This is a genomic window from Cypionkella psychrotolerans (assembly GCF_001294535.1).
GTDB lineage: Bacteria > Pseudomonadota > Alphaproteobacteria > Rhodobacterales > Rhodobacteraceae > Cypionkella > Cypionkella psychrotolerans.
Genome location: NZ_LGIC01000073.1, coordinates 1 through 112146 on the forward strand (window position 1 = coordinate 1; position 112146 = coordinate 112146).

Below are 112146 nucleotides of genomic sequence, written 5' to 3' on the forward strand. Positions count from 1 at the left end.
CTATCAGGTTCATACCATTCTCACCGATCGAGCCATTGGAAGCGCCACGGGTTCAAGCCCAATGGCGAGGGGCATCCGGTTCGCCGAGCGGCCACGGAACCGCAATACCATCTATTCCCGGCCAATGCGCTTCGACATGATCTGCGAGGCCAACGGGATTGAACACAGGCTGACGAAACCCAACCACCCATGGACGAACGGCCAAGTCGAGCGAATGCTTCTCGGTGTTTGACGGCAAACAGCTGTCAGCCAACCGAACCGCACGATCAAGGACGCGACGATCAAGCGCTTCCACTACGACAGCTACGCACGCACCTTGCCGACTTCCTGGCAGCCTACAACTTCGCCCGACGGCACAAGACGCTGAACGGCCTCACGCCCTACGCATACATCTGCAAAATCTGGACATCAGAGCCAGATCGATTCATCCTAAACCCGATCCACCGGATGCCGGGACTGAATACTTAGGGGGGAAGCCATGCCAAAATCCACCGATTACGCGGCAAAACTGCCGGATAGTAGCGGGCACATTGCCTATGACGCCGCCGAAGACAGCGTCTGGCACGATCTGATGGCGCGGCAGATGCCGTCGGTGCAGCAGCGGATGGCCAGCCCCTACCTTAACGGTCTGGCACAGTTGCGCTTGCCGACCGACCGCGTCGCGCAATGCGCCGAGGTCACAGAAGCTCTGCGCGCGACCACCGGCTGGCGGGTTGAACCGGTGCCAGCCCTAATTGTCTTCTGGCGGTTTTTCGCACTTCTGGCGGATCGCTGTTTTCCGGCGGCGTCGTTCATCCGGCGGCGCGAGCATTTCGATTACATCGAAGAACCCGACATCTTCCACGAAATTTTCGGCCATGCGCCGCTGCTGACCGATGCGCGTTTTGCTGGCTTCAGCCATGCCATCGGGCAAGCCGGGATGCGGGCGGAAAAGGTCGATTACGCCTGGCTGATTCGGCTTTACTGGTTCACCATCGAATTTGGTCTGACGCGGGAAAAGGGCGTGCTGAAGGGGTTGGGCTCGGGCTTGGCTTCCTCCATCGCCGAGTTGCAATGGGCGACCTCGGGCCAGCCAGAATTGCGGCCGTTCGATGTGATCGACATTCTGCGCACACCCTACCGGATCGACATTCTGCAACCGGTCTATTTCGTGATCGAGGATCTGGACGATCTGTTCGCGGCAGCCCAGCGTGACCTGCTGGCGGATGTGGCCACGGCGCGCGCGTTGGGGCTGCATGCGCCCAAATATCCACCGAAGGCGGTTTGAATGACCCTGTGCGATCTGACGCAGCGCGACTGCGCGCCCTGTCAAGGCGCAGGTGCAATACTGCCTGATCCAGCGGCAATGATGCTGGGCCTACATCCCGACTGGCAGCTGGACGGCAGCCGCCTTTTGCGCCGTTTTACTTTCAAGGGTTTTGCCAAAGCGGTGCAGATGGCCAATCTCGCGGCTTGGCTGGGCGAGAAGATGGGGCATCACCTGGATGTGGGTTTCGGGCGGGGCTGCCTTCACCAGCCACGAACTGGGTGGCTTAACCGAGAATGATTTCATCTGTGCCGCCCGCTTGTATGCCATAACGGCCTGACCAAATCGGGGCCAAGACCGCAACCCGAACACGCAAACCCCAAGGCCGCAATCAGTAGCGATCACCCCTTGCCGCTTGCCGTCAGAGCAATCCCTTTAAACCGGGCGAGTTCGTTTTCGCTCGGTTCTTGCCCACAAAACGCCAGCAGATAGGCGCGGGTCCGTGAAAACCGCACGTCCAAGTCTTCGCAAATATCCAGCGTATACTGCCCGATCTGGGTGAAATACAAAACCCGCGCCCGCACCAGCGCATCGGTCTCGGCAAAACCATGGCGCAGAAACATGCCGGTCAGCGCATCAAGCCGCTGCTGATCCGCGCCGGAAACCACCTCCAGCACTTCAGGCGCGCGCCGGGCCCAGAGCCGAACCGCAACGTCCAGATGCGGGTCAAACAGGTCTTCGTTCACCCAGCATTCGAACACATTCAGGATCGCCTCGCAGATCGTACGTGCCGGGCGCAAAGCCCGCTGGAGGATCGGCCCGGTATTTTTCTCAAGCCACTGCTCCAGCATCTGGTCATGCAGATCCTGTGGGCTTTTGAAGAACCAGTAGAAGCTAGAGCGCGAAACGTTCAACTGCTTGGCCATGATCTGAATTTTGACCCGGTCGATTCCGTCTCGGATCAAGGTCTGCAACGCCAATTTCAGCCAATCCTCACGCGTGGAGCGGCCCGGTGCCATGGCATCGGATTTAGCCTGTGCAGCTATGACGACCATTTCAACTCTCTTGCTGTTTTGGCCAGAACCATAACGATGAAAATGGCGATGCTACAAGCTAAGAAGGCATCCGCGCCGCCAGATCAAATAATATTATGTACATGTATGTCCACATACCGCAAGATCACAACAAGCTTTTGCGGAGGGCCGATGGAAAAGCAAACTGGCGGTCGGCAGGGCAGGGTGCGGGCGCGCCGCCCTGCCGTTCAGACGAGCACATCAAACCCAGCCTACGTGCGGCTGACGCATCCGCTCGCCCCACAGGCGACCTTTCCGGATGATCAGATCGCTGCCATGCACGAAGGTGCTCTGCGCATCTTGGAAGAGCTGGGGATGCGCGTTCTGCTTACTGAGGCGCGCGATATCCTGCGGCGCGGCGGGGCACTGGTGGATGAAGACAGCCAAATGGCGCGCATCGGTTGCGACATGGTCGGCTCTGCCTTGGCAATGGCACCCAAATCCATGCGCCTACGCGCTGCCAATCCGGCGCGCGAGCAGGACTACCGCCCTGGTTCCATATTGTTCATGGCGGGCGCGGGCTGCCCGAACGCCTTTGACCGTGAGCGTGGTCGCAGACCCGGCAATCTGCAGGGCTATCTGGAAACCCTGCGCCTGCAGCAATACTTTGATGTGATCCACATGCACGGCCCCTCGGTCGAGCCGCAGGATGTGCCGATCCATCTGCGCCACTACGCGATGATGAAGGGCCAGTTGGAAAACTGCGACAAGCCGCTGTTTGTCTATGCGCGCGGTCGTCAGCAGGTTGAAGAAAGCTTCGAGATGATCCGCCTTGCGCGCGGCTTGGACGCGGCGGGTTTTGAGGACGGCGTCTGGGCGACAACCGTGATCAACTCTAACTCACCGCGTCAGTTGGATATTCCGATGTAACGCGGCATTATTGACTTCGCCCGCGCTGGGAAAATGTCGATCATCACGCCGTTCTGTCTGGCGGGCGCGATGGCGCCGATCACGGTTTCCGGCGCGTTGATGCTGCAACATGCCGAGGCAATGGCGGGGATCACCCTGTCCCAGATGACGCGGGCTGGCGCGCCGGTGTCTTATGGCGGCTTCCTGTCGAACGTCGATATGAAGTCCGGCTCGCCCGCTTTTGGCACGCCCGAACATATCCGCGCCTGCATGGGCTCGGGCCAGTTGGCGCGGTATATCGGCCTGCCGTGGCGCTCGGCCACCGGGGCTGCTTCGAACACAGCAGATGCGCAAGGGGCGTCCGAGACGATCATGGCGCTTTGGGGCGCGCTATTGGGCAATGCGATGGTGACGGTCGATGCGGCAGGTTGGCTCGAAGGCGGGCTGACGCTGGGCTACGAGAAATTCATCCTCGACATTGAATCGCTGCAGACGATCGCCGAACTTGCCCAGCCCGCCCCTGCAGATGCGGCGGCTTTGGGCTTTGACGCGATTGCCGAGGTGCAGCCGGGGGGCCATTTCTTCTCGGTCGCGCATACGATGGAGCGCTATCAGACCGCGTTCTACCGCCCGTTGGTGGCGGATTTGTCAAACCACGGCGCTTGGACCGAAGCCGGGGCGCTGACGGCTGATCAGCGGGCAACAGCGATCTGGAAGCAACGGCTTGCCGATTTTACCCCGCCCGAAGCCTGTGACGGTGTAGCAGATCTGCTTGACCGCTTCGTGCGATCCCGCAGCGAATCCGGTGGTGCGCCACCGGAAGACTGATGGCTTTGCGGTGCATCGCAGGGATGGTCAGTGAGATTTTGTGTACATATCTGTCTATACAGTCAGTTATGTACACAAAATACAGATTCCTCAGCGATAACCTGCGGCTTGCAACTCAAACAGTTCCGCATAGCGGCCCGATTGCGCCAACAATTCCGCATGGGTGCCCGAGGATTCGACCCGGCCATCAGCCAGCACCAAAATCCGGTCGGCCATGCGCACCGAACTGAAGCGATGCGAGATCAGGATGGCGGTTTTCCCCGCACTCAGCTCTTTGAACCGCTGGAACACTTCAAACTCTGACCGTGCGTCTAAGGCAGCGGTCGGCTCATCCAAAATCAACACCTCGGCCCCCCGCATATAGGCCCGCGCGATGGCCAGCTTTTGCCATTCACCCCCCGAAAGCTCAACCCCATTGCGAAAGCGTTTGCCGATCATCTGATCATATTGCTTTGGCAGACCGTCGATCACCTGATCAGCCAGACTGCGGCGGGCGGCGTCCACAATACGCGGGCGGTTGTCGCGTTCTTCAATCCGACCCACCGCGATATTGTCGGCAGCGCTGAGGTTGTAGCGCATGAAATCCTGAAAAATCACCCCCATCGCCCCGCGCAAACCGTCCAGATCATATTGGCGCAGGTCTTGACCATCCAGCGTGATGCGCCCCTCATCGGGGTCATACAGCCGCGCCAACAGCTTCACGAGGGTGGTTTTGCCCGCACCGTTTTCCCCCACCAATGCCAAAGTCTCACCCGCGTGCAGGGTGAAATTTAATCCCCGCACCGCCCAGCGTTCTGCTCCCGGATAACGGAATCCGACATTCTCAAACACGAAGCCTTGGCGGATCGGATTGGGGAAGGCCAAGGCATCGGGGGCGGAGAGAATTTCGGGTTGAACCTCGAAAAAGCTGAACAGATCGTCAAGATAGAGCGCCTGCGCGGCGGTGGAGGAAAACGAGGTCAGCAGACCTTCCAGCAGCCCGCGCAGTCGCAGGAATGAACCCGACAGAAACGTCAGATCACCCAGCGATAACTGCCCCGCCAAAGTACTCGCGATGATCCACGCATAGGCGGCGTAATAGCCCAGCGTGCCAAGCGCCGTCAGCACCCCGCCCCATATCGCGCGCTGTTGGGCAATCTTGCGGCTGGCGGTGTAGAAGCTTTCCGACAATTCGCGGTAACGGTCGGTCAGAAACCCGTTCAGCCCGAAGATCTTGACTTCTTTAGCAGATTCCACGCTCGCAGCGGTTTGGCGGACATAGTCGAGTTCACGCCGCTCGGGTGTGCGACCAAAATCCAGCGAATAGGTTTGCGCGTTGAAATGCGCCTCGCCGATGAAAGCCGGGATCAGCGCCAAGGCCAGCAGCAGGATCAGCCATGGATTGAAAATCACCAAGCCAGCGGCAAAGGTCGCCACGGTGACTAGGTTCTGCATCTGGGTAAACAGCAGGCCCATCAGCGTCATCCGCCCGCTGGCCTGCCTGCGCGCGCGTTCCAGCTTGTCCTGAAACTCGGCATCCTCGAAATCTTCAAGATCGAGCGTGGCGGCATGTTCCATCAGCCGGATCGAAGATGACATCGTCAAACGATCCGACAGCAATGTGTCGACCAATCCAACCACCCGGCCCAACACATCCGACAGGATCGCTAGGGCAAATTCGGCCAGAACATAGGCGATCAACAGCCCCAAAGCGTCGCTGTTCCACCAGCCCCACAGATCAGCCGGGCGGTTTGGCAGCGCCGACAGCCGCACCACCTCGTCGATGATGAGCTTGCCGATCCACAAAGCCGCCACCGGAAGCACGGCGCGGATCAGGCGCAGCACCATTGATATCAGCATCAGTGCACGGCTGGCTTGCCACACCAGCATCAGGAACGGCCAGAGGTTGCGCAGCGCGGAAAACCGCGCGCGGAAAGAGGCGGGGGCAGGTGGCAGACGTGCGGAACTCACCAAACTTGGGTCTCCTTCGCCCCAAAGCCAGTTTGGCAGAAGGCGCGGGCGGGGAAAAGTGCGAACCGCGTGATGGATCATCACAGGTTGTTGGTTGCCCCAGCGCCGCAGTCAGGCCGGATGGAAAATCGCGCGTAAGCGATCAGGGTCAATCGCGCGGCAAACATGCGCCGGCGGCTTGAAGGTCGCCACATCTTCCCCCGCAACCATCGCGTTGACGATGGCTTCTTCGACCGCCTCAACCGACGCCAGATACAGCGGGTCGATGTGCTCGCCGTTCAACTCTTGTTTGCTCAGCACGGCGGGCGCAAATTGCGGCACTGGGCCTGCGTTGGCGGTCGAAAACGCCATGAAAATATCACCTGAATTGTTGCCCCCCGGCGTGCCGCCCCGCCCGATGCCAATGGCCGCGCGTTTGGCCACCTGCCGCAGCGACAGCCCTGACAAAGGCGCGTCTGTGGCGATGACCACAATGATCGAGCCCATTTCAGTCGCGTGAAGTGAATCCTCAGGCATCAACTGGCCCACCGGGCGGCCCAGAATGGTCAGCCATGGCCGGATGCCGTGGTTGGCTTGCACCAAGGCGGCGACGGTGTAGCTTTGCCCGCCGATCTCGATCCTCCGCGACGATGTTCCGGTGCCGCCCTTGAACTCGTAACAGATCATGCCGTTGCCGCCGCCTGTGGACCCCTCGGCCACGGGCCCGGTGCTGGCGGCGTTCAGCGCGGCCACGGCATGTTCCGGCTGCACATGCAGCGCGTTGATGTCGTTCAGAACACCATCATAGGTCTCGGCCACCACCGGCATCGCCCAAGCGTGATGGTTCTGGAAATAGTCCGCATAGGTGTCGATCATCCAACGTGTCGCCCCGCTATGCACCGCCCCCACGCCATGGGTGTTGGTGATGCAGATCGGGCCGACGAAATAGCCCGCATCATGGATCCAATGCGTGCCGGTCATCTCACCATTGCCGTTCAGGGAATATTGCCCCGCCCAGACCGGCATCGGCACATTGCCCGGACGCGGCAGAATGGCGGTGACACCGGTACGCATGTTGCGATCAGGGTCGGTCAGGGTGCAAAACCCCACCGCGACGCCCGGCACATCAGTGATCGCATTCAGCGGACCGGGGATGCCGGGAAACGGCAAGCCAAGATCGCGGGCCCGCGGTTTTTGGGCCAGTTTTACGTTCGTGTCTTTCATCTCATTCTGTCTTTCTGGCGCGCAGCCATAATCCCAAAGCCGCGATCACGATGGAAGCCGCGATCATCATGGTTGCAATGGCGTTAATCTCTGGCTTCACCCCCCGGCGCACCATGCCGAAAATGAACACCGGAAGCGTCGTATTGTCGGTGCCTGCGACGAAATAGGTGATCACCAGATCATCCATCGAGATCACGAAGGCCAGTAGCGCCCCACCCAAGATCCCCGGTGCCAGTTGCGGCAGCAGAACCTTGTGCAATGTCACCCATTCCGACGCCCCCAGATCGGCGGAAGCCTCCTCCAGTGCCGGATCAAGCCCCGCGATGCGCGCCTGCACGATGATGAAGACGTAAGAGATCAGGAAGGTGCAATGCCCGATGATGATGGTCAGCATCGACAGGTTCATCCCGATGGTGACAAAGAAAATCAAAAGGCCAATGCCCAGCACAATATCGGGCATCATCATCGGCAACATCAGAAAGCCGTTGTAAAACCCTTTCGCCGCAAAGCGATACCGCGCCAAAGCGATGGCGGTCGCCGTGCCGATCAAAGTGGAAATCGTTGTGGTGACGACAGCCACCGTCAGCGAGGTGCGCAAAGCCCGCAGCATCTGGTCGGTGCTTTCGATATAGGCGGCGCGGTTGTTGGCGTCCGCCGCGCGACTGCCAAGGCCAAGCAAGCCGCGATACCAATCAAAGGTAAAATGCTCCCAGATCATCATATTGACTGGGTTGGAGTTGAACGAATAGCCGATGATCACCAGCAATGGCGCGTAGATGAACAGGAAAAACACCAGCGAGAACAAAGTCAGCGCGGCCCAGCCAATCGGATTACGCATTCTGACCGCCTTTGCGCTTGGCTGCAGCCGTGGAGCCCAGCAGCACCGCCAGTACCACCGCCATCACGATCATCGACAGCGCCGAGCCAAACGGCCAGTTGCGCGCCGACAAGAACTGTTGCTCAACGAGATTGCCGATCATCAGCCCCTTTGCGCCGCCCAGCACATCCGGCACGATGAAGTTGCCGACCGAGGGGATAAACACGATCACCGCGCCGCCCAAGATACCGGGCAAGGTCTGCGGCAGCACCACTTTCAGGAAGGTCTGCAACCGCGTCGCGCCAAGGTCCATCGATGCCTCAATCAGTGCGCGGTCCAGATTGTCCACCGCCGAATACAGCGGCAGAAACATGAACGGCACCATGACATAGACCATCCCCAGCACCACAGCGGCGGGGGTGTAGAGAATTTCCAATGGTTCAGAAATTGCCCCGACGCCGATCAGCACCGTGTTCAGAATGCCCGAGGGTTTCAGGATCAACAGCCACGCATAAAGCCGCACGATCAGGCTAGAGAAGAACGGCAGCGTGATCAGAAACAGAAACAACATCCGCCAGCGGTTTGGCAGGCGGCTGACCCAGAACGCCACCGGATAGCACAGCAGCAGACACAGCAAGACCGTCAGCGCGGCAAAGCCAAGGCTGCGCGCTAGGATTTGCAGATAGATCGGCTCGTAAACCTCGATGATGTCATCGGCCCAGCCAAAGATCCGGCCATAGTTCCAGTGGTAAAATGCCCATTCCACCCCGCCGTAAAGCCCGGGCGTCAGGAACGAAAACAGCGCGATGATCAGCAAGGGCAGCAGGAAGAACACGCCCAGAAACAAAGTCACCGGGGTCAAAAGCGTTGCCAGCACAAGGGTTTGTCGGCGGATCGCCATTATGCCGCCTCCAGCACATGCGACGCTGCGGGATCATAGGCCAGATGCACCTTTGTGCCCTCTTTTGGGGCCAAGGCACTATCCCGGGCGGTGACGCGGATTTCCGGGCCACCGACGGCGGGCTGCACGAACAGATGCAGGTCAGCGCCCAGATAAACCGCCTTTGTTACGGTCGCGGCGATGCCTTGATCTGCCAAAGTGAAATCCGCCGGACGCAGCACGGCCACGGCTTTGTCTCCGGCTTTGGCCGTTCCTGCTGGTAGCAGCAACTCCAACCCCTCAACTGTGCGGGCCAAAGCTTGCCCCGACTCAATCCGGTCAATAGTCAGTGCAAAAAGATTTGTCTCGCCGATGAACTCAGCGACAAAGCGGTTTTTCGGATGGCGGTAAATCTGGCGCGGGGTGCCGATCTGCTCGATCAGGCCCGCCCGCATCACCACAATGCGATCCGACATGGTCAGGGCTTCTTCCTGATCATGGGTGACGAAGATAAACGCGATGCCAAGGGTGTTTTGCAGGGTTTTCAACTCGATCTGCATCTGCTGGCGCAGATTGCGGTCCAGTGCCGACAGCGGCTCGTCCAACAGCAACAGCCGAGGCTTACCAATGATCGCCCGCGCCAAGGCCACGCGCTGACGTTGCCCGCCGGACAGTTGCGACGGTTTGCGCGTACCCATTCCGGTCAGCCCGACCTTTTCCAACGCCTCGGCCACCGCTCGCTCGCGGCTTGCACGATCTTCACCGCGCACTTCCAAAGCATAGCCCACGTTGCGCGCCACAGACATATGGCTGAACAACGCATAGCTTTGAAACACCGTATTCACCGGGCGACGGAACGGCGGCAGCGTCGAAAGATCAGCCCCATCCAGCAAGATCGCGCCGCCATCAAGGGTCTCAAACCCCGAAATTGACCGCAGCAAGGTGGTCTTGCCGCACCCCGAAGGCCCCAGCAGCGTGACAAATTCATGCGCGCCGATGTCGAGATCAATCCCATCAAGTGCTGCAAACCTCCCGCCTTCAGGTGTGACGAATTCGCGCCGCGCTTTGCGGATTTCAAGAAGTGCCATGCCAGATATCCCGGTGAGCAAAGGCGGCCCACAAAGGGCCACCCGATCATTGCCAAGCTTTGTTTACTGCGCGGTGCGGATCGTGTTCCACGCGCGATCATACAGCTTCAACGCCGCTCCAATATCCTCAAAGATATGCAGTCGCGTGAGCGTCTCTGGCCCGACAGTGATATTCGGGTTGTTCTTGATCTCAGCCGGGATCAGCTCGCGGGCTTGCACGTTGGCGGTGCCATTATACTGCTGCGCCACATTCAGCGCCGCGATTTCCGGGCGCAGGTAGAACTCCATGAACTTTTTGGCGTTTTCCTTATCCGGGGCCGAGGCCAGCACGCAGATGTTTTCTTGATACATCGTCGCCCCTTCCGAGGGGATCATGTATTTGATCTCGGGCATTTGAATGAAAAACACGTTGCCGCCGACGAAGAAATGCGCCGCCGCAATATCGCCCGAGGTCATCATCGCCATGCTGTCATAAGAAAACGCCGAGACGCTGGCCTTATGCGCCAGAATGTAATCCGTTGCCAGTTTGATATCCGCCGGATCAGCCGAGTTCACCGATTTGCCATTGGCGATCAGCCCAATCGCCAGCACTTCACGCATGTCGTCCAGCAAGGTGATCTTGCCGCCGGTCTTTTCCGGCACCGCAAAGAAATCTGCCCAAGAGGTGAGCGGCCCGGTGATTTTCTCGTTGTAAAACACCCCCACCGTGCCCCAGGCATAGGGCAGGCAATAGCTGCTGGTCGGGTCTTCTTTCGAACGCAAATTGGCTGGGTCGATGTTCTTGAAATCTGGGGACAGGTTGATGTCGGTTTTTTCGAGCAGGCCCAGCTTCAACATGATGTCATTCATATGCACCGAGGGGAACACGATGTCATAACCCGTGGCGCCAGCCTGAATTTTCGCCAGCATTTCCTCGTTCGAGGAATAGGTGTCCAACGTCACCTTGATGCCGGTTTCTGCGGTGAATTTCGTCAAAATTTCGGGGTTGATGTAATCGCCCCAGTTATACAGGGCCAGTGTTTCCTCGGCCTGCGCCGCACCTGCCATCAGGGCCAGTGCAACGGCCACTCCTAAAGCCTTCATGGTGATCTCCCGGTTGGTGCCCTTGCCTCACCGCATTGGCAAAATCTGTTGGTAGCGGCGAGTCGAGCATGTTATGGTTATGACAGAATGATACCATAACAAATAATTGATGTAAACTCTGTCATGAATAATCGAACCGAAACTCCCGAAGATTCGCCCCTTGCCGCGCGTTTGCGCAGTCTTTCCGGTGCCCTGACCAAATCGGAGGCAGTCATTGTGCAATGGCTTATTCTGAACGAGGCCACCTTGGGGCTGGAGACCGGTGCTTCAATCGCCGCCAAAACCGGCGTCAGTGAAATCACCGTCAGCCGATTCCTGAAGCGCGCCGGGTTCAAGGGCCTGCAAGGCCTGAAGGAAGACCTACAGGCGGCGCTGGTGCATACCCATATCTCACCGAGTGAGCGCTATTTCCGCCTGTTGGATGGCGAGATAGGCGCGATCCTGAAACGCGATGCCGATGCGGTGCTGGCGCTGGCGCATGAGGTCGACAAGCCAACATGGCCCTTGGCCATCGACGCCATCGCAGAGGCGGATGAGGTTTTTGTTATCGGATTCCAAACCATTCGCGGTATTGCTGAAGACTTCACCCGCAGGCTCTCCATCGTGCGCGGCTCGGTGCGGTTCCTGTCACCGCATGACGGTGGGCTGGTGGAATGGATCCCGTCCTTCCGCCGCGCGCAGGAAAAACGCTGCTTGGTGCTGGTCGATATGGCCCCCTATGCGCGCGAAGCGCTGCCGATCATCCAGACGGCGTGTAAGCTGGGCATGACAGTGGTGGTGGTGACGGATGAGCTGAACACATGGGCTGCCCGCGAAACCCCCTTCGTCTTCCACGTCACCACCAAAGTCGATGCGTTTCTGGAAAGCACCGGGTCGATGACCACGCTGATGAACGTCATCATCCACGCCGTCGCCGGGAAATTCCCCGACAAGGCGCGCAAACGCATCAAGGATTGGCCGCCGATCATGCGGGATTTGGGGCTATATTGACCGAACCAAAACCTATGGCGTTCTGATCCCATAGGCCTCGATTTTGCGATACAGCGTCGGTCGCGAAATCCCCAGCGCCAGCGCTGCCTTGCTGAGATTGCCGTGGTGACGCTTCAGGGCGTCTTCAATCAGCCTGACTTCGGCCTGTTTCAGTGAAGCATCGCGCGCAAGGGTTGGCTCTTGCGTCGCAAACACCTCGGTCAATCCGGTCTTGGCCACGGCGGGCGCGGTGATTTCGCTGGGCAGATCGGCGAGCGTCACCGTGCGCGATTTCGCCAGACTGTGCAGCCCCAGCATCACATTGCGCAGCTCTCGCACATTGCCGGGCCAGACATGCGCCATCAACGCACCCTGCACCTCGGGGCTGAAGATCAGCCGATCCCGTCCGGTCTCGATACAGATCTTGCGGATGTAATGCTCGGCGATCAGCAAGACGTCCTCGCCGCGCGCGTGCAGCGGCGGGATTGTCAGCACCAAGGTGCTCAGCCGGTAGAACAGATCGCGGCGGAACCGCCCGGCTTCGACCTCATCGCGCATGGCGCGGTTGGTCAGCGACAGCACGTGCAAAGCTTCGGCGGGCGGATGCGGGCCATTCAGGCGCGTGCTTTGTTCCTCAAGGATGCGCAGCAGGTATAGCTGCGTCTCAGCCGACGTTTCGCCGATCTCGTCCAAGCAAAGCGGTTCGGTGCGCCCCGCCTCCAGCGGTTGCAGCAGCGCATCGCCAAACATTTTCGGGTTCATTGCCCCACAGTTGACAGTTCGGAAGCAATCGCCACTTTCGGGCGACATCCGCGCGTGGATCAGGCGGGCAAACAACTCTTTGCCAACCCCGGTCTGGCCCTCAATCAATGTCGGCTGATTGGCCGAAGCGATGCGCTGGGCGGTGTCCAAAGCCTCAAGGATAGCCTCGCTCTTGCCGACGATCTTCAACCCTGTCGTGCCGATTAGCACGCCCGGGAGCGCCGTAGCAGAGGGTCGGATGACGGTTGCAGCCTGCGGCACTTTTGGTCTTTGCCGAAGCGCGAGTGCCGCCCCCTTGATCATCCCGTCGATCTCGATCAGCCGGATGTCATCGCAGCAATGTGTGCTGGGCAAAGCGGCGGCGATTTTTGCTTCGGAAATGCCATCGGGCAATTCCAGAAAATGCGCGCCCAGCCCCAGATCCTGATCCGGTCGCCCGACATTGACGCCGCTGTTGCGGCTGAAGATCAGCCTGCCGAAACGGTCGATGATCGCAAAGCCGTCCGAATTGTCCATCGCTCGACCGGGCAGGCTGCCCATCGTCGCCTCCATCAGCCGAATGTTCATCAGCGATTGCTCTTGCTGTAGCACCAGTTCGATGTCGCGGGCGGCGGTGGCGGCGAAGGCGGCGTTGTGCTTTTGGAAAATTCGGGTCAACCCGGACAGATTGACCACACCGATGATGCTGTGATCAATCGGATCGCGGATCGGGGCGGCCGCACAGCTCCACGCCTTCATGCCCTCGCAGAAATGTTCCTCGCCATGGACATATACTGGCTGCCCCGTCCACAGCGCGGTGCCGATCCCGTTCGTGCCCGAGGCATGTTCGCTCCACAACCCGCCGACCGATAGGTTGATCTTGCAGGCTTTGCGCAGGGTGGAACTGTCGCCGACCGTCTCGAGGATGACACCGTCGCGGTCGGTCAGCAGCAGCATCGCCTCGGCCCCCGACAGCAGATCGCCGATCCGCATCATTGAGGTCCGCGCCGCCCGGCGCAACTCGGCCTGATCATGGCTCGATTTTGTCGCCATCCCGCGTTCAAAGGAGGGCGCCGCAAATTGCTCTGGCTTGATGCCCGTGCTGGTGGACCGCACCCAAGATTGATAGATCAACGAGCGCACTCCGGCCATCGGCAGGCTGGGCGCGTTGCGGTTTGACAGAAATTTGTTCCAAGCCCGCGAGGTTTCTCGTGGGTCTACATCGGTGAAATCAATATCTGGACGTGCGGCTTTAGGCCCGCTGCGCTGGTCAGATGTCATCATTTAAGTCTCCTCCCGTAGACTTAAGCTTCGGCGCAGGGCAATCTTATGGTGATCTGCTCCTGCTTCGCCCGAAGTTCGTATCGGCATCAATAAAGCTACGCGATGTCAAGTCGCGCTTTGATGTCGTCGGCAAGCTGGTCTTCCGTATAGGCGCGGTTGATCACCCGTTGCGCAAGATCTGCGATTTTTTCAACAATTTCAGGCTCTAGCGGGCTGATGAACCCATTCGCCGCCGTTGCGATGAAAAAGCATTTCTCGCCGTTCAAGCGTTTGATTTCACCCAGGAAAGCCAGTTGTACACCGGTGTTGCTATCCGCAAGCACCACCCGCCCGTTCAGGCTGACGCGCACATAAGGCACCGCTTCATCGGGTCTGCGCGGCGCGGCCTGATCGACAATGATCAACCCCTGCGCCTGAGGAGGCGGTGCCGCCTTGCGGGCCTTGTCCTGCGAATACTTGCCGCCGCTGAGGGTATCGGCCAGCTTTTCGATGGTGCCCCAGTTGCGCTGAAGATATTCCTTGGCGCGCTTGTCTTCCGGTCTTGTCGCGCTAAGTCTAGAATGGATATCCAATCGACTCACTCCTTGGTGTGCGATGGGTGTCATTTTGTCGCAGGCTAACACAGCCTGCGGGTTTTCGTGCATTGCATCGAAACCGGGCAAAAAAACCCAATCTGCTGTAACGAAGCGTTACACGCGGCTGTCCGCTGGTTAGTTTGGTCGCTGTTCGCCGCCCGGCTCGGCCTTGGTTTGGATTTTCGCGCCCAAACGGCCCTCACTGATCCAGCGGGCGGCCAGCACAAACGCGCCGGTGGCGAAGTCGCGGCCATGGGCTGCGATCATTTCCTCGCCAATCAGGGCGATGCGTTGAAAGAACGCGTCTTTGCTTTTTTCTTCTGTGGTGAGTTCTGCGGTCATCGGAGTGCTTTCTGTGAACAGGGTCAGGATTTGAACATGGCGTCGGGGAATTCGACCAAAGCAGCAGAGCCGTCGGTTCCGGCAAGGGCGAGGAAGCGGCCGTCCTGCGACCAGACCATTGCACTGATCCCCGCACCGGTATCCTCGCGCAGCAAAATTTCGGATGGCTGGCCGATCTCGGCAAGGCTCAGCAGCCCATTGGCATAGCCGACCGCCACCAGATTGCGGTTGGGGCAAGTGGCCACCGCATTGACGACCACGAGGCCCGCCTTGCCCGTCACCACATCGCGCCCATCCTCCAGCGCCCATGCGGCGACGCGGAACGCGCCCGAGGCAACCACGGTCTTGGTATTTTGCCCAAAGCCAGTGCTGCGCACGGCAGCGGGGAAGTTGCTGCGGTGAAGGGCATGGTTGCGGGCGGTGTCGATCAGATAAAACCCGTCCGCCGCCGCCCGGCACACCATCCAAGTGCCATCCGGGTGCCACTGCAAGTCGGTGGCGGGTTCGGCAAGCACGGTTTCAATCGGAGGGCTGTTAAGATCCTTAAGGGGCAGTCGCCAAACGGCGTTTCCCTGCGCCACGGCCAGCGTCAGCCCATCGGGCGAAAACGCCACGGCGCTGATCATATCCGGCAGCGCAATCATCTGCGGGTCGGTGGTTTCGGCACTGGCAACATAAAGCTCAGTACCGCTGGCATAGGCCAAGGTCTTGCCATCCACTGACGCCGCCAACACCCCAATCGCCGCCTGCGCGCGCGGTGGGATGTGATAGGCGATCCCTCCCGCCGACAGCGCGTTGATCCGCCCACTGGTCTTGGCAAAGGCGAAACCCTGCGCGCCAAACGCCACCACTTCCGAACTGCGCCCCTCCGTAAACTCCGCCACTTTCAGCGGCAGAAAGGGCTTCTCGCGCGCCGCAATCGTCAGCCGCCCGGTGTCAATCGCCCGTCGCGTGCGCAGGGTGGGTGAGGCTTTATCAGCAGTGGCCGCCAGATGCACCGAGCCATCCGCACAGGCGAAAGCGACGGCGGAAATATCGGCGTTAAAGCTGATCTGCTCCACGGGCGAGGCCAGCTGCCAATCACGGGCAATCAGGTCAAAAAGCTGCAAATGGGCGCGTTCGTCTTTCATGGTGGTTCCCCCGTTTATGATTGGCACAGCGCGGAAATATCGGCACTGATCCGGGCCAGTAACGTTTCCAGCTTCTCAGCTTCCTGCTCGGTTTCGGCCAAGGCCTGCTGGGCAGAACTCTGCTCCAGATAGAGTTGATCCAGTGCGGCCTGCGCGGCGGCCTGATCGACATATTCGATCAGGTCATGTTCAGCACACATCACTTCAATCTCTTTGCCCGCTACCCGCTGACGCTTGCTCAACAGCTTGCAGTTCTCTTGGCACAGCAAACCCACGACCGCGACCCGCAGCTTTTGCAACTCAGCCATCTTGTCAGAAATCTGTTCTAAATCAGACATATGCCTGCTCCGCACCAAAACCGGATCACCCGATTTTTCCTCCGCAGTCCACAGCATATCTACCGCCGCCAACATTGCGACAAATTATGAATCCGTAACCATTCATTACAATTCGTAGCCGTTCGTTACAAAAAATTATCTGTTTGGCCGCAGTGGATTTTGGCCCCTACATTGCCTCATCGAAGAAAAAGAACAGCCGCCGCGACAACTCAAGGTGGCTCAAAGAACGAAGGAAGGGAGGCCTGCGTTGCGAATGAAATTCACACCCCGTGAAACTGATCCGACGTCTTGGATGGCTGCGAAACGCAGTTCTCTGACCTTTGCCGACGGTCCTGCCCACAGCAACTCGAACCAAAAAGGTGAGCAACAATGTCGACTCTGACACTCAACAAAATTACCGCGCAAAAGGGCATTTCGGTGGCCGATGCGACCCGCAAATGCGCCGATCTGGGGTGGAATCCTTCCTACGTTCAGGAAGCGATGACCTACCCCAGCGACTACAAGATCACCAAAGCCCCCCGCGATCCGATGAAGCAGGTGCTGCGGTCCTACTTCTCGATGCAGGAAGAAAAGGACAACCGGGTCTACGGTGCCTTAGATGCCGCTTTGCGTGGCGATATGTTCCGCAACGTCGAACCCCGCTGGGTCGAATGGATGAAGCTGTTCCTCGCCATCATCCCGTTCCCGGAAATCAGCGCTGCCCGCTCGATGGCGATGGTCAGCCGTCTCGCACCGGGAGAAGACCTGCGCACCGGCTTCACCATGCAGATGGTCGATGAATTCCGCCACTCCACGATTCAGATGAACCTGAAAAAGTGGTATATGGAGAATTATATCGACCCTGCGGGCTTCGATATCACCGAAGAAGCGTTCGGAAAGTGCTATGCCACCACCATCGGGCGGCAGTTCGGCGAGGGCTTCATCACCGGCGATGCGATGACCTCGGCCTGTATGTATCTGACGGTTGTGGCCGAAACCGCGTTCACCAACACGCTGTTCGTGGCCATGCCGTCCGAAGCTGCCCGCAATGGCGACTATGCACTGCCCACGGTGTTCCTCTCGGTGCAGTCCGACGAATCCCGTCACATCGGCAACGGCCACTCGCTGATGATGGCCGCGCTGAAAGAGCCGGAGAACCATCTGCTGATCGAACGCGACATGAAATATGCCTTCTGGCAGAACCATGCTATCGTCGATGCGGCCATCGGCACCTTCATCGAATACGGCACCACCGACCGCGACAAGAACAAGGAAAGCTATGCCGAGATGTGGCATCGCTGGGTCTACGAAGATTACTACCGCACCTACATGCTTCCGATGGAAAAATACGGCATCAAAATCCACCATGATGACGTGACCCTGGCGTGGGAGCGGATCACCAAGAAGAACTACGTCCACAAGGTCGGGCAGTTCTTTGCAGTCGGTTGGCCGGTCAACTTTTGGCGGATCGAGGCGCAGACCGAGAAAGACTTCGAATGGTTCGAACACAAGTATCCCGGCTGGTATGCTGAATTCGGCGATTTCTGGAAATGGTATGCCAAGCTGTCGAAGCCCGGCCAAAAGGTCATCACCTTCAACGAGGAAGTCGGTTACGTCTATCCGCATCGTTGCTGGTCTTGCTTGGTTCCCTGCCTGATCCGCGAAGATATGGTGGTGGATACCATCGACGGCCAACTGCACACGTTTGCGCATGAGATCGACCGCTGGACGGCGGTTGAGGCTTTCGCTGACGAATACCAAGGCCGTCCGACCCCCGCGATGGGCCGGTTCTCGGGCAAGCGCGAATGGGAAACGCTGTATGATGGCGTCGATCTGGCCGATGCGATTGTCGATCTGAACTTCGTGCGTTCGGATGGCAAAACCCTGATCCCGCAACCGCACCTGCGCTTTGACGACAAAGACATGTGGACGCTGGATCATGTGCGCGGCCACACACTCGGCTCGCCACTGAACGCCCTGCGCGGCATGGATGAGGCAACCCGCAAGGCGCATCTCGCCGACTATGCCAAGGGTTTCACGATCAACCCCTGCAACTAACCCCCTGAACATGGGCCGGATATTCCGGCCCATACACCCCACGCCGCTGCCCGCTTTGGGCAGGGGATTGAAACCTGCACTCTGCAAAAGGCCGCATCAGATGTCAGAAACCTTCACCGTTCGATTGGAACCCGTCGGGGTCGAATTCGAAGTGGCCTCCGGCGAGACCGTGCTGGATGCCGCCTTCCGTCAGGGCATTTCGCTGCCGCATGGCTGCAAAGAGGGCCAATGTTCGGCCTGCAAATGCAACCTAGTCGAAGGCGAGGTCGAACTGCTGAAATACTCCACTTTCGCTTTGTCGGATGGCGAGCGCGAACAGGGCGGCATCTTGCTGTGTCGTTCCCTCGCACAAGACGATCTGACCATCGAGCTGCTGAATTTCGACGAAGAACTGCTGTCGAAATCCATCGCGGTCAAAGACTTCAAGGGGAAGATCACGGCCAAATCCAACCTGACGCATGACATCCGGGCCATCGAAATTGATATCGAAACGCCGATCAAATTTTGGGCCGGGCAATATGTCGACATCACCGTCAGAACCAAAGATGGGGAGGAGATTACGCGCTCGTTCTCCATGGCAAATACGCCGGACCAAACCCAAAAACTCCGGTTTATCATCAAAAAATACCCCGACGGAAAGTTCAGCAATGAACTCGACGCAGGCGGTATCGAAGTCGGCGCCGCCGTCAACGTCCGTGGACCCTACGGCACCTGTTTCCGCCGCGAAGGACGCCAAGGGCCCATAGTGCTGGTCGCCGCAGGCTCGGGCATGTCGCCGATCTGGTCGATCCTGCATGACCATATCGCCAGCGGTGAAAGCCGCCCGGTGCATTTCTTCTACGGCGCACGCACCCAGACTGATCTGTTCTATCTGCCGCAGATCGCGGCGATCACTGCCGCCCACCCGGAAATCAGCTTCACGCCGGTTCTGTCGCATGCCAGCGACGATCCCGATTGGCACGGCGCACAGGGCTTTGTGCATCAGGTGGTTGGCAGCGAGTTGAAGCGCTTGGGTATCGAAGATGGCGATGCCTATGCCTGCGGCCCACCGCCGATGATCGACGCGCTCAGCCCGGTTCTGTTCATGCTCGATTTCGACCCCGAGCGCACCTTCTACGACAAGTTCACCCCGTCCACCGCACCCGCGCCCATCAAAGCGCATTGATACCAAAGGGTTAAAACCCACCACAAGGGAGAGAGACATGGTTGCCACATCAAGCTCGGTTGGCTCAGGCGCCGCAGGAGCCGCGATTTTCGCCGACAGCGAAAGCCGCCGTTACCGCTACTTTGAACCCCGCGCCAAGCGCGCCACCCATTACGAAGATGTGACGGTGGACGTGCAGCCCGACCCGGAGCGTTACCTGATCCAGGATTGGATCATCTCGTTTCCCGATGGTCGCGGGGCTTATGAGAAAAACAGCACCAAGGCGCAAAGCAGTAACTGGCACGCTTTCCGCGCCCCCGATCAGGAATGGGAGCGCACGCATTACCAGCGCCAGTCGCGCATTGAGGTGATGGTGCAGGCGGTGATCGCCAATGGTCGCAAATCCGGCGCGCAGCTGGCGTTTGATGCCGCTTGGGGCAAGACCTTGCAGAAGCATCTGGGCGCTTGGAAACACGCTGAATTTGGCTTGGGCTGTGCGCTGATGCAGGCACAGCGCGGCGGCTACACCCAGATGATCAATAACGCGACGCTCACCAATTCGTCGTACAAACTGCGGTTGTCGCAGGACATCACGCTGTATCTGGCCGAGATCGGTATGGATATTGCGGGGTGGGATGACGAGGCGGGCAAAACCGCTTGGTTGGAAGACCCGATGTGGCAAGGCACCCGCGAAGCCGTTGAAACCATCATGGGCACCGAAGATTATCTCGAACAGTATTTCGCGATCAATCTGGTGTTCGAGCCGCTGGTGGGCGAGCTGTTCCGCTCGGGCTTCCTGATGCAGTTTGGCGCCGCCAACAACGACTTCATGACCCCCTCGGTGATCGCGGCGGCAGAAGGCGACTATGAGCGCAATCTCGCCAATGCCATCGACCTGATCTGGCTACTGGCCAATGACGAAAAGTTCGGCGCGGCGAACCGCACGTTGTTCCAGTCTTGGGTCAAGAAGCACGGCGCGCTGGCCGACAAAGCCGCCCGCCAGTTGCAGCCGATCTGGTCGAAGCCGCATTCGAAGCCGATCAGCTTTGAAGAAGCGCGTGCTGTGTCCGAAGAACGTTTCGCCAAGATCCTCGGCGAAGTTTCCCTGTCCCGCTGAAAGGAAATCCTATGTCAACTGTTGCACGCGACAATTCGCACGACAACATCTTCAAGGCGATGAAGGACATCACCTTTGATAAAACCGTTTCGCATCAATGCGGTGTCACGATGTCGGATTCGGTCGAGGCCCGCGCCATCGCTGAATTCATGGATGCCAAGCCCGGGGTGACCGTCACCTATAACCCCGCGCTGATCCGCATTGATGGCTCGGGTAAGCTGATCTTCAAGATGGATGAGATCAGCGAATTTCTGGGCCGCGAGATGACCGCCGAGTTGTTCGAGGTGAATTCCTCGACCCACTACGGCCGCATGGTGCGCACCGACGACAACACGGTGATCCTGTTCGGCGATATGAACGAGATGCTCGAATACATCTGAAAATCCGGTGCGGGGGCAAACCCCGCGCCACCACCCAACCCATTCCCAAAGGCGACGAAGATGTATGTAACCCCCGAAGGCAAAGAGATTTTCGTGCTGGATGGCCACACCCATTTCTGGGATGGCAGCCCCGAAAACCAGAAGAACATCCACGGCAAGCAGTTCATCGACTGCTTTTACGCCTACCACACCGGCCTAAGCCCGAAGGAAGAGCTGTGGGACAAGAAGAAGTTTGAGAAATACTCTGCCGATGATCTGTACAACGACCTGTTCATCGACGGGCCGGACGATATGGCGATCCTGAATTCGACCTATCTTTCGGACTTTTACAAGGACGGCTTCAACAACATCGAACGCAATATGTCGGTGGCCAAGAAGTTCCCAAACCGCTTCATCGTCAACGGCGCGTTTGATCCGCGCGATGGCGAAAAAGCCTTGGAATACATCCACTTCATGAAAGAGACCTATGACATCAAGGGGGTGAAAATGTACACCGCCGAATGGAATGGGGCCTCCAAAGGCTGGCGGCTGAACGACCCCGATGCCTACAAATGCTTTGAGCTTTGCGAAAAGTTGGGCATCAAGAACATCCATGTCCACAAAGGCCCGACCATCCTGCCGCTGAACAAAGACGCCTTCGATGTGCATGATGTGGATTACGCCGCCACCGATTTCCAGGGCCTGAACTGGATCATCGAGCACTGCGGCCTGCCGCGTCTGGATGATTTCTGCTGGATCGCGACGCAGGAAACCAACGTCTTCGCAGGGCTTGCTGTGGCGCTGCCGTTCATCCACTCGCGCCCGCGTTACTTCGGTGAGATCATTGCGGAACTGTTGTTCTGGCTTGGGCCAGAGAAGATCCTGTTCGGCTCGGACTATGCTATCTGGACGCCGAAATGGCTGGTCGAAAAGCTGTGGGCCTTCCAGATCCCGGAAGACATCTCGGCAGAACGTGGCGGCGTGCAACTGACCGATGAGATCAAGGAAAAGATCCTCGGCCTCAATGCCGCCCGGCTTTACAACATCGACGTCGCCGCGCGCAAAGCCGAATTTGCCGCGCACCCGATGTCAATCGCAGCCGAGTGATGACCATGACCGCGCCCCTATCTTTCCCCTTGGACGATGCTCCGTTAAACCAAGCCCCATTGGAACAGGTATGGGCGCGGCTTGATCTGGTGATGGATCCCGAACTCGATGAACCCGTAACCGATATGGGCTTCATCGAGGCGGTGTCGATCACCAGCCCACCCGAACAGAACACCAGCACGGTGCATGTCAGCTTTCGTCTGCCGACATATTGGTGCTCGCCCAACTTCGCCTTCCTGATGGCCGAGGGCATCAAGCGCCAGATCGAAGTGCTGCCTTGGGTCAGCCAAGCCGTAGTGACGCTGCAAGACCACATGGCCGCCGAGGAAATGAACGCGGCGATCAATGCCGGAACCAGTTTCGGCTCGGTGTTTGCTGAACTCCACCCCGATGAAGACCTTGCCGCCCTGCGCGAGAAATTCGACATCAAGGCGTTTCAGCGTCGGCAAGAAGTGGTGATCAAAGCGATGATTGCCATGGGTTTCTTGCCTGCTGAAATTCTGACCATGCCGCGTGCCCTGGTGGAAATCGCCGAGTTTACCGACCCTGAGACTATCCGCCAAAAGGCCCGCTATCTGGCGATCCTCGACGAAAAACACCTCGCCCCCAGCCCGCGTGATCTGGCTTTCCCGACCTATCAGGGCGCAAAGATTGACGATTACGCCACCTATATGGGCCTGCTCCGCTCGGTCAGGATCAATATGGAATTCTCCGGCTCGCTGTGCCGGGGTCTGAAACGTAGCCGCTACCAAGAGGCCGATCTGTCGGGCGACATGCCCATTCTGGTCGATTTCACCACCCACAATCCAACGCACGCCTGCCGCTGACAGGCGATCCCAAAAACACTGCAAAATCCGGCTTTGGCCGAAGGAGGAACTATGCCCAAGATCATGATCCACGGTAACGACGCCCGCCGCGCGCTGGCGCATGGTGTGCAGAAACTGTCGGCAGCGGTTGAATCGACGCTGGGCCCGATGGGCATGAACGCGATGATTGATCGCCCGATGGGCACTCCGCTGATCAGCCGCGATGGCGTGTCGATTGCCTCGGAAATCGAACTGTTCGACCGCTTTGAAAACATGGGCGCGCAGGTGGTACGCGAAGTCTCGATGCAAACCAATGACGTGGCGGGCGATGGCACCACCACTTCAATCGTCCTAGCCAATGGCATGATTCAATCCGGCGTGGTGCTGATCGAAAAGGGCGCAAAGCCGGTTGATCTGTGCCGTGGCATCGCGATGGCGGTCGAGGCCACCGCCCATGCCCTCCGGGCTGCCGCCAAGCCGGTCAAAGATCACGCGGTGCTGTCGGCTGTCGCCAAAATCTCGGCATCCAGCACCGAACTGGGCGAACTCGTCGCCGAAGCCTTCCGCCGCGTTGGTGCGCAGGGGGTGATTTCCACCGATTACGGCACGGGCAACACCTCGACCCTGCAAGTGGTTGATGGCATGGCGTTTGATCGCGGCTATATCTCACATCACATGGTCACTGATCTTGATGCGATGCGCGCCGTGGTGCTGAACCCCTATATCGTGCTGACCGACATCAAGATGAAAACCGCCAGCCAGCTCGACGCCGCCAAGGCGATTGCCGCTGAAGATGGCCGCCCCTTGGTGATCATCTCGGAAGAAACCTCGCCCGAAGTGCTGCTGACACTCTTGGGCAAAGACGGCCCCGGCAAATTCCTCGTGGTGCATCCGCCAGAATTCGGCCACTGGCGCCGCAACATGATGGAGGATCTGGCGATCCTGACGGGCGGCAAGGTCCTCGCGCGCGATCTGGGCGACAGTCTGGAAAACATCACCCGGCTGGATATGGGTTCTGCGGAACGGGTGGAGGCCACCAATTCCGACACCATGATCATTCGCGGCAACGGTGATCTGCAATCCATCGCCGCCCGCCGCGCGCAAGTGCAGCGGCTATATGAAGTGGCCCCCCCGAACATCGACAAAGACAAGTTGCAAGAGCGCCTCGCCAAACTCTGCGGCGGCACCGCGACGATCTTCGCGGGCGGCGTCACCCCGGTTGAACAAAAGCGCACCATCCAACTGATCGAGGATTCGCTGAACGCCGTGCGCGCGGCCTCGGACGAAGGCGTGTTGGTTGGCGGTGGCGTGGCGCTGGCCCGTATCGCCCCCTCGCTCGCCGAACTGGCGCTGGCCGAGCAAGGCGATGTCCGTCGGGGCATCGAATTGGTGCAATCGGTGCTGACCCTGCCGCTTGCTCGTATCGCGTTCAACGCCGGGGCCGAACCGAATGACGTGGTGCGCAAGGTCTGCGCTTTGCATGGCGATCATGGCTTTAACGCCGCCACCGGCACCTATCAGGATCTGATGAAATCCGGCGTGATTGATCCGGTCCGCGTCACCTATTCGGCGCTGATGAACGCAGGCTCGGTGGCAACCCTGATCCTGACCACCGAAACCCTGATCGCCGATCTGGCCGAGGACGAAGACCCGACCGCAGGCGCTGCCTTGGGTGGCGGGGCCGAAAAGCTGGGCCGTAAGTGATTGGCTGACCATCAAAATCAGGAAAGGGCTGCGAAATGAAAGCCGCAAGACTTTACGAATACGACCCCGCGATGAACGTCCAGTTGAAGATCGAAACCGTCAAAGCCCCCACCATCATGGGGCCGACAGATGTGATCGTCAAAGTCGGGGCGGCGGGTCTGTGCCGCACCGATCTGCACATCATCGAAGGCGTGTGGAAAGACATCATGGATCAGGGCGGCAACCTTTTGCCCTACATCATGGGCCATGAAAACGCGGGCTGGGTCGAGGATGTCGGCTCGGGCGTCACCTCGGTCAAACCCGGCGATACGGTGATCTGCCACCCGCACCGCACCTGTGGCATTTGTCTCTCGTGTCGCTATGGCGATGACATGCACTGCGAACACAGCCTGTTTCCGGGGCTGGGTCTGGACGGCGGCTTTGCCGAATATTTTCTGACCTCTGAGCGCAGCCTGATCAAACTGAACCCCAACATCACACCGCTGGATGTAGCCCCGATGGCCGATGCAGGCATCACCGCCTACCGCGCCGCCAAAAAAGCCGCCAAAGCCCTGCGCCCAGGTGCCTATTGCGTGATCGTCGGGGTAGGGGGCTTAGGCCACATCGCCCTGCAATGCCTGCACGAAATCTCGGGCTGCCGCATCATCGCGGTTGACCGTGAACCCGCCGCTCGGCAGCTGTGCAAAGACCTCGGCGCGGATTTCGTGCTGGATGGCGGCCCGAATATCATCGAAGAGATCAAGCAAATCACCGGCGGCGGCGCGCAAGTGGTGATGGATTTCGTCGGCGAACTCGGCGTCGAAAACCTGTGCTGGAAAATGGTGCGCCCCGGTGGCGAGCTGATCATGATCGGCTACGGCGGCAAGATCGAAGTGCCCACCGCGCATCTGGTGATCAATGAGATCAACATCGGCGGCAGCCTTGTCGGCAATTACACCGAACTGGTCGAGTTGATGGAGCTGAACGCAGACGGCAAGGTCAAGATGCACTATGCCGAATACAGTTTGGATAACATCAACCAAGCCCTCGATGATTTCAAACACCGCCGCTTCGCGGGCCGTGGCGTGATCGTGCCGTAAGGCCAACCGCCGCCCAGCCGCAGCACATCCCAAGGCAGCGGTGGCAGATCGCGGCTGCCTTGCGGTGGCGTGTTGCCGTCTGTCCCGCCGAAAGCGCGGTGGCCTGAACGAAACCGGGGAAGGGCAATCCTGCCTGCTGCTGGCATTTCCTCGGTTCCTGCAACGCCCAGCACCTAAGAAGAACAGCCAGAAATCTGGCAAGAGGGAGAGAGAAGTGGATATCATAACAGCATTGGCGGTCTCAATCGGCCTGTTGGGCGCGGTTGCGACCTATTTGTTCCTGACCATCGGCACCATCCAGATTTGGGTGGCCTTCATCGGTTGGGCAAGTTTTTACCATTGCGGCGGCGGTGTGGATGGCTTGCGCAAATCGGTCTGCGCCAATCTGTGGGGCGTGGTGATGGCTTACATCGCGCTGCTGTTGATCACCCAAGTCGACTCGGGCTTGCCGGGGGTGCTCTGGCCATCGCTGGTAGTCGGGATAACTGCGGGCATCCTGGTGATGGGGGCGAAAATCGAGGCGTTCAGCATCATCCCCGCCACAGTCTACGGCTATGCCTCAACCGCAGGTTACGGCTTGTTATCGGGGGCATCGTTGACCGCGCTGACGGCGGCCAATCCGCTGATCTGCGTCGCGGTTTCTCTGGTGATTGGCGGTGTGTTCGGTTTGGTGTCCGAACGTTTCGCTGCTATGCTGAAACGGCCTGAGACTCGGGCCTCAGAAGTTTAACCCAGCACATGGGCGGGGCAGGTGGGTTTGACCGACCTGCCCCGCCTGTTCGGCCTACGCGCAACTCTATGGAGAAACGCATCATGTCAAATCTCATCCATGCGATGATCCGCGTTTTGGACGAAGCGCGCTCTGTCTCGTTTTATGAACAAGCCTTCGGGCTGCATGTCGCGGATCGCTTGCCGTTTGACACCTTCACGCTGGTCTATCTCAGCAACCCCGAATCCGAATCCAATTTTGAACTTGAGCTGACCATCAATTCCGGGCGCACCGAGCCTTACAACATCGGTGATGGCTATGGCCATTTGGCGCTGTCGGTCGCCGATCTTGAGGCCGCGCATAGCCGTCTGACAGCCGCTGGACTCGCCCCCCGCAAGATCGTGGAATTTGCCCCGGCGGGTGAGGTGATTGCGAAATTCTTTTTCATTGCCGACCCGGATGGCTACCAGATTGAGGTGCTGCAGCGCGGGGGGCGCTACCGTTAGACCGCAAACTGGCTCGGCTAAAAAGCCAAACGGGCCGGACGCAGCTCCATCCGGCCCGCAGCAATTATAGGTATCGCAATCATAGATATCGCGTCAGATCTGGCGTCCAATCAGACGGTCCACCGAATACCGCCCCGCGCCGTTCAGCGCGAAAAACAACGTCACGCTGGCCCAGATGATCGAAAGCTCGGCGCCTTTATAGCCCTGATCTAGCTGGACCCAGTGGAACCACACCGTCACCAGCAGCACCACGGTTGTCGCCAAAGCTGCGGGACGCGCCAGCAAGCCCACAATCAACAGCAAACCACCAAAGAACTCGGTCGCAGCCAAAGCGGTGGCCCACAGCCAGCCCGGATAAAACCCGATGCTCTGCACCATCTCGACCGCGCCCAGCGGATCCTGGATTTTCGGCCAGCCGTGGATCACGAAAGCCACGCCGACCACGACGCGCAGCAGCGTCTCGGCCAAGGGCGCAAGCCGCGCGTAAACCGGCGCAAGCGCGGGGATCACATAGCCGGCATCGCCGCTGTTTTGAGTCGTATTAATCATGTCATATCTCCTAAAACCGCGCATCCGGCCTTTCCGGGGCTGCACTGAAATCGGTTTGGCCCCAAAGGACCAGCACAGCTTTCAGACAGAGACTCGCGGCGGTTTCCAAGGCGCGACAGGTGAGGATTTCGGCTTGCCCAACGCCAACTCGGCCGAAACCGCAGCGCATCTACCATCCCGATCAACCGTCACATCGCCCAGCAAAATCGCATCGAAGCACTTCTTGCCAAGCGCATCGCCAGAGGTCTCGGCAGTCGCCCGCAGCGCAGGACCCATGCACATCTCAACGCTTGAAAGCTTCAAACAATCGCTGCCAGAATGCTGCACCCCCGCCGTGGCAAGCATCGCCACAAGAGCGATGCCGACAAGCAGATGGATCAATCGCGGCAGCAAAGACATATAGGACTTTTCAGTTTGGACGATGCCAGCATAGCAGCGAAGCTTGCGGACAACCAGTGCTGGGCGGGTAAACACCGCTGGCGCAGGTGTTGCAGCGTTCAGGCCGCTTTGCCGCTGGCCGCTTTTCCATGCGCAAACCCGGCCAGCGCCAGCATCAACGCGAAGACACCAGCCCCCAGCCACAACCCGTTCAGATGCAGCATCAGGCAAAGCCCGCCACAAACCGCCGAGGCCAGTACCGCTTCCAAATAGCTGAGCGGCAGTTTTTGCGCCATGGTGCGATGGAACAGCGCCAAACCCGCCAGAAAGATCGCAGGCCCTGCGGCAGCAATTAACGCCACCGGCGCGTGCACGGCCTCCGGCGGATGCGCCAGAATCATCTCGATGGCGACACCCATCACGATGGCACCACACGCCATCACGCCATGCGCATAGGCCAGCCCCGCCCGCGCCAGCTTTGTATGATCTGACGAATGCGCAAAGCCATGCTCACCCGCGTCAGAGAGATGCACGAAGTAAATCCACCACAGGCTGAGGATCAGCATAAACCCAAGCCCCGCCGCCGCGAGAACATCGGCGTGCAGCGGGTGTTCCACCAACAAACCGCCCAGCAGCAGAACGGATTCACCCAAGGCGATGATGAACACCTGCTGATTGCGCTCCAGCAGATGCAAGCCCCGCAAAGGCCAGCTTTGCATCGGCGTGGAGCCATGCTTTGGCAGCCAGAAACCATTATAGGGTGCGGCAAAATCCAGCAAAACCGCCACGATCCACAGCCAAACCCGCTGGTCTGGCAGCACAGCCCCCGCCACCCAGAACTGCCCGGAAATCACACTCCACGCGCAAAGCTGGGCATAGTTCTGCCCCATCCTTTGCCCCGGGAACACCAGCGCCATATAGCCCGCGCGGATCATAGCCATCGTAACATAGGCGCTTACGAACAGCCCCGACCGGCTGCCATAGGCCTCGGGTATCGCCACCGCCATCAGTAAGGCGCAGCCCATCAACACAGCCATCAGCATCCGTCCACTGGCATGATCGGGGTTCAGCCAGTTCGTCGCCCAAGCCGTGTAATTCCACGCCCACCACACAGCGGCAAACAAAGTCAGCGCCTCCAAAGCGCCCATCCAACTTTCGTGCGCCAGCAGGAAATGCGACAGTTGGATGATCGAAAACACATAAACCAGATCGAAAAACACACCCATATTGGTCACGCGCGGGCTGTCCTGCGGTCCTAGTTTGCGCAGGGCGCTGGTGGGGATGAAACGGTCGATCAAAGAAGCCGCCATGTTTGCCCCTTATGCTCTGTCACTGATTTTAAAATATATTCAGGATATTTGACGCCGCTGCAACAAAAGCTGCGCTCGCTTTGTCGTGCAGAGCAGGCTCACTTTAAGCGCCTCAAGGCGGCAGGGCAGGGTGCATAAAAAAATCGGCCCGTGCTGCGGGCCGATCTGTTTTTCTGATGTTTTCCAACTACGGCACGGCAACCGGCCGCGCCAAGCCGTTACTTCACCTCGGCCTTGACCTTATCGACATCCGCCGTGGTCATCTCGCCAATCGTGGTGACTTTGCCATCCACGATCTGCCACAGCCGGAACGGCCCCGAGATATCGCCGTATTGGTCGAAATTCACCGGGCCAATCACGCCTTCATAGCGGATCGCCTTGCCGTCTTTGATCAGCGCCAGCGCCTTGGTGAATTCTTCCTTACCTGCATGGATCACCTCACCCGCCGGATCGACCGCCTTGCGCAAAGCCTCGGGCAGTTTTGCCGCATCCGGCCCGCCCGCGATGGCGATGGCCAGACCCACCAAAGCGCCCGCATCATAGGAACGGTCAGCCGCAGGGGCTGCCGGGTCCAGCCCCGAGAACGCATTGTAGTTGGCATTGAAATACTCGGTCGAGGCCGAAGCCACACTGCCGGATGAGGTGCCATAAGCGTTGCCCAGGTATTCCTTGCCGACAGCGGCCACGAAATCATCCGAGTTCATGCCATCATTCAGTAGGAATTTCTGCACGCCACCTTGGCTGATCCATGTCCGCGCGATGGTGGCCCCATCAACCGGATCCGAGATCAGATACAACGCATCCGGCTCGCCCGCCAAAGCGGCGGTGACTTCTGACGCATAGCTGGATTGCTTGGCGTTGTAAGGCGTGACCGAAACCACCGTGCCCCCCAAAGCCGTGTAAGGGGCGGTAAATTCCTTCACCAGATTGACGCCGAAGTCGTTGTTCTGATGGATGATCACGATTTTCTTCATGCCCTGATCCATCGCGAACTTCGCCGCTGCCACGCCTTGCAGCGCGTCCGAAGTGATGGTGCGGAAGAACACCCCATTGGTTTTGCCATCTTTGCCCAACTCGGTCAGTGTCGGTGAGGACGAGGCGGGCGAAACTTGCAGCACCTTCGCGGGCCCGGTCACCGAAGTCAGGATCGGGATCGACATCGGGCTGATGATGCCGCCAATAATCGCAGGCACCTTGGCCACCTGCACCAGTTGCGTCGCCGCATCGACCGCCAAATTCGCCTGCGTCTGGCTATCGCGTGTGTCGGTTTTCAGCGTGCAGCCCGCAACGCCCCCGGCATCGTTCAGATCGCGAAACGCCATCTCAACCGATTTTGCCCCAGCCTGACCATAGGCCCCGGCCTCGCCGGTCAGTTCAAGCACCAGCCCGACGGTGATATCGCAGGCCTGCGCACCAAGTGGCATCAGGGCCAAAGCGGCGCTGGCTAAAAGTAACTTTCTCATGTTGTCCTCATCTGTTGAATTGGCCTTTTGTTATCCGCGCAGGAACAGGCAACTCTGCGCGCCAGCGCCCGGTCAGGACGCCTTATTCAGATTGTATTTGATGATCTGGCCGTGCCTCCCCTGACGGTCACGCTCCAAAGTATAGGTGTCGCCTTCGGGGACATGGCCCTGCGCCAGCACTGCTGCGATTTCCGCGCGGTCTTGCGCTGTCAAAGCCAACCCCGCCACCTTCAAATTCTGCGCCAGATGGCTGCGATTGCGCGCCCCCACAATCACCGCCGCGACGGCTGGCCGATCCAGCATCGCAGCGCTGGCGACGGTGGCGATATCGGTGTCATGCCGATCCGCGATCCCCCGCAAGCAGCGCAGCAAGGCCTGAAACAACTCCCAGCCGCCAAAATCGTCGATGATCAGCTTGTATTTGGTCAGCGAGCGGTTTTCCAATGGATGCTCTGGCTCGGCCACACCCAGCCAGCGATCCCCCAAGAACCCGCCCGCCACGGTGCCATAGCAGAAAATCCACATGCCATTTGCGCTGGACGCCTTGGCCATCAACCGCTCCGCCCGCGTATCCAGCAGCGAATACTGCACCTGCATCGACAACAAAGGCACCCCGGCCTCGATAATCTCCAGCGTGCGGGCGGTGTCGAAATTGGTGCCGCCGATCTGGTCAACCTTTCCTTCCAGCCGCATCTCATTCAGCCAACCCACGGCCTCCAGATACCGCGGCACCGCGTAGTCCCACCAATGGAACTGCACCAGATCCAACCGCTCCATCCGCAGCCGTGACAGCGATGTTTCCACGCTGCGCCGGATGCTGGCACGATCCACCACTGCCAAAGCCGCCAAATCCGGCACCAGTTTGGTATGCACCTTGATCCGAGCCAAAGCCTCGGCCCCGCGCTGACTGCCATAAGCGGTGCGGAACGCGCCGATCAATTCCTCAACACCCGTGTAGATATCCGCGCAGTCGAAACTGGTAATCCCGGCATCGGCGAAGGCGATCATATCGTCAACCTGCTGCGCCGCATCGACTGGGCCATGCCCGCCTGCCAACTGCCAACCACCGCGGATCACCCGTGACGTGGTATAGCCGGGACGCAATTCTAGGGTTGGAACGCTCATGCTTCAGGCTCCTTTGGCAGTGGAACGGCGGTGGTATCAGCGTGCGAGAACCGCCGCTTGCCCAACCGGGTGATGCGCAGCCGCGACGGGCAATGCGGATCGGGGCAGGCGACTTCGGCATCAGAGGTCATCCAGTCATGCGGATGCGTCACCCGCTGTTTGGCGGGCAACAAAGGCAGGATCGACGACAAAGAATAGATCGAGAAACTTTGCCCCGGCGGCATGTGCAACTGCTCACCCCGCAACTCAAACCAATCGCCGACGGTGCCGCAGTAAATCTTCGCCCCCTCAGGAGCCACCAATTCCACCCGCAGATCGTAAAGCTCAAACTCATCCATCATGCGACCCTTTCAAACGTGATCTCACAAGCGCCCGCGCGGCGTATCTTCCCGCAAGCCTCGGCCAACGCCGCGCGATCTTCGGGCCGCACCTGTGCCACAACCGACCCGGCCAGCCAGCCAATCGGAAACAGCATCCGAGCGCCGGGGCCATAAAACAGCCCGATGTCAAAGATCGGATCAGGATTGCCCCCCCACATCCGCGCCGGCACATAGGCCAGCACAATATCGCCCGGTTGCGGATGCAAAGTGGCGTTTTCCGGGGGCAGGGCAGGTTCTTCCCCCAGATGCGCCGCAGGGATCGGGCAGGAAATTTCCGGCCCGGTCCACATCGCATGAATTCCCGGCACCACGCGCGGGGTTTCCAGATAGCGCCACAGGAAAGCCGCGTTGACCGGAGCTTTCTCGGGGCTCAACACCGCCAAAATATCCATACCCGAGGCTGCGTGGCTGATGCGAATAGAATTCATGCGGCGATCTCCTTCGACAAAAGTTTCTTGCGCAAAAACGCAAAGGGGCGGCTGATATCGGCGACCAAAGCCTCCCGCGCGGCCTGCGCTTTGCCCGCCGCCAAGGCCTCAATCATGCTCAAATGAAAATGCGCCGAGTCCGACTCTCCCGCTTCCGAAAACGCGAAAATCGCCGCCCGCGTGCAGGGCCCCGATTGCAGCCACAAGCTTTCGATCATCGGGATCAGCACGGGCGAGCCGCAGGCATTGTAAATCTCAAAGTGAAACGCCTGATTGAGGGCCGCTTCCTGATCCACAGTCGCCGGATCGCCATCCAGCCGTAGCACCTGCCACTCCGCCATATAGCCGCGCAAGGTGGCAACAATCGCCGGGGTCATCCGGGGCGCGGCCAAAGCAATCGCCTCGCCCTCAATCAAAATCCGCGTGCGCAGCAGATCGTCAATCCGCTCCAAAGTCATCGGCGGCACCCGGATCGAGCGGTTCGGCAGCGCCTCTAGCGCGCGTTCGCTGATCAGACGCCCCAAAGCATCGCGCACAGGCATGGTCGAAGTCATCAGCGCATCCGACAACTGCCGGATCGTCACCACTTGCCCCGGCGCAAACAGTCCACTGATCAGGGCGCGACGCAACTCGGTATAAACCCGATCCTGCACACTCTCTCGCCCCACTGGGGCCAGTGTCAAACCTGTTTCAGCAACCGCCATCTGAACCTCACGAATCATCTTGCTAGATCAAATTAGACGCTCATACTGTGATCAAATCAAGTGTGATCACAGATCAAACATCAAGGTGACCATGACAGTTCTGCAAGCGATCAATGTGTCCAAGCGGTTCGGCGGCATCACGGCCGTGGATCAGATGTCGTTCTCTGTGGCCTCAGGCGAAATCCTTGGCCTGATTGGGCCAAACGGCGCGGGCAAGACCACGATGTTCGATCTGCTGGCAGGCTCCGTTGGGGCCACCTCCGGGCAGATCAAACTGATGGGGCAGGACGTGACCCAATCCCCCCCACATCGCCGCTTGGCGGGCGGCATGGGCCGCACCTTCCAAATTCCGCGCCCGTTCCCTGAACTCTCATTGCTCGACAACATGCTGCTCGCCCGCCAACATCAAAGCGGCGAACGTCTGTGGGCGAATTTCACAAGCCCCCGCCGCATTGCCGCCGAGGAGCGCGCCGCCCGCGACAAAGCTTTGGGCGTGTTAGACCTCGTGGCGCTGCGTAAACTGGCCGATGATCCCGCCCGCATTCTATCAGGTGGTCAGCGCAAACTGCTGGAACTGGCGCGAGTGATGATGGCCGATCCCAAGGTGGTTCTGCTCGATGAACCCGCCGCAGGCGTCAACCCCAGCCTGCTGGAAGTGCTGATTGACCGTATCCGCGACATCAACGGCACCGGCGTCACCTTCGTGCTGATCGAGCATAACATCGACATGGTCACCCGCCTCTGCCACCGCATCCTCGTGATGGCCTCCGGCTCCATGCTCTGCCAAGGCACCCCCGAAGAAGTCGCCCGCGACCCCCGCGTGATTGAAGCCTATCTCGGAGGAACCCCGGCATGAGCATCCTCGATGTGCCCATCCTTGACGTAAGGGGCCTGATCGCAGGCTATGAACCGGGGCTCTCCATCGTCAAAGGCGCGTCGATCCACGCCGATGAGAAAGAAATCGTGGTGATCCTCGGCCCCAACGGCGCCGGAAAATCCAGCTTTATCAAGGCCATCGCGGGCCTTGTTCCCATCACCGGCGGCGAAGTCCTGCTAGACGGCAAAGACATAACCTACGGAGCCGCCCACCTTCGCGTCCGCCAAGGTCTCGCCTTCGTGCCCCAAACCGAAAACATCTTTCCCCTGATGACGGTTGAGGAAAACCTCCGCGTCGCAGGCGGCGTTCTGCCCCGAGCCGAGGTTCAATCCCGCATCGACGAAGCCTACACCATGTTCCCCGACCTCGCCCGCCAACGCAAACTCGCCGCAGGCAGCCTCTCCGGCGGTCAGCGCCAAATGCTCGCCGTAGGCCGCGCCCTGATCGTGCATCCCCGCGTGTTGATGCTGGATGAACCCTCAGCGGGCCTGTCGCCGAAATTCGTCGAAATGGTCTTCACCCGTCTCAATGAAATCCGCCGCGCCGGCCTCACCATCGTCTTGGTCGAACAAAACGCCCGCGCCGCGCTTGCCATCGGCGACCGCGCCTATGTGCTGGTCGAGGGCCGCGAAGCCCACGAAGGCCGCGCCGCCACCCTCTGGGATGATCCGGTGGTGGCAGAACTTTACCTTGGCCAGCGGAGGCACGCATGAACCTGCAATTCATCGTAGACGGCCTAATCTCAGGCAGCCTGATCGGCCTCGGCGCCATCGGCATCACGCTCACTTACTCCATCCTGCGCTTTTCCAACTTCGCCCACGGTGATTTCATGGCCTGGGGCGCCTACGGCACCCTTTCGGTCATAGCGGCAATCGGCGCACTCGTCGGCACCACCGCCCCAATCGGCGCGCTTTCCTTCGGCTGGCCCCTGATCGCCGCCACCCTCATAGGCATGATCCTAACCGCTTGCCTCGCCCTCCTGCTCGACTGGTTGCTGTTCGCCCGCCTGCGCGACAAGGGCCAGTCGATCATCGTCGTGATGGCGTCTTTTGGGGCCTCCATGGCCCTGCGCAGCTTGCTGGAGTTCATCTTCACCTCCAGCCCGACCTACTTTTCACGCGGCATCCAGATGGCGATCCCGATTGGCCTCGGCATCCGCATCACCCCCGATCAGATGGTGATGCTGGCCACCACCGTGATCCTCGTCACCGCCATGCACCTGTTCATGTCGCGCAGCCAAACCGGACGCGAGATGCGCGCCTACAGCCAGAACCCTGCGCTGGCCCGCGTCGTCGGCATCGACACCGCCCGCGTGGTGCGCGCCACATGGATCATCGGCGCAGCACTGGCCTGTGCGGCCGGAGTCATGGTCGGCATCCTCGTGCAAATCCGCCCGCTGATGGGCCTCGATCTGCTGCTGCCGATGTTCGCCGCCGCCATCCTCGGCGGCATCGGCTCGGTTCCCGGAGCCGTCTTGGGCGGTCTGATCATCGGCCTGTCCGAAGCCGCTGCCGTGCAACTGATCGGCGCGGAATGGCGCGCCGCCATCGCCTTCGCCATCCTGATGGCGGTGCTACTCGTCCGCCCGATGGGCTTGTTTGGAAGGGCAGAAAGATGATTGATCTGTTGGGCTACGGCGCGTTCTTCATGTCCAGCGCCTTGATTTTCGGCCTCATCGCACTGGGCCTGAACCTGCAATGGGGCCAAACAGGCCTGTTCAACGTCGGCATCGCGGGGTTTGTGGCCATCGGAGCCTACACCTCGGCCATCCTGACCACGCCCGACACAGCCGACCGCATCGGCGGCTTTGACTGGCCAATCCTCGCTGGCTGGCTTGCCGCAGCCTTCGTCACCGCCGCCGCCGCCGCCTTCACCGGATTTGCAACCCTCAGGTTAAAATCCGACTACCTCGCCATCACCACCTTCGGCGTCGCCGTCGTCGTGCAACTGGTCGCCCTCAACGCCCAATCCTTAACCGGAGGCCCGTTCGGCGTCGCCTTCATCCCGCGCCCCTTCGCCAGCCTGCAAGACCAACCGGCGCTGTTCAACTTCATCAACCTCGGCGTCATCGCCGCTGTCACCATCGCCGTCTACCTTGCGCTGGAGCACCTCTCGCGCAGCCCATGGGGCAGGGTGCTGAAGGCGCTACGAGAAGACGAACGCGCCGCAATCTCATTGGGAAAATCCGCCCGATCTTACCGCATCCAAGCCTTCGCCGCAGGTGGTGCCGTCATGGGCCTTGCGGGCGCGGTCCAAGCCCATTTCATCGGCTTCATCGCCCCCAACGGCTACCTGCCGACCCTGACCTTCCAAGTCTGGGCGATGCTGATGGTCGGCGGGTCCGGTTCCAACCGAGGCGCAATCCTCGGCTCGGTCGTGGTCTGGGCGATCTGGGTCGGGGCAGGGGCGTTCAGCGCCGCCGTGGTCCCCGGCGATTGGCAAGCCCGCGCCGCATCGCTGCAAATCGTCGCCATCGGCGTGATGCTCTGCCTGATCCTGCTGTGGCGTCCGCAAGGCTTCTTCGGCCCGAACGGCTTCCTCGGAAAGCGCCGCTCATAATGAACCCCGAACCCCCAACCCTCTGGCACGCCACCGCAGCACCCGTCACCCCGCGTCCCCCGGCACAGGGCGAGATCACCGCCGATCTCCTGATCATCGGTGGCGGTTTCGCTGGCCTCTCCACCGCTTTGCACGCCGCCGAAGCGGGTCTAAAAGTCGTGCTGCTGGAAGCCAACCAAATCGCCCATGGTGCCACAGGCCGCAACGCGGGCTTCGTGGTGCCGAACTTTGCCAAGGTCGATCCAGACGGCGTCCGCGCCGCTTTGGGCGAAGCCAAAGGCACCCAACTGGTGCAAATGGCCGCCACCAGCGCCGATCTGGTGTTCGATCTGATCAAACGCCACGCCATCGCCTGCGATGCCCATCGCTCTGGCTGGATACAACCCTCGCACTCCGCCACTGCCCTCAACCGCGCCAAAGACCGAGTCCGCCAATGGTCCGCCGAGGGCCGCCCGGTGGAATTCCTCACCGCCACCGCCGTGCAATCCCTGACAGGCGCGCAAGGCTGGCTCGGCGGCTGGATCGACCGATCCGGCGGAGTGTTAAACCCTGTCGCCTATGCCCGAGGCCTCGCCCGCGCCGCCGACGCCGCAGGCGCGCAACTGCATGAAAACTCCCGCGTCACCGCCCTCACCGCCACACCAAACGGCTGGCAAGCCCGCACCGAAACCGCAACCATCCAAGCGGCCCGCGTCGTCAATGTCACCAACGCCTACGCAGATAACCTGATCCCCGGCCTCGCCCACAGCTTTTTCCCGCTGAAAGTGTTCCAGATCGCCACCGAACCCCTGCCGCAATCCGTCCGCACCCGCCTGCTCCCCGGCGGTCAATGCGTCTCCGACAGCCGCCGCAACCTGTTCACCTTCCGCTTCGATGCGGCCAATCGCCTGATCACAGGCGGGATGCACATTCTTGGAATAGGGGCTGACGTCCGCGTACCCAAAACCATCCACCGCCGCATGGCCCAAATGCTCAACCTGCCCGACCTGCCGCCGCTGCAATACGCATGGTCCGGCATCGCCGCCGTGATGCCCAACTTCCTGCCCCGCCTGATCACGCCAGCGCCCAACCTGATCGCAGGCATTGCCTGCAACGGACGTGGCATTGCGATGACCACCGCGATGGGGCACGAGCTTGCACAATGGGCGATAGGCAGGCCGCCCGAGGCGCTGGCGATCCCGGTAAGCACTCCCGCGCCGATCCCCCTGCACGCCCTGATGCGCCACGCCCCCAACGCTTTGCTGCCGATCAGCCAGTTGCGCGACTGTATGGAAAGCCCGGCAGGACTGGGCCGCTAAAGCCCACCTATCCCACGCCGCCCCGGACTTGATCCGGGGTCTCAAGGTCTGACCCGAAACGCATGAGGCCCCGGATCAAGTCCGGGGCGGCGTAGAGTAAGGGGCGGCGTAGAGTAAGGGGCGGCGTAGAGTAAAATGGCAGCACCGCGCAAAGATGAACGAGTTGTTAATGGGTGCCGCGTAACCCATTGATCTATATAGGAATAGACCCCTGTCCACGCGTGGACGGTTCTATTTTCCCCGGTTCCGAAACTCCTCTGGCCTAATCCCCAACCGATTCACCTTATCATAAAACGTCTTCCTCGGCAGCCTAAGCCGCTCCATCGCCCGACTAACATTCCCCCCACAAATCAACAATGCCTCCCTAATCACCCCCGCCTCATACCCCGCCATCATCTCCGCCAACCCCACCACTTCCTCGCCCACATTTCCGCCAAATGCAGGCAAGCCCAAAGCCACCGACTCCGCAAACTGCATCAATTCCCGCGCATTTCCCGGCCAACTATGGGTGGCCAACCTCGCCTGCGAAAGCGGCGTAATCTGTGGCACCGGCAGGTTCAGCCGCCCGCAAGCAGCCAGTAAGAAGTGCCGGAACAAGATCGCAATATCCCCGCGCCGATCCTTCAACGCAGGCACCTGCAGGGTCACGCCCGACAGCCGATAATATAGGTCCGGCAGAAACTCCCCCCGCGCCACCATCGCGGCCAGATCAGCTTGAGAAGCCGCCAGAACATGCAAATCCACCGCCCGCGCAGCAGCGGCCCCCGTAGCCCAGACCTCACGCGCCTCGATGACATGCAGGATGCGGGCCTGCTGGGCGAGGCTCAACCGATCAATCCGGTCCAGAAACAACGTGCCGCGATGCGCCTTCTCCAGCCGCCCCACCAGCCGGGCATGGCGCGGCGCGCCGGGCTGGCCTGCCTCGGCGCCGATGAAATCCAGATCAAACCGCGCGGCGTCCAAGGCATCGCAGGCGACGTGCACGAAAGCGCGTGCGTGGCGCGGGCCTTCACGGTGGATCGCGCGGGCGAGCAGAGTTTTGCCCGCCCCGGATGGCCCGGTGATCAGCGCATCTACCCCCGCCTCGGCCAGCCGCGCCATCGTATCACGTAGGTGCACCATTGCGGTGCTGTCGCCCAAAAGCTGCCCAGCTGCCACCGGAACCCCGCGCAGGGCGCGCAACTGGCGGTTTTCCAGCACCAAAGCGCGGGCTTGTGCTGCACGGCGCAGCGCCGCGGTCAGGGCATCCAATCCCACCGGCTTGGTCAGAAAATCCCAAGCCCCATCGCGGATCGCCGCCACTGCCATCGCGACATCGCCATGCCCGGTCAGCAGGATCACCGGCAGTTCGGGGTCCATCGCGCGGATATGGCGGAACAGCTCAAACCCATCCATGCCGGGCATCCGCACGTCTGACAGGACCACGCCGGGATAATCGGCATCAAGGCCCTGCAAGGCGGCAGCGGCCGAGGAAAACGCCTCGGGCTGAAATCCGGCGATACGCAGGCTCTGGGTCTGCGCCTCCAGCAGATCGGCGTCGTCATCGACAAGGCGGACCAAGGGCCGCGCGGTCATGCGCGGGTCAATCTGATGCGGAATGTGGCACCTTGATCGGGCAGGGGGGGATCGGCGGTCAATTCATTGCCCAGATCGCGGACGATGTCTTGTGCGATCACAAGGCCAAGGCCCAGACCATCGGGCTTGCTGGTGGCGAAGGGGGTGAACAGTTGTGCGGCGATGTCGGGGCGCAGGCCGGGACCGTTGTCGGCAATGCTGATCGTGACATGGGTTGCGTCGGCTGAGACGGTGATGCGGATTTCGGGGTCGGGCCGCCCCGCCAAAGCCTCTTGCGCGTTCTGGATCAGGTTGACCAAGACCTGTTCCAGCCGCACCGCTTCGGCCCGCACCAGCAGATCAGGCGAAGCGCCTTCGATCACCAACCGCGCGCCTTCAACCCGGCGGCGCGAAGCGGTCAGCATCACCGAGGCGTCGATGGCTTCTTTCACGCTGATAGAACCGACTTGCCCGGTCGCCTTACGGGCAAAACCACGCAGATGGGTGGTGATCTGGCCAATGCGTTCCGACATCCGCACGATCTTGCCAAGGTTCTCTGTGACCTCGTTTGGCGCGGTGTTTTGCAAAGCCAGCGCGTTTTCGGCCAGCAGCCGGATCGTCGCCAACGGCTGATTGACCTCATGCGCGAGGCCCGCCGTGACCTGCCCCAAGGTTGCCAGCTTGTTGGCCTGCACCAGATCGGCCTGCATCCGCGCCAAACGCGCCTCGGCCGCGCGGCGTTCGGCCATCTCGGCGGTCAGATCGCGGGTGCGATCTTCGACAGCGCGTTGCAGATCGGCGGTGTAGCGGCGCTCGGTTGCAACTGCGTTCTGGGCCCGCCGCTTCGCCCGTCCCGCCCGCCAGATCAGCGCACCGAGGATAATCTCAAACCCTAACGCAGCCCCCGCAGCCAAAACCCCGGCCTGCCGCGCCGGGGCGATTGAGGTGCTGAGGGTGAGCGTCCAATCGGGCACCCCCGGCACCGGGCGGGTCATGTTCAGTCGGTCTTGCAGGCGTGGCATCGGCTTGAACCGTTCATCGCTGGCGGATGACAGCAACACTATGCCAGTGCTGTCGGTGACCCTCGTTTGATCGGGGCTGCGGGCCCAACTGGCTTCCAGCGCGTCAAACTCCATCTTGACGACCACGACGCCGACCGCCGCCGCGCCGTCCGACACCACATGCGATAGATACAGACCGGGGCGTTTGCTGACTGTGCCAAGCGCGAATTCCAGGGCGGTGCCCTTGGCCATCGCATCGGTGAAATAACGCCGGAAACTATAGCTGGTGCCGACAAACGACACAGGCTCGTCCCAGTTCGAGGCCGCAATCGCGGTGCCAGAGGTGTTGAGCAGGTAGATCACATTGCTGCCGGTCTCGGCGCGCAACTGATCGAGCTTGCGCGAAACCCCTTGTTGCGCGCTGGTGGAGCCAAGCCGCAGAGCGTCTTTGACCAAGCCATCATCCGACAGGATTGCCGCGACCGCGCGCTGCGTCGCCAGCACGCTTTCCAGCGCCTGCCCCCGCGAGTCCGCTGCCGCCGTGGCCTGTTCGCCCAGCCGCGACACAGTGCTGGCCTGACCGAAGTAGAACACCAGCGCCAGCAGGCCAAGCGCGGCACTGGCAAGGATAAAGCGCGCAAGCGCGCGGTTCATGCGATGGATCATCTGCGGCCTGTTGTTCCCATTTCCACACTATCATTAAAAATATGTGTGGAAAAGCATACATATATTGATGCCGATCAGAGCGAAAATCCTGTGACATCAATGCATTGCCGCCAGTCGCCTCATTTCTACGCAGCCGAACGGCAGCCTGTCATCATAGCATCACAGATTCGTCATCCGCATGTTGGGAGGAGACCACAATGCAGATTAACACAACTTCCGTGGCGCAAGTGCCGCGTCCATTCTATCGCACGCTCTATTTTCAGGTCATCTTCGCCATCATTCTGGGTGCGTTGATCGGGCATTTCTGGCCAAGCGTCGGGGAGTCCCTAAAACCGCTTGGCGATGGCTTTATCAAACTGGTGAAGATGATCATCGCCCCGGTGATCTTTCTGACCATCGTCACCGGGCTTGCTGGCATGACCAGCCTGCGCGGTGTCGGATCGGTCGCGGCCAAGGCGTTCGGCTATTTCTTCGTGTTCTCGACACTGGCTCTGGTGGTTGGCTTGATCGTCGCCAATGTTGTGCAGCCGGGTGCTGGCATGAACATTGATCCGTCGACGCTGGATGCCTCTGCGGTGCAGGGCTATAGCGAGAAGGCGCATGAGACCACGGTGACGGGCTTTATGTTGGGCATCATCCCCGACACCATGGTTTCGGCCTTTGTCGATGGCAACATCCTGCAAGTGCTGTTCATCGCCATCCTGTTCGGCGTGGGCGTGATCCTGATTGGCGAGAAAGCGCGGCCCGTGGTCGATCTGTTTGAAACGGTCAGCCGCGTGGTGTTCCGCATCGTCGATATTCTGATGAAAGCGGCTCCGATCGGGGCGTTCGGAGCCTTTGCCTTCACCATCGGCAAATATGGCATCGGGTCGGTGGTGAACTTGGCGGCTTTGGTGGGCACGTTCTATCTAACCTCGGCTTTGTTCATCATCGTGGTGCTTGGCACGGTTTGTGCGCTGAACGGGTTCTCGATCTTCCGGCTGATCTCGTATCTCAAAACCGAGATTCTGCTGGTTCTGGGCACCTCGTCGTCTGAATCGGCGCTGCCTGCGCTGATGGAGAAGATGGAGCGCGCTGGCTGTGCCCGTCCGGTGGTGGGTCTGGTGGTTCCGACGGGGTATTCGTTCAACCTTGATGGCACCAACATCTACATGACTTTGGCCGCGCTGTTCATTGCACAAGCGACCAATATCGACCTGTCCTTGGGCGATCAGATAACGCTGCTTGCGGTGGCGATGCTGTCGTCGAAGGGTGCGGCTGGGGTAACGGGTGCGGGCTTTATCACGCTGGCCGCGACCCTGTCAGTGGTGCCGACGGTTCCGGTGGCAGGGATGGCGATCATCCTTGGGGTGGATCGTTTCATGTCGGAATGCCGCTCGATCACCAACTTCATCGGCAATGCGGTGGCGACGGTGGTGGTCAGCCGCTGGGAGAATGCGCTGGATCGCGGCAAGCTTAACGCAGCCCTGCGGGGGGAAGAATTGCCGAATTCGTTCGTGCCAGTGCAAGATCTGCACGCCCCAGCGGGTCTGCAACTCGGCGAGACAAGCGCTGACTAAACCCACTGCCTGACAGCTGAACATGCAAGACGCGGGGGCCAGTTTGGCTGCCCGCGTTGAGCATTTATAGGCCCAGATGGCTGTACCGCCGCAAGCCCGCTGCCGATTAACGCGCGAGGGTTCTGCGGGGATGCAGGGCAGGCTGCGGCGTTCGGTCTTGAACCCCCGCAGTTGCGGATGCAAAGCTGCGCTTCGGTCCAATCTGGGTAAATTTCCGGATAATCTGAAGCAAAAGGTGGCGGAGAGGCACCTTTCCGCAGGGTGTAGATGGCAGAGCAAGCGGTAAAAGCGCCGGATCAACAGCCGAAATTTGTCGAGGGCAACCTCTTTCGCCATATCACGGTGATGTCGCTTACCAATTCGGTCGGGCTGATGGCGATTTTCGCGGTCGATCTGATCAACATGGTGTTCATCTCGATGCTGAACCAAGAGGATATCACGGCGGCGGTGGGCTATGCCGGGGCGATCCTGTTCTTCACTACATCGTTCGGCATTGGCCTTTCCATCGCGGTTTCGGCGCTGGTGGCGCGCGCGGTGGGACAGCGTAATCTGGTGATGGCGCGGGAGAAGGCCACCAATGGCATGATCCTCGGCATCGGCTTTGGCATCATCTTTGCCGCCGTGGTTTGGGCGTTTCTGCCGGGTATTGTCAGCCTGCTGGGCGCGGAGGGCCGCACCCACGCGCTGACGGTGCATTTCCTGCGCATCGTCATTCCGGCGCAGCCGTTCCTGATGGTGGGGATGATTGGCGGTGCGATCCTGCGCAGCCATGGCGATGCCAAGCGGGCGATGGCGGCAACCCTGTGGGGGGCTGCGGCCAATGCGGTGCTGGACCCGATCCTGATCTTTGGGCTGCATATGGATCTGACCGGGGTGGCAATCGCCTCGGTGGTGTCGCGGATCGTGATTGCAGGTGTGTCGCTGGTGCCGGTGATCCGGCATCACGGCGGTTTTGACAGACCGTCGGTTGAGGGGCTGAAGGCGGACCTCGCGCCAGTCTATGCCATTGCCGGGCCTGCGATTTTAACCCAAGTCGCCACCCCTTTGGGACAGGCGATGGTGACCCGCATGGTGTCGGGCTATGGCGAGGCTGCGGTGGCGGGCATGGCGATCGCCGGGCGGTTGACCCCTGTGGCGCTGGGGGTGATCTTTGCACTGTCGGGCGCGATTGGGCCGATCATCGGGCAGAATTATGGGGCCGGTCGGATGGACCGGGTGAGCCAAACCTTCCTCGATGGGCTGAAGTTTACGGCCATCGTCGTTGCCATCGTCACGGTGATCCTGTTCGCCCTCCGCGCGCCGATTGCCGATCTGTTCCACGCGCAGGGGCTGACTCGCGATCTGGTCTGCGGCCCGCTGTGTCTGCTGTTTTTCTTCAACGGCGCAATCTTCATGGCCAATGCCGCCTGTAACAACTTAGGCAAACCCTTGATGTCGACCCTGATCAACTGGGGCCGCCACACCATCGGCACCGTGCCGTTCGCATGGTGGTTCTCACACTATTGGGGCGCGCAAGGCGTGCTGATCGGGCAGGCCTTGGGCGGGGTGATCTTTGGCATCCTCGGTGTCTGGCTGGCCTATCGGATGATTTTGGCCACGCCAGCGCGGATTTAGGCGTGTCGTAAAGCAGGTGCATACCGTCGCATTCTTTTCACTTGCAAGCCCCACAGCCTCTGCGCTAGCTAAAGGCATCAGGATCGGGAGAATCCAGTAGGAAACTTCTGGTGCCGAAGGAGCAACCGCCCCGGTAAACTCTCAGGCTCAAGGACCGTTCTGATAACAGACTCTGGAGAGTGGTGCCACAGCACCCGCCGAAGGGATAACGATCTCAGGCGCCCAAGTTGGGTATAGACAGAGGGGGCATCGAGGGGTGGGGATTGGCCCGCCTGATCGGTGCCGGATTCCGTTTCCGGCAGTTATGGGGGCGGCTTTGGCCGAAGAATTGCTAAGATTGGATCTGCATGATCTGCATGTCAGCTTGGGCGGCAAAATGGTGCCGTTCGCGGGCTATGAGATGGCGGTGCAGTATCCCGCAGGCGTGATGAAAGAACACCTGCACACCCGCGGCGCTGCGGGGTTGTTCGATGTCAGTCATATGGGGCAAGTGATCTTGCGCCCGAAAACCAGCTATGAAGCCTTGGCCTTGGCCTTCGAAGCGCTGATGCCCGTCGATGTGCTGGGCGTGGCGCAGGGTCGCCAGCGCTATGGGCTTTTCACCAATGAAACTGGCGGCATTCTCGACGATCTGATGTTCGCCAATCGGGGCGATCATATCTTCGTCGTGGTCAATGCCGCCTGTAAGGCTGCCGATATCGCGCATATGCAGGCGTATTTGTCGGAGGACGCCGAGGTGATCCCGGTCATGGATCGCGGCCTTCTGGCGCTGCAAGGCCCGCAGGCCGAGGTGGCTTTGGCGCGGCTGGTGCCCGGAGTGGCTGCGATGCGCTTCATGGATGCAGCCATGTTGCCGTGGCAGGGCGGGGATCTGTGGATTTCCCGCTCGGGCTATACCGGCGAGGATGGCTTTGAAATCTCGGTCCCTGACGCGCACCTGCGCAGCTTTGCTGAGGCGCTGCTGGACCAGCCCGAAGTCATGCCCATCGGCCTTGGCGCGCGCGACAGCTTGCGGCTGGAAGCGGGCCTCTGCCTCTACGGCCATGACATCGATACCACGACCAGCCCGGTGGAGGCGGGCCTGACCTGGGCGATCCAGAAGGCCCGCCGTGCAGGTGGCGCACGCGCCGGCGGCTTCCCAGGCGAGGCCCGCATCCTGCAAGAACTGGCAGAAGGCCCCGAGCGCAAGCGCGTCGGCTTGCGCCCTGAAGGCCGTGCGCCGATGCGCGAGCATACTGATCTGTTCACGCCCGATGCCACGCCTTTGGGCCAAGTCACCTCGGGCGGCTTTGGCCCAAGTGTCAACGCGCCGATTGCGATGGGCTATGTCGCAGCCGCGTTTGCCAGCCCGGGCACCGCACTCGAAGGCGAGGTGCGCGGCAAGCGCCTGCCCGCGACCGTCGCCGAAATGCCTTTCCATCCAACCACCTACAAACGCTGAGGACGTCAGATGAAATACACAAAAGATCACGAATGGCTGCGCGTCGAGGGCGATGTGGTGGTTGTTGGCATCACCGAACATGCGGCAACCGCGCTGGGCGATGTGGTGTTTATTGAGCTGCCCGAAGTGGAAACCGTGGTCGCCGAAGGTGACGAGGTTTGTGTGATTGAAAGCGTCAAAGCGGCGTCGGATATTCTGGCTCCGCTGGATGGCGAGATCACCGAGGTCAACACCAAGCTGGTCGATAACCCGTCCTTGGTGAACGAAGACCCCACCGGGGCCGCTTGGTTCTTCAAGATCAGGATCGACGATCTGTCGGTGCTGGATGCCTTGATGGACGAAGACGAATACAACGATCTGATCGGCTGATCGGGGCGTCAGGCCCGCAAGATTTCTGCGAACATTCTAGCCCCCGATTCCCGGGGTCTGGTTCTTGCATCCAAAAGGGGAGCGCCATGAGCTTCACACCCGTTGACTATGATCCCTACGATTTCGCCAACCGCCGCCATATCGGCCCCTCGCCGTCCGAGATGGAGGCGATGCTGAAAGTGGTCGGCGTGGCTGACCTTGACGCGCTGATTGATGAAACCGTCCCCGCCTCAATCCGCCAAAGCATTCCTTTGGGCTGGGCCCCGCTGTCGGAACATGACCTGCTGGCGCGGATGCGCGCGGTGGCTTCGCGCAACAAGGTGATGACCAGCCTGATCGGGCAGGGCTATTACGGCACCGTCACGCCGCCCGCGATCCAACGCAATATTCTGGAAAACCCAGCGTGGTACACCGCCTATACTCCATATCAGCCCGAGATCGCGCAGGGGCGGCTTGAGGCGTTGCTGAACTATCAGACCATGGTGGCCGATCTGACCGGGCTGCCGGTTGCCAATGCTTCGCTGTTGGATGAAGCCACAGCGGCGGCAGAGGCGATGACCATGGCCGAGCGTGTCGCCAAGACGAAGGCAAAAAAGTTTTTCGTGGACGAGCATTGCCATCCGCAAACCATCGGTGTGATCGAAACCCGGGCCAAGGCTTTGGGCATTGAGGTGGTGGTCGGCGATCCAGATGCGATGCAGGCCAGCGACGTGTTCGGCGCGATTTTCCAGTATCCCGGCACTTGGGGCCATGTCCGCGATCTGACGCCGTGGATTGAGGCTTTGCACGCCGCCAAAGCGGTGGCGGTGGTGGCCACCGATCTCCTCGCCCTATGTATGTTGCGCGAACCGGGAGCGATGGGGGCTGATATTGCCGTCGGTTCCAGCCAGCGCTTTGGCGTGCCGTTGGGCTACGGCGGCCCACATGCCGCGTTTTTCGCCTGCAAGGACGAGCATAAACGTCAGATGCCGGGGCGGATCGTCGGCGTCTCCATCGACTCGCATGGCAACAAGGCCTACCGTCTGTCGCTTCAAACCCGCGAGCAGCATATCCGCCGCGAAAAGGCGACCTCCAACGTCTGCACCGCGCAGGCTTTGCTGGCTGTGATGGCCAGCATGTATGCGGTGTTCCACGGGCCGCTGGGTCTGCGCGCGATTTCCGAGCGGGTGCATTCGCTGACCGTGCGTTTGGCGAAAGCCCTACGCGATGCTGGGGCGACCCTGCCGCAAAAGCAGTTCTTTGACACCATTACCGTTGAGGTCGGCGTCGGCCAAGCCGGGATTCTGGCGGCGGCACGGCTGGAGGGGCTGAACTTCCGCAAAGTCGGGCGCGATCATGTCGGGATTTCGCTGGATGAAACCAGCAACGAAGACGTGCTGCGCCGGGTGCTGCGGGCATTTGGGATTCAGGACTCGCCCCCCGCGAAGGCAGAACTGGGCTTTGCCGAGGCGATGCTGCGGGAAACGGAGTATCTGACCCATCCGGTGTTCCACATGAACCGCGCCGAGTCGGAGATGATGCGCTACATGCGCCGCCTGTCGGATCGGGATTTGGCGCTGGATCGCGCGATGATTCCGCTCGGGTCTTGCACGATGAAGCTGAACGCGGCGGCGGAAATGATGCCGATCACTTGGCCGGAGTTTGGTTCGCTGCACCCGTTCATCCCCGCCGATCAGGCTTTGGGCTACCGTGAGGCGATTGAGGATCTGTCGCATAAGCTCTGTGAGATCACTGGTTATGATGCGTTCTCGATGCAGCCGAACTCGGGCGCGCAGGGGGAATATGCTGGCCTCTTGACCATCGCCGCCTATCATCGGTCGCGCGGCGAGGGGCATCGGCATATTTGCCTGATCCCGGTATCGGCGCATGGCACCAATCCGGCCTCCGCCCAGATGGCAGGGATGGAAGTGGTGGTGGTGAAGGCCATGCCGAACGGTGACGTGGATGTGGAAGATTTTCGCGCCAAAGCGGCAGCGGCAGGCGCGAATTTGGCGGCTTGCATGATCACCTATCCGTCCACGCATGGGGTGTTTGAAGAAACCGTGCGGGATATCTGCCGGATCACCCATGAGTGTGGCGGGCAGGTTTATCTCGACGGTGCGAATATGAACGCGCTGGTCGGGTTGGTGAAACCGGGGGAAATCGGCTCGGATGTCAGCCACCTTAACCTGCACAAAACCTTCGCGATCCCGCATGGAGGCGGCGGGCCAGGGATGGGGCCGATTGGGGTAAAATCGCATCTTGCGCCGTTCCTGCCGGGACATTCTGAGACGGGCGGCGAGGAGGGGCCGGTTTCGGCGGCACCTTATGGCAGCGCCTCAATCCTGCTGATCTCATGGGCCTATTGTTTGATGATGGGCGGTGAGGGGCTGACGCAGGCGACGCGGGTGGCTATTTTGAACGCCAATTATATCGCGGCGCGGCTGAAAGGGGCTTATCCGATCTTGTTCATGGGCAACAAGGGGCGGGTGGCGCATGAGTGTATCTTGGATACGCGGCCGTTTGCTGAGGTCGGGGTTACGGTGGATGATATCGCGAAGCGGTTGATCGACAATGGCTTCCATGCCCCCACGATGTCTTGGCCGGTGTCGGGGACGTTGATGGTGGAGCCGACGGAATCGGAAACCAAGGCCGAGATTGATCGCTTTATCACCGCACTTCTGGCGATCCGGGCGGAGATCAAGGCGGTCGAAGACGGTGAGATTTCCAGCGAGGACAGCCCGCTGCGGCACGCGCCGCATACGGTGGAGGATCTGGTTGCCGATTGGACCCGGAAATACCCGCGCGAGCAGGGCTGTTTCCCACCGGGGGCGTTCCGGGTGGATAAATATTGGCCGCCGATTGGGCGGGTTGATAACGTCTATGGTGACCGGAATCTGATCTGTATTTGTCCGCCTTTGGAAAGCTATATGGAGGCGGCGGAGTGAGGGTCCCAACTCGGGACCTTTTGGAAGCGTTTGTTATCAGACGCTTAGGGTTATCGATTTAACCCTTTGTTAAGAAATGGCCCCGCCGTTGTATCGGTGGGGCCATTTTCTTATGACGCGACAAAAAGCGGCGCGTTGACCAAATCCGCCGAACCGCTTAGCAAAGCGCCATGAGCCTTCACGCGCCAAAATCCACCTTCACCGCAGGCGCTGTCACCGCCTTGCCGATTGCTTTGGGCTACTTCCCCATCGCGTTTTCGTTTGGCGTTGCCGCGACGCGGGCGGGGCTGACGGGGCTGGAGGCTTTTGGGCTGTCGCTGATCATTTATGCTGGGGCGGCGCAGTTTTTGGCTTTGGCTTTGATCACCGGCGGCGCTCCGATCTTGGTTTCGGCGTTTACGCTGATCGCGATGAACATCCGGCATGTGCTGTATGGTCCGGTCTTGATCAAACGGGTGGGGTCGGGCGCGCGCACCAAGCACGCTTGGGCTTGGGCGTTTGGGCTGACCGATGAGGTGTTTGGTGCCGCGCTGGGCGCATTGGCGCGGGGAAAAGTGGTATTTTCCGAGGCGTTCATGTTTGGTCTGGGGCTGGCGGCCTACGGGTCTTGGCTGTCTGGCACAGCTTTGGGAGCGTTTGCGGGGGGGGCTGCGTTGCAGGAGTATCCGGTGGTTGATGCGGCTTTGGGCTTTATGCTGCCTGCGCTGTTTTTGGCGCTGCTGCTGTCGATTATCTCGCGGCTGCAGCTGCCGGTGATTGCGGTGGCGATGGCGGCCACGGTGGCAGTGACGCTGGCGTGGTCGGGCACGGCTGGGATTTTGGCGGGCATGGTTGCGGGCGCGCTGAGCGGGTTGTTGGTGAGGCGCAATGATGCGGCTTGAGATTTTGACTCTGGCGTTGATCGTGGGGGCCTGCACTTGGGCGTTTCGGTTTTTTCCGACCAAGGCGGATTTGTCGGCGATCAAGCCCGATGGCGTACTGGCGCGATTTTTGGCCTCAACCGGACCTGCGGCGATTGCTACTTTGTTTGTGGCTTCGTTGCTGCCGATGGTGAAGGGCGGCGTGCCACTGCCGTTGGTGATTGGCACGGCGTCGGTGCTGGCGGTTTATGCGGCCATGCGCTCGGTGGTGCTGGCGACGCTGGCGGGGTCGGTGGGTTTTGGGCTGACGGTCTGGTTGCTTTAGCGGGATGCGCTTTAGGGTGATGGATACTCACCCTGCTTTAGGTCATAGTCGGGCCTAGGCCTTGTGCTAAAATGCGGGCGAACAGGAGATGATGATGTTGGAAATTGCAGCCGCGAAAGTGGTGGAAATTATTTACCTGTCGCGCGAAACCACAGCCTCGGCAGAGGCCGAATTGCGCGGCTTGCTGGATGCGTTGAACGTCGATGAAAAGGCGCATCTGACGGCGCTGGCTTGGGTCGGGCGCGGCACCTATACGGCAGATGAATTTGGTCAGGCGGTGGTGGTGGCGGAGGTTGAGGCCTCGGCCCCGACGGCGGAATATCTGCTGGGCATGACCGATCTTGCCGAGAATCTTGAAGCCGGGTTAGAAGCGATGGGCATTGATGTGACCGGCGAAGAAGAGGACTTGCTGTAAGCGATGGCAGACGCGGTGAAGCTGAGCTGTGCCACTTGCGGGCAGATGAACCGGGTCGCGGCGGATCGACTGGCGGCTGGGCCGAAATGCGGCGCTTGCGGTGATCCGTTGCTGGATGGCCGGGTGATCGAGTTCGACGCGGCCGGGCATGACAAGGCGACGCGCGGTGATGAATTGCCGCTGCTGGTGGATTACTGGGCGCCGTGGTGCGGGCCGTGCCGGGCGATGGCACCGGAATTTGTCAAGGCGGCCAAGGCGTTGCAGGGCCGCGCCCGTTTGGCCAAGCTGAACACCGAGGATAATCCGCAGATCGCGCAGCGGGCGCGGATTCAGGGGATTCCGGCGCTGGTGCTGTATCGGCGGGGCCGCGAGGTGGCGCGGCTGGCGGGCGCGCGTCCGGCCAGTGAGATCGTGGCGTTTGTGCAGAACAATCTGGGGTAGCCGCGTCGCAAGCCATGCGGCGAAAAGCATTAGGATGTCTTGGCGGTAAGCGGTGTAAGATCGCCGCACAACACCGGAGTGCCGATGGCGAATTTCGACTTCACTGCATGGTCAAAGCTGTCACTGGTGCAGCAATTCGCGCTGGCGGGCGGCGTGGTGATGTTGGTCTCGGCGGGTTTGGGCGGGTCTGTCGTCTCAAACCGTATCGAGGAGGTGGTGGTGCGCAACACCGCCAATGCCACGGCGCTGTATATGGAAAGCTTTATCGCCCCGCTGACGCAGGATCTGGCGCGGCGTACCGATATGACCGAGGAATCGCGGGTGAAGATTGGCGAGCTTTTGGCCGATACTGCGTTGGGCAAAAGGGTGGTCAGCTTTAAGATCTGGCGGCCCGGCGGACTGGTGGTGGATGCCTCTAATCTGGAAACCGTGGGCAAGCGGTTTCCGCCGACCGAAAACCTGAAAAAGGCTTGGGGCGGCGAGGTGCGCGCCGATTTCAACGATACCAAAGACGAGGAAGATAAGGCCGAGCACGCTTTGGGCATCCCGCTTTTGGAGATTTACAGCCCGATCCGTGAGATCAAATCCGGCAAGGTCATTGCGGTGGCGGAGTTTTACGAGGTCGCCACCCAGCTGAAGCAAGATCTGATCCGGGCGCGGGCGATGGGCTGGCTGACGGTGGCGGGGTCGATGCTGTTGATCGCGGTGGGGCTGTTTGCGGTGGTGCTGCGCGGTTCTCGCACGATTGATCGCCAGTTGGGCGCGCTAAAAGACTTGGTGGCGCGCAATCTTGCGCTGCGTCTGCGGGTGCAAGGGGCGGCGGCGCGGTTTGCCTCGGTCAATGATCAGGCGTTGCGGCGGATTGGCGCGGATTTGCACGACGGCCCGGCGCAGCTGATGGGCTTTGCGGCTTTGCGGCTGGATGCGTTGCAGGGTCAGGTTTCGGGGCGCGCGGCAGAAGATTTGGCGGCGGTGCAGCGAGCGGTGAAGGACTCGATTCTCGAAATTCGCAGCATCGCCAGAGGCTTGTCGCTGCCGGATATCGAGCAGAAATCGCTGGAAGATATTCTACGTGGCGTGACCGAGGCCCATGCCGCCCGCACCGGCACGGCGGTGGCCTTGCACTGTCAAGCCGTCAGCGGCCTGCCTGCGGCGGTGAAAATCTGCTGCTATCGCTTCGTGCAGGAAGGGCTGAACAACGCGTGGCATCATGCCGAGGGGCAGGGCCAAGAGGTGCGGGTCAGCTTGCGCGGCGATCTGTTGGAGGTGCTAGTGTTGGACCGGGGCGCGGGATTCGCGCAGCTTCCGGTGGATTTTCTGCGCGAGGATGCCGGACTTGGCCTTGCGGGGTTGGCGGATCGGGTGGAAAGTCTGGGCGGCCACATCAGCTTTGCCAATCGCAGCGATGGGCCGGGTGCGCAGTTGCGGATGACATTGGATTTGAAGGAAGCGACATGAGCGATATCCGTCTGGTTCTGGCCGATGATCACCCGATTTACCGCGACGGCGTGGCGCGCACGCTGGCGGATGCGGGTGGGATTGATGTGGTGGGGCAGGCGCAAGATGGCGAGGCAGCGGCGCGGCTTTGTGCCGAGTTGAAACCCGATCTGGTGTTGCTGGATGTCTCGATGCCGAAGGGCGGGGGCTTGGGGGCTTTGGCCCTGATCATGAAGATGGACAAGCCGCCCTTGGTCGCGATGTTGACGGCCTCGGAAGATGAGGGCGATCTGATGACGGCGCTGAAGGCGGGGGCGGCGGGCTATATCCTGAAGGGGGTGGGGGCCAGCGAATTGGTCGAACTGGTGCGCGATCTGGCGGCGGGGCGGTCTTATGTCTCGCCCGGATTGGCGGGGCGGCTGCTGGTGGCGATGCGGGGCAAGCCGGTCGGCGAGCCCAATCCCTTGGCCGATCTATCGCGGCGCGAGGAGGATATTCTGCGGCTGGTGGCGACCGGGCTTTCCAACAAGGAAGTCGGCCGCAAGCTGGATATTCAAGAGAAAACCGTCAAGCATTACATGACCTCGATCCTGCAAAAGCTGCATGTGCGCAACCGGGTGGAGGCCGCGATGCTGGCGCGGGTTCATCTGAAGGACTGAGAGTTTATCAGACCATTGGCCGGTCTTACCCGCGAAGATCGCTGGGCGATGGTCCCTGATGTGGCGGGGTTTGGCGGCGTAGATTGAGGCTACGAACTCACAAACCTCATGGAGCATATCATGTCTCATTTCACATTGACCAAAATCATCGCGGCGGGCGCCGTTGCCCTGTCGCTGACCGGTGCCACCGCAGCGGCTGCGATGGTGCAAGACACTGTTCTGCCGCAGTTTTCCGCAACCTTGCCGGGGATGCCCAGCGATGACAGCCAGTTGTTGTCACGCCGGGGCCGTGGTGCCGATGATGCCGCTGGCCACACGCGCCACGGCAGGGGCAAGGACGACGGTGCGGGCCACACCTCGTTGACCGCCCCCGCACAGGGGCAGGAATTTGCCCGTCGGGGTCGCGGCGCCGATGATCCGGCGGGCCACATTCGCGGCGGCAAAGGCAAGGATGATGGCGCTGGCCATGCAGCACTGATGGTTCCGGTCGATCACAGTCTGGAATTCGCCCGTCGCGGTCGTGGCAAGGATGACGCCGTCAACCACGGTTAATTCGTTACTCCCGAACGCCAAGGCGGCCGAAGTGGTCGCCTTGGTTTTTTTGCGTGACGCCGGGTTTTGGCTACAGGTGCCCGTCGCGTTTCTGCTTGGTCGCTACCGGGTGGCGCGGATGATATTGGCCAGCCACGCCAGCACGCCGAGCGCGACCAGTCCCTCGCCGATCGGCATGAACGGGCCGATTGTAGCCTCGGGAATGGTTCCCGACATCAGCAGATACAGCGCAACCAGCAGCGCCAGCGTTCCGATCTGGTGCAGCCAGAAATGCGCCAGCGCCAGCGCGCCAGTGTTCAGCGCCGGGATCAGCCGATAGGCCAGCCCGAACAGCGTCATCAGCGTAAAGCCCAGCAGATTGATATGGGCGTGAACCGGCGATAGCGTGTGGTCGCCAGATGCGCCCATATGCATGCCCAATGCCAAACCGACCAGTAAATACAGCGCACCGATTACCAGAAACCCACGAGAAATATTCATGTTCCTGTCCCTTTGTTTGGGCGGGTTAAAATCCCGCTCGCAAAGGTTATCCTGAAGTTCGGCTTTGTGGGTTAATTTTGAAGTCGTGTTTTGGGGGCTTTGCAAACAGTTGCGGCCATCACCGTGGGGTGATGGCCGGGAAATTTTGGACGTATAGGAGGAGCGCTGGCCAAAGGCCGGATCAGACGCGACGACCCCAAAGATCGTATTCGCCGGCTTCTTCCACCGTCACCGTGACCATATCGCCGGGGGCGAGGCCCTCAAACCCCTCATCAATGAACAGATTGCCGTCGATTTCCGGCGCATCCGCCATGGTGCGGCAGGTGGCGCCTTCGTCGTCAACTTCATCGACGATGACTTGCAGGGTATGGCCGACTTTCGCTTCCAGCTTGGCTTCGGAAATGGCTTGGGCCTTTTCCATGAAGCGATCCCAGCGTTCTTGTTTCACCTCATCCGGCACATGATCGGGCAGATCGTTGGAGCGCGCGCCAGCGACGTTTTCGTATTGGAAGCAACCGACGCGATCAAGCTGCGCCTCGTCCATCCAATCCAGCAGGGTTTGGAACTCGGCTTCGGTTTCGCCGGGGTAGCCGACGATGAAGGTGGAGCGCAGGGTGATGTCGGGGCAAACGCTGCGCCATGCGGCGATCTCATCCAGGGTTTTGGCGGCGGCGGCGGGGCGGGCCATGCGTTTCAGCACGCCCGGATCGGCATGTTGGAACGGGATGTCGAGATAGGGCAGGATCAGCCCTTCGGCCATCAGCGGGATCAGTTGGCGGACATGCGGATAGGGGTAGACGTAGTGCAGGCGGACCCAAGGTTTGGTCTCGCCGCCCAAATGGCCCATGGCGCGGGCGAGGTCGGTGATATGGGCGCGGACTTCGCCGCCTTTCCACGGGCTAAGGTCATGCTTGCGATCAACCCCATAGGCCGACGTATCTTGGCTGATGACTAGAAGCTCGCGCACGCCGTTTTCGACCAGCTTTTCCGCCTCACGCAGCACGGCATGGGCGGGGCGGCTCTGCAGCAGGCCGCGCATGTCGGGGATGATGCAGAACTTGCATTTGTGGTTACAGCCCTCGGAAATCTTGAGGTAGCTGTAATGGCGCGGGGTGAGGGAAACCGCGGTGGCGGGCAGCAGATCAATGAACGGGTCGGGCTTGGCGGGGACGGCTTTGTGGACGGCATCGAGCACCGCCTCGTATTGATGCGGGCCTGTCACTGCCAGCACTTTGGGATGCGCGCCGGTGATGTATTCGGGTTCGGCCCCGAGACAGCCGGTGACGATGACGCGGCCGTTCTCGGCGAGGGCCTCTCCGATGGCCTCCAAGGATTCCGCTTTGGCAGAGTCGAGGAAGCCGCAGGTGTTGACGATCACCGCGTCGGCGCCCTTGTAATCGGGGCTGATCGCGTAGCCTTCGGCACGCAGGCGGGTGAGGATGCGTTCGCTGTCCACGAGGGCTTTTGGGCAGCCGAGGGAGACCATGCCGATGGTGGGCTGGCCGGGGCGGATCGGTTCGCTGAAGCTGGGCTTCGGGGCGAGGTCTGGGCGGAGATTTGGCGGATTTTGCGACATGGGGAAGGGTATATATTGAAACGCCGCGTGGCGGTAGGGGGGTGTCCACGCGTGGACAGATGGGCGGTTTGTGGGAATTCAAGGGGTTAGGGTGGGGGCGTTCAGGATTTGTTAAGGTTTGCCGGTGAGAGGGCGTGTTTTCTGTGGCAACGCAGCAGGGGTCATACAAAGCCGCGCCGGATTTAGCTCTAGCGGGAGTGCTTTCAGCGTGAGATCAATGCCCGCAGCATCAGCACTTGCACCGTATGAGCCTGTTTGCATTATCGGGATTATCAGATTTTCGGGATTTTCGGGCCTAAGTTTCCAACAGAGTAGCTTTTACATCCAAGATCACAGAAATACCGGTTTTCGACCAGTCATATTCGATTGATCCCCCCAGCGACCCTTCGACGGCGTTGCGCACCAAAGTGCGGCCATAGCCTTTGCGGTCTAATGGGTTGGAAGCATCTGGACCGCCCTGTTCGGTCCAAACAAAGCGCACTTTGTCTTCGACAGCCGTGCCTGATACGTCCAGCACACCGTCTTCTGACGAAAGGGATCCATATTTCAAGGAGTTTGTTGCAAGTTCGTGCACGATAAGGGCCAAGGCGGTTGCCGCATTTTCACCAACGCCCATCCTTGGAACAGAAATGCGGATGCGCCCGGCGAACGCCCCTTGGTTATCATATGGTGCCAGCAAAACCGCAAAAATATCTCCAAGAAGGGCCGCTGTGCCGTGATGCCCCGGCAAAGGTCGGACCAGATCGTGTGCGCGACCCAAGGCCGTAAGTCTGTTCATCAACTGACTTGTCATATCCTCGATGCCAGAGGCTGACCGGGAGGTGATTTTAGCCAGCACCGATGCAATGGTAAGAAGGTTCTTCACCCGATGGCTCATTTCACCGGCAAGCAGTTCGTTGCTTTCCTCCGCCTGTTTGCGGGCGGTTACGTCGAGGAACACACCCATCATCACGCGCCTTAAGATGTCTTCATCGCTGCCGCGACCCCGTGCGGAAATCCACCGAACCTTTTGTTCGATGAGTGTTCGGAAATCTATTTCATATGGCCCGACGATAGACCGGGTCGCCAGAAAGGCAGCCTGTACGCGATCGCGATCTGCAGGATGAATTTTGTCTGAAAGCTGGGCAAAAGTTACCTCATCTTTTGGCAGAACATCCCACAATTCGATGCCGCGCTCGTCCATGTCGAGCCTGTCACTGTCAACATTCCAGGACCACAAAGCGATCCCCGCCGCGTCAACTGCTCTGCGCAGCGCGTCTTCGTTCCATTTTTCCAGTGGGTTGGGTTTGTTGTCCACGCAGCCTCTACATCTTAGTCATACAAAGCATATTACAAAACATAGATGATTATTGTCCGATGCCGTCAAGCACCGAGTGCCAACCCAGTCGGGTGCGATTTCATTGCAAAGTGCTTGGGTGGCGGCAGCAACCCCGCTTGCTAAATGCTGTTATGCTAAGAGGGCAGTTTACCAAATGCTCCGCCCCCCGGCTTAATGCGGGGGCAGTTTGGGAGATTGGATTGCGGTCATCTGGACAGGCTTTAGTACTTCCCCGGCACATACAATTCCGGCGGCAGCACCGCCCGCTCGTACTGCGGATTGAAGACGCGGTTGGGGAGGGTGACATCGTCGTGCGGGACGGGCTCATAGGGGAATTGCTGGAGCAGGTGGTCGATACAGTTTAACCGGGCGCGTTTTTTGTCGTTGCCTTCGACGATATACCACGGGGCCTCGGGGATATTGGTGCGGGCCATCATTTCTTCTTTGGCTTTGGTATATTGCTCCCAGCGGACGCGGGATTGCAGGTCCATCGGGGAAAGTTTCCATTGCTTCATCGGATCGTGAATCCGCATCAGGAATCGCATTTGCTGTTCTTCATCGGTGATCGAGAACCAGTATTTGATCACGGTAATCCCCGAGCGCACCAACATGCGTTCAAATTCTGGCACGTCGTTGAAGAATTGCTCGACCTGATCGTCGTCGGCGAAGCCCATCACACGCTCGACGCCCGCGCGGTTATACCATGAGCGGTCGAACAGCACGATTTCGCCGCCTGCGGGCAGATGCGGGACGTAGCGTTGGAAATACCACTGGGTTTTTTCGCGGTCCGACGGTGCTGGCAGCGCCACCACGCGGACGACACGCGGATTGAGGCGTTGGCTGATGCGTTTGATTACGCCGCCTTTGCCCGCCGAATCGCGGCCCTCAAACAGTACGACGACCTTTTTCTTGTGATAGGATACCCAGTCTTGCAGCTTGATCAACTCGGATTGCAGCCGGATCAGCGATTGGAAATAGACGTGGCGGTCGATGCCATCGGGGTGTTTGTCTTTGTAAATCTTGGAGATTTCCAGCGAAAGCTGGGCGTCTTCCAACTCCAGCTCGTATTCCTCATCGAAGGCGTCGGTGAGTTCGGCTTCCAGCCAGTCGAGCGCTTGCGGGGTTGGCGTGTTGTTTGAGGTCGTATCAGGCATGCTGGCCTCCTGTTTCGGTCGCGGTAAATCAGGGCAATGTAACAATATGGTGACGGGCGGAGTGTTGCCAATCGGCGGTGAGTGGCTTGTTTGCTTGGAGGTTGCGCGTAGACTCGGGGTGTGGGTCAAAGTGAGGGTCGTATGCGCTGGATCATTCGTTCGGTTATCGCTTTGGTTTTGCTGGCGATTGTGCTGGTTGGGGCGGTGTTTCTGATCCCGGCGGAGAAGGTGGCAGACATCGCGGTGGCGAAGTTTAATGCGCTGACCGGGCGCGAATTGGTGATCTCAGGCTCGGTGCGGCCGTCAATCTGGCCGCAACTGGGGGTGACGACCGGGCCGATTTCGATTTCCAACGCGGACTGGTCGAAAGAGGGGCCGATGGTGCAGGCCGAGGGGCTGTCGATCTCGCTGGATCTGGCGGCACTGATCGCGGGGGATGTGAAGATCACCGGGGTGGAGGCGATCAATCCGAAGGTCGTGCTGGAGCGGTCCGCCAAGGGCGAGGAAAACTGGGTGTTTGGCGGCGGTGGTTCTGGGGGCACGGTTTCGGCGGCGACGCCGGGGGTGGGGCAGCCGTTCACGCTGGACAAGGCCTCGGTTTCGGGAGGTGCGGCGGTGTTTGCCGACCATGCGGCGGGAGTCAGGTATGAAATCAGCGGGATTGAGGCCACGGCGGCGATCCCGAATTACACCGGGCCTGCGACGGTGGATATGGCGGCGGTGATGAATGGGCAGTCGTTTCGGCTGACGGGCGAGGTTGGCGCGTTTCAGGATTTTCTGGATGGCAAGCTGGTCGTGAGCGATCTGAAGCTGGTGGCGGGCGCGGCTGAGGTTGGGTTCAAAGGGCAGGCGGGAATTGCGCCAGAGGCTAAGGGCGAGTTGAGCGCCGATCTGGGCGATTTGGCGGCGGTATCGGCCTTGGCGGGGATGGCAGCACCGAAATTGCCAGCGGGCTTGGGGGCTTCGGACGTGCAAGTGTCGGGGGCGGTGACGCTGACCACGGCGGGATCGCTGCATCTGCGGGGTGGCTCGGTGGTTCTGGATGGCAACAAGCTGGCAGCGGACGCTGATCTGACCACGGCGGGGGATCGCCCGAAGCTGTCGGCCAAGGTGGTGGCGGGTGCGCTGGATCTGGCCGGGGTGTCGGGCGGTGAAGGAGGCGGCTCGGGCGGTGGGGCACAGGCGGCGGGCTGGCCTGCGGATAAGATTGAGGTGAGCGGGCTTTCGGGCTTGGATGCGGTGGTGGCACTGACGGCAGACAGCATTGATCTGGGGATGGTGAAGTTCGGGGCGTCGCAGATCGTGCTGACCAATGATCGCTCGCGGCTGGTGGCGGAGTTGCGCAAGGTTGCGGCTTATGAAGGCGTGATCTCGGGACAGTTCGTGGTCAATGGCCGCAAGGGGTTGTCGGTGGGGGGCGATTTGTCGTTTGCGGGCATGGCGTTGCAGCCGATGCTGGCGGATTTTGGCGGGTATGAGCGGCTGGTTGGCACCGGGGATATGCGGGTGAAGTTCCTCGGTTCAGGCGCGTCGGTGGATGCGATCATGCATTCGTTGGAGGGGTCGGGGTCGCTGGCTTTGAGCAATGGTGAGATTTTGGGCTTGGACATCGCGGGGATGCTGCGGACGCTGGATACGTCTTATGTCGGCGAAGGCCAGAAGACGATTTTTGACAGTTTGGGCGGCAGTTTTACCATCGCGGGCGGGGTTCTGCACAATGAGGATTTGGTGCTGAAATCGCCCTATATCACGGCGCGCGGCGTGGGGGATGTGGGCCTGGGCGCGCGCAATCTGGAGTATCGCATCAAGGCCACGGCCTTGGCGGATGATACCGGCGCGGGCGGGCTGACGGCGCCGTTGTTGATCAAGGGGTCTTGGGCAAACCCGAAGTTCTCGCTCGATTTGCAGGCAATTGCGGATGAGAAACTGGCCGAGCAGAAGGCGGCTTTGCAGGCGCAGGCCGAGGCCAAGCGGGCGGAATTGGAGGCTGCGGCCAAGGCCAAGCTGGAATCAGAGTTGGGCGTGGCGCAGCAGGAGGGCGAAAGTCTGCAGGATGCGGCGCGGCGGCGGATGAATGAGGCGATGGACGCCGAAGCGCAAAAAGCATTGCAGAAGTTGCTGGGCCGGGGGAATTGAGGGTGATGGTGTGGCGCTGAAGCCCACCGCGAAGGGGTGCGGTGGGTTGAAAACCCACCCTACAATGCCGATAAGCGGCGCGAGGCATACAAAAGGCGCGAGGGATGCTCGCACCTTTTGGGTTTTCGGGCTTAGGCCAAATCAGCCTGCCTTAGCGGCGACGATCACGCCGCGCAGACATCGGTTGGAAGGCGACGCTGACATGGGCCTCGCAATAGGGTTTGCCAGGCACCGAGGGCAGACCGCAGAACCAGAAATCTTCGGTGGCGGGGTCGCCGATTGGCCATTTGCAGGTGCGCTCGGTCAATTCCATCAACGACAGGCGCTTGGCGCGCTTTTCGACCTCGCGCACGGAAGCCAAGGCCTCGGGGGAGATTTCATTGGCAGACGGCTGCGGCGGCAAAGGTTGGCCCGCCGGAATGATCGCCTTGCGCAGCGGGATCGGCAAAGTGGTGACGCTGGCCGCGGGGGCTGCCGGCGCGGGGGCTGCCGGGCGCGGCTCTGGCACCACGCGCTCGGGGGCGGCCGCGCGCACCGGGGCTTCGACGACCACGGGTTTGGGGCTAGGTTCGGAGCGCGGCGTGACGGGGGCTGCGACCTCGGGCTCATCGGCTTCGACAGCGCTGCCGCCGACGCGATTGGACAGGCCAAGTCGGTGCACTTTGCCGATCACCGCATTGCGGGTGACGCCGCCAAGCTCTTTGGCGATCTGGCTGGCAGACTGGCCCTCGGCCCACATTTTCTTGAGCGTCTCGACGCGCTCGTCGGTCCAGGACATAGCGAACTCCGGTTCAGGGGGCTTTTGCGGGCCCGAGGGGCCCTGCGTGACAGCAGACCCTATTCTAATCTTGAATGCAGCGGATACAAGGCGGACGCGGCAATATCAAGCGCTGCGTGATTCGGTTTATCTGGGCACGCGGGCAAAGGAGGCAGATCATGCATAACTTTCAGGAACAGCGGGCGGATACGTTTGAAACCTTTGCCACGGTGGGCCGCGGCGTGAAGCTGCCGAAGCTGTCGGTGGTGGTCTATGAATTCGTCGCCGAAGAGGTCGATACCAAATGGGCGGCGGTGGAAAAGGCGCTGCGGGCGAAGGGCTTCAAGACCAGCCATGCCGGCGACGTGCTGCAAGCCCGGATCGGGCCGATTGCGATTGATGCCGAAACGGTCTGGCAATGGGAACGGTTGGCCACAGAAATCGTGCTGCCGTTTGAGTTCTACCCAGACGGATGGGAATTGGGCGACGAATAGGCTGTTCGCGCGATAAGCAAATGGGGCGGCTTTGCGCCGCAAGTCTTTTATCTCACCGCCCCGGCTTTGCGCCGGGGCAGTTCGGGTGGGCGGCGGTTCTGTGGTAGGGTGCTTGGGGGAATGTGGAAGCCTCCAGCGGGAGTATTTGCGCCAAGATGAAATTGCTCTTTTTCAAATACTCCCGCCGGAGGCACCCCGAAGCTGCAGAGCGCGGTGCCTGTGCGGCGTAAGGCGACCGCCACAGGCCTGCGGTGGAAACGCCGCCTCGGGGGGCTCGATGCCCCCCGAGGCGGCACTGGTATTGGGTGTTAGCCGCAGTTCAGCGCGTAGCTGCGCAGGGCATCGTAACCATCAGAACTGCTGCTCAGCAGGCGACCGGGGGCGCAGTTGGTGGCGTCCTCAACATACGACGCGGTTTCGGCGTCCGTCAGCGGGTAGCGCATGGGATAGCGCAGTTGGGCTTGGCGGCCATCGGTCATCACTGTCAACTGCGAGCCATCGGCCAGGGTGAACAGGCGGGCGGTGTCGGGGCGCGGGCCGGGGCTTGGCTCAGGGGTGACGCAGGCGGTCAGGCACAACGTGGCGATCAGGGCGGCGATTGGTTTCAGCATGGGGGTCTCCTTTTGCACCACGCTAGCGCGGTTATCTGTCTGCCGCGAGGAGCGGTCGCGGTGAGTGGGGTTTGCCGCCGATCCATGTCGCGCGGATGGCACGGTCGTCGCCGAGCATGATGGTGGGGAAGATCGCCTGCCAGATGTCGCGCGCGCGGCGGGTGGCTTGTTCGATGGCGGGGGTGGACTGCAGATCGAGGATGGTCAGGTCGGCCTCCATGCCGGGGGCGATGTTGCCGATCTGGTGTTCGGCATGCAGGGCGCGGGCGGAGCCTAAGGTCGCGAGCCACCAGAGTTGGCTGGGGTGCAGGGCCTCACCGCGCAGCTGCGCGACTTCATAGGCAGCGGCCATGGTGTGCAGCATTGAGAAGCTTGAGCCGCCACCGGTGTCGGTGGCAAGGCCGACTCGCAGGTGGTGGGCGAGGCTCATGTCAAACAGGCCGGAACCGATGAAGGTGTTGGAGGTCGGGCAGTGGACGAGGCTTGCTCCGGCTTCGATCAGGCGGTCTTTCTCGCGTTGCGTCAGATGGATGGCGTGGCCGTAGACGGCGCCTTCGCGCAAGAGGCCTTGGGTCTCATAGGTGTCGAGGTAGTCGCGGGACTGTGGGAACAGCTCTTTCACCCAAGCAATCTCATCCACTTGCTCAGACAGGTGGGTTTGCATCAGGCAATCGGGGTATTCGCGCCACAGTTGGCCCATGGCTGCCAGTTGTTCGGGGGTAGAGGTGGGCGAGAACCTTGGGGTGATGACGTAGGACAGCCGGTCTTGGCCGTGCCACTTTTGCAGCAGGCGTTTGCTGTCGTCATAGGCGGATTGCACGGTGTCGCGCAGGCCTTCGGGGGCGTTGCGGTCCATGCAGGTTTTGCCAGCGAAGGCGCGCAGGCCGCGCGCTTTGGCGGCGGTGAAGAAGGCGTCGACGCTTTCGGGGTGGATGGTGGCGTAGCTGCACATCGAGGTGGTGCCGTGCGCCAGCGCCAGATCGAGGTAGCGGTTGGCGACCTCATCGGCGTAAGCCCGGTCGGCAAAGCGCATTTCCTCGGGGAAGGTGTAGCTGTTCAGCCAGTCGATCAGCCGTTTGCCCCAAGAGGCGATGATTGCGGTTTGGGGATAATGCACATGCGCGTCGATGAAGCCCGCCGAGATCAGGCATTGGCCGTAATCGGTGACGCGGGCCTGCGGATAGGCGGCGCAGATGGGGTCGGCGGGGCCGGAGGCTATGATTTTGCCGTTCTGAATGGCGACGGCACCGTGGGTTTCATGCCGGGCGGCGTCGGGGCCATCCGCAAACGGATCGCCTGCGAAGGACAGCACTTGCCCCAGAAGAATGTCGGTCATTGCATACTCCGCTTGCCAAACCCGGTTATGGTATAGGCTTATGGCGTTTAGGTAAATTTCTGCCTGCCCTCTGTTTCATTGAAACAGCTTTCTGTAAGCAAGCGGCAAAGGAGTGCGTCATGGCGGAAGATCTGGCACTGATGGACGAAGATGAAGTCCACGCCGACCGGGTGGAAGCGATCCTTGATGCGGTAGAGGCAAAGGATGCCGCCCGCGTCACCGAATTGCTGGAGCCTTTGCACGCCGCTGATATCGCCGACTTGCTGGAGCAGATCGGTGGGGCGGACCGGCGTGCCCTGCTAGCGTTGTGGTCGGGCGAGATTGACGGGGAAATCCTGTCGGAGATTGACGAATCGATCCGTGAAGAAGTCATCGAATCGCTGCCGCATTCGGTGGTCGCCGAAGCGATGCGCGAACTCGACACCGATGATGTGGTCGATATTCTGGAAGACCTTGATCTGCCGCAACAGGGCTTGATTCTGGATGCGCTGGAAGATGTGGACCGGATCGCCGTGCAGCAGGCGATGGGCTATCCGGAGGAATCCGCCGGCCGTCTGATGCAGCGAGAAGTGGTGGTGGCACCTGAGCATTGGACGGTGGGCGAGGCGATTGATTATCTGCGTGAAGTGGAGCATCTGCCGGATCAGTTTTATCATGTCATTCTGACTGATCCTCGCATGAAACCAACGGGCTATGTGACCTTGGGGCGGTTGTTGTCGTCTCGGCGGAATGTGCGGTTGAAGGATATTCTGGAGGACAGTTTCCGCACGATTCCGGCGACGGAATCCGAGGCCGATGTCGCCTATATGTTCAACCAGTATCACCTGATTTCAACCCCGGTGGTTGATGCGACGGGGCGGCTGGTCGGGGTGATCACCATCGACGATGCGATGAACGTGCTGGATGAGGAACACGAGCAGGACATGCTGCGTCTGGCCGGGGTGGGCGATGATTCGAGCCTGTCGGACGGGGTTTGGGCCACGGCGAAACAGCGGTTGCCTTGGCTGGTGGTGAACCTGTTTACCGCGTCGATTTCGGCGTTTGTGATCTCGCGGTTTGAGAGCACGATTGCCAGTTTGGTGACTTTGGCGGCGCTGATGCCGATTGTGGCCTCAACGGGTGGGATTGCCGGGACGCAATCTTTGGCCGTGGCCGTGCGGGCTTTGGCCACGCGTTCGCTGACCTCGGCCAACGCCAAACGGGTGGTGTTGCGGGAACTTGTCGGCGGGCTTTTGAACGGATTGGCGCTGGCCTGCCTGCTGGGCTTGGCGGGGACCGTAATCTTTGGCGATTGGAAGCTGGGGCTGGTGTTGGGGGCTGCGATGATCACCAATCAACTGGTGGCGGCGATGGGCGGGGTGTTGGTGCCACTGGGGTTGCATCGTTTGGATCTGGACCCGGCCTTGGCGTCGGGGACATTTGTGACGACTTTGACCGATGTGCTGGGCTATCTGGCGTTTCTGGGATTGGCGACGTTGGTGCTGCTGTGATGGATTCCGGGATCGAAAAGGCCGAGGCCCGCAAGGCGGCGTTTGCGGCGCGGAAATTGGCGTTTGCAGCGGGGCAGGGGCAGGCTGCGGAGCTGTTGGCTGATGTGCTGGCCGAGCATCGCGGGCGCGCTTTGGCCGGATATATGGCGATGCGCACCGAGGCCGATCCGATGGCTGCGATGCTGGCGCATCAGGGGCCGGTTTGTGTGCCGGTGATTGTGGCGCAGGGTGAGGCGTTGCGGTTTCGCGAATGGTCGCCGGGATGCGCGATGGAGATCGGAGCGTTTGGGGCTTTTATTCCGTCTGAAGGGGCGTGGATTGAGCCGGAGGTGCTGATCGTGCCTTTGGTCGGGTTCGATGCGCGCGGGTATCGCTTGGGCTATGGCGGCGGGTTTTATGACCGGACCTTGCAGGGGTTAAGGGGCAAGCGGGCGACTTTGGCGGTGGGGTTTGGCTTTGCGGCGCAGGAATTGGATCAGGTGCCGATTGATGAATACGATCAGCGGTTGGACATGATGGTGACGGAGGCGGGCGTGCGGCGGTTTTAGCTGCGCTTGGGGCTGACCGCTGGGGGTTTCACACCCCCAGACCCCCGTGGGATATTTGAGCACAGAGGATGACAATTTTAATCAAATTGATCGGATTTTTGAAGCAGAGCGGGCCTGATCGCGGTTAGCGATCAGGCGCTGATGTAAGGAGTCGATCTGCCTGATTGCTTACTTCGCAATCGTCTCTTGGCGCACGAACATGTTGCCCCAGGCGCGGTCCATCAACTCGGGGGACATTTGGTAGGGGATGCCTTCAAACTCGCAGACCGCGATCATCTGGTCGATCAGGAAGGTCGGTTGGTAATTGGCGAAGTTGTTGGCGATGGTGGGGTATTTGCTTTTTAGCATGTAGATCAGGGTGGCTTCGTCGAGCGGGACTTTCTTTTTCTTCGCGACCATGGCGAAGATTTTCAGGAACATCTCTTGGTTGGGGCCGTCGATTTTGATCTTGAAGAAGATCCGGCGCAGGGCTGCGCCGTCGAAAATCTCATTCGGGTGGAAGTTGGTTGAGAAGATCACAAGGGTGTCGAAGGGAACGGTGAATTTCTCACCTGACTGTAACGCCAAGATGTCGCGGGATTCTTCCAGCGGCACGATCCAGCGGTTGACCAGTTTTTGTGGCGGTTCGGCTTGGCGGCCAAGGTCGTCGACGATGAAGATGCCGCCGGAGGCTTTCAGCTGCAATGGCGCTTGGTAGGTGCGGGCGGTGGGATTGTATTTCAGATCGAGCATGTCGAGCGTGAGTTCGCCGCCAGTGATCACCGAGGGGCGTTCGCAATAGACATAGCGGTTGTCGTAGCGGTTGCCGGTGCGGCGCAGGGCATTGGGATCGTCGATGGATTCCTCGGCAGAGGAATGCACGATTGGATCGAAAACGGTGATCACCTGACCGGAATATTCGATCGCACGCGGGATGTAGATCTTATCCCCCAAGGCGGCGCGGATGCCGTTGGAGATCGAGGATTTACCGTTACCGGGCGGGCCATACATCAGGATCGAGCGGCCAGAGGTGACGGCAGGGCCGAGGTTGGAAATCAGATCGGGCGGCAGGATCAGATGGCCCATGCCCTTCATCAATTCAGGCCGCGTCAGTTTGATATCGCGCACCGATTGGCGTTTCATCTGCGCCGAATAGGCGGCCAGCGGCACCGGCAATGCGCCGTAATATTCGGATTGCGACAGCGCATCCAGCGCGCGGGCTTTGCCGGCGTCGGTCAGCTGGTAGCCCATTTCATTGCTGGTCGAGGTGGCGTTCAGTGTGCCCTTGGCTTCCAGCAGGCGCTGCTGGCGGGCGGCGTCAACCAGTTCTTGCACCAAAGCGACAGGCAGGCTGATGGCGCGCGACAGGTCAGAGACCAGATCAAGGTTCATGCGGAACATGGTTTTCAACAGGATGTCGCGCATCATCACCGAGGTCAGGCCGGTTTCGGCCAAGGACTTCGGTTGCGGCGGGGCTTGCACACCCATCGGCACTTGCATGTTCATCGGCGGCACCTTTGCATTGGCGGGGCGACTGTTGCGCCCGAAGCTTCAATGCCAAGGATTGACCTAGAAAAGCGGCAAGAGTGCGGCCAAAAGATAGAAGATCAATGTTCCTGACAGCGCCAGACCCATCGGGAAGTCTTTATGGGTCCAGCTTTGCCAATCCTCTGTCGCCGCACGAAACGGCGGGATCAGGCGGGCAAGGCGGTGGGCGGCGAAGGCCCCGAGCAGGCAGGCGGCGTAGAGGCCGAGCACGAAGCGGATGTCGGCATGGATGAAGATCGGGGCCATTGAGGCCGCGAATTTCGCATCGCCCGCGCCGACAGCGCCGCCCGCGTTCAGGATAAAGCCTGCGACCAAGACGCAAGCGGCCAAAGCCCAGCCCCAGAGCCAGAGTTTGAGCGGCACCAGAATCAGCCCCAGCACCAGCCAGAGGATCAGCAGCGCCAATCCGGCTTTGTTGGGAATTTTCATGAATTTCATATCGCTCCACGACACCCAAATGGCGATGGCGAAGCAGAACGGCAGGAAGATTAGGGCAATGTAGGGAGAGATCATATCAGCCACTCAGCGCTTTGAGACTGCGCTCGGCGGCCTCGAAATAGGTTGGGGAGGTGTCGACGGCTTGTTGCAGCAGTTCGCGGCCGACGGAAGTATCACCCTGTTTCACGGCAGCGAGGCCGAGAGTGTAGTAGAGTTGGGCGCGCTCGGTCTGGGTCATCTCAATCACCGGCATGTCGTATTTGCGTTGGCCGGCGCGGGCGAGGATCAGGTTGTTCTTGGCGGTGAACAGGTTGGAATCGTAGGTGAGGGCTTCGAGGAACAGTTTCTCGGCCCCGGCATTGTCGCCGCGCGTCAGCTTCGAGAAGCCCCAGTTGTTGTAGATGCCCGAGGGTTTGTTGGTGAGGCCTGCGGCGATGTCGTAGAAGCTGTCGGCTTTCTTCCAGTTTTTCTGGCTGTCGGCGACCATGGCTTCAAGGCGATAGCGCTCGAAGGTTTCAAAGGTCGGCGGGATGGTGTTCAGCGTGGCGGCGGTGGCGGTCCAGTCTGAGGTGCGCATCTGCGCGTCGGCCAGACCGACACGGTCGTCGTTGGTGCCTTCGGGCGAGGCGATGATGGCGGTGTAGACGCTGATGGCCTCAGACGGTTTGTTGGCGCGGATCAGCGACTTGGCCAGACCGCGTTTAAGATCAATGCGGTCGGGGTTTTCGGCGCTGGTTTTCTGGAAATAGGCGACGGCCTCATTCGGGTCGCCCACGGTCAGCATGATGTCGCTGAGGTTGGATTCATCGACGACATTGACCGATTTCAAAGCGCGTTTGGACGCGGCGTCTCGGGTGCCTTGGCAACCCGCCAGAGCGGTTGCGCCAATCAGGCACAGCGTAAGCAACACAGGTTGGCGCATTTTGCGTCCTTTTTGGTCTACTGCTCAGTCTTCAAATTCTGGGTCTTCAAGTTCCGGGGGCTTCAAAGTTGCGACAGCAAGACGTAAGAGCCTTGCCCGCGTCGCACCAGTTTCATCACGGGTTTTTCGTCCTGAACTGGATCATATACAGAGGCTTCGCTGCGCGCTATCGCCAGCTTGAGATTTTCGCGAATGGAGTCCGATTGGCCACTGTCCAGCGCGAAAGCTTGCTGAAACACCCGGCGGGCTTCGCCGGATTTACCTTGCTCCATCAGCACACAGCCGAGGTTGTTCAGGGCGGGGACGTTGCGCTCGTCGGCCTCAATGGCGCGGCGCAGCACTTGTTCGGCCTGACCCAGACGGCCCAGTTTCAGATCGGCGGAACCGATGGCAGAGAGCACATCGGCGTTCATGCCTTGTTCAGACGCGGCGCGCAGATAGGCTTTCATTGCCAGTTCATACTCGCCCACCTCCATCAGGCGGTGGCCGACCAGCAGGCCATCGACGCCCTGTTCACGGCTATCGGCACCGTAGGGCACGTTGCGGGGTTTGCCGGATGCGGCAAGGCCGCCCGTATGCTGACAGGCGGCCAAGGGGATGCAGATCAACAAGGCAATCACCGCGCGCGTCACAATAGCCCCATTTTGCTGGGCTAGACGCCCGTGGTTCAGCCGCCACCGAGGGTTTTCGAGATCCCGTATACCGATGGTCCGATCAGAATGATCAATAGCGGCGGCAGCGTAAACAGCATAGTGCCAAGGGTCAGTTTTGTCGGCAATTTGTTTGCCAATTCTTCCGCCCGCATGATGCGTTTGTCGCGCATCTCGGCGGAATACACCCGCAGGGCGTCCGACATCGAGGTGCCGAAGGTCGCCGATTGCACAAGGGTGGTGCAGAACGACGAGATATCGGCGATGCCGACGCGTTCGGACATGTCTTTCAGCACCTTGACGCGCTCTTTGCCGGCCTTGACCTCTTGCGCCACGGTTTCAAATTCTTCGGCGAGCGCCGGGCAAGAGTTGCGGCTTTCTTTGGCAATGCGGTTGATGGATTGATCCAGCGACTGGCCTGCCTCAACACAGACCAGCATCAGATCGAGCGCGTCAGGGAAGCCCGAGACGATTTCGGCTTGGCGCTTTTGCACCCGGCTGTTGACCCAATACATCGGGAAGTAATAGCCCAAGCCACCCGGCAGCAGGGTGGAGATGATCATCACTTGGGTGGACACCTCGGCGCCGTCATTTCCGGTGAAGGTATACAGCATCCCCAAACCCAGCAGGCCGACGCCCAAGGCAAGCTGCGCGAAGTGAAAGGTGCGGACCGCGTTTTTCTGTTTGTAGCCGGCGCGCACCATTTTCAGGCGCGAGGCGGTCATGGTCTGCTCGTCTTGCGGTTCCAAGAACGAGGCGAATTTCTCGAGCCTGTCGGCTTTTTCACTGTGGCGCAGGTTGGCGCTTTTTTGGGATTTGCTGGCGTTCTCGATGTCTTTGCGCAGGGCTTTCAGCTTGTCGAATGGCTCGGGTTGCTTTTTCAGCAGCATCGGCAGCACGGCGACAATCAGCGCAAGACCCAGCAGACCAATCGCCAGCAATGGCCCGAGCGGACCGAAGGTGTCAGTCAGTTGCGTGTTGATATTGTTCAGGAAATCCATGACGTTTAGACCTTAATGTTGACCATGATACGCATGAAGATGATGTTGATGACGAGGAACACCGCGACGGCAAGGCAAGCCGGGATGAACACCGCGGATTTCGCGACATCGTCGTAGTAATCAGGTTTGATGATGTTGATCATGACGATTGCACCGATCGGGAACATCGACAGGAACATGCCCGACCATTTCGCCTCACCTGTGATCGCCTTGACGCGGCGAAACAGTTTGAAGCGGGCGCGGATGACTTTCGACAGGCCCTCGAGGATTTCGGCGAGGTTGCCGCCCGAAGTTTGCTGGATGGTGACGGCGACGGCGAGGAAGCGTAGATCCTGGCTGTCCATGCGTTCGGCAAAGGCTTTCAGGCTGTCGGCGACGTTACGACCGTAGGCGGCTTCATCGGAAATCATGCCAAATTCGGTGCCCAAGGGGTCGGGAACTTCCTTGGAGACGATGCCGATGGCCGAGGCAAACGGGTGGCCGACGCGCAAAGACCGCACCATTAATTCGACCGCGTCGGGCAGTTGTTCATCCATCAAGGCGATGCGCTTTTTCGCCTTGCCGTTGACCCAGAAATACACGCCGCCCACGCCCATGCCGACGGCGACCACCACACGGATCGGCAGCGCCACTTGCGTGCCAAAGGTCAGCCCGGTGAAGGCGACGCCGACCATGCCGACCATGATCATCACCAGTTGCTGCGGGCTGAAGGCGATATTGGCCTTCTGCGCCTTTTTGGCGAGGATCGAATACAGTGGAATGCCGCGCGAGTTGACGTGCTGCTCGGTTTCCTTGCGCAGTTGCTCCAGCACTTGTTCGCGGTTGTTGTTTTTCTCCAGCAGAGCCAGACGGCGGCTCATCCGGTTGTTCAGGCTAATGGATTTGCCGAACACCACCAGATAAAGGCCGTTCACCATCACCACGACGGCGACGAAGATCAGGATGTAGATAAGGGGGGCGGCTGAAATGGTCATGATACCCTCAAATGATCGGTTCGTAGATCGAGGCAGGCAGGTCGTAGCCCCATTGCTTGAAGCGGTCGGAATAGTGGCTGCGCACGCCGGTTGCGTTGAAGCGGCCAATGATCTTGCCGTTGGGCTCAACGCCGAGGCGTTCGTAGCGGAACACTTCCTGCATCGAGATCACTTCGCCCTCCATCCCGGTGATTTCGGTGATCGAGACCATGCGGCGCGAGCCGTCTTGCAGACGCGAAGCCTGCACGATCAGGTTCACAGCCGAGGCGATCTGGCTGCGGACGGCCTTTAGCGGCATTTCGATCCCGGCCATGGCGACCATGTTTTCAAGGCGGCTGATGCCATCGCGCGCCGAGTTGGCGTGGATGGTGGTCATCGAGCCATCGTGGCCAGTGTTCATCGCCTGCAACATGTCGATGACCTCCTCGCCACGGGTTTCGCCGACGATGATACGGTCCGGGCGCATCCGAAGCGCGTTGCGCAGGCAGTCGCGTTGGGTGACGGCACCTTTGCCTTCGACGTTGGCGGGGCGGCTTTCCATCCGGCCAACATGGACCTGTTGCAGCTGAAGTTCGGCGGTGTCTTCGATGGTCAGCACGCGTTCGGTGTTGTCGATGAAACTGGACAGCGCGTTCAGCGTAGTGGTTTTCCCCGACCCCGTACCGCCCGAGACGATCACGTTCAGGCGACACGACACGGCGGCTTGCAGGTAAAGCCCCATTTCCTCGGTGAACGCACCAAAGCGGACCAGATCGGGAATACCCAGTTTCTCTTTTTTGAACTTCCTGATCGAAACAAGCGATCCGTCAACCGCAACCGGCGGCACCATACAGTTGAAACGGCTGCCATCGGCCAAACGGGCGTCGCAATAGGGGTTGGATTCGTCAACCCGGCGACCCACGGCGGAGACGATCTTGTCGATGATGCGCAGAAGGTGGCGTTCATCCTTAAAGGTGATGTCGGTCAGGGTCAGCTTGCCGTTGCGTTCCACAAAGATGCGGTTCGGGCCGTTGACGAGGATATCATTGACCGATTCGTCTTTCAGCAAAGGCTCTAGTGGGCCAAGGCCCATCACTTCGTCGTAAAGCTCTTGGTTCAGGGTGGTGCGGTCTTCCTTCGACAAAGCCACCGACATCTCATCCAGCGCTTCGGCGGAGATCGCGGCGATTTCGGCTTTGAGATTGGCTTCCGAGGCCTGTTCGATCGCGGCGAGGTTGAGGTTATCGAGCAGACGCTTGTGCAATTCCTGCTTCAACTCGCCCAGACGTTCTTTGCGCTTCTTTTCCTTATCCGCTGCAACCGCCTCAGCGGGCGGGCGGGCGGGGGCCACCGCAGGGCGGCTGATGCCGGGCTTTGGCGCGGGGGCCGGAGCCGCCGGGCGCGCGGCGGCGGCGCTGGCGCTTGGGCCGGCTTCCGGTTTTTTGAAACGTGAGAACATCGTTAACCCCCAAAGTCCGAGCCTTAGCCCCTGCCGGTTTCCACGGCTTTGTTCAGATCAAACAGCGATTTCGCAAGCTTCTGGATTTCTTTGCGCAACGGGTTTTTGCCCGCATTTTCCGAGAGTGGCAGGCCGTGGTCATTGGCCTGTGTGATCTGCGCGCCGCCATCGGGAAGCTGTACTTCGATCGTGATATCAAGGCTTTCCGCCATCCGCTTCACCCGGCTTTTCGCCGAAAGATCGGTGAATTTCGGCGCGCGGTTCAATACATAGCGCAACTTTTCATGCGGCAGACCCTCGGCTTTCAGCGCCCGCACCAGACGCAGCACGTTTTGCGCCGAGCGCAAATCCAGCTCCATCAGCGCGAAGTAAACATGGGCGCGGCTGAGCACGGTTTCGGTCCAAGCGACGATCGTGCGTGGCATGTCGATGACGACAAAGTCGAAATTCGCCCGCGCCATGTCGATGATGCGGCCAATATCCTCCGGGCTGACAATATCCAGCGGCAGCATGTCGGACGGTGCGGTCAGCACATGCAGCTTGTCGTTGAAGGTCAGCATCGCGGCCAGCATGGTATCAGAGTCGGCATGGCCGGTGTCGGTCAAAAGGTCAAACACCGCCTCTTTGCGCGGCAGGTCGAGATAGGTGGCAGCCGAGCCATATTGGAAATCAAGATCGATCAGGCAGACGCGCGGGGCGTCGGTTTTCGACAAAGTTGCCAACTCCCAAGCGAGATTGGCGGCGAAGGTTGAGGCACCGCAGCCACCTGCAAGCCCATGCACTGGAAGCACCACCGCGTCTCGGTCGCCTTTGGCTTTGAACGCCGGGGTCTTTTCGGCATGGGGTTCATCCGAGATGATTGGCGCTGGAGGCGGAGCGGGGGCAGGTGCCGCAGCGGCAGCTTCAGCCGGTTTGGCTTTGCGAATGCGTTCAATGGCTTCGTGCAGAGCGCCATCAGGCAGCGGATAGGGCACAAAATCTTCGGCACCCAAGCGCAGCAGTTGATGTAGTGCTGCGGGACCGACCTGATCGGCGATCAGGATCACTTTGATCGACTTTGCCCTGGCGGTGCGGATGATCTCGGTGATCCGCGACAGATCGACCTCATCTTCGGCATCCACCGCGATTGCGACAAACTCCAGCGTGGCAGATTCGGGCTGGCCCAGGAAAATCAGCGCATCATCAAAGCCGAGATCGCCCCAAGCCTCACCGAGCTCGTTTTCCATATCGTCGATCAGCAGATCAAAGTTCTGCACATCGCGCGAAATCGTGCACGCCAGAATGGGTGCCGGATCGGGTTGTAAGTTGGCCACGCTCGTCATCGTTTCATCGTCCTTCTCAAGACATCCCACCACCGACCCCGGCCAAAATTAAGGCGCGAATGGGGCCAATCGGGGGAGCATACCTGGCCTTCGGCGCGGCATTGTTCCCATTGGGTGCAAGATGCTGGAGGATGGTGGCGAGATTGGGGCTAAAACAGCGTCAATCTGGGGTATTTCGCGCGTCAGACCGCAATTTAGGAAACGAATTCAAAAACAAAGCCCCCGCGCTTGTGCGCAGGGGCTGAGAAAGTTCCAAGTGGTTTACTGGGCCCCGTCGGGGGCGACTTGGGTTTCGATAATCTTGTTATTGGGATGCGGCGGGATCGCCCCGGCAACATAGCTTCGCCAGATGATCGCGGCATATTTGCCGTTCAACACCATCGGGTTACCTTTCACAAAGCCCGAAACCTCGGTCACTGTGCGGCGGTTGCGCTGTTCTGGGCCGGAGGTCTGGATCACCGGACGGGTTTTGCCGAACGAGGCCACGGCCTCAAGACGCGAGCCTCCAATGCCGAGGCTGGAGAGATAGCGCACGGCGGCCTTGGCGCGGCGCAGACCCAAAGCTTTGTTATAGGCGTCAGAGCCGACCAGATCGGTGTGGCCATAGACCCGGAAGCGGACTTCGGGGAATTGACGGATCCAATCGGCCTGTTGCGTCAGCGTGGCGCGGGCTTCGGGGGTCAGCTCCGAGCTGTTAAAGGCGAAGGTGATCGTGCTGGGCACTTCGCGGGCAAAGCGTTCTGCCAGCGCGATGGTGTAGTCGCGTTCCCCCGACATCACCATGGTGTTGTTCATCGTCGAGTGGCCGAAGCCGCCTTCATCAACTTCGGCACCAGCTTCGCTGGTGAAACTCGTTGGATCGCAAGCTGCAAGACAAAGCAAGGCTGCGGCAATTAGGGGGAGGGATCGCAGGTGCATCAGATCACTCCATCACATAGCCGTAAGAGCCGCTGAAATCTTGCCGGGCGACATCGCCCGCAGCGCCTTTTTGTTTACCCGCCACGTTGCCGAACAGGAAAAGATCCTTTTCAGACGGCAGTTTAACGCGGTCAGTCGGCAGCGCCAAGGCTTCGCCGCGCGTCGGCGTGACCAGATGTGGCGTGACGATGATCACCAGTTCCGACTGCGCGCGCTGATATTCCGCCGAGCGGAACAAAGCGCCGATGATCGGGATATCGCCCAGCCACGGCACTTGGCCGTTCAGATCCCGGAAATCGTCTTGCAACAGTCCGGCGATGGCAAAGCTTTCGCCGTCGCGCATCTCGACGGTGGTCGAGGTTTCGCGGCGTTTGAAGGCATTGACCGAGAAGCCCGAGGTTGTCACCGAGGTTGTCGTGTCGACCGAAGATACGGCTGCGTTGATCACCAGGTTGATGATATCGCCATCGACCACGGTGGGGGTGAAGTTCAGCTCAACCCCGAAGGGTTTATATACAACAGTGATACCGTCCCTGCTGGACACCGGGATCGGATATTCACCACCCGCGAGGAACTTCGCCTCTTGCCCGGACAGCGCGGTCAGGTTCGGCTCGGCCAAGGTGCGCACGACGCCTTTGGATTCCAAAGCCTCTAGCAGCACCGCGAATTCCAGCGAACCTGCGGTGAAGCCAAAGGCCACCGCACTATTGGCACTGTCGCGCGGGACAATGGTGCTATTATTGATGCTATTGTCACCGTTCAGCCAAGTGCCAGTTTCGCCGGTGACGCCAAATTTTTTGCCGCCAGACACCGCCAACGACGAGGACAGGTTTTTGGAGACCGAACGCTGCATCTCGGCAAAGCGTACTTTCAGCATCACCTGCTGGGTGCCGCCGACGCCCATCAGGTTCGACACCCGTTTTGGCGCATAGCGTTCGGCCAGATCCAGGGCGCGATCCAGCTTGGCGGTGGAGGAAACCGTGCCCGACATGACGATGCCGTCATTGGCGGTGCGGACTTCGATCTTCTCACCGGGCAGGATTTGTTGCAGGCGTTCCTTAAACTCGGCAATGTCGGGCGTGACATGCACATCGACGTTTGAGATCAGCTTGCCATCCGGCCCGAGCAGGGTCAGCGTGGTGCGGCCTGGGGTTTTGCCCAAAACGTAGATCGACTTGTCTGACAGCGTCGAGATATCGGCGATACCGGGGTTGGCGATCGACAGCTCGGCAAACGAGACATCGCTTTCCACAACCACGGCGCGGTTCATCGGCACGTTCAGCGGGGCCGAAGCCGACCCCTCCATCACCCGCAGTGTCTGTGCTGACAGCGGGCTGAGCGCCGAAGTTGCAAGGGCAAGCCCCAAGCAACCGGCGGTCAGGAATTTGCGCATATTCATGTGACCTGCCCTTTCGATCACGCCTCTGGTCGGGTCTTGTTATGCCCAATCCAATTCGCAAGATGACGTAAGTGTCGTTTTTTTGCAAGAATCAAATGGTTGGAGGCAGTTCCTTATGTGGATAACTTGCAACAGCAGGCTACCAAATGCGGAAGATGAAACTTGCCGCCACTATAGGAAGTGGCGGCAAGATCTGTTTTTCCAACTTAGTTGGTGCAAGCGATCGGCACTTGGGTCGCGACGCCGCCCTGACGCATGGTGACAAAGCAGGTTTTCGGCGCCTCAACCACTGCCACCGGGGCGGCAGCTGTGTCGCCATTGATGTCTTTCGTCGTCACTTTGATCTGGGTCGGATCGGTGGCAGCGCTGCTGTCATTGCCCACCAGCGACATCACCAGACGCCCGGTGGCCTGCGCTTGGGCCAGACGACCCACCTGCTCGGGCGTCGCGGCCACGGTCATGGTGCGGCTTTGAATTTCACCCGCTGCCACGGTGGCCTTGGCGTTGCGATCCACCGCGATGATCTTCACCGCGTTCTCGATGCGCTGGGTGATCTCGGAACCCGAGGCATCCGAGGAGCCGGTCCAGTAGATATCCACCCGGTCGCCCGGTTGCAGGAAGTCAGCGGCATCGACCTTGATCGCAAACGCCCGCATGCCCTTTTCAATCGCGCCGTTCAGGCCCGCCTGCTCACCCGGAGCGGTGACTTTGACGGCGAGGATCGGTTCAAACTTTTCCATCTGCCGCACCACATAGCGCGGGTCTTTGGCCTCTTTCGGGAACAGCAGTTCGCCATCCTCAAACGCGCCTTCCGGTAAAGCGTTTTTCGGCCAGTAGATGCGCTGGACATCTTCCTTGGTCAGCGGATCGCCGTAATTCTTCGCTTTGTTGACCACGAACACCATGGTCAGACCGCCAGTATCAGCCATCAACTGCTTCTCACGCGTCACCGCCGATTGCTGTTGTCCGATGAAATTCTTTGCCATGAACACGGCGGCACCTGCCAGCATCATGCCGACCACCAGCACCAATCCAAAGATCATTCGCATGTTAACCTCTTTCCCACTTGTTTCCGCAGCGTTGCAAGCTTTGCGGAAAACCCCAACTCATCTGCCGTAACCCACGTCTACGCCTTCAATGTAATCCGCCACGCCCTGCGTCGAGCTTTCCGTGCTGAAGGCCACCGGCCACAGCACGATCATTCCCAACCCGATCACCGCCGCAGACAAAGTCACCCATTCCACAGTGACCGCGCCATCGGTTTTTCGGATGAATTTCTTCAACCAGACTTGCATGTTACCTCCTTCGCGGCTTTCGCTCCGGCTACTCAGAACACCCACAATCATCGCTATAGCGCGGGATTGTGGCCGGAATCGGGATGGGCCCGTGGCGGCAATGTGGTCTAGTGCCAGATTTTGACCCGGATTTCGCACATGGAAAAGGCCGCATCCCGTCCCGGATGCGGCCCTCACCTCTGTCAGGTGATCGAAAAATCGATTACTGGTTTTGGTAGCCCGAAGAGCGGCCTTCCAAGTCGTTCACGATCGCGTTGCCCAGACCTTCGATGCCACCACCAACGGTTTTCATCACGACCATGCCGAGGCCAACGATGGCAGCGGTCAGCACGACCCAGTCAACGGTCACAGCGCCGGATTCGTCAGCGCGGAAGGATTTGAACAGCTTGCGGAGTTTCAACGTCATCATTTTGGATTTCCCTATCTTAGGAGTTGCTCAGGTCTCACCGCTTTGGATCGTTACGTTCTGGCCTCTGTTCCAGTTCGTTCACCGCTTCGGCTTGGGTTGATATAGCCGCCTGATCGTGGCGCGATTGCGGCGGGGTTAGGGTCTTTTTGGGGTGATTGCCGCGTTCACCATTTTGTCTTGCGGTTCTGTCGAAACGCGACATTTCTGTTTTGGAAACAAAGCTCTGGCCAAATTATCGGAAAGCCGCCGCGTGGCGGATGCGAGTGGTCGCCTCAGGATCAGAGGCAGCCTTGTTTGGATGCGATCAGTCTGATCGTATTCAGCGATCTTTGATCTTGCCGACGTTCCGAGGCTGCGACTGCGCTCTGTTTGGCACGGCCTGACTTCGCTGAGTTGGACAAGGTTATGATCGAAAATACTGCAGTCGTGATCGAAGTTTCAGCGCATTTGTTTCGCAAATGGAAAAGGCCGCATCCCGTCCCGGATGCGGCCCTCACCTCTATCAGGTGATCGAAAAATCCGATTACTGGTTTTGGTAGCCCGAAGAGCGGCCTTCCAAGTCGGTCACGATCGCGTTGCCCAGACCTTCGATGCCACCACCAACGGTTTTCATCACGACCATGCCGAGGCCAACGATGGCAGCGGTCAGCACGACCCAGTCAACGGTCACAGCGCCGGATTCGTCAGCGCGGAAGGATTTGAACAGCTTGCGGAGTTTCAAAGTCATCATAATTTGGTCCCTTTCTGGGGATGCTCAGGTTTCTAACCGTTCCGGCTCTGTCAGCTGCGACCTCTGTTTCGCCGCTTGCCGTTCGGTATGACCCTATATGGCGCTGTGAACGTGGCGGCAGTTTGGTCAGGGTGGGGCGTTTTTGAAGCGCTGCGATATAGTCAAAAAAATCATTCAACACACTGAAATATAAAGATATATATTTTAACCTCTGCTTAACCCCATGCCGCGTAACCGTTGCTTTCGCGCCGATTTGGGCAAAATTGCCATGATTGGCGCAGGCAAACGTGGAAATTGGTGGGTGATTCTGCGACAGTTCAGGCAATGAAAACAAGGCAGGCGGCATCCAACGTGATGCGACGGGCACAAGGCGCAGTTCTGGCAGGGTTGATTCTTCTGCTGCCGATCCCGGCAGCGGCGGAAATCATTATGAATTCCGCCAGCGGTGAGGGCTTCAAGCGCATCAAGGTCAGCGACAACCTGCCCGGCAAGCGCATCACCGTGCAGATTGATCCCGCCGAACAGGCCCGGCTGCTGGCGGCCTTGCCTGAGGTAGAGGCGCGGGTGCCCGAGGTGCCCGCCGACCCCGATGCGGCACCGACCCCCGCCCTGCCGACCCCGGCCACGGCGCAATATGGCTGGTTCTGGGATGCGGTGCCGGTGCAGCGCGATCAGATCTCGGGGCGGTTCCCCTTGGCGCTGGCGACTTTAAGCCAAGGGCCGGGCGGGGCGCGGGTGGCAGCGCCCCGGATGCAGCATATGCAAGAGATCGCTTCAAACTATGGCACCGAGATTTTGAAGGCGACGATCGGCACCGATGTCTCGCCCGCTTTGGTGCTGGCGGTGATCGGGATTGAGAGTGCCGGCAAACCCAATGCGATCAGCTCGGCGGGGGCACAGGGGTTGATGCAGTTGATTCCGGCGACGGCGGCGCGGTTTGGGGTCAGCGATTCCACCGATCCGGTGCAGAATATCAAGGGTGGGGTGGCGTACTTAGACTGGCTGATGAAGCGGTTCGATCATGATCCTTTGATGGTGATCGCGGCCTATAACGCCGGAGAGGGCGCGATTGATGCCAATTCTGGCGTGCCGCCCTATGCCGAGACCCGCGATTATGTGCCCAAGGTTTTGGCGGCATGGCAGGTGGCGCAGGGGTTGTGTCTGAGCCCGCCGGAATTGGTCACCGATCCTTGCGTGTTCAAGGTGATTTCGGCGACGAATTGAAAGGGTCCCGACTGGGGACCTTTTCAGAAGTTTTTATAATCAATGATTTACGGGTAGGCGGTAAGGGGATCTTAACGATTTCGCCAGAATCCCCTGACCTTGTTGACCTAAGCCGCGAACACATCCGCCCATTCGGGATGCTTTTTTCGCGTTGCGTTCACAAAAGGGCAGAGCGGCATGATCTTAAAGCCCTCGGCCCGCGCATCCGCCACGAACTGCGTCAGCATCGCCACGCCCGCGCCGGTGCCGCGAAAGCTTTCCGGCACTGCGGTGTGGTCGGCGATCACCAGCGTCGGCGTGGTGATCGAATAGGTCATCTCGGCCTCCTCGCCGTTCTGACGGATGACGTAGCGGCCTTTATGCGCGCCCTTTTCGCGGAGAACCTCAGTCAACGATGGTGCCTTCCGTGGCTGCGCGCAGTTCGGCCTCGGTGACGCCCTCGGCAACTTCGACGATCTTGAGGCCGCCGGGGACCACATCCAACACGCCAAGGTTTGAGATGATGCGATTGACCACGGCTTTGCCAGTCAGCGGCAGAGTGCAGGCCTTCAGCACCTTGGATTCACCATGCTTGCTGGTGTGATCCATCACCACCACGACCCGACCCACTCCCGCGACCAGATCCATCGCCCCGCCCATGCCTTTGACCAGCTTGCCGGGGATCATCCAATTCGCCAAATCGCCGTTTTCGGCGACTTCCATCGCGCCAAGGATCGCCATGGCGATTTTGCCGCCCCGGATCATCGCGAAACTTTGCGCAGAATCGAAATAGGCGGTCTGCGGCAGTTCGGTGATGGTTTGCTTGCCTGCGTTGATCAGATCGGGGTCTTCTTCGCCTTCAAACGGGAAGGGGCCCATACCGAGCATACCATTTTCCGACTGTAAGGTGACGTTAACACCTTCAGGGATATAGTTGGCCACCAGAGTAGGGATGCCGATGCCAAGATTGACATACCAGCCGTCTTGCAACTCGCGCCCGGCGCGTTCGGCCATTTGGTTACGATCCCACATATCAGGCCTCCTTCTTGCGTGTCGTGCGATTCTCGATGCGTTTTTCGTGCTGGCCCTGCACAATGCGGTGCACATAGATGCCCGGCAGGTGGATGCTGTCGGGGTCCAGCGCGCCCAGTGGCACGATTTCTTCGACCTCAACCACGCAAATTTTGCCCGATGTCGCCGCTGGTGGGTTGAAGTTGCGCGCGGTTTTGCGGAACACAAGGTTGCCCGACGGGTCAGCCTTCCACGCTTTGACGATGGCGAGGTCGGCGATGATGCCGGTTTCCAGAATATAGGTCTTGCCGTTGAAATCATGATGCTCTTTGCCATCGGCAATCACCGTGCCAACGCCGGTTGCGGTGTAGAAACCGGGGATACCCGCGCCGCCCGCACGCAGGCGTTCAGCCAGCGTGCCTTGCGGGTTGAATTCCAATTCCAACTCGCCCGACAGGTATTGCCGCATGAATTCAGCATTTTCGCCGACGTAAGACGAGATCATTTTCTTGACCTGCCGGGTTTCCAAAAGCTGGCCAAGCCCGAAGCCGTCGACGCCCGCGTTGTTCGACGCGATGGTGAGGCCCTTGGTGCCCGCATCACGGATCGCCGCGATCAGCAGTTCTGGAATACCGCAGAGGCCGAAACCGCCGCTCGCGATCAACATGCCGTCAAACAACAGCCCGTCCAGCGCCGCCGCCGCGGTGGGGTAGATTTTCTTCATAGGGGACCCTCGCAAACTCTCGCAGCTATAAAAGCGGGGATTTCGGTGAAGTCAATCGCCGCAGCGCAGCAGTTTGTTGTAAGTGATATGATTTCGGGTGCTTTACCCCGCCGCGCAGATGGCTATGGTGCGGCAGATTGCCAAACCCGCATGATTGCCCGCGTGGTGAAATGGTAGACACAGGAGACTTAAAATCTCTAGGCCGAACGGCCGTGCCGGTTCAACTCCGGCCGCGGGCACCAATAAAAGCAATCGCTTATGATTTTCATGCGATGTGTTGGATTTGAACGCGCGACCAGATGGTGACCACCGCTGCGCGTTTCGAATACTTGAAGACTCGCAGGCGCGTGAAGAGTTAGCGAACAGTTTGTTGGCTTTTTGCCACGGGTCGCGGCAGAACGTGGTGGTGTTAGCTGCGACGGACAGCCGGACGGTTGACGCAGGTTCGCCCCTGCGAGTTGTGCCAACGGCCTTGAGTGGGGAAACGGTGACGCCGCGCCCGCGATCCCGAGCCTACAGAGCGAAAATCGACGGGGTTGTTTCAAAGCATTCGATGACGGACAGGCAGCGAGAATGAACCGAACCTGATCCGCCACCTAAAAAAAGCGACGTTGCGGTTGAACATAGGGGTTCGGACTGTTGCCGATGCGGCCGACTTCCCGCAGGATAGCCATCATACTCGGGCAGTGCTCAGCGGTGCTTTGACTCTGACTGGACGATGACCATCACCTTAGGGGGGGCAGGATGCGATTTCACACGCCAAAGACTTTTGAACAGGCGGCAACGATTGCGGCGGGAGCGTCGGGGCTGACACGGTTTCTTGCGGGCGGAACGGATGTTCTGGTGCAGTTGCGCGCAGCGATTGTGACGCCGGATGATCTGATTGATCTCAAACACATTCCCGGCGTTAAGGACATCAGCCGCACCGCCGAAGGTGGTTGGCGGATTGGCATTGCGGTGTCGGGGGCGGAACTCGGGCGGCACACTGGGGTTTGCGCTGATTGGCCGGGTGTTGTCGAAGGCATGCAGCTGGTTGGGTCGACGCAAGTGCAGGGCCGCGCCACGCTGGTGGGCAATCTGTGCAACGGCTCGCCCGCCGCCGACAGCGTGCCGGGGATGATGGCTGCAGGCGCTATGGTGTCGGTGATCGGGCCGCAGGGCAGCCGCGCGGTGGCGGTTGAGGATATTCCCGCAGGCCCCAGCCGCACCACCTTGCTGCCGGGTGAGGTGATCACTGCGATCGTCTTGCCGCCGCGTGGGGCGCATGGCGGCGACGCCTATCTGCGGTTCATCCCGCGCACCGAGATGGACATTGCTGTGGTCGGCGTGGCCGTGAACCTGCGCCGCGATGGCGCGCGGATCACCGAGGCGCGGATTGCGCTGGGGGCGGTGGGGCCGAAGGTCATGCTGGCACCCGCCGCAGCGCAGGCGATCATGGGCACCACGCTGGACGAGGCGGCGCTGGCCGCACTGTCAGCCGCCGCGATTGCCGCCAGCACGCCGATTTCCGACAAACGCGGCACCGCCACGTTCCGCAAAGATATCGTGGGTGTCTTGGTGCAACGCGCCGCGCGCATCGCCTACGCCCGCGCAGAAGGAGCCTCAGCATGAGCAAAATCCACGTCTCCACCACGGTGAACGGCGATGCGGTCGAGTTTCTGGCCGATCCGCGCGACACACTGCTCGATTGCCTGCGCGATCAGTTGGGCCTGACCGGCACGAAAGAGGGTTGCGGGACGGGTGATTGCGGTGCCTGTTCGGTGCAACTGGACGGGGTTTTGGTGTGTTCCTGCCTTGTGCTGGGAGCGGAAGCCGAAGGTAAAACGGTGGCCACGGTCGAGGGTCTGTCCACCGGCCCCGATCTGCACCCGCTGCAACGCAAGTTCATCGAGCATGCAGCGCTGCAATGCGGCTTTTGCACGCCGGGGATTCTGGTCGCTGCCAACGCGCTGCTCGCGCAGAACCCCGATCCGACAGAAACCGAAGTGCGCTACTGGTTGGCGGGCAATCTCTGCCGCTGCACCGGCTATGACAAAATCATCCGCGCCGTGATGGACGCGGGCGCTGAAATGCGGGGGGTAAACTGATGCCGAAGGATGATTTGAAAACCGCCTACCGTCTGGTCGGCACCCGCCCGAACCGCCCCGATGGCTTGGACAAAGTCACGGGCCGCGCGCGCTACGGCGCGGATATTTCTGCGCCGGGGATGCTGCACGCCGCCGTGGTGCGCTCGCCCCATGCCCATGCGCGGATTGTTCGGATTGATGCCTCCAAGGCTTTGGCGCTGGACGGCGTCAAGGCGGTGATCACGCGGGCGGATTTTCCAACTGGCCTGACGGGCGACGATTGGAACCTGCAAGAAAACACCCTTGCCGGTGATGTGGCGCTTTATGACGGCCATGCGGTGGCGGCGGTGGCGGCGACCTCGAAACTGCTGGCGCAGGATGCGGCCCGCTTGGTTGAGGTCGAATATGAAGTGCTGCCGCATGTCATCGACGTCGATGCGGCGATGCAGCCCGATGCGCCTATCATCCGGGCGGGCACCGCTGACCATTCGGTGCCGGAAGGCATGCACCCGAATGTGGTGAAATATATCGAGTTCGGCCATGGCGATATGGACGCTGGCTTTGCCGCCGCCGATCTGGTGCGCGCGCAAAGCTACAAGACCGAAGCCACGCATCAGGGCTATATCGAGCCGCACGCTTGCCTTGGCCAGATGGGCGAGGATGGCAAAGGCGAGATGTGGGTTTGCACCCAAGGCCAGTGGTATATCCGCCGGATGTGCTCGGCTGTGCTGGGCACCGAGGCGTCGCAACTGCGCGTGACACCTTCGGAAATCGGCGGCGGGTTTGGTGGCAAGACCACGATCTTCATGGAGCCGCTGGCGCTGGCTTTGTCGCGCAAGGCAGGCGGCCGCCCGGTGAAACTGGTGATGAGCCGCGCCGAAGTGCTGCGCGCCACCGGGCCTACCGCTTCGGCCTCGATGGATGTGAAGATGGGGATGAAGGCCGATGGCACCATCACCGCCGCTTCGGTCAATTTCCGCATGCAGGGCGGGGCCTTCATCGGATCGTCGCCTGTCGGTGAGGCTTTGTCTTGCGCCTTGGCCTGCTACACCGTTCCGGCGGTGTTTCACCAAGGCTATGAGGTTCTGGCCAACCGCCCCAAGGCAGCTGCCTACCGCGCGCCCGGATCGCCGATGGCGGCGTTTGCGGTGGAAAGCCTGCTCGACGAGATGTGCGTTGAATTGGGGCTTGATGCGCTGGTCGTGCGTTTGAAAAACGCCGCGCGCGAAGGGGCGAAGGCCAGCTATGGACCAACTTACAATCGCATCGGACTGGTTGAGTCGCTTGAGGCGGCGATGGCCCATGCCAACCTGAAGGTGCCGCTTGGCCCCAATCAGGGGCGCGGCTCGGCGGCGGGGTTCTGGTTCAACCATGGCGGCGAGACCTCGGTTTCGTTGGCGATTGGCGAGGATGGCACGGTGACGGTCTCGGTCGGCACGCCGGATGTGGGCGGCAGTCGGGCCTCGTTGGGGATGATGACGGCAGAGACGCTGGGCATCGCCTACGAGTCCGTGCGGGTCAACATCGTGGAAACCGGCGCTTTGGGCGTGAACGAGCCCACGCATGGCAGCCGTGCCACCTTTGCCAGCGGTTTGGCAGCGGTTGAGGCCGCCAAGCAGGCCATTGCCCAGATGTGCGCCCGCGCCGCCGCCGAATGGGGGATTGATGCGGAAGCTGTTGAATGGCTGGACGGGGCAGCCGTTCCCGCAGGGCCGAACGCCGGGAAGTTCCCGCCGATGAGCATCGCCGAAATCGGTGCCAAGATGGGCAGCACCGGGGGGCCGATCTCGGGCCACCACGAAGTGACGGCGGGCGGGGTCGGGGCCAGCTTTGGCGCGCATGTGGTCGATGTCGAGGTTGATCCCGAAACCGGGCGCACCACGGTGTTGCGCTATCTGGTGGTGCAGGATGCGGGCCGCGCGATCCATCCGGCCTATGTCGAAGGCCAGTATCAGGGCGGTGCGGTGCAAGGCATCGGCTGGGCGTTGAACGAGGAATATGTCTATGGCGCGGATGGGCGGCTGCAAAACACCGTGTTCCTAGATTACCGCATCCCGGTCGCCTCTGACCTGCCAATGATCGACACGGTGATCGTCGAGGTGCCAAACCCCGGCCACCCCTACGGCGTGCGCGGTGTTGGCGAAACCGGCATCACCCCGCCTTTGCCCGCGCTGGCCAATGCGATAGCCGCAGCCACCGGCGCTCGGTTGCGCAGTTTGCCGATGTCGCCGCCCAAGGTTTTGGCCGCCATCAAGGCCAAAGCGCATGGTTGAGATCAACCTCTGGTCCGGCCTGCGCAGGTTTGCGGGGGATCAGGTGGTGATTTCGGTCAAGGGTGACACTGTCCGCGAGATTTTGGATGCGCTGGTCACGGCGCATCCAGCCCTGACGCCGGTCATCAAGGCGGGGGTTTCGGTTTCTGTGAATGGTCAAATCGTCACCAACATGTCCGCCGCTATTGATCCCTTGGACGAGGTCTATCTGATTCAACGCATTAAGGGCGGCTAAACAATATCTAGGGCTGTGATTAATCTGCGCCCGAAAAAGCAGCCATCTTCTGTGATGCCGTTTCTGTGATGCCGTTCGCGCGGATTGCTTGGGCGAGGTTCTGTTGCACAAATCGGCTGACGGTCGGACTGCCGCTATCGCTTGACCGACCTATCCTGCGACCTTCGTAACCGGGATGCCGAGCGCGGTGCAGCTGTTGAGCACAGCAACACGAACCTGGAACTCCGCGACCTGGCGGTCGAAGTCCCGCGCCATGAGGCGCTGACCTAGCCGTTTTACACAGGGCATTTTCGTCTCTGCACGGCTCCGGCGGTGTAGCCGCTCCATCGTCGCCAGAGTGCCCGTCCGAGATGTTTCGATGCCCGAACGGCTTCGTTGCGCGCGGCTGCCCCGGTGCTTGGCCTTCCACGGCTTGGCGTTCTTGCGAGGTGGAATGACGGCGGCAGCACCGCGTTCGGCAATCGCATCGTGGCACTTGCGCGTGTCGTAAACTCCGTCCGTTGCCCTCTCACGGTTTGCTTGCAAACCGTGAGAGGGCAACGGACGCTGGCAATCTCCTGATCGGGAGATATCTGGCTGAGCAGTTCGGGCAGCATAGGAGCATCGCCCACATCGCTGATGGCGGCTTCAACAGCCCGAACTTCCAGTGTTTCCTCGTCGATCCCAAGGTGGACCTTGCGCCAGGCACGGCGCTTTGGACCGCCATGCTTGCGCGCGCTCCACTCACCTTCGCCCTCGACCTTGATGCCGGTGCTGTCGATCAGCAGGTGCAGCGGACCCTGCGCCCTCCGTGCGGGATCTTCACGGCAAGGGGCTTCTGGCGACGGCTGAGCGTGCTGAAGTCCGGCACGTCCCAATTCAGGCCGATCAGGCAAAGCAGGCTCTCGACGAAGCCGGCCGTCTGTCGCAACGCCATGCCGAAAAGGACCTTCATCGTCAGGCAGGTCCGGACGGCAGCGTCGCTGTAGACGGGCTGTCGCCCACGCGTGCCGGTCGGCTTCGCAGCCCATACCATGTCAGGATCGAACCAGACCGTCAGTGATCCCTGGCGCTTGAGCGCCTTGTTATAGGCGGGCCAGTTCAGGGTTTTGTAGGTCGGTATGTTCGGTCTGCTCATGACATCCAGCTATCACGCTGGTTTCACAAGATGAATCCCTCATGGGATTTGTGCAACAGAGCCGTGGAGATCCGAGGGAAATATGGGCGATCCAAAAGCCGTGGGCGCACAGATCCGCATGAAGCTGCCCAGCCTGACGCCGCTGGAAGGCAAGGTCGCCAGCGATATTCTGGCGCAAGGATATAGATGCAGCAACACGCTTGCGGGAGCCTGCATCCTCAGTGCCAAGATCACCGGCCAGTCCTTCGCCCGCGACCCGAACATGTTGACCCGTCCCCCAGACTCGCCTAGCGTTGCGGTAGGTTGGCCGAAGGGGCCGAATTGTTGGCATTGTGCCGTTCATGATCGTCCGCTTGGTTTCCTAGGAAGGTTTGCGCAAGATGAAAAGCGACCAACCGATTTATATAGGGATACTCTTTTCCAAAACAGGGCGAACTTCCGTAACCGAACGGAGCATGCTGGCAGCGACTGAATTTGCCATCGGAGAAATTAACGAAGCCGGGGGCATTAATGGGCGTGAACTGGTTCCGCTTTACGGCGATCCAATGGGCGAGCCGGCAAGCTATCAGAAATTGGCTGCGAACCTTTTGACTGAAAGCAAGGTCAAAGTTATATTGGGCGGCTATACGTCGAGTCAGCGCAAGGCTGTTCTGAGCGTCCTTGACCGAGAGCCTGGGCTTCTGTGCTACCCCGCGCAATACGAGGGGTTTGAGTATTCGGAAAACATCATATACTTTGGCGCTGTTCCAAATCAAAACAGCTTGTTTTTAGGTAGTTATCTTCTTCAGAACTATTCACCTCGCCTGTATGTTGTTGGATCGGACTATGTTTGGCCCCGTGAATCTGGAAGGATCATGGGCGATCTGATCAGGTCAGGCGGTGGCGAGATATTGGGACAATACTATATTGAGGACGGCGCACCCGCAAAAGATTTTGACGTCATGATGAAGCATATCAAGAAATGCAGCCCGGATATCATTTTCAACAATTTTGTCGGCCAATCAAATCTGCAGTTCTATAATGCTTACATTGAGAACGGTCTTGACGCAGATCGGATGCTGGTCGCAAGCCTGACGACCAGTGAGGCAGACATCCAGGAAATCGGTGCCTCGGCCACCGCGGGTCATATTACCGCTGCGACGTATTTCGCATCGCAATCCAATCTGACCAACATATCCTGTCTTGATCGTTACAGGGCGGTGCGGGGCGAAGATCCACATGCGAATATGTGTTGGGATGCGGCCTACACACAGGCGCATGTGGTTGCTCAGGCGATGAGCAACAACGGCGCCGACAGCATCGGTTCGATCCGGTCGGGCATTCTAGGTGCGTCGTTTAATGCGCCTCAGGGGATGATCAAGATCGACGAATTGAACTCGCACTGCCATGTCTGGCCAAAAATCGGGATCGCTCGCAGCGACGGTCAATTCGAGATCGTCGCCCAAACCAGCCATGCCATCTCGCCGGACCCGTATCGGACGACCTATTCACTTGCCCCCGACGAGGGCGAGGCCCCGCTGGACACCGCTCTGTCTGTGCGATTGCCAGGTGCACAAGGCCTCCAAGACTGAACGTGCGTGACCATTAATGGTATTGAATGTGCGTACTTCGGGCAAGAGGATCTGAAATGCGGCCTGGACGAAACGAGCCCTTCGCCAGCGAGAAGGAACAGCCTTTTTTGATCAAGGATCTACGGTCCTTGAAGTTCTTGCTTGTCCAGCCGCAGGACAGCGAGGGGCTGGCGCTACGCTCGCATCTGGAGAGGATCGGGTGTCAGGTCCAAGAATTTTGGCCACCACCACTGTCCTATGCCGAGGATATCGACATCATTTTCGTCATGGTTGACCGGGTGATCGAAAGCAAGCTGACTTTCCATTGGCAGGCTGACGCCCAATCTGCCGTGCTGATCGCAGTCATAGATTACGAAAATCCGCTGTCGATCGACCGTCTGCTGAACATGCGCGTGAATGCGGTGATCGGCCTTCCGATCCGCCCCTTCGGAATTCTCACCAACCTGCTTACAGCAGTCAACAATCACCGCCGAGAACAGCGGCTGCGGCTGAATATTGACCGGCTGCAGGCCAAGCTTGAGTCCAGTCGCATCGTTGAACGCGCCAAACTGGCGATCATGTTGGCCGATAGCTATTCTGGGCAGGAAGCGTATCGCGTGCTTCGGCAGCTGGCGATGAAGCGGCGAACCACCGTCGATGTCGTTTCCGGCGAGATTCTGTCCGGGCTTCACTGGCGCGACGACGAAAACACCCTCATGCGGGAAGACGAGTAGGCTGCGGAAAAAGCCCGGCCCGTCCGCGACAGCACCCAACCAACCGGAGATTTCCTCCAAACCTCGCCAACACTACCTGCCGTGGCGACGAGAGTTGCGCAGGATTGGACGGATTTTCACACGGGGCCGGCCAGGAAAATTCAGCAAGCTATTCGAGAAATAGGCTGCGCGTGCTGCAACCGCTGCCTGTCTTGTCCGGGCGGTCGACCTGTAAAATTGCAACGGGGTTCGGGGGTATGTCGGCCGCGGTCGGCGCATGCGCTGAGAAACGGCAGGACCGTTGCCCTATCACAGGTTCGAGGTGATTCGCCTCCACCCCTCGTCCGGCAAAATCGACGACACCAAGTTAACCTAGCGGCAAGCTGCGAAGTGGCAGTTGTCCGCGCAGACGATGCGTTTCTGCATCGCAGCACGGCAGGCCTGGCGCCATTTCATTGTTTTTCTTGCAATATTTAAAATAAAACTCGCAGTTGCGGCATTTAAAAAATCATTTGGAGATTTGGACAGTCATCGCGTAATGTCGAAATACGCATTCAACAACGAATGCGATTTATCGCTGGATGCCATGCGCATCAAGTGATGCCCTTCCCCCCCTATCAAAATGAAATGTCGGTGCAACCGTTCGCAAAGCGTATTTCGCTCTTTGTGGTTCGCTTTGCGCAACGCAAGTGGAAAGGAATAACCCCATGAGTATGGACGGAGCAGACGTAGGCTCGACGCCAAAGCGGGCGCGCACACGGTTGGCAATTGACGTTGGCGGAACGTTTACCGATGTATTCGTTCTGGATTCGAACGGAAACCAGACCGTTGCGAAAGTTCCCAGCACGGCGAATCCGATTGATGCGATCATGAATGGCGCGGAAGCGGCTGACATTGATTGGCATGATGTCGATCTGTTCACGCATGGAACGACAGTTGCGACCAACGCGCTGATCACGCGCAATTTCAAGCCTGTGGCGATGGTGACCACCGAAGGCTTCCGCGATATTCTGGAAATCGGGCGCGGCACCCGCGAAGATCCTTGGGATGCCTATAAGGAGGGGACACCGCCCTACGTGCGGCGGCGCGACCGCTTTACCGTCCGCGAGCGCCTCAATTACCGTGGCGAGGTCATTGAGGCGCTGGATGAAGAACAGGCGCGTGAAGTGGCGCGCATCCTGCACAAGCGCAAAGTGCATGCCGTGGCCGTGTGCTTCATCAACGCCTATGTCAGTGGCGTGCATGAGCAGCGGATGGCGGAAATCCTTGCTGAAGTGTTGGGGCCGGATGTCGCCATTTCCACCTCGCATGAAACCCATCCCGAAATATTTGAGGATGATCGTTTCTCGACCACTGTCGCAAATACAATCCTTGCGCCGATTATCCGTCCCTATGCACGCGATCTCGACCGCAGAACATCCGAAGCCGGATACGAGGCCGATGTACTGCTGCTACATTCCGGCGGCGGTGTGATGACGCCCGCAACGGCCGAGAAATATGCCGCACGCCTTGCCGCCTCCGGCATCGCAGCAGGCGCGATTGCCAGCAAATACTTCGCCGAATTGTGTGGTTATCAGAACTCGATTGGTCTGGATATGGGCGGAACTTCGGCGGATATTTCGCTTGCCGAAAATGGCCATCTGCGCATGACCAATAAATGGGAGGTGGATTGGGGCCATCCGATTTGTTTCCCGTCCATCGAGGTTTTGACCATCGGCGCGGGAGGTGGCTCGATCTCTTGGCTCGACAAGGCAGGCTCGCTGCGGAACGGCCCGCAATCGGCCGGATCAACGCCGGGACCGGCGTGCTACAAGGCAGGCGGGACAGAGCCGACCAATACCGATGCGAACATCATTCTGGGACGTATCGGAACCTCCCTCGCCGGCGGAAAGAAGTCTCTGAACCGAGACGCGGCGCTTGAGGCGATGGGAAAGATCGCCAAACCGCTTAATCTTGATCTGGTCGAAGCATCGCTTGCCACGCTGCGCGTCGCAAATGCCAACATGGCCGACGCGGTTCGCCTGATCTCGATTGCCCGGGGGCACGACCCACGCGACTTCGCGCTGGTGGCGTTCGGCGGAGCTGGTCCGCTCCACGGCGTCGACATTGCGCGCGAACTCAACATCCCTGTCGTCATCGTTCCGCCGAATCCCGGTGTGACCTCGGCGGTTGGCTGCATGCTGGTCGATGTTCAGCACGACGTGACCCAGATGTTCTTCAAGGATGCTGCCTTGGCTGATCCGGCCGATATCGAGACCGCCTTCAGGAAGCTTGAGCTTGAGGGGCGCGACCGACTGGAACGCGATGGCGTGGCCGCAAAGGACATGACGTTCCAGCGCTTCGTCGACATGCGGTATCGTGGTCAGTGGCGCTCGCTGGCGGTCCCGGTTCCGGGGCAGGTCAAGTCGATGGATGAGGCGCTGGCCATCTTCCACAACGAATACGAGAAGGCCCATAACTTCCGCCGCGAGGATTTTCCGGTGGAAATCTACCGGCTGACGGTGCGCGCGATCGGTATCACGCCCAAGCCATCCTTCCCGAAAGTCGTGATCGACAAGAACGCCAAGGCGGTTCCCAAGGGCACCCGTGAGGCGTGGTTCCATGGCCATGCCAAGGCTATGACCACCAATCTTTATGACCGCGAAAACCTGCCGGCTGGTGTCACGATCAACGGTCCGGCGGTCATCGACCAGCTCGACTCGACCACCGTCATCCCGCCCGGAGACGTGGCCTATATCGACGAGTGGCTGAACATCCAGATCAAGCTTGGCGCAGCATGAGCGGCGCTTCACCAGAAACAAAGAGGAGGACCGGCATGACCGGCAAGACCAAAATCATCGAACTGTCCGACAAAGGCATTCAGTTTCCCCCGCCCCACTCCGAACGCATGACGGTGTTCAAGTCCGAGCTTGACCCGATCACGTTCGAGGTGTTGCGCAACGCCTTCGTCAACATCGTCGATCAGATGGCCGAGCAGTTGCTCAGAACCTGTTATTCCTTCGTGATCTATTGCCGCGACTTCTCGTCCGGCCTCAGCGATCCGCAGGGCAACCTCGTGATGCAAGGAACTGGCGACATTGCGGCGCATGTCGGCACACTTCACTACACCTGCAAGGCGGTGATCGAGGATTTCGGTGACGATGTCCATCCGGGCGATGTCTTTATCATCAACGATCCGTTCCGCGGTGGCAGCCACTTCAACGATACGCGCATCCTGCGCCCGATGTTCTACAAGGGCGAGATGATCGGATGGTCTCAGGCAAATGGCCATTGGGCTGATATGGGCGGCGCGACCCCGGGGTCGTTCAACATCACCGCGCTGGATCATATGGGCGAGGGCTTGCGCATCACCCCGATGCGGGTCTGGAGCAAAGGTGTCTGGCTTGGGGATGTGGCCCGGATGATCGCCTCGAACACCCGCAATCCGAGCGATGTCATCGGCGATATGCAGGCGCAGGCCGAGGCGACCGCTGTCGCCGAACGCGAGATCCAGCGGCTCTGCGATAAATATGGCGTCGAGACCATCAAGACCGCCTTCAGGGAGGTGCAGGACTGGGTCGAGGTTCTGATGCGCAATCGCCTCGCCGAACTGCCGGACGGCACCTGGTATGCTGAGGACTACATCGACCAGGATCCGAAGCTGGAAGAGGGCCTGATCCCGATCAAGATCAAGTTCACTATCGACGGCAATCACGCCCATTACGATCTTTCGGGATCGCATCCCCAGATCTCGACCTTTCTCAATGCGGCCTACGGCGGGTCTTTCGCGGGCATCGTTGCGGGAACCAAGTATCAATTCCCGGATCTGCCGCTGAACTCGGGTCTGTATCGGGCGGTGACGGTCAACGTCGGGGAACCCGGCACGGTGGTCAATGCCGAATGGCCGAGCCCTTGCGCCGGCTTCTGTTCGGGACCGTTCGAAAAGCTGATGAACTCGGTCTTTGGCCTCTGGGCAGAGATCTTGCCGGAAAGAACCATGGGCTGCGCCTTCAACCTAGAGTATCTGCTGGTCGGTGGGCGCGACACCCGGTTTGAGGGCCGTCCCTACTTCATGTGGTACGACTGGATGGCCGGCGGCTGGGGTGGACGCAACGGGCGCGACGGCTTCAACGCCACCGCTCCGGTCTTCGGTGCCCAGTATGGCGTCCAACCGCTTGAGGGACAGGAACGACTGGCACCGGTGCTGACCAAATGCCACGATTTCGTGCAGGACTCCGCCGGTCCCGGCGAGTCGCGTGGCGGACTTGGTGCCGAGAAGGGCGGCTCGGTTTTCGAGGGCGAGCGCATTGTGGTGTCTTATTGCTGCGACCGCGAGCGTTCCGTCACTTGGGGCATGTGGGGTGGCCTGCCGTCGATCCCGCATGGCGTCTGGCTGAACAAGGGAACCGAGAAAGAGCGTTATCTTGGCTCGATCTTCTCGAACCTGCCGATCGAGTTGGACGATGTGTTCACCCGTCCGTCCGCCGGTGGTGGCGGGGTTGGTGATCCCCTGCTGCGCGACCCAGAACTGGTTTGCGAGGATGTCACCGAAGAATATGTCAGCGTGGAGCGTGCACGCATCGACTATGGTGTTGTCATCCGTGTGGTGGACCGCGATCTCGCGCTTTACGAGGTCGATGAGGCGGCGACCATAGCAGAGCGCAAGCGTATCGCCGACGCCCGTCTGGGCTGGCTCGACGCCGACCCCGAGATCATCGCGGCCGGCTACCGCTCAGGCGAGTTCAATGTCATGGACTGCGTCCGGCAGTATGGGGTGATCCTTGACTGGGGCAACGGCCAACTGCTTGCAAACACCACGCGGCAGTTCCGCGAGATGATGCAACGACGGGCTGTCCCCTATTGGGGCAGGACGCTTGCCGTGCTCAGCCAGGAAGCCACGGAAAGGGTGCGGGTCGCCGCCTGACGGCAGTATCTCCGAAATTTCGGGGCGGCGAGGCAACCCGCCGCCCCCTTGTCTGGTCCACTTAGCAAAATCCACTGAATTCAAACGGATGCCGGACTGCGGACACTGCCCACCGCCAGCTTTGATGCCTTTCCAAATCAGCCTTTCAATATGATGCGACAAGCTCAAAACTGTTTCAGGCGGGTCACTACCAACAGCTTTCCATGAGGCTATGCGATCAAGCGAACCGCGGCCTTCCATGTCGCCTGTATGTTCCGATTTTCGATTTTGAAGGAAGTTCAACGATAGGAGTTGGAAGTCATGACCACTGCCAGAACCATTCCGCGCCCCGAAATCATCTACCATGACGAGCCTGAAGTCCTGCGCCAGGCTGCCGCCGAGGACTTCTCCCTGCACATTGTTCCGCCCAGTTGGCGAAGCTCGCGCTTCTCACTTTCGATGGCCTGGTTTGGCCTGATGAGCGCGATGTTCTGGGTCGTCGTCGGCAGCACCGTCGCCTTAACCGTCGGCACGATTAATACGCTGATCGGCATCGCGCTTTCGTCCGTCGTCTACGGCATCCTGTGCAGTATCGCCGCGCGTTTCGCCGCACGCAGCGGCACCAGCGTCGCGCTGTTTTCCCGTGCGGTCTTCGGACAGGTCGGGGCAACCTTTGCGGCGCTGCTGTTCGGGGTGACGATCACCTATTACGCCATTGCCGAAGGATCGATCGTCGCCATCGCCCTTCAGGACTACTTCGGCGGGCCAATGAGTCTCTGGTATTTCATCGTCTGTCTCTATAGCGCGCCTCTGGTGATGCGAGGTGTGCGGACTTGGCTGGACCGGATCAACGGTATCCTGCTGCCGCTTTATGTCTTCGGCCTGCTGGCCTGTGTCATCTGGGCCATCGCCAAGCATGGCTACTCGGCGGACTGGCTGACCCAGCTTCCGGCAGCAGGCGTTGATCTTGGCGTGCCGGGTTGGTGGTTCGCCTTCACGGTCTACATGGGTGTCTGGGTCGTCGTGATGATGACTTGGGACGTCGCCCGGTTTGGCCGCAGCAAGGATGCCTCTTTCAACGGCAATTTCACCTTTGGCATTCCCTTCTACGTGGTGACACTGCTGATCAACGCTGCCGTCGGCATGTTCATCACTTATACCATCCCGATCGAGGGGCAATTGTCGGAGACTTCGGCGATCATCGGCATTGTGGCGCTGATGGGGCCGTTCGGTGTGCTGCTGGTTTGGGTCAGCCAAACCCGGATCAACACCATCAATTTCTATCTGTCTTCCACGAACATGCAGAACTTCTTTGCGCGCGCCTTCAAGATATCATGGCCGCGCACAGTCTGGGTGATCATCATGACCGTCGTGATTTTCCTGGTCATGCTGACAAATGTCTTCGGTTATTTGCTGCTGACGCTGCAATTCCAGGGCGTCATCATCGTGGCTTGGGTCGGTGTCGCGATGACCCATATCGCTTGGTGCTACCTGCGCGGCATCAAGGCCGAAGCGCTTGAGTTCCGGCCAGGCAGGGTTCCGCTGATCAATCCAGGCGGTTTGGGTGCCTGGGTCATCGCCTCGGCTGTTGGCTGCTTGATGATGGTCTTTGGGGGCAGCTTCGGCGGTATCTGGGCACCTCCGATCACGCTCGCCATCGCCGTGGCCATCTATGCGGCCTCGCTGATGGTTGCGCGACGTAGTTGGTTTGTCGAGGATCGCCCGCACGATCCCCGCAACGAAGTCGACGATCCTTGGTCGGCTCGCATCCGCTGCCACCATTGCAGCCAAGCGTATATCGCCCATGAAATGGATCGCGATCCGTCCTCACATCATGAGCCGATCTGCCTTGCCTGTGCATCTGACCGCAGCGAATTCTTGGTTGCCGCCCGTGCGGAGGCCCGCGCCTACAGCGGAGCCGTCAAACTGAATGATCTTGCGGTGCAATCGCAGTAAAGCGCGCGCGCGAGCTTTGGGCCGCACGTTTGTTCGTGCGGTCCATTTTTATACTATGATCAGAGACTTGTGGGCCACGCAGAACGGAGAGCCGGGTTGCCTGAGCGCATCGCCTGCCTCGCCTCAGTCCGAGAGTGCTGCTTGAAAGCTTTGGACAAAGCAGCAGTCACCCGGTTTGCAGTTGCAGGAGTTTCTGACAGGCCAGAGTGAAAGCGGGCAATAAGTGCATCACCACTGACAGAGTTTTGCAATTAAAATTAGGAAGTTAGAAGCTTGACGAAACAACGAGAACCTCGGTGAAACACACGAAGGGGAGACTTAAAATCTCTAGATCGAACGGTCGTGCCGGTTCAACTCCGGTTGCGGGCACCATCGCAGGAAATGTGTTCAGAACAGTTCCTTGACCGCTTCCATCGCCACATAGGTCGAGGTGGACGCAACATGCGGCAGCGCCGAGATGCGTTCGGCCAGCACGCGGCGGTAATCTTGGATATCAGTGGTGCGGACTTTCAACAGATAATCGAAGCGGCTGGCGATCATATGGGCTTGCTCAACTTCTGGCACCGCCAGCACCGCCTTGTTGAATGCTTGCAAAGCGGCTTCTCGCGTATCGGAAAGCCGCACTTCGACAAAGGCCACATGGGCCTGGCGCATGCGGATCGGGTCGAGATTGGCGCGGTAGCCGGTGATCACGCCGCCGTCTTCCAGCCGTTTCATCCGGGCTTGGGTGGGCGATTTTGACAAGCCGATGCGGCGGCCAAGTTCGGTGGCGCTGATCCGGCCATCCATGCTGAGTTCGCGCAGGATGGCGTGGTCGAAACGGTCAAGCTCGGCCCGGTCGATTGGCATGGCGCGGTGATCCTTTTACGGCGTTTCGGCTGATAATAACTCTATAATGAGGGAAACAGCCTGTCAAACCTGCGCTATCATGGGCGAAATCTTTAGGGGGCTGCTATGAGCAATGCGTGGGCTGTGATTGAGCGTGATTCTCTGCGCGATGAGGCGACTTTGGTCGCCGAATTGATCGCCGAGGCGGGGATGGATGGCGCGCAGCGTGCTCGGGTGACGGCTTTGGGCGCGGATTTTGTGCGCCGGATCCGGGGTAGCGCCAAGCCGGGGCTGATGGAGGTTTTCCTCGCCGAATACGGGCTTTCGACCGATGAAGGCATAGCACTCATGTGTCTGGCCGAGGCTTTGCTCAGGGTGCCGGATGCCGAGACGATGGATGCACTGATCGAGGATAAGATCGCGCCATCGGATTGGGGGCGGCATTTGGGTAAATCGGCGTCGTCGCTGGTCAATGCCTCAACCTGGGCTTTGATGCTGACGGGCAAGGTGCTGGACGAGCGCGAGCCCGGCGTGGTGGGCCATCTGAAAGCGGCGGTGAAACGGCTGGGCGAACCGGTGATCCGGGGGGCGGTGACGCGGGCGATGAAAGAGATGGGGCGCAACTTTGTGTTGGGCGAAACCATTGAAAAGGCGATGAAACGTGCCACTGTGCTGGAAGGGCAGGGCTATACCTACAGCTATGATATGCTGGGCGAGGCCGCGCGCACCGAGGCCGATGCGCGGCGCTATCATTTGTCGTATTCTGCGGCGATCACCGCGATTGCCAAGGCTGCGACCACCGGAGATATTCGCAGCAATCCGGGGATTTCGGTTAAGCTATCGGCGCTGCATCCGCGCTATGAGGTCGCCAAGCGCGCCCGCGTGATGGAAGAATTGGTGCCGCGGGTGCGGGCTTTGGCGGGCTTAGCGAAGGCGGCGGGGCTGGGCTTCAACATTGATGCCGAGGAAGCCGATCGGTTGGCTTTGTCGCTGGAGGTGATCGAGGCGGTTCTCAGCGATCCGGCGTTGCGCGGTTGGGATGGTTTTGGCGTGGTGGTGCAGGCCTACGGACGGCGTGCCGGGGCGGTGATCGACTGGCTTTATGCGTTGTCAGTCCGGTTGGACCGCAAGATCATGGTACGGCTGGTGAAGGGGGCCTATTGGGACGCGGAAGTGAAGCGGGCGCAGGTTTTGGGGCTGGCGTCGTTTCCGGTGTTCACCCGTAAACAGGCGACGGATGTGAGCTACATCGCCAATGCGCGCAAGCTGCTGGGCATGACCGACCGGATTTATCCGCAGTTTGCAACGCATAATGCGCATACAGTGGCGGCTATTTTAGAGATGGCAGACGATAAGAAGTCGTTTGAGTTCCAGCGCTTGCATGGCATGGGCGAGCGGCTGCACGATATTGTGCTGACCGACAATGCGACGCGCTGCCGGATTTATGCACCTGTCGGCGCGCATCGCGATTTGCTGGCGTATCTCGTGCGGCGGCTGTTGGAGAATGGCGCGAATTCCAGTTTTGTGAACCAGATTGTCAATGAAGAGGTCAGCCCAGAAACCGTGGCGGCTTGCCCGATTTCGGCGATGGCGGCAATGCATCGGGTGACAAGCCCGGCGATTGCGACAGGGCCGGGGCTGTTTGGCGCGCGCAAGAATGCCAAGGGCTGGGATTTGACCGACGCGGGCGATCTCGCAGCGATTGCGGCGGCGCGGGGGCCGCATGAGGCGACATTGTTTGAGGCGCGGCCGATGCTGGCGGGGCACAGTGTCGGCGGATTGCGGCAAGAGGTGCGCAATCCGGCGACGGGCGCGCTGGTTGGGCATGTGCTGGGCGCGTCAGAGGCGGATGTAGACACGGCTTTGCGGCTGGCTGAACCTTGGGCGGCGGATGCCGAAACCCGTGCAGCCGTGCTGCGGCGGGCGGCGGATTTGTATGAGGCCGAGTTTGGCGCGATCTTTGCGCTGCTGGCGTGCGAGGCCGGGAAATCCTTGGCCGATGCGGTGTCAGAATTGCGCGAAGCGGTTGATTTCCTGCGCTATTATGCCGATGGCGCAGCGGGTCTGACGGCCCCTGCACGCGGGGTGTTTGCCTGCATCAGCCCGTGGAATTTCCCGCTGGCGATCTTCTCGGGGCAGATCGGCGCGGCGCTGGCGGCGGGCAATGCCGTGCTGGCGAAACCTGCGCCACAGACGCCGCTTATCGCCGCGCTGGCGGTCGATCTGCTATGGAAAGCCGGAGTTCCGGCCAGTGCTTTGCAACTGCTGCCGGGCGATGGCGCGGTCGGTGGGCTGATCACGCGGGATTCGCGCGTCAAGGGCGTGGCCTTTACCGGATCGACAGAAACCGCGCTGAAAATCCGCCGCGTGATGGCGGAGAACCTCGATCCAACCGCGCCGTTGATCGCGGAAACCGGCGGGCTGAATGCGATGCTGGTGGACTCAACCGCGCTGCCAGAGCAGGCGGTGCGCGATATTCTCGCCTCCAGCTTCCAATCGGCGGGGCAGCGCTGTTCGGCGTTGCGCTGTCTGTATGTGCAGGAAGATGTGGCCCATGCGGTGCAGGAAATGCTGTTCGGCGCGATGGATGAGCTGGTTTTGGGCGACCCTTTGGATTTGGCGACCGACGTGGGCCCGGTGATTGACGCGCAGGCGCAGGGCGGTATTCGCGACTACATCGCTGTGGCGCGAGCGGAAGGCCGGGTGTTGCGCGAAATGACTGCCCCCACGCAAGGCACGTTTATCGCCCCCACGGTGATCAAAGTGGCGGGGATTGCCGCGATGCCGCGGGAGATCTTCGGCCCGGTGCTGCATATTGCCACGTTCAAGGCGGGCGAGGTGGATCAGGTGGTGCAAGCGGTCAATGCCACCGGCTACGGGCTGACCTTTGGGCTGCACACACGCATTGATGACCGGGTGCAGGCGGTGACCGAGGCGCTGCATGTCGGCAACCTTTATGTCAACCGCAACCAGATTGGCGCAGTGGTGGGCAGTCAACCCTTTGGCGGCGAAGGGCTTTCTGGCACCGGGCCGAAAGCGGGCGGGCCAGAGTATTTGCACCGCTTCACGGTGACGGCTGTGGTGTCGAGCGGGGTTAGCCCGGATTTACCCGAGGCTGAGGTGGCCAAGGCGCTGAAAAACCTGCCCGCGCCGCAGGACGCTGCCCATGCGCGGGTGTTGCCGGGGCCGACCGGCGAGTCGAACCGTCTGACCGCCAGCCCGCGCGCGCCGCTGCTCTGCCTTGGGCCGGGGCCGCAGGCGGCTGAAGCGCAGGCGCAGGCCGTACGCGCTTTGGGAGGGCAAGCGGTGCTGGCGGATGGGCTTGCTCCGCTGGCGCTGACCCGGCTGGAGGGGTTTTCCGGGGCTGTGTGGTGGGGCGATGCCGAACAGGGGCGCGCAAGGGCGCAGGCCTTGGCCGCGCGCAAGGGGCCGATTTTGCCGCTTATCGGCGATATGCCGGATGTGGCGCATGTGATGCTGGAACGGCATGTCTGCATCGACACCACGGCCTCGGGCGGCAATGCGCAACTGCTCGCCGAGGTTTCGGGGGGGTAGAGGTATAAGCTTTGGGCGGCCTTGGCAGGGTTTTGCGACAATGCTAGGCCGTCTGAGAGCGTGTTGCTCGGGTTAATGTGGAGTTTTACGATGCGTTTGATCGCCCCCCTCGCGGTGCTTGCCACCGTGCTGAGCCTGTCGGCTTGCAAAGAAGAAAAAGCTGTCTGCACACAGGAAGAGGCGCAGAAGAAGGTCACCGAAATGATGACCAAGATGCAGGATGTCGCCACCAACCACCCGGAAAAAATGGAAGCTTTGAGCAAAAAGGCGCAAGAGCTGCAAAGTGATCTGTCGGGTGTCGCCAATGACCCGGCCAAGGCCTGTGATGCGGTTGATCAACTGATCAAGGCTATGGAATAGACTGATTTTATGCAGAGCCTGCCCCGGATGCGGGCGGGCTCTTGCATCTGTGGGCGCAGGCTTTAGGATTTCAGCGATATCCGAAAGTCAGGCCAGATGTTTCCCATCCGCGATCATAACCCTTCGGGCCGTGCGCCCTATGTGACCTATGCGCTGCTTGCGGTGAATATCGCGGTGTTTTTGTTCTATTGGTTCAGCCAGCCCAGCGAATTTGCGCTGGCGAAGTTCTACTACACTTGGGGTCTGGTGCCGGCTTGGCTGATGCAGGGTGACGGGTATTCTGGCCTGATCACCCATATGTTCCTGCATGGCGGCTGGATGCATCTGGCGGGTAACATGCTGTTTTTGTGGATCTTTGGCGACAATCTGGAAGATCAGATGGGGCATGTCAGCTATCTGCTGTTCTACCTTGCCTGCGGGGTGCTGGCAGCCGGGTTGCAGGTTGCGGGCGATCCGGGGTTTGACGGGCCGCTGATCGGGGCCTCGGGGGCGATTGCAGGCGTGCTGGGTGGCTATTTGGTGCTGTTTCCGCGCGCCAAGATTGATGTGTTGTTCATCTTCGTGATCTTTTTCCGGGTGTTTTCGATTCCGGCTTGGGTCGTGCTGGGAGTTTGGTTCGCGGTGCAAAGCTTCAATGGCTATTCCGCGACCGAGGATGGTGTGGCCTATCTGGCGCATATCGGCGGGTTTATTGCTGGGGCGGTGTTGGTGCTGCCTGTGCTGATGCGGCGCGGGGGGGCCGGGTTTTGGGCGCAGAACAGGGGCAAGCCACCGCATCCGGCAGCCGAATATCCGGTCAGCCCCAGCCGCATCCCGCGTGTGCCCAAACGTTAATTTAGGGCGCTAGGGGTGTAGGCCGGGGCCACGATTTTTCTCAAAAATCGGTTTCGCGGAGCGTCGCGCGCTTATGCGTCGCGGATGATTTTGGTCAATGGCGCGAACAGGTTTTCATTGGCGCAGATCAACGCACCTTTTTCCAAGATGTCATAGCCTTCGCGCACCGGGCCGATCAGGCCACCGGCTTCTTTCACCAGCAGGATGCCAGCAGCGATGTCCCACTGCTGCAACTCACGCTCCCAATAGCCGTCAAAACGGCCAGCGGCGACGTAAGCGAGGTCCAGTGAGGCAACGCCCCAACGCCGCATCCCGGCGCAGGCGGGCATCAGGCGGGCGAGGTCGGCGAGGGTGGCGGGCAGGGTTTTCTTGGTGCTGAACGGCACCCCGGTGGCGAAGACGGCTTCATGCATGGCGCGACGACCAGACACCCGCAGGCGGCGGTCGTTCATCCAAGCGCCCGAGCCTTTTTCGGCCCAGAACATCTCATCCTTGGCGGCATCAAAAACCACGGCAGAAGTGATTTCGCCCTTATGCTCGAGTGCGATGGAAATCGCCCAATGCGGCATGCCGTGCAGGAAGTTGGTGGTGCCGTCCAACGGATCAACGATCCAGCGGCGGGTCGGGTCTTGGCCGTCTTGCTCGCCCGTCTCCTCGCCAAGCCAGCCATAGGTGGGGCGGGCGCCCATCAGATCCTCTTTGATGATCCGCTCGGCTTCGCGGTCGGCTTTGGTGACAAAATCACCGGGGCCTTTGGTCGAGACTTGCAGGTTCTCGACCTCGCGGAAGTCTTTCACCAACGCTTTGCCAGCGCGGCGGGCGGCCTTGATCATCAGGTTGAGGTTGGCACTGCCTTGCATGGGCGGGGACTCCGGTGGCGTCTGGGGTGGGGCGTAAGCTGGGGGGCATACACGGGTGGGGGAAAGAGCGCAAGGCGGCGGGGGCGTTAAGGCTGGCGGTTCAGTTCCGCTGTGAAGAAGGCTTCCGGGCTGTCGACCTCGATCAGACGGCGCTTTTCGACTTGCCAGAAGCGCGAGCCGACTGCGCGGATGAAATTGCGGTCGTGGCTGACCAGCAGGCAGGTGGCACCTTGAGTGAGCAGTTCTTGTTCGAGCGCCTCTTGGCCTTCGATGTCTAGGTGGTTGGTTGGCTCGTCCAGCAGGTAGAAATTGGGATTTGAGAGGCGGAGGAGGAGCATCGCAAGCCGGGCCCTTTGGCCGCCTGACAACTTGCCGAGGGGGCGGGGTTGCCAATCGGGTTTGATGCCTGCGCCTGCGAGCAGGGTTTTGGTGGTTTGATCATTGGCGTGCTGGCTGATCAGGGCTTGCGGGGTCATGCTGTCAGGCAGTTGCGCGAGGTTTTGGTCGGAATAGCCGAGGGCGAGGCTGGCGGCTGCTTTGATCGTTGGGTGTTGGGCTTGGATCGCAGCGAGCACGGCGCGGATCATTTGGGATTTTCCGGTGCCGTTTGCGCCCAAGATCACCACGCGGTCGCCGCGTTCGATCCATTTCTGGCCTGTATGGAACAGCGGGCGGGCGTCGGGCGTGGCGATGGCGGCATCGTTCAGGGTGATCAACGCTTTGGCATGGGTGCCGGAATTGGCCAGTTTGATCGCGCCCGACGAGGTTTCGCGATGGGCGGGGCGGGCGGCGGCCTCTAGCTTTTCGGCGCGGTCTTTCAGCTGTTTGGTCTTGGTGATCAACAGATCAGAGCCGGAGTTGATGCCGATGTTTTTCAGCTTGGCGGCTTGGCGGCGCAACTGGTCGGCTTTGTTCAGATCATTCTCAAAACGGCGAGAGTCGGCGGCGTCGGATTCCTCCAACGCGGCGCGGGCGCGGGAATAGGGCAGCGCGAACATCCGGCTGGAGGTGGCGCGCAGGAAAAGGCTGCGCGTGGTGGCTGCATCAAGGAAGGCGCGGTCGTGGCTGGTGGTGATCACGGCGGTATCGCGCGGCAGGGCGGTGAGCCAGCGTTGCAGGATGCCGATGCGGGAAAGGTCGAGATGGTTGGTGGGCTCATCCAGCAGATAGAGGTCAGGCTCATGGATGGCGGCGCGGGCCAACAGGGCAGTGCGTTGCCAGCCGCCAGAGAGGGCAGACAGAGGCGTGTCACGCAGGGCTTCGGGCACGGAGAGGTCATCCAGCACAATCTCGGCCCGCCACGACTCATATGCGGCTTGATCGGGCGGCAGGGCGGCGAGGGTGGCCTCGCGGAAGGTCAGGGGCAACAGGCTGGCGGGAACATCTTGATCGACCAGCGCGGATTTTAACCCACGGGTGCGGGTGATTTCGCCAGAGGTCGACTCCAAGGTTCCGGCCAAGCAGCGCAGAAGTGAGGATTTTCCGCGCCCGTTGGCGGCGATCAGGCCGAGGCGGTCGCCGCGCTCGATAGAGAAGGTCAGATCGCTGAACAGGGGTTGGCCGAGGGTCAGGGCCAAGGATTTGGTGGCAAGCAGGGTCATGGGTTTATCCGCATAGGAAATAGCGCGAAAGCGCCGTTAGGGGCGGACCGGGAAACCTGCGATGCGGCTCGGGTCAGCCCTGCGACAAAGGCAGGGCTGCGACAGGGCCATAGGTGCGTGGGTGGCAGATCAAGATCATGCACCCCTCCTGTGGCTTCGTGTGCCCCGACAGGCTACATTTTGCCCGAACGAAGGTCAATCAGCGGCGGAGATCAATCATGCGCAACCGGGGCTTCACCGGGAGCCATCACGCGCGGTTGCGCTTTTTTCAGAAACCACGCCAAGGGCAAAGCGCACAGCGTGATCACCATCATCAGATAGAAATCGTCGATGTAGCTGATCATCAGGGCTTGGATTGAAACCAGACCATCCATCTGTTGCAGCGTTGCGGCGGTCAGCGTGCCGGGCGGCACCACCATGTTAAAGTTGGGGTTGAAGGATGAGATCGCCACCGACAGATCGGCATGGTTGACCTGCACATTGCGGGTCAGCATCAGCGTCACCATCGAAATCCCAATCGACGAACCGATATTGCGCACCAGTGAAAACAGACTGGTGGCGTCGGCGCGCAGTTCCGGTGCGATGGTGGCGAAGGCGATGGTCGACAGGGGCACGAACACCAGACCGAGGCCCAAACCTTGCAACACGCCCGTCCAGATCACCGGGCCGGGGCCCATTTGCGGGGTAAACCCGGTCATAAAATATAGCGAGGCGGCGGTCAGGATCAGGCCCACTGACACCAGCAAGCGCGCATCGGTTTTCTGCACCAAGCGCCCGACGATCAGCATCGAGGCCATGGTGCCCACCCCGCGCGGACCCATCACAAGCCCGGTGGTGATCGTCGGATAGCCAAAAATGCGCGACAGCATGGGCGGCAGCAGGGCAAGCGAGGCCAGCAGGATGATGCCGATGATGAAGATGAACACCAATCCGGTGGAAAAATTGCGATCCAGGAACATCCGCGGCTCTAGGAAGGGTTTGTCGGCCCCCATGATATGGATGACGAACACCCACATCCCGGTCAGGGTCAGAAACAGATAGAGCCAGATTTCAGTGGACGCGAACCAGTCAACCTCACCGCCGCGATCCAGCATCAGTTGCAATGCGCCGATGCCGACGGACAGCATGCCAAAGCCGAAGAAATCAAAGCGGCGTAGGCGTTTGACGGATTTCGGCAAATAGGCGGCGCATCCCAGAAAGGCGATGATGCCGACGGGCAGGTTGACGAAGAACACCCAGCGCCAGTTGAAGCTTTCCGTCAGCCAGCCGCCCAAAGTCGGGCCGATGATCGGGCCGACCATGATGCCAGCGCCCCAAAGCGCCATGGCTTGTCCAGCTTTTTCGCGCGGATTGATGTCCAAGAGGAAGGTTTGCGACAAGGGCACGATGGCCGCGCCGAAGATGCCCTGCAGCAGGCGGAACAGCACCATCGACGGCAGGCTCCACGCGAGGCCACAGGCGATTGAGGTGATCACGAAGCCCGCGATAGAGATCAGGAAGAACTCACGTTTGCCGATGCGGTCGGAAATCCAGCCCGTCGCCGGGGTCATGATCGCGGAGGCGACGATATAGCTGGTCAGCACCCAAGTGATGGTGTCTTGGGATGCGCCAAGGTCGCCCGTCATGGTCGGCAAAGCGACGTTGGCGATGGTGGTGTCGAGCACCTGCATGATCGTCGCCAGCATAATCGACAGCGTGATCAAGCCCTTATGCGGGACTTCTGTGGTGGGGGCGGTGCTCATGGCGGGTTACTTCAGGAAGCTGGGGAGCAGGTCTGACAGGCTGCGGTGGCGGCCCGTGTCGACCGACACAGAGGCACTGACGCCCGAGGATAGGCCTTTGGCATCCTCGGGGTTGAGCAAGCGCAAAGTGACGGGAACGCGCTGGGTGACTTTGACCCAGTTGCCAGTGGCGTTTTGGGCGGGCAGCAGCGAGAACTCGGATCCCGTGCCTGCGCCAATGGCGGCCACGACCGCCTCGATCTTGCGACCGGGGTTCATGTCAAAGATGATTTCTGCCGGAGAGCCGACGGTAATGCCTTCCAACTGGGTTTCCTTGAAGTTGGCATCGACCCAAGTATCATCGGTCTGCACCAGCGCAAACAGACTTTGCCCGGGGGCGACCATCTGGCCCGGTTTGAACGACGAGGCTTGGTAGATCACGCCATCGGCGGGGGCTTTGACCACGGCATTGGCGTAGTTGTAGGCGGCCTGCGCGCTGGCGATCACGGCGGCGCGGACGGCGGGGTGGTTGTCGGTTGGGATCAGCGGATCACCCCCGATGGCCGCCAAGGCCGAAGCGACGGCTTGCTTGGCGAGATCGCGTTTGTCGAGGGCGGTGCGTTCATCATGGCGGGCGTCGATCAGGTTGGAATCGGTGGCCACACCCTTGGCACCAAGGCTTTCCTGCCGCTCACGCTCTGTGGTCTGGTACGCGGCTTCATCCTCGGCCAGTTGCAGGTTGGATTGGGCGGTGCCATAGGCCAGCTTCAACTGCTCGACCGTGATGCGGGCGGCGGTGACAGCGGCATCGGCTTGGGCCTGCGCCAGTCTGTAGGGCACCGGATCGACTTGGAACAGCACGTCGCCAGCTTTGACGGTCTGGTTGTCTTTCACCAGCACTTTATCGATCCGTCCCGCCACCGAGGAGGCGACCGAGATGCGGGCTTGGTGCAAGTAAGCGTTTTCGGTTTCTTCATAGCGCCCGCCCATCAGCCAATAGGCGCCCGCTGCGACCAGCAGCACCAAGGGGCCTGCGATCATCAGCACCCGGCGCTTTTTGCGCGGGGCTGGGGTGGGGGCTGGAGCGGACATCGGGGTGATCGGGGTGACAGTTGCAGGCGCGTTCGCTGCGGGGCTGTTGGTGGAGGTGGCGGTCATATCAAGTGTCCTTAACGTCTGCCGCTGCATCGCACACGGCCTGAGACAGGGTTGCAGTCACCGTGGCAAGCCCGGCGATAAGGGTGGCGCGCGCTTCGGGCGCAAGGGCCGACAACGCCTCGGCAAAGACGGAATCCGCCATCGCCTTCAGGTCATTCTTGATCAGCAGGGTCGAGGCTGTCGGCACGATCACCCGCACACGACGATCGTCGGGGTCTGGCTCGCGGGCGACCCAACCGGCTTGCTCCATCCGATCCACCAGCCGCGAGACCGAGATCGGCTCAATCTCCAGCTTGTCAGCGATGCGGGCCTGGCTGGCGCGGCCTTCGCGCAACACCACGGCCAAAAGCCGCCACTGCGCCGAGGACAGGCCATATTCCAACGCCCGCTGCGCGAAGCGTTTGCGCACCAGACGGGCGGCGTCGTGCAGCAGAGGGCCAAGCTGATCTTGTGCAAAATTCATTGTGCATAGATATAATAAGCCTGCTTATTATTCCAATGCAATTCTTGCATGGCTGCATTGCAGTCTGCGCGGATTAGTCGCGGTGTGGTTTGTTCAGAACCGGCAAGCCGCCACCGCACAGCGCACAGGCACACGATTTTCGATGCGTGCTGCGCGGTAGGATCATGACCCGCGTTGCAGCTTCACCGCCTCGGAGCGGCCCAATTTCAAGAAATGGCCGATATAGGGCTTGCTGGCGTCTTCCACGCGGGTGGCGGCATAGAGGCGTTTGGTGATGCTGCCCGGCCCCAACGGGCGGGTGACGTAATCGGCGTTGGATTTCACATCGCGCAGTACCCAATCGGGCAATACTGCCACGCCGCGATTAGAGCCCACCAGCATCAGGATCACCGCGGTCAGTTCCACCGGGCGCTGGGCGCGGGGCTCAATGCGGGCGGCGGTCAGCAGTTCGGTGAACACGTCGAGCTTATCGCGCGGCACGGGGTAGGTGATCAGGGTCTGGTCGCGGAAATCTTCCGCTTCGATCATTGCCTTCGCCGACAGCGGGTTCTGCGATGAGGCGATGAACATCGGGTGATAATCGAATAGCGGGTTGAAAGAGATACCCGGCAGCGGTTCGGGGTTGGACGAGATCACCAGATCGACCTCTTCGCGCAAAAGCGCGGGGAAACTGTCAAAGGCGAGGCCCGCACGGATATCGACATCGACCTCTGGCCAAGCGTGGCGGAACAGTTCCAGCACCGGAAACAGCCAGTCGAAACAAGCGTGACATTGGATGGCGATGTGCAAGCGGCCAGTTTTGCCCGCTTGCAGCGCGCGGAATTCTTCCTCCAGTGCGGTGATTTCTGGCAAGATGCGTTCCGCCGCGCGCAACATACGGATACCCGCCGCCGACAGCGTCATCGGTTTAGAACGGCGCACAAACAACTCCATCCCGACCTGCGCTTCCAGTCCCGCGACCTGATGCGACAGCGCCGATTGCGTCATGCTCATCAGATCGGCAGCACGCGCCAGGCCGCCCGCCTGATGGATGGCGCGGATGGTGCGCAGGTGGCGGAGTTCCAGGTACATGCGCGACTTTCATCATTATGGTGAAAACTATGAATTGGCTTCAATTTACGCGCGGTGGCATAACGGGGTCAAGTAAAAGGAGCTTCCCCATGCCTGCACCGCGTATCTCATTTGAATTCTTCCCGCCGCAATCTTTGGACGCCTCGTTCAAACTGTGGGAAACCGTGCAAGTGCTGGCACCGATGCAGCCGAATTTTGTCTCGGTCACCTATGGCGCGGGCGGCACCACCCGCAAGCTGACGCATGACGCGGTGGCCACGATCAAGCGCAATTACGGGCTGAACGTGGCCGCCCATCTGACCTGCGTTGACGCCAGCCGCGCGGAAACGCTTGAGATTGCGGAAGCTTATGCCGAAGTCGGCGTGACCGAGATTGTCGCCCTGCGCGGCGATGCCCCGAAGGGTGCGGATCGCTTTACCGCGCATCCTGACGGTTTCGCCTCGTCGGTCGAACTGGTCGAAGCCTTGGCGAAAACCGGGAAATTCAAGCTGCGCGTTGGGGCCTACCCCGAGCCGCACCCGGATGCTGCGGATAAATTCGCCGATGTGAGCTGGCTGAAGCGCAAGATTGACGCCGGGGCCAGCAGCGCCATCACGCAGTTTTTCTTTGAGGCGGATACGTTCTTCCGCTTCCGTGATGCTTGTGTGAAAGCGGGCATTACCGCGCCAATCATTCCGGGCATCCTGCCGATCCAGTCGTGGGACGGCACCAAGAAATTCGCCGCCCGCTGTGGCGCAAGCGTGCCTCAACGCTTGGATGAAGGTTTTGCGGTGGCCAAGCGTGACGGGCGCGAGGATTTGCTGGCGCTGACCCAATGCACCACCCTGTGCAGCCGCCTGATCGAAGGCGGCGCTGAAGATCTGCATTTCTACACCCTCAACCGCCCGGAACTGACCCGCGAAGTTGTCCGCGCTTTGGGCATTGCGCCGGAACTGTCCCCGCAAATTGCACTCGAAAAGGTCGCTTAAGCGTTAACGTCTCCCTGACGGCAGGTCCCCCAGGATCAGCGACCCCACTCGCGCGCCTCCCCCCACGGGAGGCGCGTTTTTTCTATGCGGGGGTGGGCAGGATGCGGTAAAGCTTGGAAAATATCGCAAGGATACCCGCAATGAAGCCGATTTTCGTTCTGAATGGCCCGAACCTGAACATGCTTGGCCTGCGCCAGCCCGAGATTTACGGGCAGGAAACCTTGGCCGATGTGGAGGCGGGGCTTTCGGGGCTGGCGGCAGAATTGGGGCTGGCGGTGGAATGTATGCAATCCAACCACGAGGGCCAGCTGGTCGATTGGATTCAAGACGCGCGCGGGGTGGCGGCGGGGATCATCATCAATCCCGGCGCCTATTCGCATACCTCGGTGGCGATCTTGGACGCGCTGAACCTGTTTGAGGGCGTGGTTTTGGAGGTGCATATCTCGAACATCCACAAGCGCGAGGCGTTTCGGCATCATTCCTTCGTGTCGGGGCGGGCGGAGGGCGTGATTGCGGGCTTTGGCACCGAGGGCTATCTGCTGGCGCTGCGGCGGATGGCGTCTTTGCTGAAGCGCTAGGGTCGTGGCGGCCTCCGGCGGGAGTATTTTTACCAGTATGAAATGCTTTCGATGGCATCCTGAGGCGAAGGTCGTGGGCGACGATCGGGCGTTGCGTGACGCGTTGGCGGTGCCGGGGCGGGCATTTCGGATTGGCGGGGCGGGCGCACTGCCTGTGGGCGAGGGGGTGTTTGAGACGCTGACTTCCGGCTCCTCGGGGCAACCCCGGCGGATTCTGCGCAGTATGGAGTCGTGGATTGCCAGTTTCGCGATGAATGCGGGGTTGTTTGGCATTGGGCCGGGGATTCGTGTCGCGGTGCTCGGCGATCTGGTGCATTCGCTGGCTTTGTATGGCGCGCTGGAGGGGCTGCATCTGGGGGCCGAGGTGGTTTTGCTGGGCGGCGTACGGCCGGATCGGCAGGTGCGGGCTTTGGCGGGGGCTGGGGTGATTTATGCTACGCCTGCGCAACTAAGGCTGTTGGTGGAGGCCGGGTGGCAGGCCTCTGGGCTGATCCTGGTTGGCGGATCAAAGCTGGACGCGGGGCTGCGGGCGGCGTTGAGCGGCGCTGAGGTGCGCGAGTTTTATGGCGCGGCGGAGGCGAGTTTTATCACTTTGGCGGGGCCGGATGCGCCTGCAGAGTCGGTGGGCGCGGTTTATCCCGGCGTCGAGCTTGATCTGCGGGCGGGACAGATCTGGGTGCGCTCGCCTTATCTGTTTCAGGGCTATGCCGGGGCGGATGCGGGCGGGGCAGTTTGGGATCAGGGCTGGCTGTCGGTGGGCGAGATGGGAAGGCTGGAGGGCGGCTATCTGTATCTGTCGGGACGCGCCGGGCGGATGGTGACCGTGGCCGATCAGAACGTGTTTCCCGAGGAGATCGAGAGCTTTATCGCTGGGCTGCCGGGGGTGGCACGGGTGGCGGTGCTGCCGCGTCGCGATGCGTTGCGGGGGGCTGTGATGGTGGCGGTGGTGCACGGGGATCGTTCGGCTGAGGCAGCGATACTAGCGGCCTGTCGGGGCCGATTGGGCGCGCTGGTTGCCCCGAGGGCGGTGATTTGGGTGGATGATTGGCCGGTGCTGGCCTCGGGCAAGACCGATCTGGTGCGGTTGGCGGGCGAGGTCGGGCTGTGAGCGTGATCTTGGCCGCGAAGCGGACGGCGGTGGTGCCTCGGGGCGGGGCGTTTGCGCGGTTGGAGATTGAGGAATTGGGCGCGCCTGTGGTGCAGGCTTTGCTGGCGGCGGCGGGGATGGCTGCGGCTTCGGTGGATGAGTTGATCTGCTCCAACGCTTTAGGGGCGGGGGGCAATCCGGCGCGGCGGGTGGCTTTGGCTGCTGGGTTGCCGGAGCGAGTGGCGGGGCTGTCGGTAGACCGACAATGCGCGGGGGGGCTGGATGCGGTTTTGTTGGCGCGGGCCTTGGTGGATTCGGGGGCTGCCGAGGTGGTGATCGCGGGCGGGGTGGAGAGTTATTCTCGGCGTCCGTTGCGGCTGCGGACCGATCCTGAGGGGGCGGCGGCGGTGGCCTACGATCAGGCGCGGTTCACGCCTTGGAGTGATCGTGATCCGGGGATGGCGGAGGCAGCGTTTGCGCTGGCGGCGCGGCTGGGGATTTCGCGGGGCGCGCAGGATGTTTGGGCGGTGGAAAGCCACGCCAAGGCGCGGGTG

The 112146-nt window shown here is 60.4% G+C and carries 108 protein-coding genes, 1 tRNA gene, 3 pseudogenes and 1 riboswitch (1 of these 113 only partly in view); of the genes and pseudogenes, 57 read left to right on the forward strand and 55 right to left on the reverse strand.

Annotation, left to right across the window (positions count from 1 at the left end; all coding sequences use genetic code 11):
• The 3 genes and pseudogenes from AKV04_RS16600 to AKV04_RS27900 form a co-directional block, all read left to right on the forward strand.
• A pseudogene (locus AKV04_RS16600) lies at positions 1-468 on the forward strand (integrase core domain-containing protein); the annotation flags it as partial.
• Between the two features lie 10 nt (positions 469-478).
• Positions 479-1267 (forward strand): phenylalanine 4-monooxygenase, encoded by a 789-nt coding sequence (locus tag AKV04_RS16605; protein WP_054007541.1) that lies wholly within the window; start codon positions 479-481, stop codon positions 1265-1267.
• 81 nt (positions 1268-1348) lie between these two features.
• On the forward strand, positions 1349-1546 hold the full coding sequence (locus AKV04_RS27900; protein WP_407638463.1) for a 4a-hydroxytetrahydrobiopterin dehydratase: 198 nt from the start codon (positions 1349-1351) through the stop codon (positions 1544-1546).
• A gap of 101 nt (positions 1547-1647) precedes the next feature.
• Here AKV04_RS27900 and AKV04_RS16615 read toward each other — a convergent pair whose 3' ends face one another.
• Complete coding sequence (locus AKV04_RS16615) at positions 1648-2301, reverse strand: TetR/AcrR family transcriptional regulator (RefSeq protein ID WP_054007543.1); 654 nt, start codon at positions 2299-2301, stop codon at positions 1648-1650.
• Between the two features lie 150 nt (positions 2302-2451).
• Between AKV04_RS16615 and AKV04_RS16620 the strand changes: the two are divergent.
• A pseudogene (locus AKV04_RS16620) lies at positions 2452-3996 on the forward strand (trimethylamine methyltransferase family protein).
• Between the two features lie 90 nt (positions 3997-4086).
• Here AKV04_RS16620 and AKV04_RS16625 read toward each other — a convergent pair.
• The 6 genes from AKV04_RS16625 to AKV04_RS16650 all read right to left on the reverse strand — a co-directional run bounded on the left by AKV04_RS16625 (position 4087) and on the right by AKV04_RS16650 (position 11017).
• On the reverse strand, positions 4087-5946 hold the full coding sequence (locus tag AKV04_RS16625) for an ABC transporter ATP-binding protein (protein WP_235815678.1): 1860 nt from the start codon (positions 5944-5946) through the stop codon (positions 4087-4089).
• Positions 5947-6057: 111 nt separating this feature from the next.
• Positions 6058-7149 (reverse strand): DmpA family aminopeptidase, encoded by a 1092-nt coding sequence (locus tag AKV04_RS16630; RefSeq protein WP_054007544.1) that lies wholly within the window; start codon positions 7147-7149, stop codon positions 6058-6060.
• Between the two features lies 1 nt (position 7150).
• Positions 7151-7987 (reverse strand): ABC transporter permease, encoded by an 837-nt coding sequence (locus AKV04_RS16635; RefSeq protein ID WP_054007545.1) that lies wholly within the window; start codon positions 7985-7987, stop codon positions 7151-7153.
• Entirely contained in the window at positions 7980-8867 is an 888-nt protein-coding gene (locus AKV04_RS16640) for an ABC transporter permease (RefSeq protein WP_054007546.1), read from the reverse strand. Before AKV04_RS16640 ends, AKV04_RS16635 begins: the two co-directional genes overlap by 8 nt.
• Positions 8867-9934, reverse strand: a complete 1068-nt coding sequence (locus AKV04_RS16645) for an ABC transporter ATP-binding protein (protein WP_054007547.1) — start codon at positions 9932-9934, stop codon at positions 8867-8869. Before AKV04_RS16645 ends, AKV04_RS16640 begins: the two co-directional genes overlap by 1 nt.
• Before the next feature lie 63 nt (positions 9935-9997).
• Positions 9998-11017 carry a polyamine ABC transporter substrate-binding protein gene (locus AKV04_RS16650; protein ID WP_156317611.1) on the reverse strand — a complete coding sequence of 340 codons (1020 nt, stop codon included), beginning with the start codon at positions 11015-11017 and terminating at the stop codon, positions 9998-10000.
• 123 nt (positions 11018-11140) lie between these two features.
• Between AKV04_RS16650 and AKV04_RS16655 the strand changes: the two genes are divergently transcribed.
• A complete protein-coding gene (locus AKV04_RS16655) occupies positions 11141-12007 on the forward strand; it encodes a MurR/RpiR family transcriptional regulator (protein WP_054007549.1) in 867 nt (288 codons plus the stop codon).
• Positions 12008-12019: 12 nt separating this feature from the next.
• On the opposite strand, the gene AKV04_RS16660 is transcribed toward AKV04_RS16655, so the two are convergent.
• The 5 genes from AKV04_RS16660 to AKV04_RS16680 form a co-directional block, all read right to left on the reverse strand.
• A complete protein-coding gene (locus AKV04_RS16660) occupies positions 12020-14011 on the reverse strand; it encodes a sigma-54-dependent Fis family transcriptional regulator (protein ID WP_054007550.1) in 1992 nt (663 codons plus the stop codon).
• A 95-nt stretch (positions 14012-14106) separates the two neighbouring features.
• Positions 14107-14673 carry a hypothetical protein gene (locus tag AKV04_RS16665; RefSeq protein ID WP_202905643.1) on the reverse strand — a complete coding sequence of 189 codons (567 nt, stop codon included), beginning with the start codon at positions 14671-14673 and terminating at the stop codon, positions 14107-14109.
• 48 nt (positions 14674-14721) lie between these two features.
• Positions 14722-14928 carry a hypothetical protein gene (locus tag AKV04_RS16670; protein ID WP_054007552.1) on the reverse strand — a complete coding sequence of 69 codons (207 nt, stop codon included), beginning with the start codon at positions 14926-14928 and terminating at the stop codon, positions 14722-14724.
• A 23-nt stretch (positions 14929-14951) separates the two neighbouring features.
• Positions 14952-16058, reverse strand: a complete 1107-nt coding sequence (locus AKV04_RS16675; protein ID WP_054007553.1) for a WD40 repeat domain-containing protein — start codon at positions 16056-16058, stop codon at positions 14952-14954.
• A 14-nt stretch (positions 16059-16072) separates the two neighbouring features.
• Positions 16073-16471, reverse strand: a complete 399-nt coding sequence (locus AKV04_RS16680; protein WP_054007554.1) for a hypothetical protein — start codon at positions 16469-16471, stop codon at positions 16073-16075.
• A 294-nt stretch (positions 16472-16765) separates the two neighbouring features.
• Between AKV04_RS16680 and AKV04_RS16685 the strand changes: the two genes are divergently transcribed.
• The 10 genes from AKV04_RS16685 (at position 16766) to AKV04_RS16730 (ending at position 26964) form a co-directional block, all read left to right on the forward strand.
• A complete protein-coding gene (locus tag AKV04_RS16685; protein WP_054007555.1) occupies positions 16766-18433 on the forward strand; it encodes an aromatic/alkene/methane monooxygenase hydroxylase/oxygenase subunit alpha in 1668 nt (555 codons plus the stop codon).
• A 100-nt stretch (positions 18434-18533) separates the two neighbouring features.
• A complete protein-coding gene (locus AKV04_RS16690; RefSeq protein ID WP_054007556.1) occupies positions 18534-19598 on the forward strand; it encodes an NADH:ubiquinone reductase (Na(+)-transporting) subunit F in 1065 nt (354 codons plus the stop codon).
• A 37-nt stretch (positions 19599-19635) separates the two neighbouring features.
• Positions 19636-20694: an aromatic/alkene monooxygenase hydroxylase subunit beta gene (locus AKV04_RS16695; protein ID WP_054007557.1), complete on the forward strand. Its 1059-nt coding sequence runs from the start codon at positions 19636-19638 to the stop codon at positions 20692-20694.
• Between the two features lie 11 nt (positions 20695-20705).
• Entirely contained in the window at positions 20706-21074 is a 369-nt protein-coding gene (locus tag AKV04_RS16700; protein WP_054007558.1) for an MmoB/DmpM family protein, read from the forward strand.
• A 60-nt stretch (positions 21075-21134) separates the two neighbouring features.
• Positions 21135-22160, forward strand: coding sequence for an amidohydrolase family protein (locus AKV04_RS16705; protein WP_054007559.1), 1026 nt, complete (start codon positions 21135-21137; stop codon positions 22158-22160).
• A 5-nt stretch (positions 22161-22165) separates the two neighbouring features.
• Positions 22166-22987: an iron-sulfur cluster assembly protein gene (locus AKV04_RS16710; protein ID WP_082351706.1), complete on the forward strand. Its 822-nt coding sequence runs from the start codon at positions 22166-22168 to the stop codon at positions 22985-22987.
• Between the two features lie 51 nt (positions 22988-23038).
• A complete protein-coding gene (gene groEL / locus AKV04_RS16715) occupies positions 23039-24670 on the forward strand; it encodes a chaperonin GroEL (protein ID WP_054007561.1) in 1632 nt (543 codons plus the stop codon).
• 35 nt (positions 24671-24705) lie between these two features.
• Complete coding sequence (locus tag AKV04_RS16720) at positions 24706-25749, forward strand: NAD(P)-dependent alcohol dehydrogenase (RefSeq protein ID WP_054007562.1); 1044 nt, start codon at positions 24706-24708, stop codon at positions 25747-25749.
• 214 nt (positions 25750-25963) lie between these two features.
• Positions 25964-26479 (forward strand): DUF1097 domain-containing protein, encoded by a 516-nt coding sequence (locus AKV04_RS16725; protein WP_054007563.1) that lies wholly within the window; start codon positions 25964-25966, stop codon positions 26477-26479.
• An 83-nt stretch (positions 26480-26562) separates the two neighbouring features.
• Entirely contained in the window at positions 26563-26964 is a 402-nt protein-coding gene (locus tag AKV04_RS16730) for a VOC family protein (protein ID WP_054007700.1), read from the forward strand.
• 93 nt (positions 26965-27057) lie between these two features.
• Here the strand turns inward: AKV04_RS16730 and AKV04_RS16735 are convergent, their stop codons facing one another.
• The 8 genes from AKV04_RS16735 to AKV04_RS16770 all read right to left on the reverse strand — a co-directional run bounded on the left by AKV04_RS16735 (position 27058) and on the right by AKV04_RS16770 (position 33301).
• A complete protein-coding gene (locus AKV04_RS16735; protein WP_054007564.1) occupies positions 27058-27513 on the reverse strand; it encodes a DoxX family protein in 456 nt (151 codons plus the stop codon).
• Positions 27514-27594: 81 nt separating this feature from the next.
• Entirely contained in the window at positions 27595-27912 is a 318-nt protein-coding gene (locus AKV04_RS16740) for a hypothetical protein (RefSeq protein ID WP_156317614.1), read from the reverse strand.
• Positions 27913-28010: 98 nt separating this feature from the next.
• Positions 28011-29201: a low temperature requirement protein A gene (locus tag AKV04_RS16745; protein WP_054007566.1), complete on the reverse strand. Its 1191-nt coding sequence runs from the start codon at positions 29199-29201 to the stop codon at positions 28011-28013.
• A gap of 218 nt (positions 29202-29419) precedes the next feature.
• Positions 29420-30664 (reverse strand): ABC transporter substrate-binding protein, encoded by a 1245-nt coding sequence (locus AKV04_RS16750; protein WP_054007567.1) that lies wholly within the window; start codon positions 30662-30664, stop codon positions 29420-29422.
• A gap of 72 nt (positions 30665-30736) precedes the next feature.
• Positions 30737-31789, reverse strand: coding sequence for an aldo/keto reductase (locus AKV04_RS16755; protein WP_054007568.1), 1053 nt, complete (start codon positions 31787-31789; stop codon positions 30737-30739).
• The gene (locus AKV04_RS16760; RefSeq protein WP_235815679.1) at positions 31786-32127 is read right to left on the reverse strand and encodes a TIGR04076 family protein; all 342 of its coding nucleotides are present in this window, start codon (positions 32125-32127) and stop codon (positions 31786-31788) included. The genes AKV04_RS16755 and AKV04_RS16760 overlap by 4 nt, the downstream gene beginning before the upstream one ends.
• Complete coding sequence (locus AKV04_RS16765; protein WP_054007570.1) at positions 32127-32597, reverse strand: DUF3830 family protein; 471 nt, start codon at positions 32595-32597, stop codon at positions 32127-32129. The genes AKV04_RS16760 and AKV04_RS16765 overlap by 1 nt, the downstream gene beginning before the upstream one ends.
• Positions 32594-33301 carry a GntR family transcriptional regulator gene (locus tag AKV04_RS16770; RefSeq protein ID WP_202905644.1) on the reverse strand — a complete coding sequence of 236 codons (708 nt, stop codon included), beginning with the start codon at positions 33299-33301 and terminating at the stop codon, positions 32594-32596. The genes AKV04_RS16765 and AKV04_RS16770 overlap by 4 nt, the downstream gene beginning before the upstream one ends.
• Positions 33302-33392: 91 nt before the next feature.
• On the opposite strand from AKV04_RS16770, the gene AKV04_RS16775 reads away from it, so the two are divergent.
• Genes AKV04_RS16775 through AKV04_RS16795 form a run of 5 tightly spaced genes read left to right on the forward strand, consistent with a single transcriptional unit; the run spans position 33393 to position 38035 of the window.
• Positions 33393-34157 (forward strand): ABC transporter ATP-binding protein, encoded by a 765-nt coding sequence (locus AKV04_RS16775; protein WP_054007572.1) that lies wholly within the window; start codon positions 33393-33395, stop codon positions 34155-34157.
• Complete coding sequence (locus tag AKV04_RS16780) at positions 34154-34891, forward strand: ABC transporter ATP-binding protein (protein WP_054007573.1); 738 nt, start codon at positions 34154-34156, stop codon at positions 34889-34891. The genes AKV04_RS16775 and AKV04_RS16780 overlap by 4 nt, the downstream gene beginning before the upstream one ends.
• Positions 34888-35796: a branched-chain amino acid ABC transporter permease gene (locus tag AKV04_RS16785; RefSeq protein WP_054007574.1), complete on the forward strand. Its 909-nt coding sequence runs from the start codon at positions 34888-34890 to the stop codon at positions 35794-35796. Before AKV04_RS16780 ends, AKV04_RS16785 begins: the two co-directional genes overlap by 4 nt.
• Positions 35793-36737: a branched-chain amino acid ABC transporter permease gene (locus AKV04_RS16790; RefSeq protein ID WP_054007575.1), complete on the forward strand. Its 945-nt coding sequence runs from the start codon at positions 35793-35795 to the stop codon at positions 36735-36737. Before AKV04_RS16785 ends, AKV04_RS16790 begins: the two co-directional genes overlap by 4 nt.
• The gene (locus tag AKV04_RS16795) at positions 36737-38035 is read left to right on the forward strand and encodes an NAD(P)/FAD-dependent oxidoreductase (RefSeq protein ID WP_054007576.1); all 1299 of its coding nucleotides are present in this window, start codon (positions 36737-36739) and stop codon (positions 38033-38035) included. Before AKV04_RS16790 ends, AKV04_RS16795 begins: the two co-directional genes overlap by 1 nt.
• A gap of 231 nt (positions 38036-38266) precedes the next feature.
• Here AKV04_RS16795 and AKV04_RS16800 read toward each other — a convergent pair whose 3' ends face one another.
• Positions 38267-39610, reverse strand: coding sequence for a sigma-54-dependent transcriptional regulator (locus AKV04_RS16800; protein WP_054007577.1), 1344 nt, complete (start codon positions 39608-39610; stop codon positions 38267-38269).
• On the reverse strand, positions 39607-41244 hold the full coding sequence (locus tag AKV04_RS16805; RefSeq protein WP_235815680.1) for a sensor histidine kinase: 1638 nt from the start codon (positions 41242-41244) through the stop codon (positions 39607-39609). Before AKV04_RS16805 ends, AKV04_RS16800 begins: the two co-directional genes overlap by 4 nt.
• Before the next feature lie 209 nt (positions 41245-41453).
• Between AKV04_RS16805 and AKV04_RS16810 the strand changes: the two genes are divergently transcribed.
• The 12 genes from AKV04_RS16810 to AKV04_RS16865 all read left to right on the forward strand — a co-directional run bounded on the left by AKV04_RS16810 (position 41454) and on the right by AKV04_RS16865 (position 53855).
• Positions 41454-42815 carry a dicarboxylate/amino acid:cation symporter gene (locus AKV04_RS16810; protein ID WP_054007579.1) on the forward strand — a complete coding sequence of 454 codons (1362 nt, stop codon included), beginning with the start codon at positions 41454-41456 and terminating at the stop codon, positions 42813-42815.
• 267 nt (positions 42816-43082) lie between these two features.
• Positions 43083-44429, forward strand: a complete 1347-nt coding sequence (locus tag AKV04_RS16815) for an MATE family efflux transporter (RefSeq protein WP_054007580.1) — start codon at positions 43083-43085, stop codon at positions 44427-44429.
• A gap of 74 nt (positions 44430-44503) precedes the next feature.
• Positions 44504-44596: riboswitch (glycine riboswitch) on the forward strand.
• A gap of 137 nt (positions 44597-44733) precedes the next feature.
• Positions 44734-45870, forward strand: coding sequence for a glycine cleavage system aminomethyltransferase GcvT (gene gcvT / locus AKV04_RS16820; RefSeq protein ID WP_054007581.1), 1137 nt, complete (start codon positions 44734-44736; stop codon positions 45868-45870).
• A gap of 9 nt (positions 45871-45879) precedes the next feature.
• Positions 45880-46239, forward strand: coding sequence for a glycine cleavage system protein GcvH (gene gcvH / locus AKV04_RS16825; protein WP_054007582.1), 360 nt, complete (start codon positions 45880-45882; stop codon positions 46237-46239).
• A gap of 86 nt (positions 46240-46325) precedes the next feature.
• Positions 46326-49166: an aminomethyl-transferring glycine dehydrogenase gene (gene gcvP / locus AKV04_RS16830; protein ID WP_054007583.1), complete on the forward strand. Its 2841-nt coding sequence runs from the start codon at positions 46326-46328 to the stop codon at positions 49164-49166.
• Between the two features lie 170 nt (positions 49167-49336).
• Positions 49337-50047 (forward strand): AzlC family ABC transporter permease, encoded by a 711-nt coding sequence (locus tag AKV04_RS16835; RefSeq protein WP_054007584.1) that lies wholly within the window; start codon positions 49337-49339, stop codon positions 50045-50047.
• On the forward strand, positions 50037-50351 hold the full coding sequence (locus AKV04_RS16840; protein WP_054007585.1) for an AzlD domain-containing protein: 315 nt from the start codon (positions 50037-50039) through the stop codon (positions 50349-50351). The genes AKV04_RS16835 and AKV04_RS16840 overlap by 11 nt, the downstream gene beginning before the upstream one ends.
• A gap of 94 nt (positions 50352-50445) precedes the next feature.
• Positions 50446-50766, forward strand: coding sequence for a DUF3775 domain-containing protein (locus AKV04_RS16845; RefSeq protein ID WP_162232893.1), 321 nt, complete (start codon positions 50446-50448; stop codon positions 50764-50766).
• A gap of 3 nt (positions 50767-50769) precedes the next feature.
• Positions 50770-51207, forward strand: coding sequence for a thioredoxin TrxC (gene trxC, locus AKV04_RS16850; protein ID WP_054007587.1), 438 nt, complete (start codon positions 50770-50772; stop codon positions 51205-51207).
• A gap of 84 nt (positions 51208-51291) precedes the next feature.
• Positions 51292-52665 carry a sensor histidine kinase gene (locus AKV04_RS16855; protein ID WP_054007588.1) on the forward strand — a complete coding sequence of 458 codons (1374 nt, stop codon included), beginning with the start codon at positions 51292-51294 and terminating at the stop codon, positions 52663-52665.
• Complete coding sequence (locus AKV04_RS16860; protein ID WP_054007589.1) at positions 52662-53303, forward strand: response regulator; 642 nt, start codon at positions 52662-52664, stop codon at positions 53301-53303. The genes AKV04_RS16855 and AKV04_RS16860 overlap by 4 nt, the downstream gene beginning before the upstream one ends.
• A gap of 120 nt (positions 53304-53423) precedes the next feature.
• Complete coding sequence (locus tag AKV04_RS16865; RefSeq protein WP_156317616.1) at positions 53424-53855, forward strand: hypothetical protein; 432 nt, start codon at positions 53424-53426, stop codon at positions 53853-53855.
• A 102-nt stretch (positions 53856-53957) separates the two neighbouring features.
• On the opposite strand, the gene AKV04_RS16870 is transcribed toward AKV04_RS16865, so the two are convergent.
• The 4 genes from AKV04_RS16870 to ppk2 all read right to left on the reverse strand — a co-directional run bounded on the left by AKV04_RS16870 (position 53958) and on the right by ppk2 (position 58383).
• Positions 53958-54335, reverse strand: a complete 378-nt coding sequence (locus tag AKV04_RS16870; RefSeq protein ID WP_054007591.1) for a hypothetical protein — start codon at positions 54333-54335, stop codon at positions 53958-53960.
• A gap of 181 nt (positions 54336-54516) precedes the next feature.
• Positions 54517-55911, reverse strand: coding sequence for a 30S ribosomal protein S12 methylthiotransferase RimO (rimO, locus tag AKV04_RS16875; RefSeq protein ID WP_054007592.1), 1395 nt, complete (start codon positions 55909-55911; stop codon positions 54517-54519).
• 295 nt (positions 55912-56206) lie between these two features.
• On the reverse strand, positions 56207-57208 hold the full coding sequence (locus AKV04_RS16880) for a sensor histidine kinase (RefSeq protein WP_054007593.1): 1002 nt from the start codon (positions 57206-57208) through the stop codon (positions 56207-56209).
• Between the two features lie 242 nt (positions 57209-57450).
• Entirely contained in the window at positions 57451-58383 is a 933-nt protein-coding gene (gene ppk2, locus AKV04_RS16885) for a polyphosphate kinase 2 (protein WP_054007594.1), read from the reverse strand.
• A gap of 141 nt (positions 58384-58524) precedes the next feature.
• Between ppk2 and AKV04_RS16890 the strand changes: the two genes are divergently transcribed.
• A complete protein-coding gene (locus tag AKV04_RS16890) occupies positions 58525-60519 on the forward strand; it encodes an AsmA family protein (RefSeq protein WP_054007595.1) in 1995 nt (664 codons plus the stop codon).
• Positions 60520-60670: 151 nt separating this feature from the next.
• Here the strand turns inward: AKV04_RS16890 and AKV04_RS16895 are convergent, their stop codons facing one another.
• Positions 60671-61297, reverse strand: coding sequence for a GcrA family cell cycle regulator (locus AKV04_RS16895; RefSeq protein WP_054007596.1), 627 nt, complete (start codon positions 61295-61297; stop codon positions 60671-60673).
• 158 nt (positions 61298-61455) lie between these two features.
• Between AKV04_RS16895 and AKV04_RS16900 the strand changes: the two genes are divergently transcribed.
• A complete protein-coding gene (locus AKV04_RS16900; protein WP_054007597.1) occupies positions 61456-61770 on the forward strand; it encodes a hypothetical protein in 315 nt (104 codons plus the stop codon).
• A 308-nt stretch (positions 61771-62078) separates the two neighbouring features.
• Here the strand turns inward: AKV04_RS16900 and AKV04_RS16905 are convergent, their stop codons facing one another.
• Together AKV04_RS16905 and guaD are read right to left on the reverse strand one after the other, a co-directional pair.
• The gene (locus AKV04_RS16905) at positions 62079-62381 is read right to left on the reverse strand and encodes a hypothetical protein (RefSeq protein ID WP_054007598.1); all 303 of its coding nucleotides are present in this window, start codon (positions 62379-62381) and stop codon (positions 62079-62081) included.
• Positions 62382-62412: 31 nt separating this feature from the next.
• The gene (guaD, locus tag AKV04_RS16910; protein WP_054007599.1) at positions 62413-63717 is read right to left on the reverse strand and encodes a guanine deaminase; all 1305 of its coding nucleotides are present in this window, start codon (positions 63715-63717) and stop codon (positions 62413-62415) included.
• A gap of 119 nt (positions 63718-63836) precedes the next feature.
• Between guaD and mgtE the strand changes: the two genes are divergently transcribed.
• Both mgtE and AKV04_RS16920 read left to right on the forward strand, forming a co-directional pair.
• Positions 63837-65207 carry a magnesium transporter gene (mgtE, locus tag AKV04_RS16915; RefSeq protein ID WP_054007600.1) on the forward strand — a complete coding sequence of 457 codons (1371 nt, stop codon included), beginning with the start codon at positions 63837-63839 and terminating at the stop codon, positions 65205-65207.
• Complete coding sequence (locus AKV04_RS16920; protein ID WP_054007601.1) at positions 65207-65755, forward strand: 5-formyltetrahydrofolate cyclo-ligase; 549 nt, start codon at positions 65207-65209, stop codon at positions 65753-65755. Before mgtE ends, AKV04_RS16920 begins: the two co-directional genes overlap by 1 nt.
• A 168-nt stretch (positions 65756-65923) precedes the next feature.
• Here the strand turns inward: AKV04_RS16920 and AKV04_RS16925 are convergent, their stop codons facing one another.
• The 14 genes from AKV04_RS16925 to AKV04_RS16990 all read right to left on the reverse strand — a co-directional run bounded on the left by AKV04_RS16925 (position 65924) and on the right by AKV04_RS16990 (position 78769).
• Positions 65924-67240 (reverse strand): ATPase, encoded by a 1317-nt coding sequence (locus AKV04_RS16925; RefSeq protein WP_054007602.1) that lies wholly within the window; start codon positions 67238-67240, stop codon positions 65924-65926.
• Between the two features lie 63 nt (positions 67241-67303).
• Complete coding sequence (locus AKV04_RS16930; protein WP_054007603.1) at positions 67304-67804, reverse strand: prepilin peptidase; 501 nt, start codon at positions 67802-67804, stop codon at positions 67304-67306.
• Entirely contained in the window at positions 67797-68642 is an 846-nt protein-coding gene (locus AKV04_RS16935) for a tetratricopeptide repeat protein (protein WP_054007604.1), read from the reverse strand. Before AKV04_RS16935 ends, AKV04_RS16930 begins: the two co-directional genes overlap by 8 nt.
• A gap of 62 nt (positions 68643-68704) precedes the next feature.
• Positions 68705-69274 carry a tetratricopeptide repeat protein gene (locus tag AKV04_RS16940; protein ID WP_054007605.1) on the reverse strand — a complete coding sequence of 190 codons (570 nt, stop codon included), beginning with the start codon at positions 69272-69274 and terminating at the stop codon, positions 68705-68707.
• A 35-nt stretch (positions 69275-69309) separates the two neighbouring features.
• Positions 69310-70293: a type II secretion system F family protein gene (locus AKV04_RS16945; RefSeq protein ID WP_054007606.1), complete on the reverse strand. Its 984-nt coding sequence runs from the start codon at positions 70291-70293 to the stop codon at positions 69310-69312.
• A 5-nt stretch (positions 70294-70298) separates the two neighbouring features.
• Positions 70299-71267 (reverse strand): type II secretion system F family protein, encoded by a 969-nt coding sequence (locus tag AKV04_RS16950; protein WP_054007607.1) that lies wholly within the window; start codon positions 71265-71267, stop codon positions 70299-70301.
• A 7-nt stretch (positions 71268-71274) separates the two neighbouring features.
• Positions 71275-72705 carry a CpaF family protein gene (locus tag AKV04_RS16955; protein ID WP_054007608.1) on the reverse strand — a complete coding sequence of 477 codons (1431 nt, stop codon included), beginning with the start codon at positions 72703-72705 and terminating at the stop codon, positions 71275-71277.
• A gap of 23 nt (positions 72706-72728) precedes the next feature.
• The gene (locus AKV04_RS16960) at positions 72729-74027 is read right to left on the reverse strand and encodes an AAA family ATPase (RefSeq protein ID WP_054007609.1); all 1299 of its coding nucleotides are present in this window, start codon (positions 74025-74027) and stop codon (positions 72729-72731) included.
• Between the two features lie 261 nt (positions 74028-74288).
• Positions 74289-74945 carry an OmpA family protein gene (locus tag AKV04_RS16965; protein WP_054007610.1) on the reverse strand — a complete coding sequence of 219 codons (657 nt, stop codon included), beginning with the start codon at positions 74943-74945 and terminating at the stop codon, positions 74289-74291.
• A 4-nt stretch (positions 74946-74949) separates the two neighbouring features.
• Positions 74950-76344, reverse strand: coding sequence for a type II and III secretion system protein family protein (locus AKV04_RS16970; RefSeq protein WP_054007611.1), 1395 nt, complete (start codon positions 76342-76344; stop codon positions 74950-74952).
• A gap of 206 nt (positions 76345-76550) precedes the next feature.
• Positions 76551-77393: a Flp pilus assembly protein CpaB gene (gene cpaB / locus AKV04_RS16975; RefSeq protein ID WP_054007612.1), complete on the reverse strand. Its 843-nt coding sequence runs from the start codon at positions 77391-77393 to the stop codon at positions 76551-76553.
• A gap of 57 nt (positions 77394-77450) precedes the next feature.
• Positions 77451-77639 carry a hypothetical protein gene (locus AKV04_RS16980; protein ID WP_054007613.1) on the reverse strand — a complete coding sequence of 63 codons (189 nt, stop codon included), beginning with the start codon at positions 77637-77639 and terminating at the stop codon, positions 77451-77453.
• 202 nt (positions 77640-77841) lie between these two features.
• A complete protein-coding gene (locus tag AKV04_RS16985) occupies positions 77842-78048 on the reverse strand; it encodes a Flp family type IVb pilin (protein ID WP_407638460.1) in 207 nt (68 codons plus the stop codon).
• A 523-nt stretch (positions 78049-78571) separates the two neighbouring features.
• Positions 78572-78769, reverse strand: coding sequence for a Flp family type IVb pilin (locus AKV04_RS16990; protein ID WP_054007702.1), 198 nt, complete (start codon positions 78767-78769; stop codon positions 78572-78574).
• A 363-nt stretch (positions 78770-79132) separates the two neighbouring features.
• Between AKV04_RS16990 and AKV04_RS16995 the strand changes: the two genes are divergently transcribed.
• The gene (locus AKV04_RS16995; protein ID WP_082351710.1) at positions 79133-80002 is read left to right on the forward strand and encodes a lytic transglycosylase domain-containing protein; all 870 of its coding nucleotides are present in this window, start codon (positions 79133-79135) and stop codon (positions 80000-80002) included.
• A gap of 107 nt (positions 80003-80109) precedes the next feature.
• On the opposite strand, the gene AKV04_RS17000 is transcribed toward AKV04_RS16995, so the two are convergent.
• Genes AKV04_RS17000 through AKV04_RS17010 form a run of 3 tightly spaced genes read right to left on the reverse strand, consistent with a single transcriptional unit; the run spans position 80110 to position 81716 of the window.
• The gene (locus AKV04_RS17000; protein ID WP_054007614.1) at positions 80110-80394 is read right to left on the reverse strand and encodes a GNAT family N-acetyltransferase; all 285 of its coding nucleotides are present in this window, start codon (positions 80392-80394) and stop codon (positions 80110-80112) included.
• Positions 80387-81013 carry a 3-oxoacid CoA-transferase subunit B gene (locus AKV04_RS17005; RefSeq protein ID WP_054007615.1) on the reverse strand — a complete coding sequence of 209 codons (627 nt, stop codon included), beginning with the start codon at positions 81011-81013 and terminating at the stop codon, positions 80387-80389. Before AKV04_RS17005 ends, AKV04_RS17000 begins: the two co-directional genes overlap by 8 nt.
• Position 81014: 1 nt before the next feature.
• Positions 81015-81716: a CoA transferase subunit A gene (locus AKV04_RS17010; RefSeq protein ID WP_054007616.1), complete on the reverse strand. Its 702-nt coding sequence runs from the start codon at positions 81714-81716 to the stop codon at positions 81015-81017.
• A 45-nt stretch (positions 81717-81761) separates the two neighbouring features.
• Between AKV04_RS17010 and AKV04_RS27590 the strand changes: the two genes are divergently transcribed.
• The 6 genes from AKV04_RS27590 to AKV04_RS17035 all read left to right on the forward strand — a co-directional run bounded on the left by AKV04_RS27590 (position 81762) and on the right by AKV04_RS17035 (position 86290).
• Positions 81762-81893, forward strand: a complete 132-nt coding sequence (locus AKV04_RS27590; protein ID WP_268871802.1) for a hypothetical protein — start codon at positions 81762-81764, stop codon at positions 81891-81893.
• Positions 81873-81958, forward strand: a tRNA-Leu gene (locus AKV04_RS17015). The genes AKV04_RS27590 and AKV04_RS17015 overlap by 21 nt, the downstream gene beginning before the upstream one ends.
• A 502-nt stretch (positions 81959-82460) precedes the next feature.
• On the forward strand, positions 82461-83327 hold the full coding sequence (locus AKV04_RS17020) for an FAD binding domain-containing protein (RefSeq protein ID WP_054007617.1): 867 nt from the start codon (positions 82461-82463) through the stop codon (positions 83325-83327).
• Positions 83324-83803 (forward strand): (2Fe-2S)-binding protein, encoded by a 480-nt coding sequence (locus AKV04_RS17025; RefSeq protein ID WP_054007618.1) that lies wholly within the window; start codon positions 83324-83326, stop codon positions 83801-83803. The genes AKV04_RS17020 and AKV04_RS17025 overlap by 4 nt, the downstream gene beginning before the upstream one ends.
• Entirely contained in the window at positions 83803-86055 is a 2253-nt protein-coding gene (locus AKV04_RS17030) for a xanthine dehydrogenase family protein molybdopterin-binding subunit (protein WP_054007619.1), read from the forward strand. Before AKV04_RS17025 ends, AKV04_RS17030 begins: the two co-directional genes overlap by 1 nt.
• The gene (locus AKV04_RS17035; RefSeq protein WP_054007620.1) at positions 86048-86290 is read left to right on the forward strand and encodes a MoaD/ThiS family protein; all 243 of its coding nucleotides are present in this window, start codon (positions 86048-86050) and stop codon (positions 86288-86290) included. The genes AKV04_RS17030 and AKV04_RS17035 overlap by 8 nt, the downstream gene beginning before the upstream one ends.
• A 150-nt stretch (positions 86291-86440) precedes the next feature.
• On the opposite strand, the gene AKV04_RS27905 is transcribed toward AKV04_RS17035, so the two are convergent.
• Both AKV04_RS27905 and AKV04_RS27910 read right to left on the reverse strand, forming a co-directional pair.
• Complete coding sequence (locus tag AKV04_RS27905; protein WP_407638464.1) at positions 86441-86830, reverse strand: transposase; 390 nt, start codon at positions 86828-86830, stop codon at positions 86441-86443.
• A 28-nt stretch (positions 86831-86858) separates the two neighbouring features.
• Positions 86859-87407: pseudogene (locus AKV04_RS27910) on the reverse strand (IS5 family transposase); the annotation flags it as partial.
• Positions 87408-87489: 82 nt separating this feature from the next.
• On the opposite strand from AKV04_RS27910, the gene AKV04_RS26695 reads away from it, so the two are divergent.
• The 7 genes from AKV04_RS26695 (at position 87490) to AKV04_RS17080 (ending at position 96508) form a co-directional block, all read left to right on the forward strand.
• Entirely contained in the window at positions 87490-87879 is a 390-nt protein-coding gene (locus AKV04_RS26695) for a hypothetical protein (protein WP_054007622.1), read from the forward strand.
• The gene (locus tag AKV04_RS17055; RefSeq protein ID WP_054007623.1) at positions 87863-88978 is read left to right on the forward strand and encodes a transporter substrate-binding protein; all 1116 of its coding nucleotides are present in this window, start codon (positions 87863-87865) and stop codon (positions 88976-88978) included. Before AKV04_RS26695 ends, AKV04_RS17055 begins: the two co-directional genes overlap by 17 nt.
• 128 nt (positions 88979-89106) lie before the next feature.
• Positions 89107-89691 (forward strand): ANTAR domain-containing response regulator, encoded by a 585-nt coding sequence (locus AKV04_RS17060; protein WP_162232894.1) that lies wholly within the window; start codon positions 89107-89109, stop codon positions 89689-89691.
• 376 nt (positions 89692-90067) lie between these two features.
• The gene (locus tag AKV04_RS17065) at positions 90068-90271 is read left to right on the forward strand and encodes a hypothetical protein (RefSeq protein ID WP_156317620.1); all 204 of its coding nucleotides are present in this window, start codon (positions 90068-90070) and stop codon (positions 90269-90271) included.
• A 106-nt stretch (positions 90272-90377) separates the two neighbouring features.
• On the forward strand, positions 90378-92450 hold the full coding sequence (locus AKV04_RS17070; RefSeq protein WP_235815681.1) for a hydantoinase/oxoprolinase family protein: 2073 nt from the start codon (positions 90378-90380) through the stop codon (positions 92448-92450).
• A 35-nt stretch (positions 92451-92485) separates the two neighbouring features.
• On the forward strand, positions 92486-94573 hold the full coding sequence (locus tag AKV04_RS17075) for a hydantoinase B/oxoprolinase family protein (RefSeq protein ID WP_235815682.1): 2088 nt from the start codon (positions 92486-92488) through the stop codon (positions 94571-94573).
• Between the two features lie 300 nt (positions 94574-94873).
• Positions 94874-96508: a purine-cytosine permease family protein gene (locus tag AKV04_RS17080; RefSeq protein ID WP_054007626.1), complete on the forward strand. Its 1635-nt coding sequence runs from the start codon at positions 94874-94876 to the stop codon at positions 96506-96508.
• Positions 96509-96895: 387 nt separating this feature from the next.
• On the opposite strand, the gene AKV04_RS17085 is transcribed toward AKV04_RS17080, so the two are convergent.
• The gene (locus AKV04_RS17085) at positions 96896-97357 is read right to left on the reverse strand and encodes an Lrp/AsnC family transcriptional regulator (protein ID WP_054007627.1); all 462 of its coding nucleotides are present in this window, start codon (positions 97355-97357) and stop codon (positions 96896-96898) included.
• 105 nt (positions 97358-97462) lie between these two features.
• On the opposite strand from AKV04_RS17085, the gene putA reads away from it, so the two are divergent.
• The 3 genes from putA (at position 97463) to AKV04_RS17100 (ending at position 102085) form a co-directional block, all read left to right on the forward strand.
• Positions 97463-100891 (forward strand): bifunctional proline dehydrogenase/L-glutamate gamma-semialdehyde dehydrogenase PutA, encoded by a 3429-nt coding sequence (gene putA, locus AKV04_RS17090; protein ID WP_054007628.1) that lies wholly within the window; start codon positions 97463-97465, stop codon positions 100889-100891.
• 90 nt (positions 100892-100981) lie between these two features.
• The gene (locus tag AKV04_RS17095; RefSeq protein ID WP_054007629.1) at positions 100982-101251 is read left to right on the forward strand and encodes a hypothetical protein; all 270 of its coding nucleotides are present in this window, start codon (positions 100982-100984) and stop codon (positions 101249-101251) included.
• 96 nt (positions 101252-101347) lie between these two features.
• Positions 101348-102085: a rhomboid family intramembrane serine protease gene (locus AKV04_RS17100; protein WP_054007630.1), complete on the forward strand. Its 738-nt coding sequence runs from the start codon at positions 101348-101350 to the stop codon at positions 102083-102085.
• Between the two features lie 71 nt (positions 102086-102156).
• Here the strand turns inward: AKV04_RS17100 and AKV04_RS17105 are convergent, their stop codons facing one another.
• The 6 genes from AKV04_RS17105 to AKV04_RS17130 all read right to left on the reverse strand — a co-directional run bounded on the left by AKV04_RS17105 (position 102157) and on the right by AKV04_RS17130 (position 108959).
• Positions 102157-102945 (reverse strand): inositol monophosphatase family protein, encoded by a 789-nt coding sequence (locus AKV04_RS17105; protein WP_054007631.1) that lies wholly within the window; start codon positions 102943-102945, stop codon positions 102157-102159.
• Positions 102946-103031: 86 nt separating this feature from the next.
• Positions 103032-104546: an ABC-F family ATP-binding cassette domain-containing protein gene (locus tag AKV04_RS17110; RefSeq protein WP_054007632.1), complete on the reverse strand. Its 1515-nt coding sequence runs from the start codon at positions 104544-104546 to the stop codon at positions 103032-103034.
• A 212-nt stretch (positions 104547-104758) separates the two neighbouring features.
• On the reverse strand, positions 104759-106288 hold the full coding sequence (locus AKV04_RS17115) for a DHA2 family efflux MFS transporter permease subunit (RefSeq protein WP_054007633.1): 1530 nt from the start codon (positions 106286-106288) through the stop codon (positions 104759-104761).
• Positions 106289-106294: 6 nt separating this feature from the next.
• Complete coding sequence (locus AKV04_RS17120) at positions 106295-107425, reverse strand: HlyD family secretion protein (RefSeq protein WP_235815683.1); 1131 nt, start codon at positions 107423-107425, stop codon at positions 106295-106297.
• Position 107426: 1 nt separating this feature from the next.
• The gene (locus tag AKV04_RS17125; RefSeq protein WP_054007634.1) at positions 107427-107888 is read right to left on the reverse strand and encodes a MarR family winged helix-turn-helix transcriptional regulator; all 462 of its coding nucleotides are present in this window, start codon (positions 107886-107888) and stop codon (positions 107427-107429) included.
• Between the two features lie 162 nt (positions 107889-108050).
• Complete coding sequence (locus AKV04_RS17130; protein ID WP_054007635.1) at positions 108051-108959, reverse strand: LysR family transcriptional regulator; 909 nt, start codon at positions 108957-108959, stop codon at positions 108051-108053.
• A gap of 89 nt (positions 108960-109048) precedes the next feature.
• Between AKV04_RS17130 and metF the strand changes: the two genes are divergently transcribed.
• The 4 genes from metF to AKV04_RS17150 form a co-directional block, all read left to right on the forward strand.
• Positions 109049-109927 (forward strand): methylenetetrahydrofolate reductase [NAD(P)H], encoded by an 879-nt coding sequence (gene metF, locus AKV04_RS17135; protein ID WP_054007636.1) that lies wholly within the window; start codon positions 109049-109051, stop codon positions 109925-109927.
• 140 nt (positions 109928-110067) lie between these two features.
• Positions 110068-110505: a type II 3-dehydroquinate dehydratase gene (gene aroQ / locus AKV04_RS17140; protein WP_054007637.1), complete on the forward strand. Its 438-nt coding sequence runs from the start codon at positions 110068-110070 to the stop codon at positions 110503-110505.
• Positions 110506-110578: 73 nt separating this feature from the next.
• On the forward strand, positions 110579-111613 hold the full coding sequence (locus AKV04_RS17145; protein ID WP_054007638.1) for an AMP-binding protein: 1035 nt from the start codon (positions 110579-110581) through the stop codon (positions 111611-111613).
• Positions 111610-112146, forward strand: partial view of an acetyl-CoA C-acyltransferase gene (locus AKV04_RS17150; protein WP_054007639.1) — the start only. The gene runs 537 nt beyond the window's last position; only the first 537 of its 1074 coding nucleotides appear in the window; its start codon is at positions 111610-111612; its stop codon lies off the right edge, out of view. The genes AKV04_RS17145 and AKV04_RS17150 overlap by 4 nt, the downstream gene beginning before the upstream one ends.

Excerpts from the sequence above, each read along its gene's own strand:
- AKV04_RS17030 (WP_054007619.1), top strand. The coding sequence starts at position 83,803 with ATGCCGAAGGATGATTTGAAAACCGCCTACCGTCTGGTCGGCACCCGC.
- AKV04_RS16760 (WP_235815679.1), bottom strand. The coding sequence starts at position 32,127 with ATGGATGAGTTTGAGCTTTACGATCTGCGGGTGGAATTGGTGGCTCCT.
- ppk2 (WP_054007594.1), bottom strand. The coding sequence starts at position 58,383 with ATGCCTGATACGACCTCAAACAACACGCCAACCCCGCAAGCGCTCGAC.
- AKV04_RS16615 (WP_054007543.1), bottom strand. The coding sequence starts at position 2,301 with ATGGTCGTCATAGCTGCACAGGCTAAATCCGATGCCATGGCACCGGGC.
- AKV04_RS17115 (WP_054007633.1), bottom strand. The coding sequence starts at position 106,288 with ATGAGCACCGCCCCCACCACAGAAGTCCCGCATAAGGGCTTGATCACG.
- AKV04_RS16980 (WP_054007613.1), bottom strand. The coding sequence starts at position 77,639 with ATGCAAGTCTGGTTGAAGAAATTCATCCGAAAAACCGATGGCGCGGTC.
- gcvH (WP_054007582.1), top strand. The coding sequence starts at position 45,880 with ATGAAATACACAAAAGATCACGAATGGCTGCGCGTCGAGGGCGATGTG.
- AKV04_RS16935 (WP_054007604.1), bottom strand. The coding sequence starts at position 68,642 with ATGCGCCAACCTGTGTTGCTTACGCTGTGCCTGATTGGCGCAACCGCT.
- AKV04_RS16700 (WP_054007558.1), top strand. The coding sequence starts at position 20,706 with ATGTCAACTGTTGCACGCGACAATTCGCACGACAACATCTTCAAGGCG.
- AKV04_RS27900 (WP_407638463.1), top strand. The coding sequence starts at position 1,349 with ATGCTGGGCCTACATCCCGACTGGCAGCTGGACGGCAGCCGCCTTTTG.
- AKV04_RS16635 (WP_054007545.1), bottom strand. The coding sequence starts at position 7,987 with ATGCGTAATCCGATTGGCTGGGCCGCGCTGACTTTGTTCTCGCTGGTG.
- AKV04_RS17100 (WP_054007630.1), top strand. The coding sequence starts at position 101,348 with ATGTTTCCCATCCGCGATCATAACCCTTCGGGCCGTGCGCCCTATGTG.
- AKV04_RS16945 (WP_054007606.1), bottom strand. The coding sequence starts at position 70,293 with ATGGATTTCCTGAACAATATCAACACGCAACTGACTGACACCTTCGGT.
- AKV04_RS16690 (WP_054007556.1), top strand. The coding sequence starts at position 18,534 with ATGTCAGAAACCTTCACCGTTCGATTGGAACCCGTCGGGGTCGAATTC.
- AKV04_RS16695 (WP_054007557.1), top strand. The coding sequence starts at position 19,636 with ATGGTTGCCACATCAAGCTCGGTTGGCTCAGGCGCCGCAGGAGCCGCG.
- AKV04_RS17110 (WP_054007632.1), bottom strand. The coding sequence starts at position 104,546 with ATGACCCTGCTTGCCACCAAATCCTTGGCCCTGACCCTCGGCCAACCC.
- AKV04_RS16630 (WP_054007544.1), bottom strand. The coding sequence starts at position 7,149 with ATGAAAGACACGAACGTAAAACTGGCCCAAAAACCGCGGGCCCGCGAT.
- AKV04_RS16895 (WP_054007596.1), bottom strand. The coding sequence starts at position 61,297 with ATGTCCTGGACCGACGAGCGCGTCGAGACGCTCAAGAAAATGTGGGCC.
- AKV04_RS26695 (WP_054007622.1), top strand. The coding sequence starts at position 87,490 with ATGGGCGATCCAAAAGCCGTGGGCGCACAGATCCGCATGAAGCTGCCC.
- AKV04_RS16840 (WP_054007585.1), top strand. The coding sequence starts at position 50,037 with ATGCGGCTTGAGATTTTGACTCTGGCGTTGATCGTGGGGGCCTGCACT.
- AKV04_RS16960 (WP_054007609.1), bottom strand. The coding sequence starts at position 74,027 with ATGACGAGCGTGGCCAACTTACAACCCGATCCGGCACCCATTCTGGCG.
- AKV04_RS17075 (WP_235815682.1), top strand. The coding sequence starts at position 92,486 with ATGACCGGCAAGACCAAAATCATCGAACTGTCCGACAAAGGCATTCAG.
- AKV04_RS16660 (WP_054007550.1), bottom strand. The coding sequence starts at position 14,011 with ATGATGACATCTGACCAGCGCAGCGGGCCTAAAGCCGCACGTCCAGAT.
- cpaB (WP_054007612.1), bottom strand. The coding sequence starts at position 77,393 with ATGCGAATGATCTTTGGATTGGTGCTGGTGGTCGGCATGATGCTGGCA.
- AKV04_RS16795 (WP_054007576.1), top strand. The coding sequence starts at position 36,737 with ATGAACCCCGAACCCCCAACCCTCTGGCACGCCACCGCAGCACCCGTC.
- AKV04_RS16985 (WP_407638460.1), bottom strand. The coding sequence starts at position 78,048 with ATGATGACGTTGAAACTCCGCAAGCTGTTCAAATCCTTCCGCGCTGAC.
- AKV04_RS16950 (WP_054007607.1), bottom strand. The coding sequence starts at position 71,267 with ATGACCATTTCAGCCGCCCCCCTTATCTACATCCTGATCTTCGTCGCC.
- AKV04_RS16735 (WP_054007564.1), bottom strand. The coding sequence starts at position 27,513 with ATGATTAATACGACTCAAAACAGCGGCGATGCCGGCTATGTGATCCCC.
- AKV04_RS16965 (WP_054007610.1), bottom strand. The coding sequence starts at position 74,945 with ATGCACCTGCGATCCCTCCCCCTAATTGCCGCAGCCTTGCTTTGTCTT.
- AKV04_RS17005 (WP_054007615.1), bottom strand. The coding sequence starts at position 81,013 with ATGTGGGATCGTAACCAAATGGCCGAACGCGCCGGGCGCGAGTTGCAA.
- AKV04_RS17095 (WP_054007629.1), top strand. The coding sequence starts at position 100,982 with ATGCGTTTGATCGCCCCCCTCGCGGTGCTTGCCACCGTGCTGAGCCTG.
- AKV04_RS16805 (WP_235815680.1), bottom strand. The coding sequence starts at position 41,244 with ATGAACCGCGCGCTTGCGCGCTTTATCCTTGCCAGTGCCGCGCTTGGC.
- AKV04_RS17035 (WP_054007620.1), top strand. The coding sequence starts at position 86,048 with ATGGTTGAGATCAACCTCTGGTCCGGCCTGCGCAGGTTTGCGGGGGAT.
- AKV04_RS16765 (WP_054007570.1), bottom strand. The coding sequence starts at position 32,597 with ATGAATTCTATTCGCATCAGCCACGCAGCCTCGGGTATGGATATTTTG.
- AKV04_RS16605 (WP_054007541.1), top strand. The coding sequence starts at position 479 with ATGCCAAAATCCACCGATTACGCGGCAAAACTGCCGGATAGTAGCGGG.
- AKV04_RS17130 (WP_054007635.1), bottom strand. The coding sequence starts at position 108,959 with ATGTACCTGGAACTCCGCCACCTGCGCACCATCCGCGCCATCCATCAG.
- AKV04_RS16650 (WP_156317611.1), bottom strand. The coding sequence starts at position 11,017 with ATGAAGGCTTTAGGAGTGGCCGTTGCACTGGCCCTGATGGCAGGTGCG.
- AKV04_RS16710 (WP_082351706.1), top strand. The coding sequence starts at position 22,166 with ATGACCGCGCCCCTATCTTTCCCCTTGGACGATGCTCCGTTAAACCAA.
- AKV04_RS16920 (WP_054007601.1), top strand. The coding sequence starts at position 65,207 with ATGGATTCCGGGATCGAAAAGGCCGAGGCCCGCAAGGCGGCGTTTGCG.
- AKV04_RS16905 (WP_054007598.1), bottom strand. The coding sequence starts at position 62,381 with ATGCTGAAACCAATCGCCGCCCTGATCGCCACGTTGTGCCTGACCGCC.
- AKV04_RS17070 (WP_235815681.1), top strand. The coding sequence starts at position 90,378 with ATGAGTATGGACGGAGCAGACGTAGGCTCGACGCCAAAGCGGGCGCGC.
- AKV04_RS17025 (WP_054007618.1), top strand. The coding sequence starts at position 83,324 with ATGAGCAAAATCCACGTCTCCACCACGGTGAACGGCGATGCGGTCGAG.
- AKV04_RS16730 (WP_054007700.1), top strand. The coding sequence starts at position 26,563 with ATGTCAAATCTCATCCATGCGATGATCCGCGTTTTGGACGAAGCGCGC.
- AKV04_RS16925 (WP_054007602.1), bottom strand. The coding sequence starts at position 67,240 with ATGAACATGCAAGTGCCGATGGGTGTGCAAGCCCCGCCGCAACCGAAG.
- groEL (WP_054007561.1), top strand. The coding sequence starts at position 23,039 with ATGCCCAAGATCATGATCCACGGTAACGACGCCCGCCGCGCGCTGGCG.
- AKV04_RS16835 (WP_054007584.1), top strand. The coding sequence starts at position 49,337 with ATGAGCCTTCACGCGCCAAAATCCACCTTCACCGCAGGCGCTGTCACC.
- AKV04_RS16640 (WP_054007546.1), bottom strand. The coding sequence starts at position 8,867 with ATGGCGATCCGCCGACAAACCCTTGTGCTGGCAACGCTTTTGACCCCG.
- AKV04_RS16745 (WP_054007566.1), bottom strand. The coding sequence starts at position 29,201 with ATGGCGGCTTCTTTGATCGACCGTTTCATCCCCACCAGCGCCCTGCGC.
- AKV04_RS16855 (WP_054007588.1), top strand. The coding sequence starts at position 51,292 with ATGGCGAATTTCGACTTCACTGCATGGTCAAAGCTGTCACTGGTGCAG.
- gcvT (WP_054007581.1), top strand. The coding sequence starts at position 44,734 with ATGGGGGCGGCTTTGGCCGAAGAATTGCTAAGATTGGATCTGCATGAT.
- AKV04_RS16685 (WP_054007555.1), top strand. The coding sequence starts at position 16,766 with ATGTCGACTCTGACACTCAACAAAATTACCGCGCAAAAGGGCATTTCG.
- AKV04_RS16750 (WP_054007567.1), bottom strand. The coding sequence starts at position 30,664 with ATGAGAAAGTTACTTTTAGCCAGCGCCGCTTTGGCCCTGATGCCACTT.
- AKV04_RS16680 (WP_054007554.1), bottom strand. The coding sequence starts at position 16,471 with ATGTTGGCGGCGGTAGATATGCTGTGGACTGCGGAGGAAAAATCGGGT.
- AKV04_RS17080 (WP_054007626.1), top strand. The coding sequence starts at position 94,874 with ATGACCACTGCCAGAACCATTCCGCGCCCCGAAATCATCTACCATGAC.
- AKV04_RS16870 (WP_054007591.1), bottom strand. The coding sequence starts at position 54,335 with ATGAATATTTCTCGTGGGTTTCTGGTAATCGGTGCGCTGTATTTACTG.
- AKV04_RS16815 (WP_054007580.1), top strand. The coding sequence starts at position 43,083 with ATGGCAGAGCAAGCGGTAAAAGCGCCGGATCAACAGCCGAAATTTGTC.
- AKV04_RS16755 (WP_054007568.1), bottom strand. The coding sequence starts at position 31,789 with ATGAGCGTTCCAACCCTAGAATTGCGTCCCGGCTATACCACGTCACGG.
- AKV04_RS16970 (WP_054007611.1), bottom strand. The coding sequence starts at position 76,344 with ATGAATATGCGCAAATTCCTGACCGCCGGTTGCTTGGGGCTTGCCCTT.
- metF (WP_054007636.1), top strand. The coding sequence starts at position 109,049 with ATGCCTGCACCGCGTATCTCATTTGAATTCTTCCCGCCGCAATCTTTG.
- AKV04_RS17125 (WP_054007634.1), bottom strand. The coding sequence starts at position 107,888 with ATGAATTTTGCACAAGATCAGCTTGGCCCTCTGCTGCACGACGCCGCC.
- mgtE (WP_054007600.1), top strand. The coding sequence starts at position 63,837 with ATGGCGGAAGATCTGGCACTGATGGACGAAGATGAAGTCCACGCCGAC.
- AKV04_RS16955 (WP_054007608.1), bottom strand. The coding sequence starts at position 72,705 with ATGTTCTCACGTTTCAAAAAACCGGAAGCCGGCCCAAGCGCCAGCGCC.
- AKV04_RS17085 (WP_054007627.1), bottom strand. The coding sequence starts at position 97,357 with ATGCCAATCGACCGGGCCGAGCTTGACCGTTTCGACCACGCCATCCTG.
- AKV04_RS16740 (WP_156317614.1), bottom strand. The coding sequence starts at position 27,912 with ATGTCTTTGCTGCCGCGATTGATCCATCTGCTTGTCGGCATCGCTCTT.
- AKV04_RS16995 (WP_082351710.1), top strand. The coding sequence starts at position 79,133 with ATGCGACGGGCACAAGGCGCAGTTCTGGCAGGGTTGATTCTTCTGCTG.
- AKV04_RS16860 (WP_054007589.1), top strand. The coding sequence starts at position 52,662 with ATGAGCGATATCCGTCTGGTTCTGGCCGATGATCACCCGATTTACCGC.
- AKV04_RS16785 (WP_054007574.1), top strand. The coding sequence starts at position 34,888 with ATGAACCTGCAATTCATCGTAGACGGCCTAATCTCAGGCAGCCTGATC.
- AKV04_RS16645 (WP_054007547.1), bottom strand. The coding sequence starts at position 9,934 with ATGGCACTTCTTGAAATCCGCAAAGCGCGGCGCGAATTCGTCACACCT.
- AKV04_RS17020 (WP_054007617.1), top strand. The coding sequence starts at position 82,461 with ATGCGATTTCACACGCCAAAGACTTTTGAACAGGCGGCAACGATTGCG.
- AKV04_RS16890 (WP_054007595.1), top strand. The coding sequence starts at position 58,525 with ATGCGCTGGATCATTCGTTCGGTTATCGCTTTGGTTTTGCTGGCGATT.
- AKV04_RS17105 (WP_054007631.1), bottom strand. The coding sequence starts at position 102,945 with ATGCAAGGCAGTGCCAACCTCAACCTGATGATCAAGGCCGCCCGCCGC.
- AKV04_RS16780 (WP_054007573.1), top strand. The coding sequence starts at position 34,154 with ATGAGCATCCTCGATGTGCCCATCCTTGACGTAAGGGGCCTGATCGCA.
- AKV04_RS16865 (WP_156317616.1), top strand. The coding sequence starts at position 53,424 with ATGTCTCATTTCACATTGACCAAAATCATCGCGGCGGGCGCCGTTGCC.
- gcvP (WP_054007583.1), top strand. The coding sequence starts at position 46,326 with ATGAGCTTCACACCCGTTGACTATGATCCCTACGATTTCGCCAACCGC.
- guaD (WP_054007599.1), bottom strand. The coding sequence starts at position 63,717 with ATGACCGACATTCTTCTGGGGCAAGTGCTGTCCTTCGCAGGCGATCCG.
- AKV04_RS16845 (WP_162232893.1), top strand. The coding sequence starts at position 50,446 with ATGTTGGAAATTGCAGCCGCGAAAGTGGTGGAAATTATTTACCTGTCG.
- trxC (WP_054007587.1), top strand. The coding sequence starts at position 50,770 with ATGGCAGACGCGGTGAAGCTGAGCTGTGCCACTTGCGGGCAGATGAAC.
- aroQ (WP_054007637.1), top strand. The coding sequence starts at position 110,068 with ATGAAGCCGATTTTCGTTCTGAATGGCCCGAACCTGAACATGCTTGGC.
- AKV04_RS17055 (WP_054007623.1), top strand. The coding sequence starts at position 87,863 with ATGCTGGCAGCGACTGAATTTGCCATCGGAGAAATTAACGAAGCCGGG.
- AKV04_RS16675 (WP_054007553.1), bottom strand. The coding sequence starts at position 16,058 with ATGAAAGACGAACGCGCCCATTTGCAGCTTTTTGACCTGATTGCCCGT.
- AKV04_RS17010 (WP_054007616.1), bottom strand. The coding sequence starts at position 81,716 with ATGAAGAAAATCTACCCCACCGCGGCGGCGGCGCTGGACGGGCTGTTG.
- AKV04_RS16900 (WP_054007597.1), top strand. The coding sequence starts at position 61,456 with ATGCATAACTTTCAGGAACAGCGGGCGGATACGTTTGAAACCTTTGCC.
- AKV04_RS16775 (WP_054007572.1), top strand. The coding sequence starts at position 33,393 with ATGACAGTTCTGCAAGCGATCAATGTGTCCAAGCGGTTCGGCGGCATC.
- AKV04_RS16810 (WP_054007579.1), top strand. The coding sequence starts at position 41,454 with ATGCAGATTAACACAACTTCCGTGGCGCAAGTGCCGCGTCCATTCTAT.
- AKV04_RS16770 (WP_202905644.1), bottom strand. The coding sequence starts at position 33,301 with ATGGCGGTTGCTGAAACAGGTTTGACACTGGCCCCAGTGGGGCGAGAG.
- AKV04_RS16670 (WP_054007552.1), bottom strand. The coding sequence starts at position 14,928 with ATGACCGCAGAACTCACCACAGAAGAAAAAAGCAAAGACGCGTTCTTT.
- AKV04_RS16705 (WP_054007559.1), top strand. The coding sequence starts at position 21,135 with ATGTATGTAACCCCCGAAGGCAAAGAGATTTTCGTGCTGGATGGCCAC.
- AKV04_RS16800 (WP_054007577.1), bottom strand. The coding sequence starts at position 39,610 with ATGACCGCGCGGCCCTTGGTCCGCCTTGTCGATGACGACGCCGATCTG.
- AKV04_RS16655 (WP_054007549.1), top strand. The coding sequence starts at position 11,141 with ATGAATAATCGAACCGAAACTCCCGAAGATTCGCCCCTTGCCGCGCGT.
- rimO (WP_054007592.1), bottom strand. The coding sequence starts at position 55,911 with ATGTCGCAAAATCCGCCAAATCTCCGCCCAGACCTCGCCCCGAAGCCC.
- AKV04_RS16790 (WP_054007575.1), top strand. The coding sequence starts at position 35,793 with ATGATTGATCTGTTGGGCTACGGCGCGTTCTTCATGTCCAGCGCCTTG.
- putA (WP_054007628.1), top strand. The coding sequence starts at position 97,463 with ATGAGCAATGCGTGGGCTGTGATTGAGCGTGATTCTCTGCGCGATGAG.
- AKV04_RS16720 (WP_054007562.1), top strand. The coding sequence starts at position 24,706 with ATGAAAGCCGCAAGACTTTACGAATACGACCCCGCGATGAACGTCCAG.
- AKV04_RS17120 (WP_235815683.1), bottom strand. The coding sequence starts at position 107,425 with ATGACCGCCACCTCCACCAACAGCCCCGCAGCGAACGCGCCTGCAACT.